We start from the raw sequence: 110,879 nt of genomic DNA, 5'->3' as shown, positions 1-110,879 counted from the left end.
GCTAGGCGGACTGAGCTAGGCGGGCTGGGCGACCGCGCGCTGGATGCGCTGGCCGAGCAGGTCGGAGAGCCAGCCGAGACAGGCGCCGGCGACCAGAGCGATCAGCGTGCCCCACAGGTCGAACGACGTCCCGAAGAAGACCGCCGTCCCGGCGAAGGCGCCGGGGATGAAGCTGAGGACGCCGACCGCCGCCTGCATGCACAGGATGAAGGCGACCACGGTGACGGCGATCGCGATTGCGCCGGTGAAGGTCGCGTGGTTGAGGAACAGACTGGCCAGCCAGCCCCAGAGGGCGCCGGAGATGTTGGCGGCCAGGCCGCGGGTGAAGCCGGTGCGCCCGCCGCCGGCTGCGAAGTAGCAGGCCCAGGCGACGAAGGCCGCCCAGGTGACGAGCGCCAGCTCCATGCTGACCTGCGTCCAGATCCCGGCCAGCAGGCCGACCGAGATGCCGACGCCGAGGAAGTTCTTCATGGCAGCTCCTTAGGGGACGAGGATGGCGCGGCCGCGGACGTTGCCCGCGGTCAGGTCGTCGAGGGCCTGCTGGAAGTCGTCCAGCGGGTATTTCGTGGTGTGCAGGGTGACCGCGCCGCGGGCGGCCAGTGCCATCAGGTCGCAGAGATCGTTGTAGGAGCCGACCAGATTGCCGATCAGGTTGATCTCGGTCGAGATGATGTCGATGGTCGGTACGACGACGTCCTCGCCGTAGCCGACGACGTGGTAGTCACCGGCCCGGCGCAGCATCCGGATCCCCTCGGAGGTCGCGCCGCCCTCGCCGACGAAGTCGACCACGACCTCCGCGCCGGCGCCGCCGGTCAGCTCCCGGACCGCGCCGACCTGGTTGCCGTCAGCAACGATGCCGTGATCGGCGCCGATCGAGACGGCGAGTTTGACCGCGTCGGCGTTCCGGTCGACCACGATCAGCTCGGCCGGAGTGAGCGCTTTCAGCACCTGGATGCCGATGTGCCCGAGGCCGCCGGCGCCGATCACCACACAGCGGTCCCGAGGGGTCAGCCGCCGGGCTGCCTTCGCAGCTGCGTGGTACGCCGTCAGCCCGGCGTCCGCGAGGGCGGCGACGTCCGACGGTTCGAGGGAGTCGTCGATGCGGACGACGCTGCGGGCCGACGTCCGCAGGTACTCGGCGTACCCGCCGTTGGTGTCGATGCCGGGGAAGGCGGACGACTCGCAGTGCACGTCGTCACCGGAGCGGCAGGCGCGGCAGAGACCGCAGGTGATCAGCGGATGCAGGATGACCTTGTCGCCCTCGCGGACGTTTGTGACCGCCGAACCGACCGCGTGTACCCAGCCGGCGTTTTCGTGGCCGATTGTGTACGGCAGCGTCACACCGCTCTTCTCGGCCCACTGTCCTTCCAGAATGTGGAGGTCGGTCCGGCAGACACCAGCGCCGCCGATGCGGACGATTACGTCCCACGGATGCTCCAGCTGCGGCTCCGGGACCTCTGCGGCCTCCAGGTTGCGGTGGTAGCCCACCACGTTGACGGCTCTCATCAGGCTGTCTCCTCATCGGGGTAGCGGGTGCGCAGCAGTCCGCGGCAGAAGTGGGCGTTGCCCTCGATCGAGATCCGCGTCGAGCGGGCGCGGCGCAGTGCGAGCGGTACGGCGGCTTCGGCGTACGGCGTGCCCGTGTGGTCGACCAGGACCAGTGCATCGGGCGTGGTGGGGAGACCGATCGTTGCGCGCCGTCGGCGAAGCGCATCGGTGTGCTGGTCGTCCGGGAGGTCGGCCAGGGTGACTGACGCGAGCGGGGCGTCTCGACGCTCCCGCAGCAGGTAGGTGAGGCAGCGTTCCATCGCGGCGGTGTGGGCCTTGCGCTGGAACGTCAGCCGCAGCTCGTCGAGGTCCTGCTCGGCCTCGTGTTTGAAGGTGCCGCGGTAGCCGGCGTCCGCCGCGAGGCCGCGGTTGATCAGCTCGGAGTCGTGGTGGTCGTCGAGCTGGACGGTCACCAGATGCGTCCAGTCGAGCGCGGTCAGCACGTCTTTCGCGTCAGCGGCCATCAGATAGGCGAAGTTCGGCGCACAGAACGCCGTCGGCAGCCGCAGGTGCACTTCGACCGCCGAGTCGGTGACCGTGACCGACCGGACGAAGCCGAGGTCGGTGATCGGCTCGTCGAGCTCCGGATCGACGACGGCGCCCAGAGCGTCGTACGCCTGCTTCTCCTGGACGTTCATCAGGCGTCCACGAGGTCGTCGGCGCCGCGTGGGCCGGTCGCGGTCTCGTCGGCGTCCGGCAGCCGCAGCTCGGCCGGTACATCGAGGTCGTACATCTTGGCCGCGTTCAGGCCGAGGATCTTCTTCTTCTGCGCGGTGGTCAGCGGTGCGTACTCCGTCAGGTCCGCCGGGATCTGGAAGTCGACGAACGACTCGACCAGCCACTTCGGGGTCCAGAGCGCGTAGTCGGAGGAGAACTGGATCCGGTCCTCGCCGATCCAGTAGAGGAGCTCGCCGATGATCTGGGCGAAGTAGCGCGGCCGGGTGTGGATGAACGGCATCGCGACCGCGAGCCCGCCGTGCACGTTCGGCTCCTGGGTGGCGATCCAGCAGAAGTCCTCCAGCCGCGGCAGACCGACGTGCTCGACGACGAAGTTCAGGTCGGTGAAGTCGGTCGCGACATGGTCGATGTCCGCGACGTCGAACGCGTCCCGGTCCAGCGGGCGGATCGTCGGGCCCTTGTGGACGTGGATGTTGGTGATGCCGAGCTCGCGGCACAGCTCCAGGTAGCGGTACGACCAGGGGTCGTCGAGCCGCCAGCCGCGGGACTCGCCGTGCCACTCGGCGGTATAGAGCTTCACGCCCTTCAGACCGAACCGCTCGGCGTCGGCGCGCAGCTGGTCCAGACCGGCCTCGCCGTTGCGCGGATCGAAGTTGTGGTTGTAGGTGAGCTTGCCGGGGTGTTCGGCGGCCAGCTTGGAGGCCTCCTCGGTCTGGCCGAAGCCGTTGCCGTAGAACTCGCCCAGGTAGGCCGGCTGGAAGACCGCGTGGTCGACGTAGCCGAGTTCGAACAGGTCCCGCAGCAGCCGTTCGCCGCCTTGGTAGAGGTAGTCGTCGTACGACCACACCTCCTGCTCCGGGGACAGGTTGCGGTGGTAGTCGTAGAAGCAGTCGATGAACTGCTTGCCGTGGATGTTGCGCTGGTTCTCCGGACGGGCGTCCCACAGGGCGACGTGCGCGTCCACGATGTAGTAGTTCTCGCCGTCTTTGCTGTACATCTCGGTTACTCCTTCATGCGCCGGTTGAGGCGAAGGTAGGAGTGGACAGTCGGCGACGGCAGACGGTCGGCGTCTCAATGTGAGACGTCGGGCTGTCTCAATCTGAGACTGCGACCTCTGGACCCACAGGTATGGTCGTTGCACCCTCGTGAGAGAGGAGGCGCCCGTGGAGATGAGCGAACGGCTGCAGGCCTCTTGGCAACGCAGTCAGGAGTACGGCGTCTCGGTCGAGGAAGTGGAGCCGGTGTTCGCCGGCACGTTCGACCAGGAGTCGCTGTTCTTCCAGTGCGGCCGTGAGGTGCTGACCGACCTGCACAAGACGCTGGCCGCCGAGCCGATCAGTCTGATGCTGACCGATGCGGACGGGCTGGTGCTCAACCGGCTCAGTGGCGACCACAGCCTGCTTCGCGCGCTGGACGCCGTCCATCTGGCTCCTGGTTTCGCATACTCCGAGCGAGAGACCGGGACGAACGGCCTCGGGCTCGCACTGGCTGACCGGGCGCCGACTCTGGTCCGGGCGGAAGAGCACTACGCGCAGAGTCTCTGTACCTACACGTGCGCAGCCGTACCGGTGTTGGACCCGTTGACCGGTCGGCTGGAGGGCAGCGTCAATCTGACAACGTGGTACAAGTCCTCCAGTGAGCTGCTGCTCGCGTTGGCGCAGTCCGCAGCCAGTAACACCACGGCGTTGATGCTCGCGCGGTCGCAGGGCCGAAGTCCGCGACCAGCTCCGCGCGGTGAGGTGTTCCGGGTCGAGTCCGCCCGGCTGGAGCCCGGCTCCGGTACTCTGCGGTCGCTGTCTACCGCGTGGACCGGTGCGCTGACTCTGACCAAGCAGGCCTTTGCTGCGGGCCGCGTGGTGGCGGCAGTGGGGGAGGCGGGGTCCGGGCGGGCCACTCTGCTTGCGCAGGGCGAGCGGGAGACCAGACCGCGGGAGCGGATCCTCGCTGCGAGTCCGCCCGCGCCGCAGGACGTCGAGGCCTGGCTGTCACTGTGGACGCCGGAGCTGGGCAAGCCGCACACCGCGGTCGTGCTGTGCGACGTCGACGTCCTACCTGCATGGGTTGCGGAGCGGCTGCGCGACTTGATCCACAGTGTTCAGGGGCCGGTCCCGTTCTCGATGACTGCTGAGCGGTTCGAGGACATCCCGGCGGCGTTGGCTGCGCTGGTGGACACCGTCGTACCAGTGCCGCCGTTGCGAGACCGCTCCGGCGACGTACTGCCGTTGGCCCGGTACGCCGCTCGTCGGGCCCGCGGCCGGGACGTCGAGTTCACCGCGGCCGCGCAGCGCGCCCTGACCGACTACGCGTGGCCCGGGAACGTCGAACAGCTGCACCGGGTGGTCAAGGTCGTGGCCGGGCGGACCGACGTCATCGACGTCCGGCATCTGCCCGGAGAGCTCCGCTCCGGGCCCAGCCACCGGCTGAGCAGCATCGAGCGCTTCGAACGCGACGAGATCATCAGAGTGCTCGGCCGGCCGGGCGTGTCGATGAAAGACGCGGCTGACGAGCTGGGCATGAGCAGGGCGACGATCTACCGGAAAATCGCCCAGTACGGCATCCGTACGGCCCAGTAGTCACAAATCGTGAGCAAATGGCTGGAACTGGCCACTAAGTGCCACCAATTGCCACTAGGCAAGCAGAGGTGAGAGTCGTACCATCTTTCAGGCTGACCGGTCCGACACGAGGGGGCGAGGGGTGACCGAGGTCCGAGTACCGCACACCCACGACCGGGTCGAGCTCAGGGATCTGGCCGCGCTGGCGAGCGGCGGCGACCACACAGCTCTGAACGACCTGCTCACCCGGGTGCGCGCAGTGGCGCATCGCTATGTACGGTCCCGGTTGTGGACCTATCCCGGCGGCGCCGACATGGTCGACGACGTCGCTCAAGAGGTTTGTGTCGCGGTTTTCGGCGCATTGAGCCGGTATCGCGACGAGGGGAGGCCGTTCGAGGCCTTCGTCTACGGCATCGCGGCCCGCAAGGTCGCCGATGCCCAGCGTGCGTACGCGGTGGCCGACGTCTCGACGCCGGACCTGCCGGACGGCGCCGACGAGTCACCGACGCCGGAGGAGCACGCGGTCCGGCATTCGGAGGTCCAGCGCATCACGGACCTGATGGAGAAGCTGCCGGAGAAGCTGCGGGAGATCCTGCGGCTCCGGGTGGTAGCGGGGTTGTCAGCCGAGGAGACCGGCCGGGCACTGGGGATGACACCGGGGGCGGTGAGGGTCGCACAGCATCGGGCGTTGAACACGCTCAGGGGGTATGTGGGGCATGAGGAACGAGGAGCAGGGGAGGGGCATCATGGCTGACCGTTTCGACCTCGACGCGATCGACGCCGATGACGCACTGCTCGACCTGCTGGCCGCTGGAGGGGAGTCCGCGCGGTTCGCGGGCGAGCACGACCCGGCCGTGGCGCTGCTGGCCGAGCTGCGGCTGGCGGTGGAGGTCGAGGACGAGCTCCCCGAGGAGACGATCGACGACGCGGAGAGCTTCCTGGCGCGGTGCGCCGCGCTGAACCCGGTGACGGACCCGTTCGCCCGGAAGATGGCGGCCCGCGGTCTGGCGCTCGGCGTCGCCGCGGTGGCGGCGCTGTCGGTGTCCGGAGTGGCCGCCGCGGTCACGGGTGACCCGCTGTCGCCGTACGAGAAGGTGATCGAGAAGATCACCGACGCGGTCAGCCCGACGACGGACTTCCCGAAGGAGCAGCTCGAGGGGCTGCCCGTCGTGGACAAGACGACGATCGTCAAGGTCGCGAAGGACTACCAGAAGAAGCAGGAGCAGAAGGCCGCCGAGGCGAAGGCCGGCGAGGACAAGACGCTGGCCAACGGCGAGGTCCCGCAGGACACCGTCGCGGTCATGCCGCCGCTGGCGCGGCCGGCCGTGATCACCAACCCGACGGTGATCGAGCAGCCGGTGGTCCCGCCGCCGACGACGACCACGCAGCCGCCGACGACGTCCGAGCCGCAGCCCGGGAACGGCGACCCGACGGACAAGCCGTCCGATCCGGTCCCGTCGGATCCGCCGCCGTCCGACCCGCCGCCGACGACGGAGCCGACTCCGCCGCCGACCACCGAGCCGACGACGCCGCCGACCACTCCGCCGACGACCGAGCCCAGCACGCCGCCGACCACCCCGGCGCCGGGGAACGGCGAGAACGGCAACCCGGGGACGCAGCCGAGCACCCAGCCGACCGGTGACACCGGGACCAACCCGAACGAGAACCCGGGGGAGAACCCGAACCCCGGCAACCCGGGCCTCCCGGAGCAGCCGGGTTCGGACACCGGTGAGACCGGGGACACCGAGCCGGGTGACACCCCGACCCTCGTGCCGACTCCGGACGCCCCGAGCGGCGACGTCAAGCCGGTCGAGGACGAGGCCGTCGCCGAGGTCGAGAAGCTGGTGAAGGCGATCGCGCCGGTGCTGCCGACGCCGACCGGCGCTCCGGTGGAGCTGCGCAGCGCCGAGAAGTACTTCGGCAAGCACTCCAGCGGCAAGGTCGCCTCGGGGTCGGTCCGCAAGGCCTACACCAAGGGCAAGCACTCCTCCGGCAAGTACGTCGAGGGCAAGCACGCGGCCATCGAGCGGACCCACGGATCGGTCGAGGACGAGGCCGTCCTGCAGATCCTCGGGGTGCTGAACAACCGCCCGAAGTAGCCGAAGCAGCTGGCCGGGCCCGGGTCGCGACCCGGGCCCTGGTCATGCCTGTGGACGGCCGATTCTGACTCCACGTGACGGCGGCATAGGATGGTGTTCCGTTCTCGCCGGACAAAGGTGCTCGTTTTTCCCATGGACATCACACCCGCTGGAGTTCCCGACAAGTTCGCCGTCCTCGGTCTGACCTTCGACGACGTCCTGCTGCAGCCCAACGAGTCCGACGTCATCCCCTCCGAGGTGAGCACGCGCTCCCGGGTGAGCCGGAACATCGAGGTGAACATCCCGCTGCTGTCCAGCGCGATGGACACCGTGACCGAGGCGCGGATGGCGATCGCGATGGCCCGCCAGGGCGGTCTCGGCGTCCTGCACCGCAACCTGTCGATCGAGGACCAGGCCCAGCAGGTCGACCTGGTCAAGCGCTCCGAGTCCGGGATGATCGCCCAGCCGATCACGATCGGTCCGGATGCGACCATCGGCGAGGCCGACGCGCTCTGCGGGCAGTACCGGATCTCCGGCGTCCCGGTGGTCGACGACGCCGGCGTCCTGGTCGGCATCGTGACGAATCGTGACATGCGCTTCGAGAACGACCTGAGCCGGCCGGTCCGCGAGGTGATGACCAAGCAGCCGCTGATCACCGGCAAACAGGGCATCTCCGCGGACGACGCGATGCTGCTGCTCAGCAAGCACAAGGTCGAGAAGCTGCCGCTGGTCGACGACGCCGGCAAGCTGACCGGCCTGATCACGCTGAAGGACTTCGTCAAGCGGGACAAGTTCCCGCTGTCGACCAAGGACGACAGTGGCCGGCTGCGCGTCGGCGCCGCGATCGGTTTCTTCGGCGAGGCCTACAAGCGCGCGATGGCGCTGGTCGAGGCGGGGGTCGACCTGCTCGTCGTCGACACCGCGCACGCGCACTCCAAGGCCCAGATGGAGATCATCCGCAAGCTCAAGGCCGACCCGGCGACGCGCGGTGTCGACATCGTCGGCGGTAACGTCGCCACCCGAGCCGGCGCCCAGGCGCTGGTCGAGGCCGGGGCGGACGGCGTCAAGGTCGGCGTCGGCCCGGGCTCGATCTGCACGACGCGGGTCGTGTCGGGCGTCGGCGTACCGCAGGTGACGGCGATCTACGAGGCCTCGCTGGCCTGTAAGCCGGCCGGGGTGCCGGTGATCGGCGACGGCGGCCTGCAGTACTCGGGTGATATCGCCAAGGCGCTCGTCGCCGGCGCGGACACCGTGATGCTCGGCTCGCTGCTGGCCGGTTGCGAGGAGTCGCCCGGCGATCTGGTCTTCATCAACGGCAAGCAGTTCAAGGCCTACCGCGGGATGGGCTCGCTCGGCGCGATGTCGTCGGCCGGCGGCCTGCGCAAGTCCTACTCCAAGGACCGCTACTTCCAGGGTGACGTCGGCAGCGACGAGAAGCTGATCGCCGAGGGCGTCGAGGGCCAGGTCCCGTACCGCGGCCCGCTGTCGGCCGTCGCGCACCAGCTGATCGGCGGCCTGCGGCAGTCGATGTTCTACTGCGGCTCGCGCACGGTGACCGAACTGCAGGACAACGGCCGCTTCGTCCGGATCACCTCGGCCGGCCTGCAAGAATCGCACCCGCACGACATCCAGATGACGGTCGAGGCCCCGAACTACTCGGGCCGCTGATCCGCCTGCCTACGAAGGACACCAGATGACCGAGATCGAGATCGGCCGGGCCAAGCGCGGGCGGCAGGCGTACGCGTTCGACGACATCGCGATCGTCCCGTCCCGCCGGACGCGGGATCCGGAGGAGGTGTCGACGGCCTGGCAGATCGACGCCTACCGGTTCGAGCTGCCGATCCTGGCCGCCCCGATGGACTCGGTGATGTCACCGGCCACCGCGATCGCGATCGGGCAGGCCGGCGGTCTCGGCGTCCTCAACCTCGAAGGTCTCTGGACGCGGTACGAGAGCCCGGAGAGCCTGCTGGAGGAGATCACCTCCCTCGATCGGGAGCGCGCGACGCACCGGCTGCAGGAGATCTACTCGGCGCCGATCAAGCCTGAGCTGATCTCGCAGCGGGTCCAGGAGATCCGGGCCTCCGGTGTCACCGTCGCGGGCGCGCTCTCCCCGCAGCGCACGAAGCAGTTCGCCAAACACGTGGTGGACGCCGGCGTCGACCTGTTCGTCATCCGCGGCACCACGGTCTCCGCCGAGCACGTCTCCGGCCAGGCCGAGCCGCTGAACCTCAAGCAGTTCATCTACGACCTCGACGTCCCGGTCATCGTCGGCGGCTGCGCCACCCACCAGGCCGCGCTGCACCTGATGCGCACCGGCGCGGCCGGTGTCCTGGTCGGCTTCGGCGGCGGCGCCGCCCACACCACCCGCAAGGTCCTGGGCGTCGCCGTCCCGATGGCCTCCGCCGTCGCCGACGTCGCCGCCGCCCGCCGCGACTACATGGACGAGTCCGGCGGCCGCTACGTCCATGTCATCGCCGACGGCTCCGTCGGCCGCTCCGGCGACGTCGCCAAGGCCATCGCCTGCGGCGCCGACGCCGTCATGGTCGGCTCCCCCCTGGCCCGCGCCTCCGACGCCCCCGGTGGCGGCTACCACTGGGGCGCCGAAGCCTGGCACGCCGACCTCCCCCGCGGCGAACGCGTCGAAGTAGGCGTCACCGGCACCATGAACCAAATCCTCTTCGGCCCCTCCTGGGTCCCCGACGGCACCATGAACCTGGTCGGCGCCCTCAAACGAGCCATGGCCACCACCGGCTACACCGAACTCAAAGAGTTCCAGCGCGTCGAGGTAGTCGTCGGCTGACCACCGCCGCCCTCCTCCTCCACGGCTCCAGCGGCGAGCCGGACGCGGATCGCGCCCGGCTCCTTGAAGCCGAGGGGTACGAGGTCCTCGCGCCGCGCTGGGCGGTCGGCCCCGAGGTCGCCCTGGAGTCGTTCCCCCTCGACGAGCTAGCCGCCGATCACGACCGACTCGTCGTGATGGGCAGCTCGTGGGGCGCCGAGGCCGCGCTGCTCCTCGGCGCGCTCGACGAACGGGTGGACGCCGTCGTCGCGTTCGCCCCGAGCGCGTACGTATGGGGTCGCGTCGACAACGACGGCCGCCAGCGCTCCGCCTGGACGTGGCGCGGCGAGCCGCTCCCGTTCGTCCCGTTCGATCTCGCCTGGCAGCCGGGAGTACTTCGGGGAGATCGTGCGGTCGCGGGGGAACCTGCTGACGCGAGTGGTCGTCGAACCGGCTGCCGGGCATCGGGTGGTGTTGCCGGGAGAGCCGCCGAAGACCGCGGGTCAGCGGATGGCGCGCGGCGGATCGGATGACGCGGATCGGGCGCTCGGGAGTCGCGCGTGGCCGGTGATTCTGCAAACGCTCGCGGGCTGAGCGACGTGCGGCGCGGACACCTGGGTTGCAGAACTCTGGAAGGATTGCGGTATGGGATTGTTCAGTCGGGGTAGCCGGGAAGCGGACAATGTGGCGCTGGCTACGGCGCGGGCTACGTTGACTTCGGATGATGTGGATCAGGTGCGGTTTCTGATTACGTCGCGGTTGTTCGTACATGCCACGAAGTTGGTGCGGGACCGGACCGGGCTGGATCTCAAGAAGTCGCGGCAGATCGTGGAGGAGATCAGGTACGGGACATATGTGCCGCCGGTGCGGGATACGCCGGTGGTGCGGGTGCCGGGGACGAATCTGGCGGAGCGGACCAGGGCGCTGAAGGCGGCTGGGGAGTTGCATCAGGCGACGGCGCTGGTGGTGTCGGAGACGGGGATGACCGAGGCGGAGGCCGGGTTGTTCGTGGGTGCGCTGAACGCCGAGGCCTAGCCTTTGACGTAGGAGAGTTTCTCGGCGATCTTGCCGTCGCGGAGCCGCATGACGTCGACGCCGCGGACGTGACCGCGGCCGCCGGTCTCGGCGCGCCAGGAGTAGTGCCAGCGGACGACGGCGCGGTCGCCGGCGACGATCGTCTCCTCGGTCTCGAAGCGCGGCTCGACGGTGTTCTCGAAGAGCTTCCGCCACTCGGCGCGGACGGCGTCGGCGCCCTCGAAGCGTTGGCCGTCAGGGGCCGGCGAGGTGGACTCGAAGACGCAGCCCGGGGTGACGAGCGCCAGTACGGCGTCCAGGTCGCACCGGTCGAACGCTGCGCCGAAGCGGTTGACCAGATCGAGTGCGGGTGACCAGCTCGGGTCTCGGCCGAAGGCGGCGAGTAGCGCGTCGGCTGGGTCGGCCGAGCTGGGGAGCGGGTCACCGACCATTCCGGCCGAGCGGTACAGCTCGGCGCGCTCCGCGAACCACAGCGTGACTTCGGCGACCAGCTCGGCGTCGAGGCTCCGGTCCGCGCCGACTGCCGCCGCCAGATCCCAGGTGTGAATCAGATGGTCGGCGACGAGCTGACGCAGGTACTCGTCCGTTGACTCATCGCCGTACGACAGATGGACGGTCCGTACGTCGGTTCCGGCAGCCAGCTGCGCATCAGCCGCGGCGATCAGCGCCGTACGGGCGGGGTCGTCACCGAGCAGATCCCCGTCGAACGCGGTCCCGACGTCCGCGATCGTCCGACCGGCCATCAATGGGACGGTCCACCGTTCTTCACCGACCACGTGGTTCACCAGGGCGCGGACGTCCCACTCCGCGCACGGCGTCGGCGCCGACCACTGCTCGTTGCGCACCGACTGCACAAGCTGTGCGAACGCCCCCACGCTCCGATTGTGTAGCTCAACTATGTCCATGACGAGCCCCCTCAGCGCCAGCGTCCGCCGTACCGGGGGCAGCGTCAAGAACTAACCGCCGATGCGGCGCTCAGGGCCGACCAGGAGTTGTTGGGCGGCTTCGTGGGCGTGGTGGGATGCGGTGAGGTCGCCGGTGGCGGCCAGGAGGTCGCCGTGCTGGCGGTAGCAGGCAGCGGCCAGATCCTTCATCTCCGGCTGGTCGTCGGTGAAGGGGATGAGGGCAGTCGCCACCTCCGCGCACCAGCCGGCCAGGTCCAGCGCCAGCTCGGTACGGCCGGACTCGTGGACGGCTCCGGAGATGTCGAGCAGCAGTTTCGCCCAGATGGGCGCGTAGGTGCTCGTCTCGTAGCGCATCCGCTGTGACTCGCGTTCCGACGAGATGGCGAACAGATAGTGCGCCTCCAGGCCCAGCGTCATCGCAGTGTGGGAGTCCTGAATCAGCAGGGCCGGGATGAGCTCAGCCAGCTCAGTCGCCCGCACACAGGCTGACTCCGGGTCGGTGCGGCCAGACACCGTCGCCAGCGTCATACCCGGAGCCGGCTCAGCCAGGGCCAGCAGCCGGTAGTACTGCTCGTAGGGCCCGAGCTTGATCTCGGCGTTCTCCAGCGCGGCGACCAGCGTCAGCGGCAGACCGCGCTCCAGCTCTTCGGTGACCCGGGCCGCGGTCTCCGCGTCGGTGTCGAACGCCGTCCGCAGGCAGGTCTCGCCCTCCATGATGCGACCGACGATGCCGAGGTGTTTGCCCTTGCGGGTCAGTGCGGCGACCAGTGTGCGCATGTCGGTCGCGGAGTCCGAGTCAGCCAGGGTGTCAGCAGTGTTGAGGCCGATCTCATCCGCCTCCAGGGCCAGATCGAGCCTGCCCTCCGCTGCATGGACGTCGGCCGACACTGCGGTCGCCGTACACAGGTAGCGCGCGTAAGACAGCGACTGTGGGCTCTCGTTGATCTGATCCGCGAGCTGGAGGAACAGCTGGGTCGCTGCGTCCGCAGACGCGACCGCGAGCGCCGGATCGCCGTACCGGCGCAGAATGAGCGCATTCATCGCGAGAACGCGCGCGAAGTCCGGCTGGTGCCGCAGGCCTTCTTCACCGCCGACGAGCTGCCCGTACGCGATCACCGCGCCGTCCATCTCCAGTACGGCGGTGGCGCCGCGACCGCGGTGCGCCTGGGTCATAGCGCGCCGCGCCCTGATGTCTGCCAGGTACGACGTCGCGTCGAGGACTCCGGCGTCGCTGAGCTCGGTGTAGCCGAGCTGTGCCTCGTGGAGCGCGGCAAGCGCTTCCTCATGGCGGCCCGCGGCGTTGAGCGAGCCGGCCAGCTCGTAGTGCGTCGCGGCCATCAGATGCTTGGCCTCGTAGTGATTGGGCTGCTCCTCGGCCCGCTGCCGGGCAAGCTCGATCACTCGCTGCTGATACGGCCCGGCCTCATCCGCCCGGCCCTCTTCGATCAGCACCTGGGCTGTCTGCAGCGCCTCACCGAGCTCGTCCTCAGGAGGCGTCCAAAGCCCCCCGCTGTCCACCATCTCGCGTTTCCACCCCTTCGAAGGTTCAACCGTCAACCCTAGGGCAATGCATCTGCACGTGCAGTGGGACACGATGCGCATTTCGGTACTGACACCCGCTATTACTGGCAGGTAGCCTGGAGGAATGAGCGAGCGGAGCGAGCGAACAGACAGAACAGCCGAGCACTCGCTCAGGCCGGAACCGAGCGCCAGCGAGGTGGAGGAATGAGCGAGCAGACGTCGATTCCCGCGGACCCGGAGCTCGACCCGACCGCGTCGTACGCGACCGACCAGTCGGTCATCCGGCGGTTGTCGGGGCTGCTGCGGGCGACCGCCGGTACCCGGACCTCCTATGCGCCCGCGACCGGCCAGCCGATCGCGGATCTGCCGGTGTCCAGCCCGGACGACGTACTCGGCGCCGTGCGGTCGGCTCGGCGTACGCAGTCGACCTGGCGCCGTGTGCCGCTCGACGAGCGCGCTGCGATCCTGCTGCGCTACCACGACCTCGTGCTGGACCACCGGCACGAGCTGGTCGATCTGGTCATCCGTGAGTCCGGAAAGGCCCGCAAGCAGGCCTTCGAGGAGGTGGCGCACGTAGCGCTCACCGCGCGGTACTACGGCCGCAAGGCGCACGAACTGCTCGACCCGCAGCGCAAACTCGGCATGTTCCCGGTGCTGACCCGCGCTGAGCAGCGCTACGTCCCCAAGGGCGTCGTCGGCATCATCTCGCCGTGGAACTACCCGCTCAGTATGGCGATGGCCGACGGCCTGCCCGCCGTCCTCGCCGGGAACGCCGTCGTGCACAAGCCTGACAGCCAGACCCCACTGACGGCGCTGCGCGCGATCGAGCTCCTGTACGACGCCGGCCTGCCGCGGGAGGCCTGGGTGCCGGTGAACGGCGACGGCCCGACCGTCGGCGGCGCGATCATCCAGAACACCGACTACATCTGCTTCACCGGCTCGACCAAGACCGGCCGGCTGGTCGCCAAGCAGGCCGGGGAGCGGCTGATCGGCTGCAGCCTGGAGCTGGGCGGCAAGAACCCGATGCTCGTGCTGCGCGACGCCGACGTGAACCGGGCCGCCGAGGGCGCCGTCCGCGCCTGTTTCGCCAGCGCCGGCCAGCTCTGCGTCTCGATGGAGCGCCTGTACGTCGCCGATCAGGTGTACGACGCCTTCGTCACCGCCTTCGTCGACCGGGTGAACAAGCTCCGTCTCTCGGCCGGCACCGGCTGGGACGTCGACATGGGCTCGCTGATCTCCAAGGACCAGCTGGAGACCGTCAGCCGGCATGTCGACGACGCCAAGGCCAAGGGCGCCGTCGTCCTGGCCGGTGGCAAGGCGCGGCCCGATATCGGCCCGCTGTTCTACGAGCCCACGGTCCTGTCCGGTGTGACGCCGGCGATGGAGTGCTTCGACAACGAGACCTTCGGCCCGGTCGTCTCGATCTACCGGTTCTCCGACGAGTCCGAGGCGATCCAGCGGGCCAACGAAGGCGAGTACGGCCTGAACGCGAGCGTCTACACCCGCGACGCCCGCCGCGGCCGCGCGATCGCCGCCCAGCTCGTCGCCGGCACGGTCAACGTCAACGAGGGCTACGCGGCCACCTTCGGCTCGATCGACACCCCGATGGGCGGGATGCGCGCCTCCGGCCTCGGCCGCCGCCAGGGCGCCGAAGGTATCCGCCGGTACGTCGATCCGCAGGCGATCGCCACCCAGCGCCTGCTCCCGATCGCCGCCTCCCACGGCATCCCCGACGAGACCTACGCCGAGCTCATGACCGGCGCCCTCCGAGTCCTGAAGAAACTGGGACGGGCCTAGTGTCCCGTCTGCAGCGTGGCTCGGCGCCAGCGGCGCCCATGCACGCACCTCGCGGCACTTGGTCAGCGCCCACGATGCTCCGCATCGAGGCCACTGACCAAGCACCCCGATGCACGCACCTGTACACCGCTGGCACTCGAGCCACGCTGCAGACGGGACACTGATGCCATGGCTGCCGACTACGACGTCCTCGTCATCGGGTCGGGTTTCGGCGGCTCGGTCAGCGCGCTGCGGCTGACCGAGAAGGGGTACAAGGTCGCGGTGCTGGAGGCCGGGGCCCGGTTCGAGGACGCGACGTACGCGAAGAACTCGTGGGACACCAAGCGGTTCCTGTTCGCGCCGAAGCTGGGGATGTACGGCATCCAGCGGATCACCGCGCTGCGGGACGTGATCATCCTGTCCGGCGCGGGTGTCGGCGGCGGCAGTCTGGTCTACGCGAACACGCTGTACGAGCCGCTGCCGGCGTTCTACACCGACCGGCAGTGGGCGCACATCACCGACTGGAAGAGTGAGCTGGCGCCGTACTACGACCAGGCCAAGCGGATGCTCGGCGTCGCGACCTACCCGCATTTCACGCCCGCCGACCAGGTGATGAAACAGGTCGCGGACGACATGGGCGTGGGCGAGACCTTCCATCCGACACCGGTCGGTGTCTTCTTCGGTCAGCCCGGGGTCGAGGTCGAGGACCCGTACTTCGGCGGCGCCGGGCCCCGGCGTACCGGCTGTATCGACTGCGGCGAGTGCATGACCGGCTGCCGGCACAACGCGAAGAACACGCTGACCAAGAACTACCTCTACCTGGCCGAGAAGGCCGGCGCCGAGGTCTTCCCGCTGACCACCGTCACGTCGGTCGAGCCGCGGCCCGGCGGCGGCTACCTCGTCGTCACTCGGCACACCGCAAACCGGAAGATCGTCCGCCGCTTCACTGCCGATCAGGTCGTCTTCGCGGCGTCCGCGATCGGTACGGCGAAGCTCCTGCACCGGCTGCGTGACGAGGGCAAGCTGCCCCGGCTGTCGCAGCGGCTGGGCGTGCTGACCCGGACGAACTCCGAGTCCCTGCTGGGTGCGATGGCGATGGGCAAGGACGTCGACTACACCAAGGGCGTGGCGATCACGTCGTCGTTCCATCCGGACGAGATCACCCATATCGAGCCCGTTCGCTACGGCAAGGGCAGCAACGCGATGTCGCTGCTGCAGACCGTTCTCACCGATGGGGACGGCGATCGGCCGCGCTGGCGGACCTGGCTGCACGAGCTGCGGGTGCAGCGGAAGAACATCCGCCGGCTGTACGACCTGCGGCACTGGTCCGAGCGGACGATCATCGCGCTGGTCATGCAGACCGCGGACAACTCGATCACCACCTTCGGCAAGCGGGACCGGCTCGGCCGCTGGCGGCTGACCTCGAAACAGGGGCACGGCGCCCCGAACCCGGCCTGGATCCCGGTCGCGAACGACGTCATCCGCCGGATGGCGAAGGTGATGAGGGGGACGCCGGGCGGCACGATCGGCGAGCCGTTCAACGTGCCGATGACCGCGCACTTCATCGGCGGCTGCGCGATCGGCGACTCGGCCGCGACCGGCGTCGTCGACCCCTACCACCGCGTCTACGGGTACGACGGCCTGCACATCCTGGACGGGTCGACGATCTCGGCCAACCTCGGCGTGAACCCGTCGCTGACCATCACCGCGCAGGCCGAGCGGGCGCTGTCGTTCTGGCCGAACAAGGGCGAGGCGGACACCCGGCCGGCGCTCGGCACCGCGTACCGGCGGTTGGCCCCGGTGCCGCCGACGAGCCCGGTCGTGCCGGCCGCGGCCCCGGGCGCTTTGCGGCTGCCGGTCGTTCCGAAACAGGCTGTGACGAATCCGTAACGCAGTCCTGATGTTCCATCGACGTGATTTACCGCACGCCGGGAAAACCCCGATGAAATGAAAAAACCTCAGCCCGGAGGAGGCTGAGGTAAATGCCGAACAATGGCCAGAAAAGGGAGCGAGCCCCTCGGGAACGTTTCCGCCCAAATCGTTTCCCGAGGGGCTCACTCAAGCCGGGGTGAGGCGCCCGGCGCTTTGGGATCGGGTCACCAACCATGGCTGGCGACCCGAGCTCTTGGTAACTACCTTACATCCGATTTCCAGAGTTTCGAGCCCTACCGAGTGGTTGTGATCACTCCGCGTGCTGATCGTAATGATCGGCGCTCGTTGCTCTTTGTCACCGGGTGGCGGTCTTCCTTGCGGTAACCGCCTCTGCACACATCAACGAGCCCATCTACAGGGGGTTACGAGGTTCCGCAGAAATTCCAAAAAACTTTCTCCGAGCCGTTCCGGACGGTCGCAGAGCGTGCCTGTGGCACTCGGCCCCGGTTTGTTCCACGTGACGCACCCCGCAGCCCGATCGCCGCCGGCTGGCTTAGTGTGAGCCGACCGGACGACTGAGGCAGGAGAACCATGGGCGACATCCTGGACGTGGCACGCGAGCAGGTTCTGGAGCAGGGCACGGGCCTGACCCAGGAGCAGCTGGTCGAGGTGCTGAACACTCCGGACGACCGGCTCGAGGAGCTGCTGGCGCTGGCGCACGACGTCCGGGTGAAGTGGTGCGGGGAGGAGGTCGAGGTCGAGGGGATCATTTCGCTCAAGACCGGCGGCTGCCCCGAGGACTGTCACTTCTGCTCGCAGTCCGGTCAGTTCACCTCGCCGGTGCGGTCGGTCTGGCTGAACATCCCGGAGCTGGTCGAGGCGGCCAAGGAGACCGCGAAGACCGGCGCCACCGAGTTCTGCATCGTCGCCGCGGTCCGCGGGCCGGACCAGCGGCTGATGTCGCAGGTGAAGGCCGGTATCGAGGCGATCAACGCCGAGGTCGAGATCAACATCGCCTGCTCGCTCGGCATGCTGACCCAGGAGCAGGTCGACGAGCTCAAGGCGATGGGTGTGCACCGGTACAACCACAACCTGGAGTCGGCCCGATCGTACTTCGGCGACGTTGTCACCACGCACTCCTTCGAGGAGCGCTGGGAGACCTGCCTGATGGTCAAGGAGTCCGGCATGGAGCTGTGCTGCGGCGGCCTGGTCGGGATGGGCGAGACGCTCGAGCAGCGCGCCGAGCTGGCCGCGCAGCTGGCCGAGCTGGAGCCGCACGAGGTCCCGCTGAACTTCCTGAACCCGCGTCCGGGGACGCCGTTCGGCGACATGGAGATCATGGGCGGCAAGGACGCGCTGCGCACCATCGCCGCATTCCGGCTCGCCATGCCGCGCACCGTGCTCCGGTACGCCGGCGGGCGCGAGCTGACCCTGGGCGACCTCGGCACCCGCGAAGGGCTGCTCGGCGGTATCAATGCGGTCATCGTCGGTAACTACCTGACCACGCTGGGCCGTCCGGCCACCGCGGACCTCGATCTGCTCGCCGAACTCAAGATGCCGGTCAAGGAACTCCAGAAGACCCTGTGATGACCACGCTCGTCTACTGCGGCCACTGTGGCCGTGAGCAGGCCGACGGCAGTCACGAGGACTGCCGTCGGGCCTTGGCGATGGAGCCGCCGCGCTACTGCGCCGAGTGCCGGCGCCGGATGGTCGTCCAGGTCCACCCGATGGGCTGGAGCGCGCGCTGCTCCGTACACGGCACTCTGACCAGCTCGTAGTCGCTCGCCTACAGGGTGAACATGTTGTTCACATCTCAGGCACCCGTGGCCCCGCAGCGGCAGACCAGCGTCTACCGTGGTTGCCCGTGGAGGATGTGTCGGTCGGTGGGTGGCTGGAGCGGGATGCCCAGCTTCTCTGGCATCCATACTCGTCGCTGGCCGAGCCCTCCCCGGTGCGGCTGGTCCGCGGCGCTTCCGGCGTCCGTCTGAGTCTGGACGACGGTTCCGGCGGAACTGTCGAGGCAATCGACGCCATGGCGTCGTGGTGGTGCATGATCCACGGCTACCGGCACCCGGTGCTCGATGCCGCGCTGAAGGACCAGGTCGACGACTTCAGCCATGTCATGTTCGGCGGGCTGACGCATGAGCCGGCCATCCGGCTGGCCGAGCGGCTGGTCGAGATCACGCCCGCGCCGCTGGAGCATGTGTTCTTCTGCGACTCCGGCTCGGTGTCGGTCGAGGTCGCGATCAAGATCGCGCTGCAGTACCAGGTGGCCCGGGGCCGCGTCGGGCGGACCAAAATGCTCACAGTCCGCGGTGGCTACCACGGAGACACCTTCGCGCCGATGAGCGTCTGCGACCCGGTGAACGGGATGCACTCGCTGTTCACCGGCGCACTGCAGGAGCAGGTGTTCGGTCCGCAGCCACCTGCCGGTTTCGACCGTCCGGACGACGATCCGGAGTTCCTGGCCTGGGCTGCGGCGATGGCTGCGGTTGCTGAGCAGCAAAGCGACCAGATCGCGGCCATCGTGGTCGAGCCGATCCTGCAGGGTGCCGGTGGCATGTATCCGTACAGCCCGGCCTGTCTGCGGGTGCTGCGTGAACTGGCGGACCAGCACGGCTTCCTGCTCATTCTGGACGAGATCGCGACCGGCTTTGGGCGTACCGGGACGCTGTGGGCCTCCGAGCATGCCGGGATCGATCCGGACATCCTCTGCATCGGCAAGGCGCTCACTGGTGGCTATCTGAGCCTCGCAGCGATGCTTTGTACGGCGGAGGTCGCACAGGCCGTCTCGAACGGTCCAGGTGGTGCGCTGATGCACGGCCCGACCTTCATGGCGAACCCGCTGGCTTGCTCGGTCGCGCTGGCATCCATCGACCTGTTGCTCGCTGGGGACTGGGCTGTCCGAGTAGCCGAGCTGTCCGCGGGGCTGTCGGCCGGTCTGGCTCCTGTTGCCGAGCTGCCAGGGGTCAAGGACGTTCGAGTGCTTGGCGCGGTCGGAGTCGTCCAGCTGGGCGGTCCGGTCGACATGGTGCGGATGACGGACGCCGTGCTGCGCCGCGGGGTCTGGGTGCGTCCGTTCCGCGATCTCGTCTACACGATGCCGCCGTACGTCTGCACGGACGACGACATCGCGACCATCACGACGGCTATCGCCGAAGCGGTGCGGGAGGTCGGGTGCTGAACGACTGGCTGGCTCCGAAGGCCGCGGCGCTCGAGTCCCGTGGGCTGAACAGGCGGCTGCGAGCCCGCAGCGCCGACGAGGATGTCATCGACCTTGCCGGGAACGACTATCTGGGCCTCTCCCGCGACTCCCGGCTGATCGAGGCCGCTGCAGAGGCGGTCTGCCGCTGGGGGACCGGTGCGACCGCGTCCCGCCTGGTGACCGGGACGACGACGCTCCACGAAGAGCTCGAGTCGGCTCTGGCCGCGTACGCGGGGCATGAGGCCGGGCTGGTGTTCTCCTCGGGCTATCTGGCCAATCTGGGTGTTGTCACGGCGCTGGGCGGGCCGGGGACGTTGCTGGTCTCCGATGAGCACGTGCATGCGTCCCTGATCGACGCAGGCCGGTTGGCGCGGTCGCGGGTGGAGATCGTCCCGCACAACGACGTCGAGGCGGTGACCAAAGTGCTTGCTGAGCGCAACGAACCGCAGGCGGTCGTCGTCACCGAGTCCGTCTTCAGCGTCCTGAGCGATGCAGCGCCGCTGGCCGAGCTGGCCGCGACTGCGCGTGCGAATGACGCCGTGCTGCTGGTGGATGAGGCGCACGGGGTTGGGGTCACCGGCGGTGGCCGCGGTTCGGTGCATGCGGCCGGGCTCGCTGGGCTGGAGCACGTGATCGTCACGATGACGCTGTCGAAGGCGTTGGCCGCGCAGGGCGGCGTCGTACTCGGTCCTGAGGTGTTGCGGTCGCATCTGATCAACCGGTCGCGTCCGTTCATCTACGACACCGCACTCAACCCGGCTGCCTGCGCTGCGGCTCTGGCCGCGCTGCGTGTGCTGATCGCTGAGCCGGAGCGGCCGGTGGCGATCCACTCGGCCGCGGCTCGGCTTGCTGCGGTGTGCGGCGTACCGGCTGCGACGGGTGCAGTCGTTTCGGTCCCGATGCCCGGTCCGCGAGAGACTGTCCGCGCGGCCGAGCTGTGCCGGGACAATGGCGTGCTGGTAGGCAGCTTCCGACCGCCCTCGGTGCCGGACGGCATCAGCCGGCTTCGACTGACCGCGCACGCCGGTCTGTCGGACGCCGACCTCACCCGCGCTTGCACCGTCATCTCCCGAGTCATCAGCGAGGTCTCATGATCACCATCGTCACCGGTACCGACACCGGCGTCGGCAAGACTGTTGCCACCGCTGCCCTCGCCGTGCGCGCTGCCGCGAAGGGCACGGTCGCCGTCGTGAAGCCGGCGCAGACAGGTGTCGGTCCGAACGACCCGGGTGACCTCGACGACGTCAATCGGCTGACCGGCATCACCGCGCTGTTCGAGGGCGTCCGGCTGCGCGATCCGCTCGCGCCAACGACGGCTGCGCGGCGTGAGGGGGTGCCGCTGCCCTCGGCCGAGATCCACGCGAAGTCCGTTGACGGTCTGGCCGCGGCGCACGACAGCGTGATCGTCGAGGGCGCTGGTGGTCTGCTGGTCGGTCTGGACGCCGATGGCGGCACGCTGGCCCATCTGGCCAAGCATCTGACTCAGCCGTACACGTTCGTGATCGTGACCCGCGCTGGGCTGGGCACGCTCAGCCATACCGGTCTGACGGTCGAGGCGCTGCGGGCGCGAGGTCTGCCGGTCGAGGGGCTCATCATCGGCTCCTGGCCCGCCGAGCCGGAGTTGGCCGACCGCTGCAACCTTGAGGACCTGCCCGCGACCACCGGCCTCCCGGTGCTGGCGCGGATCCCGGCTGGCGCCGGGGACTACGACCAGGAGACCTTTACGAAGGCAGTGCCCGGCTGGTTCGCGTGACCGGCTGTCCGGCCCGGTACGACGAGGAGCTCGGGTACTGGGTCGTCGACGACCCAGCTCAGGCACGTGGCGTGCTACTCGACCCGGAGACGTTCCGGCCGGACAACGCCGTACTGGCGCACACACCGCTGTCAGTGAAGGCCCTGCGAGTGCTATCGGCAGTGGGCTTTGCGTTGCCGCCGGCGCTGGCCAATAACGCGGGGGAGTCGCACCGGCCGATTCGGGCTGCGGTAGCGCGTTTCTTCAGCCCAGCGCGCGTCGCGGCCGTTGAGCCGCTGACGCGCCGCCTGACTGCGGACCGGGTGGCCGCAGCGCGGGCTCGACTCGCTGCGGGTGGGCAGGTCGACCTGGTGGCAGCTGTGGCAGCAGAGCCACCCGCTCTGGTTCTGATGCACTTGCTGGGTCTGACCGGCGTCGACGTACCAGCTCTCAAGGCTTGGAGCCTCGACTCTCTCGAGCTGTTCTGGGGTTGGCCCGACGCGGACCGGCAGCTGGAGCTGGCGCACAGCGCGGCAGAGTTCTACGCCTGGCTGCGAACCCGGACTTCGGCTGCCCGCCAAGACGGGGGTGACGACCTGTTCGGCGTACTGGTCGCGCTGGGGCTGACCGACGAAGAGGTGTGTGCGGTCGGCTACTTCCTGCTGATCGCCGGGCAGGAGACGACCACCCAGCTCATTTCGACCGCATTCCAGCGCTCTGTCGGGCAGGAGCTGGCCGACGTGGAAGGCGTGCTCCGCGAGGCGTCGTCCGTGCCTACCTGGCGTCGGGTTACCTCCACGGCGGCCCTAGTAGGTGAGGCGGAACTGCCGGCCGGTGCTCCCGTGCTGCTTGGCCTCAGCGGCCGCGGCGGATCGGCAGACCTAGCTTTCGGTGTCGGAATCCATCGGTGCCTAGGCGCCGGTCTGGCCCGCCTCGAGACTCGCGTAGCGCTGGAGTGCGCCGAAGAGCTGCTCGGCGAGAGTCGCCTGGTCGAGGAGCCGCCAATGATCGACCTGCTGTCGTTCCGCGCGCCGCGGCGACTCCTCGTTGTGCGTTAGCCGGTGTACTCGCGGCCGCGCCGGAGCGGCGGCAATTGCGGGGGAAGTGCGGGTGCCTCCTCAACCGCTCCGGTCGTCAGCCGGCGGATGCGGTCGGCAACGAGCTGAGCGGCGCGATCAACATGTACCCAGGTCTGCGCTGGATGCCGGATCACCGGGACTGCGTTTAGCGCGGCGGTGTGCAGGATCGCCTCGGAGACACCAGGCAGCGCCAGTAGCGCCGTCGACAACACGCCAGGGTTCATTTCGGCTTGTTTGCGGCCGTTCTGATGCACCACCGCGACCGGCAGGTCGAAGGCCAGGCTGGGCGCGTTACCCGACAGAGCGACCTGCAGCACGGACATGACCGCGTCCCGCGCCTTCTGCGCGACCAGATCCGTTGCCCAGGCCTTGCCGGGCAGCTTGATCAGGAACGTCGCCCTGGCGAGCGCCCGCTCGATCAGCGTCTCGGTGACCAGCTCGAACGCAGGTCTCGTGTGCACCTGGGCGATCTGCTGCCAGGGGATGACTGCCTTCTGATCGATGGCGAGCCCGTACGGCGACAGGTGGATCCGGCCGAGCCGATTGACCAGCACTGCCGGCGCGGTCAGGGATCCGGGCAGGAACGGCGTGATCAAGCTGGACGCCGACATCTCCCACGGCGCTTGAGCTGGTGCGGTCGGGCGAGGGTGCCGGGCCAGCAGGTCCTGGACCCGGGACGGTGTCTGCACGTCATTGCTCCTGTTCGTCGGCGGTCAGCAGCACCAGCAGCTCGACCGACCAGGTGAGGTGGTACTCGCGGGGCAGCCCCATCAGCAGGTGGGTCTCGCCCCGGGCGGCCCGCAGCACAGCCTCGGCGTACAGCGGCGGCATCGCGGTCGCAGCGGCCGCGACCCCAGTCCGGGCGTAGTCCGCGATCGCCTGTAGGTCGTCGGCAGGCCACCGGCGTCCGACGGCCGCCGCCAGCGCGCTGGTGATCGCTGCCGCGTCTGGCCAGTCCGCTGCGCTCTGCTCGGTGCAGTAGCCGAGTACTTCGCGGGTTGTGAGTACTTCGGAGAGCAGCGTCATCGCTTGTCCCCTCGTAGGCGTTGGATGAGGGTGGAGATGACGACTCCGGCGATGATCGCGGCCACAGTGAGCTTGTCGCCGTGCAGGTCGGACGGCTGCGGGTTCGTCACGACCACATCGGACGTCGCGTTCGGTGCGACGTAGCCGGTCTCCTGGTAGGTGCCTTGCGCATCGCAGACCCAGGTGACCGTCGGCGGCTTGTCGCGGTGCTTCTGGATCAGGACGTAGGACGAGTGCTCGGTCTTCGTCACATCGTCGAGGTCCGACAAGGACGAGAACCGGTTCGGTGCGACCGAGACGCCGTAGTCCTGGAGCGCCTTTCGGGCGGTGCGGATGTGCCCCTGAGCCTCAGTGGTGTGCTTCGGGGAGAGCTCTCGATGCGCGTTGCGTAGCAGGTGGTCGCGGTCGGAGTCGAGTGTGCGGAGCAGCCGGCTCGCGGCTGCCGCCAAGCCGTTCTCGACCTGGCCGATGCCGATCAACGCCGACCAGGCGAGTTCGGCGACCCGTTCCAGGTCACCCAGGACGTCGTCCATCCCGTTCTCGTCCATCAGCGGCCTCCGGGGCAGACGACGCAGCCGCGGCTGGTGTGTGGAGTGGTGCCGCCGCAGGGCGCGCAGTAGTCGGGGTAGGTGCGATCGCCCGCGCTACCACCAGCCGCACGGCTGCCGCACTGGACGCACTGCGGAGAAGAGAGCCCACGTGAGACGTGTGCCGTCGTCCCTGTGCAGCTGGCGCAGTACCGCCCGAACTGTCCCTTCGGGTACTTGTCAGGCACTGCCTGCTGCACGGGCGCTTGCGTTGGTGCAGCGGTGAAGACCGGTACGCCGATGCTGCGGTACCCGGCGGCCGCAGTCCGGCCGGCGAGCGACAGCATCCGCTCTGTTCGGCTCAGACGATGCCGCCAGGGGCGGTACCAAGTAGCGACGGCCCAGAACGCGGCCAGCGCTGCGATCACGATCGGATGCGCCCAGTCCGGGTCGTACCCCCGGCCGGCATCGCGGATGCTGATCAGCAAGGTGAGCAGCGCGGTCACAGCAGCCAGCACACTCGTCCAAGGGCGGCGTCGGAGCAGGCCGAGCACTGAGGTGATGATGATCAGCACGGCGACCTCAGCACCGGCCGTCATTGCCCCGAACAGGCTCAGCGTCAGGAGGAACTCCAGCGGACGGCGCTCCGCCGCCAGCTCCTCAGCCGGAGTGACCTGCTCCTTCCGCGCCAGCCGACGGCGTCCGGACAGCTGGAGCCCGCGCGCGAAGCCGACGGCCAACAGAACGAACAGCACGCCCAGAAACCATTGCGGCTGGACCGGCAGGGGAGATGGGTCGGACGGAGGCGAACCGCTCAGCAGGATCAGCGACAGCGACGCCAGACCGAGCGCCCAGATCCATCCCGGTACTCGGCCCGGCCCGGCGAGCAGCAACAACCCGCCGACCACCAGAGCCGGGACGAACGCCGGCACGACGGTCAATCCGGTCACGGTCATCCCCAACAGCAGCGCGGTCAGCAGTGCGGCGCCGAGCCAGACGGTCAGCGTCCAGCGCGCGGAGTGCCAGCGGCTGGGTGTTGCAGGCTCGGGCTGGTCCCCTCGAACGTGGCGCTCGATCCGGTCCAGCTGTGCGGTGATGTCGAGGTCAGGCGGCGCGGTCAGGTCCGGGCTGACGACGATCGGCAGCAGCGCGTGCTGCTGGTCGTCGAGCCCGGGGCCGAAGACCTGCACGGCCTGCTGCCAGAGCGCGTCGACCCGGTCGTCGACCTGGACGACGTGATCGGACTGGCCGAGCTCGGCCAGTGCGGCGCGGTAGTGGTTCATCGGGAGCGTCATCGGTTCACTCCGAACAGGATCATCGGCTGCGGGCGGTCGTGCACGGACCGGTCGAACCACAGCGCCCGCTGCGGCCGCGGGCTCCAGCTGACCAGCTCGCCACCGGTCAGCGCGGACAGATCGTTGCCTTGAGCATCCAGTGCAACCCAGAGCCCGATCTGCTCATCGAGGCGGGCGTCGTAGTCGCTCAGGTCGTCCTTCAGCCGGTTCACGCTGCGCCACCAGCCGAGGAGCCGGATCCCGGTCTCGGCGGAGTCGAGCAGGATCCGTCGCAGCTGCTCGTGGCCGGTCCGGCCGTCGCCGGATCGCCGCAGGACGGCACCGGCGGCGTCCACGCCGACGAACACGATGAAGTGCGGTGCTGCCCCTGCCCCCGTGGCCAGCTCGTTGCTACGGGCTGCCAGGGCTTCGACGAAGTCGGCGACCGCGTCGCGCGCAACCACCTCGACCTCGTGTCCGTCGAGCAGAGCGGCCAGCCGCGTGGCGAGCTCGGGCTCCGCATCGGTGCCTCCGATCAAGAGGCTGAAGCGGGCGGCCCCGGGTGGCACCTGGCGAGCCAATGAGCGAACGGCCGCGCCGAGGACGGCGTACACCTCGCTCGGTTTGGTCCCGATCACCGCGAGATTCCGCGCCGGGCCGGCCGCGAGCCGCGCGCTTGCGGCCGCGTCCGCCACGTCGAAGGACCGGCCGAGCAGGACAGTCCAGTCGCGGGGAGCGCGTGGCGCCAGCGTGCGGAAGTCGGCGGCATCGTCGAGCGGTGGGACGGCTGAGCCGTCGAAGACGACCGGCTGCGCATGCGGCGCCCGGCGCGCCAGCTCGTCCTGGACAGTCTGCAGCGTCGGCTCGTCGAAATGCGGGAGCCGGACGACGCGGTCGTGCCCACGCAGTCCGGTCTCGTCGTTGAGCACGGCGTGGTACGGCTGAAGCCGTTCGGCGGCCGGGTTGTTGTCAGCGAGCACTCGCTGCGCACCGGGCAGCGCCACGCGCAGGGTGAGCTGTGCGACCAGTGCGGGTCGTCCGAACAGCGCATCGATCCCGGAGACCACTTGGCTGGACAGAACGAGGTGAATGCCGAACGACCGGCCACGGCGGGCCAGATCTTCCAGTAGGTCGACGGCCTCCGCAGTGATCCGGTCCGATCCGGCCAGCAGGATCTGGAACTCGTCGATGACGGCTACGATCCGCGGCCACCGGCCGTTGGGGTCTGCTGCCCGCAGACCACGGAGGTCGACCACCCCGTGGGCCTTGACCGCGGCCGCCCGAACGCCCAGCTGACGGTGCAGGTCCCGCAGTGCGGCCAGACCGAACTCACGGTCCGAGTTGATGTGCACACCGATGAGGCGGGCGTGCGGCAGCGCACCGGGGGTTCGCGCGAAGGAGGCGAACGACACGCTTTCCTTGAAGTCCAGCAGGTACAGCTCGACTTCGTCGGGGGAGTAGTTCGTCGTCAGGCCGAGGATCAGCCCGTAAATAAGGTTCGTCTTGCCGGAGCCGGTACGGCCGCCGATCAGAGCGTGGGCTGGGCTGTCGCCCAGTCGTAGCGGCTGGGGCCGGCCGCCGGCGTCCCCGATCGCCACTGCGAGGCCGGAGTCCGATCGTGCGTGCCACAAGTGGCTCGGCTGTAGTTGCAGTGCGGACAGTCCGCCGCCAGTGATCCGCGCATTGAGCGCAGTCATCGCAGGGGCGTCCGGAAGCGGCAGACCGTCCGGACGGACCTCCAGTAGCGGCCCAGCCACTGCGCAGCGGACCCGCTGGGGTGCGACCTCGATGTACTCGACCGGAAGGTGCGGTGGCAGCCTGCTGTCGATCACGATCGCGTGGATCCCGGCAGCGGGACCTGCCTGCAGCAGCCAGAGGAACTCCTCGCGCTGGCTCACAGCGAGCCGGTCGAGTTCGGAGATGATGAGTAGCCGGTACTTGTCCGGCGGACCGGACGCCTCTTCGATGTTGCGGCGCAGCCGGGTGAGGAGGTTGTCCACCTGGGCCGGGTCGGCCGGATCGATGTCGAAGCACAGCCCGTGGTCGTAAGCGTCGTCCCGGTTCAGGAACTGGGGTAGCCAGCCGTCACCGATCACCACGAGCTGCCCCGGGCTGGTGGTGGCGAGCGCTCGCAGCACTAGGTTGTCGACGATCTGTGCCGTCTCCTCAGGGCAGACCTGCCCCAGCGGCGCACCGATCATGGGAGCCGGTCCGACGAGCACATGTCCCGCGCCGAGCAGCGGTACCAGGATCGGGAGGTCGATGACGCCGTCCGCGCCCAACCCGATGCGCGTCGTACCGATCCGCAGGGGCGGGGCCGGTACGACGGTTGTCTGCACGAACTCGGTCGTCTGGGACCACGCTGCCACTGCTGCATCGGGCAGTGTGCGCAGTACGTCATCCACCGACCCGACGAGGTGCCGCGTGCGGTCCACTGCGACCGGCAGCCGACCGGCGTCGCGTTGCTGCCGGACACTGCCGCGCGCCCAGGCGAGTCCGCGATGAATCTGCTGGAGAGCGTCCTGGCTCTCCCAACCGACGGTGGACATCGGTCAGATCGACCGCGCGTACGTCGACGCGGACTCCTGCGATCGGGCGATCGCCTTCCGGGCCTCCTCGATACTCGCCTTGGCGGCGCGGAGCGCGGTCTGGGCCTGGCCGATGAGCTCGTGCCCGGTGCCCTCGGCGGCCCGGTTCAGCATCGTCAGCGCCTCGTCGAGTTTGGCGCTCGACCGGCTCAGCGTGGCCGCGCCGGCCGACGACTCGGCGTTCGCCTTGGTGATTGCGGCCTTGACCTCCTGGACCGACATACTCTCGATCTCCTCTCTCCGGCAGGACTGGGTGATTACGCACGGTGAGAGAATCAGTGCGGTGATTCGGCCGCAAGTGTTCGGCCGAACAGCCGCCGAACACTCCGCCGAATCCTGGCCTGACCAGCGGAAACAGCAGATGGAGAGAAAGTCATGGACGACCAGGGCCGGGGCTCGGGTGGGCCGCCGAACGGTGACGTTCGGTCCGCAGTCGAACTGACCCGCGAGTTCCGGCAGCGGCTGCGCGACCTGCGGGTGGAGGTCGGTGACCCGAAGGCGGGCGTGCTGATCACCAAGCTGGCGCCGACCGGGCTCAAGCTGAGCCCGGCGACGCTGTCGGAGTTCGCCAGCGACAAGCGGCCGCTGGTGCTGCCACAGGCCGATTTCGTCGAGGCGTACGTGACCGCCTGTCTGCGCTTCCGGGGTGACACTCCGGAGGAGGTGCGCCGACAGGTCTACAGCTGGCTCAACTGGCGCAACGGCATCGCTGTGACAGCCGGTCTGCCGGTCGCGCCGGTAGAAGAGCCCGATGCGACCGAGGAGCCGGTCGAGGAGACACCGGCCGCGGCTGAAGCACCGCCGGTGCAGCCAGCCCGGCGGTCCCGGCGGCTCTGGCTGCTGCTACCGGTGGCGGTCCTGGTCGGTGCGTTGCTCGTCGTCGCCACGCAGCGCTTCAGGGTGGTCGCAGTGGCTCGCGACGCGAACGAGCTGAAGGTGCTGATCGGCCGGCCGGACCTGTCGAACCCAGACTCGGACGGGTGCGCGGAGCGCTTCGCAACCGTCTACAACTCGCTGTCAGCCCCCATGGGGACGGCCAAGCTGGAGGACTGCCGCCGGGAGCTGCGACTGTCCTGGACCGACCATCTGGCCGATGGCTACTGCATCTATGTCCTGATCGAGTGGCCTGACGGTAGCGTCGACCGCACCGAGAAGGCCTGCCCCGCCGGTGAGCTGGAGCAGTCGACGATCCCGCGCCGCGGGCCGGCGTACACGGCGACGCTGACTGCGCACAACGTGGAGCAGCAGAAGCCGAGCTGAGCTGATTACAGCCCCGCTGACCTGCACCGATACCCTTTGACCGTGACTGAGCATGAGTTGGTCCTGGTTGTTGACTTCGGTGCGCAGTACGCCCAGCTGATCGCGCGCCGCGTGCGCGAGGCGAAGGTGTACTCCGAGATCGTGCCGCACTCGATGCCGGTCGAGGAGATGCTGGCCAGGCAGCCGAAGGCGATCATCCTGTCCGGCGGGCCGCAGTCGGTGTACGCCGAGGGTGCGCCGCGGATCGACTCCGCGCTGTTCGACGCCGGCGTCTCCACGTTCGGCATCTGCTACGGCTTCCAGGCGATGGCGCAGACGCTGGGCGGCGACGTCCGCAAGACCGGTCTGCGTGAGTTCGGCCGGACGCCGGTCACCGTGAGCGAGCCGGGCACGCTGCTGGCCGGCGTCCCCGAAGACCTCAACGTCTGGATGTCCCATGGCGACGCCGTGCACGCGCCGCCCGCGGGTTTCGCCGTGCTGGCCACGACCGAGGGCGCGCCGGTGGCGGCGTTCGAGGATGTCGAGCGCCGGCTGGCCGGCGTCCAGTGGCACCCGGAGGTGCTGCACTCGCAGGCCGGTCAGGCCGTGCTGGAGCACTTCCTCTACGACATCGCGGGCTGCAAGGGCGACTGGACCACGACGAACGTCGTCGACGAGCAGGTCGAGCTCATCCGGCAGCAGGTCGGCGACAAGCAGGTGCTGTGCGCGCTGTCCGGCGGTGTGGACTCCGCAGTCGCCGCTGCGCTGGTCAGCCGGGCCATCGGCGACCAGCTGACCTGCGTGTACGTCGACCACGGTCTGCAGCGGGCCGGTGAGTCCGACCAGATCGAGAAGGACTTCGTCGCCGTCACCGGCACGCGGCTGGAGGTCGTGGACGCGGAGGACCAGTTCCTCGGCGCCCTGGCCGGCGTCACGGACCCGGAGCAGAAGCGCAAGATCGTCGGCCGCGAGTTCATCCGCACCTTCGAGGCCACCGCGCGCAAACTCGACGCCGAGCGGCACATCGAGTTCCTGGTCCAGGGCACCCTCTACCCGGATGTCGTCGAGTCCGGCGGCGGTGCGGGCGCGTCGAACATCAAGTCGCACCACAACGTCGGCGGCCTGCCGGACGACCTGCAGTTCTCGCTGATCGAGCCGCTGCGCACCCTGTTCAAGGACGAGGTGCGGGAGCTGGGTATCGCGCTCGGCCTGCCCGAGTCGCTCGTCTACCGGCACCCGTTCCCCGGCCCGGGCCTGAGCATCCGCATCATCGGTGAGGTGACCCGGGAGCGGCTCGACATCCTCCGCCAGGCCGACCTGATCGCCCGCACCGAGCTGACCGCCGCCGGTCTGGACCGGGAGATCTGGCAGTTCCCGGTCGTCCTGCTGGCCGATGTCCGCTCGGTCGGCGTCCAGGGCGACGGCCGCACGTACGGCCACCCGGTCGTCCTGCGTCCGGTGACCAGCGAGGACGCCATGACGGCGGACTGGGCCCGCCTGCCGTACGACGTGCTGGAGCGCATCTCAACCCGCATCACCAACGAGGTCGACGAGATCAACCGCGTCACCGTCGACATCACCAGCAAGCCCCCGGGCACCATCGAGTGGGAGTGACCCCCGGGGGCTCGGCTCGCGTCAGCTGTTGGCGCTGTTGAGGCGAGTCTCCAGGGCGGTGGCGTCGCCAGCGCGGCTGACGGCGCGCAGCCGGTCGACCAACAGGTAGCCGGTGCGGAACCAGAGGTCAGTGCCCTGGGGCAGCTCTCCGAAGAGCTCCTCCAGGGCCTTCTCGTCTTCGGTGCCGTGCTCGGCGAGCAGCAGCTGCGCGTTGAGGTACTGCTCCTCGTACCCGCCCTGCTCGTACCGGTCGGCGGCCTCATCGGCGTGTTCGACCGCAGTCGGCACCTTGCCCTGCTGCAGCGCGATCAGTGCCAGGTCCCAGTAGGTGCCGGCGGACTGGAACAGGACGTCGGGGTTGTCGGCCGGGAGCTGTTGCAGCACCTCCTGCGCGGACTCGATCAGCGCGATACCCCGGTCGTGGGCCCCGATGTAGCGGGCGGACTGCGCCGCCAGTCGAACGGCCTGCGTGAGCTGGATCGGCTCACCGGCGTCGGCGAACCCTTGCGCGGCAGCCAGGAAGACTTCGACCGCCTCTTCGTCCCGGTCGAGCTGCTCGAGCAGGATGCCCTCCTCCTGCCGGATGGAGGCCAGTCGGACCGGCTCGATGTCCTCGGGGATGTCGGCCAGCAGTTCGTGGATTTTCGCCAGTGCGGCTTCCCGCTCGCCCAGCATCCGGTAGGCGTCGAGCAGCATGCCGCGGGTCTCGGCGAGCGCCTGCGGGTCGTCGGCAACGGCAGGCAGGATCTCCTCGGCGTTCTCGGCCGCCTCCAGCGGCCGACCGCTGAACAGGTAGGCCTGGGCCAGCAGCATCTGCGCCCCGACCCGATGGACCTCCATATCGGGCAGCGTCGACGCGATCGCGATCGATTCGATCAGGTCGTCCACGGCATCGGCGGGCCGGTCGCTCGCGATGCGGAGCCGACCGCGCAGGTAGTAGGCGAACATCCGCTGCGGGTCGATCTTGCTGGTGACCGCGACGTCCGCCGCCGCCTCCGCCTCTTCGAGCCGGTCGGTCTGCATGAGCAGGTTGCAGAGCAGCATTGCGCTGTTCGGGCTCAGCTCGCCGCCGAAGGCCTGCAGCTCGCGGATGGCGTCGTCACCGCGCTCCAGATGCATGTAGATGATGGCCAGCGAGTCCCGCCAGCCTGCGCGGCGCTCCGGGTCGTCGGTCTCGGCCAGCCGCCGCAGTGGCTCCTCTGCGATGGCCAGACCCTGGTCGCCCTCGCCGCGCTCCACTAGTAACCGGCCGATCCGGGCCCGCGCCCGCAGCACGCGGTTCTCGTCGCCAAGCTCGGAGTACAGCTCCAGGGCCTCGCCCCAGGCCGCTTCTTGCTGCTGGCTATCGTCGCTGAGCAGACCGCGCCCGTCCAGCACCCGGGCGCGGTCGAACGGCGTCCACTCGCTTTCCGGCACTTCACGCTCGAATGCCTGCCAGGCTTCGCCCGCCTCTGTGGGCGAGAAGCGCACCCAGGCGTCCTCGGCGCGGTCGAGCCAACCGCGGCCAGAGACCGGTGTGGTGTCGGCAGGGCGCTCCGGCGTGGCCTGCTGGTCGGCTTGAGCCTGCTGACGCAACTGTGCGCGCCGGGCGGTCTCCGACAGCGGCAGGTACTCCACCCAGGGCTCAGCGGCCAGCACTGCCTGGATCTGCTCGCTGCGGTACGTCGTACCGTTCCGGGTGTCGAACTGCGCGGCCAACTCCAGCGCCCGCGCCGTCAGCTGCTCAGCCAAAGCCGCGGCCGGTACGGACGGCGCCTGTGGCTGCCGAATCGCCAGGTCGCTGTCGACGCGGCTCAGCGCGTTCGCAGCGGCGGCAGCGAAGCTCATCTCGGCCCAGGGCGACGGCGGCTCGGCCAGCTCGGCGGCGTGGCGCTCGATCAGCTCAACTGCCTTGAGCTCGTTACCTGTTCGGGCCAGGAAGGCGACGTGGTCTGCGTGCTCGCTCAGCTCGCCGACACGGGCGCGCAGCAGCCGGTAGCCCTTGCGATGGGCGTCGACGGCCTCGGTGTACATGCCTTCGGCAACATAGGCGGGGAGCAGCGCCGTCAGCATTTGTTGCGGCTGCTCCGCACAGGTGAGCTGGCCGTCGAGCACTGTCGTGGCCAACGCGACGGCGTCCGCCGTCTGACCGACGTGGGTCAGGTGATGCACCTTGGACGTCGGGTCGCAGCCGATGCAGTCGGAGAGGTCGTCGCGCGGCGCGGTCGACCACAGCCGGAACTGCTCCGCGGCTGTGGAGGTGTCACCGATGTGGTGCGCGACCAGCCAGCGGTGCTGGTGCACTGCGTGCATGCTGTGGCCACTGAGCCGCCACCGCTGCTCCATGTCGTCCAGAACGGCGTAGGCGCGGTCCAGCGGCACTTCGGGGAACTTGGCGAGGGTGCTGGGCGCGTATTTGTAGCACCAATGGAAGGCGTGCGAGTGATCGCGGTACCGCTCCGGCTCGGCGTCCCAGTCGGCGACGCAGCGGGCGAACGGCACCAGCGACTTCCGCGGCTCGCCGCCCATTACGTAGGCCGTGACGAGCTGCAGCCGGCTGTAGAACGCCAGCTCCGCCTCGCTCGCCGCATCCGCCCGGCGGACGACGTCCTCGAGCAGGGCCGACCGGACTTTGCCGTATGGCGCGCCCTCGGCGCGCTGCAGCAGGTCGATCAGTTCCGGGTTCATACGGTCGGTTCCTCCGTGGTGGGCACAGCCTGGTCGAGCAGGCCGAGGAAGGAGCGGTTCACCAGGGCCGAGTCGGCCGGGGTGATCGGGTGGTAGCCGAGCATCAGTGCGTGGCCGTACAGGCCTTCCACCGCCAGTCGGGTCAGCTCTGGGTCGTCGAGGGACGCCATCCGGCGGACGAGCGGACTGCGGTAGTTCAGGACGAGCTGTGGTCTGCTGTCGTCGTGGGTGTCGAGGGCACCGAGCACCTCGGCCCACAGCGCATCCGCGCGGTCCTTGGTGGAGCGGAGCTCACTTGCGAACTGTGCCGACCGGTCAACCAGATAGAGCGCAGGTAGTTGAGCTGGCTCGAATGCGCGGAGCACCACCTCGCAGCCGACCGAATCCAGTGCATCCTGGGCCGCCTGGACGAACGGGCGCAGCCGCAGCTCGGACTCGGGATCGAGACTGTCGAAACTTGTGCTGAGCTCGGACGGGTCGAACCGGCTGGTGACCAGGTCGGGCACGACCTCCGGCAGCCGTGCGAGTAACTCACTGTCGTAGGTGTAGCCGCCGTTCACAACGGTGATTTGCTGCGCAGCTGCGACCGCTGCGAGCTGGCGGAACTCCTCGACGGTTGTCACGTACCGAATACGATCGCTGCGCTGCTGCAGTTCCGCTGTGGTCATGCGGCCGTGGTTGGTCTCGAAGCGCAGCCAGCGGTGCACCAGCTGGAGCATCTCGTCGTCGTGCAGGGCCAGGGCCTTCACACCGAGCTGGTGAATGCCGAGGAACCGGTCCAGCTTGGCGGGGTCGGTATTGCCGAGGCGAACGAGCCAGCCGCGCAGCTGCTCGCCCAACGCGTCCCGAGTGGCCTCCAGCGTGCCGTCGTCGAACAGCGCCTCCCGGCTCGCAGTCGGCCGCAGCTCGGAGGTGTCGATGACCGCGCGGACGAAGAACGCCCAGTCCGGCAGGAGGCCTTCGACATGCTCGGCCAGCAGCATTCGCTTCAGGTACACCCGGTGCGTCGCGCGCTCGGCGGGGTTGGCCGCGAACGGCAGCACGAAGGCGACACCGGTCAGCCCAGCGGCCGGGTTGTTCAGGTGAATGACGTCGAACGGAGTGAAGCCGAGCTTGTCCTGCGCATAGCCGACCAGCTCGGCGCGCTGCAGGGCGCCAGCGTTCTCCCAGGGTGCCTTGCCATCGGTCACCTGCTCGCCGTCGACCCGGATCTCCAGCGGCAGCAGTGCGCCGAACAACCGGATCAGCTCGACGACAGTGGCCGGCTTGTACCATTGCTCGGCGCCACGCCGGGCCTTCAGCGTCACCGTCGTACCGGGCTCGGAGCGGTCCGCTGTGGCGGCGATCGTGTAGCGACCGTCCGCAGTACCGATCCAGCGCGTGGCGGGGCCGCCGGCGGGCTGGGTGACGACCTCGATCTCGTCGGCGACCATGAGTGCCGACAGTAGGCCGATACCGAACTGGCCGAGGAACTCCGACCGGGCGAACCCGATCTCATCGCGTTTCGAGCTGCGGCCGATGGTGGCGAGCAACTCGCGCACCTGATCCGGCAGGAGGCCGATACCGGTGTCGGCGATGCTCAGCTCGTTCTCGGCGGTCCGGACGTCGATCCGGCGCGGTGCGTCGGGTTCGGTGGCCTGACGTGCGGTGATCGCGTCGACGGCATTCTGCAGCAGCTCTCGCAGGTACACCCGCGGGCTGCTGTACAGGTGGTTGCTCAGCAAGTCGACGATCCCCTGTAGGTCGACCTGGAAGTTCTCGCTCACCCCTTACCCCCTCGTGTCGCCGCCAACCTATGTCATGGCTGGTCCCGCCTTGGCCTCGATACCGTCCAGCAGCCGCTCCAGGCCGTACTGGTACGACTCCGCCGCGACGTCGACCGGGCCCGCGTCGAAGCCGCCGGCGTTCCATACCGCTGTCATCGCCGGATGCCGCTCGACATCGAAGTACGTCTCCCACAGCTCGGAGCGGTCGGTCCACCACGCATCGTGGCTCTGACCGGTGGTGCGCTCGATCAGCGCACTCTCCGCCGCCAGACTGGCTGCGGAGTCGACGTACGACGTCACGGTGACCGCTGCGATGTTGATGTCGCGCGGACTGAGCGCCAGCGTGCTCATGACGGCCAGCAGGTACTCACGGCCGGCCAGCATGCCCGGACCGACCGGTGGACGGATAGGGGATACCTGAGACAGCCAGGGGTGCCGTCGGAACATCGCACGGGTCTCGTCGGCGTACAGCGCGACCTGGGCGCGCCAACCGGCCGGACGCTGGTCAGGGCCGGGTAGCTCGCGCTCGCCGAGGACCTGGTCGACCATCAGCTCCAGGAGCTCGTCCTTCGAGGGGACGTAGGTGTAGAGGGTCATCGTGCCGACGCCGAGCTCTTTGGCGACACCGCCCATCGATGCGGCCGTCAGACCGTCGCTGTCGGCCAGCCGGATACCGGTCGCGACCACTTCGTCGACGTCCAGCGACGGCCGGCGGCCCTTGGCCTTGACGGCGAGCGGGCGGTGGTTGCGCCAGAGGAGTGCGAGGGCGCGGTCGGGTCGACCCTCCGCGCTGCGCCTGACCGTCACAGGGCAACCATAGGCGCTGAAATCAATTCTCGTATACCCTACGAGAATTGATGCCGAGGTGGGAGGGGAACGACGAATGACGATCCTGGTGACGGGTGCGACCGCGAGTGTCGGGCGGTTGCTGGTCGACGAGCTGGTGGCGGCCGGGGCGCCGGTCCGGGCGCTCACGAACCATCCGAAGCGGGCGGCGCTGCCTGCTGGAGTCGACGTCGCGCACGGCTACCTCGGGCGGCCGGAGACGCTGCCGGCGGCGCTCGCCGGTGTCGACACGGTCTACCTGGCGCCGCTACCGGCGTACGTCGATGACTTCGTGCGGTGCGCGCAGGAGGCGGGCGTGCGGCGCGTCGTGGTGCTGTCTGGTGAGCCGGCGGACTATGAGGCGCAGGGCGATCCGTCGACGTGGCACTACTACCGGCTGGAGCGGGCGATCGAGGAGGCCGGCTTCGAGTGGACCTTCCTGCGGCCAGGGCAGTTCATGAACAACACGCTGGACTGGGCGCCGATGATCCGGGCCGAAGGGGTCGTGCGCGCGCCGTACGCCGACGCGGTGCAGACTCCGATCGACCTCGTCGATATCGCTGCGGTGGCGCGGGTAGTACTGCTCAGTGAGAGCTTCGCCGGGCAGAAGCTGGTGATGAGCGGCCCGGAGGCGCTGACGCAACCGCAGGAGGTCGAGCTGATCGCGGCCGCAATCGGTCGCCCGCTGAAGTTCATTGAGCAGACCCCGCAGGAGTACCTCGACCAGCTGACGCCCGTAACCGGGCTGGAGACGGCGCAATGGTTGCTGGACGGGTTCCGGATGATGGCCGAGTATCCGATGACGCCCGAGTCCACGGTGGCCGATCTGACCGGCCGGCCCGCGACGACGTACGCGGAATGGGCGGCGCGGAACGCGGCGGTGTTCGCCTGATTTGAAATCCAGTCGAACATATGTTCGACTGTGCGTCATGAGGTGGGCTGGTCAGCGAATCGACGCGGAGATGGCCGGGGCGTTGCCCGGGCTGCAGTCGATCGCGGGCCTGGTCCGGTCGGTCACCACGCCGGAGTTCCGCGGGGTCACGTTCCATGAGGTGCTGGCGCGTTCCGCGCTGAACTCGGTGCCCGGGGGCGGGTTGCCGTTCGGCTGGACGGTCAACCCGTACCGCGGCTGCAGCCACGCCTGCCGGTACTGCTTCGCCCGGCCGACCCACACGTACCTCGAGCTCGACCAGGGGCTCGACTTCGACCGTCAGATCGTGGTCAAGACGAATGTCGCCGAGGTGCTCCGGCGGGAGCTGGCGAGACCGTCGTGGGCCCGGGAGCAGGTTGCCCTGGGCACCAATACCGATCCGTATCAGCGGGCCGAGGGCCGCTATCAGCTGATGCCGGGGATCATCGCGGCGCTGGCAGGATCGGGAACGCCGTTCTCGATCCTGACCAAGGGGACGCTGCTGCGGCGCGATCTGGAGCAACTGTCGGCCGTCGACGTCCCGGTCGGGATTGCTGTGTCGCTGGCGCTCGGCGACGACGAGCTGCGCCGGCGGCTGGAGCCCGGCGTGCCGTCGGTGCGCGGCCGGCTGGAGCTGATTCGCGCGGTGCGCGCGGCAGGGCTGCCCTGTGGCGTGATGGTCGCGCCGATCCTGCCCTGGCTGACGGACTCCGCCGATCAGCTGGATCAGCTCCTCGGGGAGCTGGCTGCCGCCGGGGCGACTGGGGTGACTCCGCTGGTCCTGCACCTACGGCCGGGGGTTCGGGAGTGGTTCATGGCCTGGCTGGCCGCTGACCATCCCGAGCTGGTCGCGCGGTACGAATCCCTCTATGCCCACGGGGCGTATGCCGCACCGAGCTTCCGGAAGGCCTTCGAGCAGAAGGTTCGTCCGCTGCTCACGAAACATGGGTTTGCCCGTCCTGCCTACCACCGTGCGGTCGTGCGGGAGAAACAGGCGCCGCCGGCCCAAGAGGCGTTGTTCTAGACCAAGGTGAGGATCTGCGGGCCGTCGGCGGTGACAGCGATAGTGTGCTCGGCGTGGGCGCCGCGCGTCCGGTCGGCGGAGCGTAGCGTCCAGCCGTCGGGGTCGATGAGGTAGGTCGATCCCGGCCCGGTCCAGAACCAGGGCTCGATCGCGAAGGTCTGTCCGGGCTGGAGCTTGAAGCCGCGGCCGGGGCGGCCGTTGTTGGCGATATGCGGCTCCTCGTGCATCCGGCGGCCGATCCCGTGGCCGCCGAAGTCGAGGTTGGTGCCGAGCCCGGCGGCCGCGCCGATCCGGCCGATCGCGGCGCCGACATCGCCGAGACGGTTACCGGGCAGCGCTGCGGCGATCCCGGCGGCGAGCGCGCGTTCGGTGGTCTCGATCAGCTCCAGGTCCTGCGGGCGTGGAGTGCCGACGCAGAAGCTGATCGCGGAGTCGCCGCACCAGCCGTCGAGGGAGGCGCCGCAGTCGACGTTCAGCAGGTCGCCGTCGGCCAGCCGGTAGTTCGACGGCAGGCCGTGCAGGACGGCGTCGTTCACCGAGGTGCAGATCACACCGACGAAGGGAGTCCCAGCGAAACCTGGTTGATAACCGTCGAACGTCGACACCGCGCCGGCCGAGCGCAGCACGTCGCGGGCAGTCTCGTCGAGCTCGAGCAGCGAGACGCCGACCGCGGCCTGCTTCTTCACCGCGGCCAGCGCGGTCGCGACGACGCGCCCGGCCGCGCGCATCTGCTCGATCTCCGTCGCCGACTTCAGCTCGACCATCGTCATTCCTCAACCCTCAGTGACAGCTGTACCCGCACAAGGTAGCGGCCGTTTCCGGTCATTGAGGACACGATCGGGTCACCGAGCGAACTCGGCCGCGCGTCGCGTCGTCTGGGAGGGCGAACTGATCGCCAGCCTGGGGAGCGATGATGACGGTACGACGGCGCGCGGTGCTCGGCGCGATCCTTGCGGGGGCAGGCGTGTCTGTCGCCGGCGGCTGTGCGGATGTCGGCGTCCGTCCGGTCGATCCGCCGACGGACGGCGGTTCGGTCGGTCCGCCGGGGGCGCAGCCGCCGAGTGTGCCGCCGCCGGCCGGGGATCGGCCCGATCGGCTGGCGATCGTTGCCACCGGCGACGTTCTCCTGCACGAACGGCTCTGGACAACGGCGCGCCGCGACGGCAGCGGCGGTATGTGGGACTTCGCACCGTTGCTGGCGAGCGTGAAGCCGCTGGTGCGGAAGGCCGATCTGGCCATCGCGCATGTCGAGACGCCGCTCGCTCCGCTCGGCGGGCCGTACAAGGGATACCCGCTCTTCCAGGGGCCGCCGCAGATCGCGACCGCGCTGAAGCAGACCGGGTACGACCTGTGCACCACGGCCAGCAATCACAGCTTCGACGCCGGCGCCGCCGGGGTGGATCGCACCCTGGCGACGCTGGAGCGCGCCGGGATGAAGACCTCCGGGATGGCCCGCGATCGCAAGGAGGCGGAGACGCCCACGATCGTCGACGTCCGCGGGGCGAAGATCGCGTCACTCTCGTACACGTTCGGGTTCAACGGACTGCCGTATCCGAAGGGCCAGACCTGGCGGGCCGGCAAGCTCGACGTCGCGGCCATCACGCGGATGGCCAAGGAGGCCCGTGATCGCGGCGCCGAGATTGTCGTGGTCAGCTGTCACTGGGGGACGGAGTACTCATCGCGGATCAACGAGCAGCAACGCGACCTGGCGCCGCAACTCCTTGCTGACAGCAACATTGATCTGATCGTCGGCCACCACGCGCACGTCGTCCAGCCGATGGAGCAGCACAACGGCAAGTGGGTCGCGTACGGGCACGGCAACCTGGTCGCTGCGCACCGGCAGCCGGCCAGTACTCGCGCTGAGGGTTTGCTGACCCGCTTCACGTTCCAGCGTGACGGCGACAAGTGGACGACGGCCGAGGCGGAGTATGCGCCGCTGCTGATGACGGACGTGCTGCCGGTCCGCATCCTCGACGTCCGCCGGGAGCTCGCCCGCGGCGGCCTGGCGGCGGCGAAGGCGGCCCGGTTGCGCCTTGCGGAGCAGCGGACGACCGAGACCGTCCTGTCGCTGGGCGCGTCACCGAAAATCCTTTGAGGACAGCGCGCCTGGCGGTCTAGGGTCGGCGCCATGTTTACGAACTTTGTGATGGTGCGTCGTGCCCGGCTCCGGGCAGGCGCGGGGTGCCTGGGGATGGCACCCACTCGATAGCCAGTGGGCCCAACGAGTTGTCGACGCCGCTGGGGTTCGTCCCGGTGAGCTCGTGCTCGACGTGGGCGCTGGTCTCGGTGCGTTGACAGCACCGTTGGTTCGCGCTGGTGCGCGCGTGATTGCGGTCGAGCTGCATCCGGGTCGTGCCGATCGGTTGCAGCAGCGGTTCGCAGATGCTCCGGTGACTGTGGTTCGTGCTGACGCGCGTGAGCTGCGCCTGCCGACCCGGCCCTTTCGGGTCGTGTCGAGCCCGCCGTACAACGTCTCGGCCGCGTTGCTCAAGCTGCTGCTGGCACGAGGATCCCGGATGGTGTCGGCTGATCTGGTGCTGCAGCGGCAGTTGGTGAATCGCTATGTGCGTGGTGACGTGCACGGTGCCAACCGATGGCTGCGTTCGTACCAGCCGGCGGTGGGGCTTCGCCTTCCCCGCAAGGCGTTCACCCCACCACCGCATGTCGACTCAGCAGTTCTGGTTCTCCGGCGGGCTTAGCCGTGCCAGGAGTTCCAGAGCGCTGCGTACGAACCGTTGCGGGCAACCAGCTCGTCGTGACTGCCCAGCTCGCTGATGCGGCCGTCCTCGACCACGGCAACCCGGTCGGCGTCGTGAGCGGTGTAGAGGCGGTGCGCGATCGCGATGACCGTGCGCCCCTCGAGTACGGCGGCGAGCGAGCGCTCCAGATGGCGTGCCGCGCGTGGGTCGATCAGCGAGGTCGCCTCGTCCAGGACGAGGGTGTGCGGATCGGCGAGCACCAGCCGGGCCAGCGCGAGCTGCTGTGCCTGAGCAGGTGTCAGTGCGACCTGTCCGGAGCCGACTCGGGTCTCCAGGCCGTCCGGCAGCGCTTCGGCCCACTCACGAGCGTCCACGGCCGTCAGGGCAGCAAGGAGCTCGGTGTCGGTCGCCGACGGGCGCGCCATCGACAGGTTGTCGCGCAGCGTCCCCACGAAGACGTGATGCTCCTGGGTGACCAGTGCGACCTGTTTGCGCAGCTCGTCGAGCGGAAGCTCGGTCATCCCGACTCCGCCGACTGTGACCGAGCCTGTCCGGGGTGGGTGGATGCCCGCGACCAACCGGCCCAGCGTCGACTTGCCGGCGCCGGATGGGCCGACCATCGCGATCCGCTCGCCGGGCTGCACAGTCAGCTCGACTCCGTGGAGCACATCCCGGCCATCGACGTACGAGAACCGGACGTCCCGCGCCTCGACCAGCTCGCCATCCGGTGTGCGACCGGACGGCGTACGGTCGTCCGGTACGTCGCTGATACCCAGCAGACGCGCAAAGGCGGCGCTGCCGGACTGCAGCTCGTCGATCCACTGCAGCAGCCGGTCGACCGGGTCGATCAGCTGGTTGACGTACAGCACACCGGCTGTCACTGCGCCGAGCGAGACGTGGCCGTTGATGTGCAGGAAGCCGCCGAACAGCAGCGTGCCGACCACTGGGACGAGGTAGCCGATCTCGACCATCGGGAACCACACCGTCCGCAGACCGAGCGTGTAGCGCTCCGCCAGGTACGAGCCGCGGATGTCGGAGTCCGTCCGGCGGACGCGGGCGTCGTACCGGCGCAGTGACTCGACGGTGCGCGCGCCCTCGACGGTTTCGGCCAGCGAGCTGGTCATCTGGGCGTACGCCGCGTTCTCACGCAGGTAGCCGTCTTTCGCGCGGCGCAGGTACCAGCGGGTGCTCAGCCAGAGCACGGGCACCATCGCCAGCAACGGCAGCAGTACCCAGACGCCGACCAGCAGCGTCGCGGTCACCGCGAACAGCACGGTGACACACGCGATGATCGTCTCCGGGACGGCGAACCGGACGGTGCGCGACAGCGTGTCGACGTCTCGCGACGTCCGCGACAACAGGTCACCCGTGCCGGCTCGTTCGACAGTGCCGATCGGCAGTGCCAGCGCGTTGTCGACGAAGTCCTCGCGCAGTTCGGCCAGGACCTCCTCCCCAAGGGCGAACGACCGGTAGCGCGCCCAGCGCGTCAGCAGGGACTGGATGATGACGAACGCCGCGATCAGCAGGATCACCTGGTTGACCGCGCCGACCGTCGTCCCGCGTTGCACGTCCTCGACCAGGTTGCCGATCAGTCGCGGCGCAGCCAGCCCGGTGACGGCCGCGACCGCGTGCAGGGCGAGCGCGATCGCCAGCGCCCGCGGGTGCCGACGGACCAGTCGGCGCGCGTGTTTGCGGATCTCGGCGGGGCCCGCCACCGGCAGGATCTGCCTCATCGCCGCACTCCTTCCGTCAGCTCTTCGTCTTCGGTCTGTCGGGTCACTGTCCGGCGGTAGCGCGGTTCGCTCGCCAGTAGGTCGCGGTGTCGGCCGGCCGCAACCACGCGCCCAGCGACCACGAATTGCACTTCGTCGACCTGGTCCAGCAGGAGCGGGCTGCCGGTCAGTACGACGGTTGTTCGGCCGGCCCGATGCTCGTGCAGCCGGTCGGCGATCCGCGCCTCGGTGTGTGCGTCGACGGCTGAGGTCGGCTCGACCAGCACCAGAACGGACGGATCGGCGAGCAGCGCCCGCACCAGCACCAGACGCTGCCGCTGACCGCCGGAGAACGACCGCCCCTTCTCTTCGACCTCAGAGTTGAGCCCGTCGGCCAGCGCGACCAGTACGTCGTCCGCTGACGCCGTACGGATCGCTGCGAGCACGTCCTCGTCACTCCAGCGGCCGTCCGGGTCCAGTTCGGTGCGCAGGTTGCCTGTGAACAGCTGGGAGCCGGTATCGCTGACCAGGATCCGTCGACGGACGTCGGCCCGAGTCGCGCTCGCCAGCGTGACGCCGCCGTACCGGACCTCGCTGGCCTCGTCGTACCGGCCGAGTCGGTCCGCCAGGGCGCCGTACGCATCCGGCTCGGCGGTGACGATCGCAGTGAGCAGACCGTCGCGTGCGCGGATGCCGGAGACGGGGTCGACCAGGTCGCCCTGCGACGGCAGTTGCACAGGCTGAGCGGGGTCAACGATGTCGGAGTCCAGCGAGAGCACGCGGATAACTCGACGTCCGGCGACCAGTCCGCGCATCAGTTGGTTGGCGAACTCGGTCACCGTCCGCAGCGGCAGCACCAGGAATGTGGCGTAGCCGTAGAAGGCGACCAGTGAGCCCGCACTGAGGTCACCGCGGAGCGCGAAGTGCGCACCGAGCCCGACGACGAGCACTACGAAGATGCCTGGCAACAGAACCTGCGCGGCGTCGAGCACCGACTGAATCCGAGCCACGCGGACGCCGGCGTACCGGACGCGCTGCGACTCGCTGCGGTAGCGGCGCGAGAAGGACTCCTCGCCACCGATGCCACGGAGCACCCGCAGACCGGCGACGATGTCGGAGCCCAGCGAGTTCAGCTCGCCGACCGCCTCGCGCTGCGCGAACTGCCGCCGGTGCAGCGGCCGCAACATCGGGCCTAGGGCGAACAGCATCACCGGTACGCCGATCAGCACCACCAGACCGAGCGCGGTCGACGACGACAGCAAAATGGCCGCGACCACCCCGAACGCGACCACTGCGCCAGCCGCACGGGCGGACACCTCCATCAGGGTGCCGATGTAGGCCAGATCGCTCGCACCGACGCTGACCACCTCTCCAGTGGCCAGATGCTTCGGCAGCGTCGCGCCGAGGTCAGCAGTCTTCCGCGTGACGACCTGAACTGTGCGGTACGCCGAGGTCAGCCAGTTGGTGACGGCGAACCGGTGCCGCATGATGCCGGCGAACGCCTGCAGGACGCCGACCGCGAACAGCACGCCGGTCCACTGCAGCAGCTTGTCGCCGTCGCGCGCCGCCACGCCCTGGTCGATCGCCAGACCGAGGATGGCCGGGATGAACGCTTGAGCTGTCATCCACAGGATGCCGAACGTCATCCCGCCCGCGAGAGTACGCGCCTGCCCGCGCGCGACCCACAACAGATAGCGGGCCGGTGAGCGATCATCGGGGACGCCGGGATCGGCGAGTGGCAGCTGCTTCATATCTGTTCAGGCTAGGTCGGCGCACCGGCGTGGCGCATGCGAATTACTCCCTATACGTCAGCCGCCGGATCAGTACTTCGAACGGACCGCGGAACCCACGCCGACGCATCCAGCCGGCCAGAACCACGGTCAGTGCCCAGGTAGCGACGGCGAGCAGCGCTGCCTGCCAGAGCGCCATCTTGGTACCGAGACCGAACAGGGTGAAGACGATCGCCCAGACCACGGACTGCGCGAGGTAGAAGGTCAGCGAGCGCTGGCCAGTCGCTTGGAGGGCGGTCACGAGCGCAGTACGCCGTACTCGGAGCGACCAGAGCGCAATGAGCGCCGCGTACGCCGGACCGCCCACGTAACCGGTCAGCGCATGGAGGGCCCCGGCTGGGAGCACGTTGGCATCGGTGGCGTGCAGCAGACCAGAGGTGTAGAGCGCTAGCGGGATGCCGCCGAGGAACGACACCGGGATGCCGATGGCGGCCATGCGACGCAGCGTCGGGCGGTGCTGCTCGACGTCCTCGAAGAGCCGTCGGCGGGCGGCCCAGACGCCGAAGAGGAACGGGCCGGCCGCAGTGAGCAGCAGAATCGGCGCACTGATCGCAATGGAGTACCAGGGCCCGCGACCGTCGGTGCTGGGGTCGATAGGCATCGACAGGATGCCGTAGACCCCGGAGCCGACGAACACCATCACGCCCGCGCCGTACAGCACCCACTTGTCGCCGAAACGGAGGAAGGGGACGAACAGCAGCGCGATCAGACCGTACGCGGCGAGGATGTCGCCGTAGTAGAGCAGAGTCCCGTGCAGGACGCCGAGGAGCAGTAGCCACCAGGCGCGGCGCCGCAGCAGCTTGCGCGTGCTCTTCCAATCGCCGGACTGCCGTCTGGCGATCTGAACCACGCCGTAGCCGAACAGCGCGGCGAACATCGTGTACGAGCGTCCGTCGACCAGTGTGGTCTCGAGGAACGCGACAACCCGGTCCGGCAGCGCACTGGCGATCGGCATCGCGCGGATGGTCCGCACACCCGCCGGCTGCAGGAGACCGTGTGAATTCGCCACTGCGATGAACAACAGCAGAATTCCGCGGGCCAGATCGGGGCCGAGCGCTCTGGCCGACGTAGCAGTCGGACCGGTGGTCGGCGGGTTTCCGGCGCGCTCCGTCATGCCCCCGACAGTAGGCGGTGGCCGGTCACCGTGGGTACTACTTCGGTCTCTCCTTGCGCATCAAAAGAGCTTCACCTTGCGTTGGGCAACGAGTTCCCACCGGGCCATGTCCGCCGCCTGTCCTGGAACCATGCTGGTGATCGCGCATCGGGGAGCGAGCGGGTACCGTCCGGAACACACGCCGGCGGCCTACCGCCTGGCTGCGGCCCAGGGGGCCGACTACATCGAGCCCGACCTGGTCGCCACTCTCGACGGCGTGCTGGTCTGCCGCCACGAGAACGAGATCTCCGGGACGACGGACGTCGCGCACCGCCCGGTGTTCGCCGACCGCCGGATCACCAAGGTGATCGACGGCGAGGCCGTCACCGGCTGGTTCGTCGAGGACTTCACCTACGCCGAGCTGCGCACCCTGCGCGCCCGCGAGCGGATGCCCGCACTGCGGTCCTCGAACACGGCGTACGACGGCCTGGAGGCGATTCCCACCTTCGACGACGTGGTGGCGCTGGCCCGGCAGGAGTCCCTGCGGCTGGGCCGTCCGATCGGCGTCATCCCGGAGATCAAGCGCCCGGCGTACTTCCGTCGCCTCGGCCTGCCGCTCGAAGAGCTGCTGACCGAACGCATCCTCGCCCTGCGGCTGCGGCCGGCCGAAATCATGGTCCAGTCGTTCGAGCCCACCAGCCTGCGCCGCCTCGCCGTCATGACCCGGGTGCCGCTGGTACAGCTCATCGATGCTGAGAGCGCCCCCAGCGACCTACTACGCCTCGGCGACCGCCGCACCTTCGCCGACCTCCTCGAACCGGCCGGCCTGCGCGACATAGCGACGTACGCCCAAGTCCTGGCCCCCCACAAAGACCTGGTCATCCCACGCACCCCCACCGGCGCCCTCGGCGAACCCACCCGCCTGGTCGGCCAAGCCCACCGCGCCGGCCTCAGCGTCCAACTCTGGACCTTCCGCGCCGAACGCCGCTTCCTCCCCACCGCCACCGATTTCCGCACCGAACTGACCCGCTTCGCCCGCCTAGGCATCGCCGGCATCTTCACCGACCACCCCGACCAAGCCGCCACCACGCTGAAACCAGCCGCCCTCCCGGGCTAGAGCTCACCTTTCAGCGCACCGAGAACAACGTCCGGCTTGCCGGCCGATCGGGGCTGGTCGACCGAGGCAGCCCGCCGGGCTGGAACCTTGTGGGCTGCGGCGGGTATGAAGTGGTTATGGTCGATGGTTCGGCTGGTGATGACGCCCAGTGGCAGGCGATGCGAGCTGGTGACATGGCGGCGCTGGGTGTTCTGTTCGATCGCCATGCGGATCGATTGTTCCGCTACTGCCAGCGAGCGGCGTCGCCTGCTGATGCCGAGGATGTGCTGTCGGAGACGTTCGTCGAGGCCTGGCGGTCGCGGCGGTCGTTCGTGGTGCGTGGAGATTCGGCGTTGCCGATCTTGCTGGCGATCGGCAAGCGGGTGCTGCAGAAGCATGCACGCAGCGCTGAGCGTTCCCGGCGCCGCGAGGCGCACTCGGCTGATCCGGTGCTGATGACAGTGCCGGACATCGCTGAAGAAGTTGTGCGCGCTGAGGAGCTGGAGCGGCAGCGGGCGTGGTTGCGGCAGCAGGTGGCGTCGCTGCCGGTGACCTACCGCAACGCCTACGAGCTGTGTGTGTTTGCCGAGCTCGGTCAAGAAGAAGTTGCCCGTCTGCTGGATGTGCCGTTGGGGACGGTCAAGTCCCGGCTGTCGCGTGCGCGCCAGCTCATCGCCGCGGCCGCACAGGACGCGTTCGGGCAGCACGCGATCGGAGGAGCAACATGACGGATTTCGAGAAGACCGTTCTCGAGGTGAAGGCACTGGACGGCGACGCGAGGCGACGTGCCCGGGAGGCGGCGCTCGCCGGCGCGGTCCAGGTTCAGCGCGGTCGCCGGCGGCTGCTGGCGCAGGGATCGGCTGCGGTGGTGACCCTTGTTGCCGGTGGGGTGTTGACCTATTCGGCGCTGTTTCCTGCTTCGGCCTACGCGTCGTGGACCGCTGTCCCGCACGGGGCTGCTGTTGCGATGGACGATGCCAGGCTGCAGCCATGCCTGTCGTCGATCCCAGCCGAGCCCGGCGAGGTGGTCGACGCGGCACGGTTCAAGCCGCTGGTCGCAGAAGGGCGTGGCGACTTCACGGCCGTACTGCTGGGCGATGAATCCAGTGTGCTGGTCTGTATCTACGACCAGGACAACCGCTCAACCGGGCGGGTGGACGCCGAGGCGCTGCCAACAGGTAGTTCGGTGAAGCTGCTCGGAAATGGGGGCTCGCTGGACAAGGGTGACGGCGCGCGTTACGTGTTCGGGCCGGTTGCGGCCGGAGTCAGCAGCGTGAAGGTCACCACGACGGACGGTACGGAGGTCACCGCGTCGGTGGCCGACGGATATTTCCTGGCCTGGTGGCCGGCGCCGGCTGGACCGGTGTCGGTGACCGCCCTGGATCGCAGCAACACGGTGCTGCAGGAATTGATACCGTGATACCTGATCTGACCATTCGGCAGGTACGGAGGCGCGCGCGTGTTTGAGTTCACCTGGCTGTACGCACTGTTTTTGGTCCTGGTCGTTCTCGCCGTCATTGTTCTGCTCCGGCGTCTGGTAAAAGCAGTGCGATCATCAAATCGGCGAACGGACGACGTCGACTGGGACAGTAAGGTGAGCCGCGATCACCAGGCCCGGCAATGGGACGGGCCGGCCCGAACTCGCCCGGAATCGGGCGAGCCGGACCAGCCTTCGGAACACTAGCTCATATTGCAGTTGGCCCGGAAGGAATACAGGCCTTTCCCGCCGCGGATCTGCATGCAGGGATTGGCGTGGGCCCACCCGATCTTGAACTTGAATGTCTGACCCTGGCGCACCTCCCAGCCGACATTGTTGGCGTACTTGGCGCCGAGGCCCTCGTACTTGATACCCAGCTTGCCCTGGCCGCCCTGGTCGGACAGCCGGTAGCTGGTGATCCTCGACCCGTTGTGGCACCAGTGCGCGGTCATCCACGTGTCGCCGGTGTTCATGCCGATGTCACGCCACTTCTGATACTTGTACTGCTGCCAGCAGCCGCCGGCCCGTGCGCCGTCCGGACCCATCGCGGCCAGTTCCTCCGGCGTCGGCTCGACCTGCTTGAACTCGCTCGAAACCTCCTCGGACGTCCACGTCTGCATTCGAGCCGCGAATTCTTCCTGCTCAGCCGGACTCAGCTGATTGAATGCCGCTTCCGGATCCTTCGCGTTGTACACCGACAGTGCGATCTGCGCGCTGTCAATAGTGTCTGCCGACGCGATCCCTGAGCTCATTGGCAGACAGAGCGCGGCACCCAAACCAACAACCTGAACCACTCGCCTCAGTGGTTGCCTCATCAACCAGAACCTCCCCTGGATTCAGTGAGCGGCGGAATCCACCCCCTGTGCGACAAACACAACAGCACCAGCCTTTATGGACCAATAGTCCGCAGGAAATTTGCAGCTTCTGGCAGCGGCCACCGCAATACGGCTGACACCGCCAAAAGCAGCTTGCCGGTCACGTCGAAGGCGCCGGAATCCACCCTGAAACCAGCCGCCTCCCGGGTTGGAGCTCACCCTTCAGCGCACGCAGTACGTCGGCAGCAGGTGCTGCGAGCTCCCGGTCGACAGCACGCGACCGATCCGTGCCCAGCGCGACACGAGCCGAGGTGGCCGGTCGCGTGCGCAGCAGCCTCGCCCGCAGGTACGTCGGCGGATGCGTCGCGTCCGTCCGCACATCGCGGAGCCTGCTGACACGCAGCCGCCGGTCGAGCTCCCGAGCCGGTAGCTCGGTGACTGCCCGCTCCGCAACGTCAGCCGGGTCAACACCGCGGCCAGGCCCCGCACCGGCACGCCCACGGTCGCATTCACCGTCCGGCCGACCAGTGTGGCTCCGGTGTGGTCCTCGACCCCCTCCTCCCGGCGGACGCCGTCCAGGTAGCCGTCTCGGAACGTCTCGTCCAGACCGGACAGCACGTTGTAGGCATTGGCGATCAGCCAGCCGCTGGCCTGGTCGCTGTGGCGTCCGTGCCCGAACTCGTGGGCCAGTAACGCGACCCTGACCGGGTGCCGACGGCGGCGGCGATCTCGTCGAGGAGGCCGAAAAGCGTCGGGGCCTGGTCGCGGTGGATCAGGACGGTGTCGTCGGGGAGGTCTGCGGCTCGTGGGCGGAACGTGAGGGCTGTGAGGAAGGCCAGCGCGGCCAAGGGCACGCTGAGCCAGAGGGGGCGGTAGAAGACCAGGAGGGCGACTCCGGCCGCGATGGCGACCAGAGGGAGTAGCAGGATCGCTACGGCCAGCAGGTTGGCTGCCGGTTGACGCGGATCCGCTGCCCGCAGTCCGGGCAGGTGGCGAGGTCATCGCTGCTCACGGCAGCTGTGTGACAGTGCGGGCGGCGGGGTGCGTACTGCGCTCACCCCGCCGCTGGGCGGACGCCCCGCATCATGCGGCCGGGGGCTTGGGGGCGTCGTCGTAGATGCGGGCGGCGATGTCGCCCTCGGGGGTCTGGGAGTGGTTGTTGTTGACGGAGTGCTGGACGTTCTGCCAGACGGCCTTGCCGTCGCCTTCGGGCATGACGATCCAGGCGATCGCGTAGCCGAGGAGGGCGGTGCCGCCGGTGATGATGGTGAGGCCGACGATGCCGAGGCGGACCAGGGTGACGTCGATGTTGAGGTACTCGGCGAAACCGCCGGAGACACCGGAGAGCATGCGCTGCGAGGTGGAGCGGCGCAGGGACTTGCCGGACAGGTTCGAGAACGGTGCGTTGGAGTTCGTCATGAGTCAACTCTCGCCGTTCGGGGGCTGCCGCCACATCGGGATCGGTACCGAGACGCCCCTGAATCCGACCCCTACGACTTTGTGTGGAACCCCGGCCGTGGCCCACCTTGTCTTTACCGTGAGGGACGCCGACAGAGGGGTGCGGGAATGAGCGGGGAAGACGACTTCACGGAGTACGTGGCGGCGCGCTGGCCGATCCTGGTGCGCTCCGCGGTCCTCCTGGGGTGCTCGCATGCGGAGGCCGAGGACCTGGTGCAGACGGTGCTGGAGCGCTGCCTGCTGAAGTGGAACCGGGTGCGGACGGCGGAGGATCGGGACGCCTACGTGCACCGCATGCTCGTCAACAGCCTCATCACCTCTCGCCGCCGCCGCTGGCACGGTGAGAAACCGTCGGAGTTCTTGCCTGAGCACGCCGATGCCGACGAAACGGCCGGAGTCGATGACGCCGACCTGTTGAAGCGCGCACTGGCCAAGCTGCCCGTCGAGCAACGAACAGCCGTCGTACTGCGGTACTACGCGCACCTCAGCGAGCAGCAGATGGCGTCCGTCCTGGGCGTCGCCGCCGGCACTGTGAAGAGCCGGCTCTCCAGGGCCGTGAAAGCCCTGGCTCTGGACCCGAACCTGGCAGAACTGCGAGAAACCCGATGAACGAGCACAAGCTGTCCGAGCTCCTCGAACGCGCCGCCGACCGGACACCCGTCAACCCACCGCCCGTAGCCGCCATGCGCACCGGAGCCACCCGCCGCCGGCGCCGTCGGACCGCCCTGTGGTCAGTCGGCGGCACAGCGGTCGCCGTCGCCGCCGTGATCGGCGGATCGACCCTGCTGGGGCCGGGTGCCAAGCCGATCGACCAGCCGCCGGTTGCGGCGCCGCCTCCGGCTGCTGCGCCCGTGCCGGCCGGTATGCGGCTGGTCGGGGTTGGAAACGCCGCAGTGGCGGTGCCCAAGACCTGGGGTACCAACAAACTGCGCTGCGGTACGCCGGAGGTCGACACCGTCGTGGTGGACGTCGGAGCGCAGCCCATGTGCGCCATCGCCCGGCGTCCTGGCGTCGAGAGCATCGACCTCGGGGCCGAGCCGCGGTTCGACTTCAAGGCGACGGAGACGATCGAGATCGACGGCGTCGCGGCCCAGCGGGAGAAGACGACTTGTGTGACCACCAACCCCGGCACGGTCTGCGCCGGTTCGGTGCTGATCCCGTCGCTGAAGGCGTGGTTCCGGGCGGAGTCCTCGACCAGCGCCGCCGAGGTCGACCGCATCCTGGAGCAGATCCGCGTCGTACCCGACCAGGTCGGCGTACCGGGCTTCCAGGCGCTCAACCTGGGCGCCAAGCCCGCAGAGGCCTACCAGAACGAGCTCAAGCGGCTCGGGCTGGTAGCGGCGGTCAGCACGGTGAAGAAGCCCGACTACCCCGCGGGCGCCGTGCTCGGGGTGTCTCCGGCCGCGGGGACGATGGTCGCGCCGGGAGCGCCGGTGAAGGTCACAGTCGTCGGCTGAGAAGTGTCGGTGGGCACCTCTAGCGTCTGAGGGCATGGACGCGCAGGTGGTGCACAAGCTGGTTCGGGGGCTGCCCGGGGCCGAGGAGCACGAGGGGTGGGCCGGGCAGCCCGCGTTCAAGGTGCGCAAGAAGGGGTTCGCGTACCTGTCGGAGGACGAGACGCGGCTGATCGTCAAAGCCTTCCGCGAAGAGCAGGAGGCGCTCATCGCGGAGAGCCCCGAGGTCTACGCCCCCTCCTGGGAGAGCGGCCGGTTCGCCTGGGTCGACGTAACGCTCGCCCTGGCCGACGAGGCCGAGGTGGCCGAGCTGCTCACCGAGGCCTGGCGCCTGACCGCGCCGAAGTACCTCATCGCCCAACTGCCCGACTGACCGGCGTCAGCGCGGGCGGGCGGTGGTCGGCTTGCACTCGGTTGGGGCGAGTGCTAATACTTGGTTAGCACTCCTAGGGCGAGAGTGACAACGCTGGCTGCCCCTGGGGTGTGTACGAAGACGGCCCGATGAGGTGCCGGGAGCGGGGCGGGACATGAGCGCCACGACTCCGGCGCCGTCCGTCGCGGGCATCCGGCCGGCTGAACTGCCAAGACTCGACGCGGGAGGACTCGCGGAGAATGCCCAAGCTGATTTCTTTCAATGAAGAGGCGCGCCGCGGCCTCGAGCGGGGAATGAACACCCTCGCCGACGCCGTGAAGGTGACGCTCGGCCCGAAGGGCCGCAACGTCGTGCTGGAGAAGAAGTGGGGCGCCCCCACGATCACCAACGACGGTGTCTCCATCGCCAAGGAGATCGAGCTCGAGGACCCGTACGAGAAGATCGGGGCCGAGCTCGTCAAGGAAGTTGCGAAGAAGACCGACGACGTCGCGGGTGACGGCACCACCACCGCGACCGTGCTGGCCCAGGCGCTCGTGCGCGAGGGTCTGCGCAACGTCGCGGCCGGCGCCAACCCGATGGGCCTGAAGAAGGGCATCGAGAAGGCGACCGAGGCCATCAGCGAGCAGCTGCTCGCGCTGGCCAAGCCGGTCGAGACCCGCGAGCAGATCGCGGCGACGGCGTCCATCTCGGCCGCCGACACCCAGGTCGGCTCGATCATCGCCGAGGCGATGGACAAGGTCGGCAAGGAAGGCGTCATCACCGTCGAGGAGAGCAACACCTTCGGCCTCGAGCTCGAGCTCACCGAGGGTATGCGCTTCGACAAGGGCTACATCTCGCCCTACTTCGTGACCGACACCGAGCGGATGGAAGCGGTCCTCGACGACCCGTACATCCTGATCGTGAACAGCAAGATCTCGAGCATCAAGGACCTGGTCCCGGTGCTGGAGAAGGTCATGCAGACCGGTAAGCCGCTGGCCATCATCGCCGAGGACATCGAGGGCGAGGCGCTGGCCACCCTGGTCGTCAACAAGATCAAGGGCACCTTCAAGGCCGTCGCCGTCAAGGCGCCGGGCTTCGGCGACCGCCGCAAGGCGATGCTCGTCGACATCGCCGTCCTCACCGGTGGCGAGGTCATCTCCGAGGAGGTCGGGCTCAAGCTCGACACCGTCGACCTGGAGCTGCTCGGCCAGGCCCGCAAGATCGTCGTCACCAAGGACGAGACGACCATCGTCGAGGGCGAGGGCGACGCCGACCAGATCGCCGGCCGGGTCAACCAGATCCGCGCCGAGATCGAGAAGTCGGACTCCGACTACGACCGCGAGAAGCTGCAGGAGCGCCTGGCCAAGCTGGCCGGCGGTGTTGCGGTGATCAAGGTCGGCGCGGCCACCGAGGTCGAGCTGAAGGAGCGCAAGCACCGCATCGAGGACGCCGTTCGGAACGCGAAGGCGGCCGTCGAGGAGGGCATCGTCGCAGGCGGCGGCGTCGCGCTGCTGCAGGCGTCGGTCAAGGCCTTCGAGAAGCTGGAGCTCGAGGGTGACGAGGCCACCGGCGCGGCGATCGTTCGGCAGGCCGTCGAGGCCCCGCTGAAGCAGATCTCCGTGAACGCCGGCCTCGAGGGCGGCGTCGTGGTGGAGAAGGTTCGCAACCTCGAGCCCGGTCACGGCCTGAACGCCGCGACCGGCGAGTACGTCGACCTGATCGCCACCGGCATCATCGACCCGGCCAAGGTGACCCGCTCGGCGCTGCAGAACGCAGCCTCGATCGCGGCGCTGTTCCTCACCACCGAGGCCGTCATCGCCGACAAGCCGGAGAAGGCCGCGGCCGCTCCGGGCGGCGCGCCCGACATGGGCGGCATGGACTTCTGATCCAGTAGTCCGACAGCACACCGAACGGCCCCGGGGTTCGCCCCCGGGGCCGTTTGCTGTCAGCGGTTCTCGTCGACCTCGCAGAACGACGCGTAGTGGTCGGCGGTGTAGTAGACGTGCGCGGGCGTGGTCTTGGCGCCGCCGCCGACCAGCCGGCGCGCGCCGCGGTCGGATGAGCCCGGGGTCTTGACGGTGTACTCGTGGTAGTAGCCGGAGGACTGCTGGGGGAGGAGTGCCTCGCGGTTCTGGAAGACGGTGCCGTCCTGACGGTAGGGGAACGGCCCGCCGGAGTGGATCAGCCGGAGAGTGTCGGAGGCCTGCGACGGCAGTGAGCTGAGCGCGCAGGTGGGGAGTGCGGCGTACGCGGGGGCGGTGAGGGTCGTGGTGGCGGCCAGAGCCAGGGCGGCGACGAGGGTTCTCATGGCCGGGAGGTTGCCCAGTGCAAACGACCGCGGTACATCCCAGGTGTGAATAACAGTTGGACTATGACCCCCTCGGGTCCTAGAGTCTGGCCCGGCGAGAAGCTGTCCCCAGCGGAAGGAGCGACCGATGAGCGACCTGTCAGGTATTCCGGCGCGACCCGTCCGCGACCACAGCTCGCACTGAGCGGAGCGGCGCGCCTCCTGTTGGAGGAATTGTGAACATCCGCAACACCGCCGAGTCCGATCTCGGCATCATTCGCACGCTGATCAAGCAGCAGCAGTCGATCAACACCGTCACGCCTGAGCGCTACGACGAGTACATCGTGTCCGGCTACTACCGGCACGAGTGGTCCTGGGTCGTCGAGGAGAACGGCGTCATCCAGGCCCTGGCCATCTGGTGGGGTGGTCGCGAGGACGACGAGCCGTTCAGCGTCGACGGCCTGTACTTCGTCGGCGACGGCGACCCGGTCCCGGCGTGGAGCGCCTTGATGCAGCACGTCCTGGCGAACCGGCCGGCCGACGCCGAGCAGCCGGAGTTCCACATCTTCCTGGACGCCGACTGGCAGTCCGACCTGGCGATCGCGGGTGCGGTGAAGGCGCGCATGCTGGCCGCCGGTGCGGCCGGTCTGATCGAGGTCACCGACCGGCTGCGGTACGAGTGGCTGGCGGAGTACGGCCTGCCGCCGCGGTCGACCCGGCTCCGGTTCGAGCCGGCCGACAACGAGGCCTTCGTGAACATGTTCATGCGGATCAGCGAAGGCAGTCTGGACGCCGCGACCGCGCGCGACATCGCCCGCCTCGGCGTCGAGGGGGCGGCTCGTGAGGAGGTCGAGCTCTACGAGACCCACCTGGAGGGCGACCGCGACTGGTGGCGGTTCGCGTACGACGCCGAGGGTAAGGAGATCGGCTTCGCGATCCCGTCGGCGAACAACGGCGGCCCGGTCGTCGGGTACCTCGGCGTCCTGCCCGAGCATCGCGGTAACGGGTACATCGACGACATCCTGGCCGAGATCACCCACCTGCTGGCCGAGACCGGCGCGGTCAAGGTCCGGGCCGACACCGACTTCGGCAACGTTCCGATGGCGAAGGCGTTCGAACGCGGCGGGTACCGAAACTTCGCCGTTCGCCGGGTTCTGTCCTTCCCGGAGGCGTAGTCCGGTCCTATAGTCCCCTGACATGTCAGGGAGTTTTCGGTGCGAGATATCGCGCTGATCGTGCACGTCGTCGCGGGAGCCCTGGCCGTACTGCTGGGGCTCCCAGCGATCGCGCTGACGCTACGGCGACGACGTTTGAACTGGGTTGGCGAGTCCTACCACTGGACGATCGCTGTGACGTGTCTGAGTGCACTGGTGATGGTTCCGTACGACTGGCGGCGCCTGTGGTTCTTCTGGCCGATCGGGGTCGCGGCGTACCTGTTCGTCTACTTCGGGCAGCGTGCGGCCGAGCAGCCCGGGGGCCTCTGGTATCGCGGCGTACTGCGGGGGTACGGCGGCAGTTGGATCGCACTGTGGACCGGCATCCTCATCACGGCGCTTCCGGACCAGGCATGGGCCTGGGCGGTCCCGGTGGTGCTCGGGACCGCCCTGGTCGAGTGGTACTGCTTCAGGCCGTCAGCGCAGTGGCTGGAAGAACGCGCGTAGGTCGGCGGTCAGCAGCTCCGGCACCTCCATCGCGGCGAAGTGGCCACCCTGGTCGTACTCGACCCAGTGCGACATTGCACCGGCTGGGTCGACCAGGCTCTTGATCGCAGTCTCCGCGCCGAACACGGCCACGCCGGTCGGCGGCGGAGTGAACTGCCCCCAGGCCGCAGCGGCGTCGCCACTGTCATCGGCGCTCCACTCGCTGCTCTCAGCGTTGTCGTCGCCGCCCCAGTCGCCGCCACCGCTCTGCTGGGCCAGCATCGCCTTCCAGGCCTGCATGCCCTCGTACAGCGCGTGGGCGGACGATGCACCGGACTCCGTGAACCAGTAGAGGCTCACGTTGGTCAGCAGCTGGTCGCGGTCCACGGCCTCCTCCGGCAGCTTCTTGTCCGGGTCGGTCCACTCGGCGAACTTCTCCACGATCCAGGCCAGCTGCGCGATCGGGGAGTCGTTCAGCCCGTAGGCCACGGTCTGCGGCCGGGTCGACTGCGACACCAGGTAGCCCAGGCCGTCCTCCAGGTAGCGGTTGAAGGTCTCGGCCCGCTTGGTGTCGGACTCCGACAGGCCGTCGGTCGACACCGGCCCGGCGAACGGCGCAGAGGCGGTGACGCCGGCCAGGTGCGCGCCGACGACATGCGCCGCGTCGATCATCGTCAGCATGCCGGTCACGCCGGACCCGGCGTCCGTGCCGTGCGCGGCGTACCGCTCGTAGCCGAGCCGGCTCATCAGCTCGGCCCACATCTGCGCGACACCGAACAGGTTGAACCCGGCCGGGCCGAGCGGCGTCGAGAAGCCGTACCCGGGCAGCGACGGGACGACGACGTGGAACGCGTCGGCCGCGTCACCGCCGTGCGCGACCGGGTCGGTCAGCCGCCCGATCAGCGCCTGGAACTCCACCGGCGAGCCCGGCCAGCCGTGCGTCAGGATCAGCGGCAGCGCGTTCGGCTCGGCCGACTGCTGGTGGAAGAAGTGGATCCGCTGTCCGTTGATCTCGGTGGTGAACTGTGGGATCGCGTTCAGCTCGGCCTCGGCCGCGCGCCAGTCGTACCCGTCCGCCCAGTACGCCGCCAGCTCCTTCAGGTACCCGACCGGGACGCCGCGGCTCCAGTCGTCGACCGCCGGGGTGGCCGGCCAGCGGGCCGACTGCAGCCGCAGCTTCAGGTCGTCGACCTCGTGCTGCGGGATCTCGATGGTGAAGGGCTGGATGTTCGTGTTCGTCGTCATGTCCTAAAAGATAGGAGGGATTGCGGAAGACTTGCTTCCGCAATCCACGACGACTTTCAGGCTTGGCCGGCTTTTTCTTCCGGAGTGGCCCGGCGCAGGACGAGCCGGGTCCAGGCGCCGACGTAAACGCGGTCGTCGGCGTTAAGCTCCTGGCGCTGGCCAGGCGGGATCGGGATCTCGGGCAGCGGGCCGGCCGCGGGCGCGACGTACGTGCCGTTGGAGGACTGCAGGTCCTCGACCCACCAGCGCTGGCCGTCGGTCGTGAGCTGGGCCTGACGGCGGCTCACCCCGGTGTCGTCGCCGCAGTCGACCTCCGGTGCGATCCCCCGGGTGCGGGACGGGCGCCCGACCAGGACGCTCTTCTCGCTGATCGGGATCACCACGGGCAGGCCCGGCGACGGACACGGGTCGTCGCTCTGCTGTACGGCGTACCAGTCGGGGTCTACCCAGCGTTCGACGACCCACTCGGCCACTGCGGCCGAGGGCGCGTGCGGAACCGGTGGGGGAGCCGAGAGGTCCAGGGACGACGCGGGCCGCGGCATGGTGCCAGTGGTGAAGTCGTAGCCGCAGTTCTCACAGAACAGCGCGTCCAGAGCTGCGTTGTCTGAGCAGTTCGGACAGGTCTGCCCGGCCGGTGCCGGTGCGGCCACTGCGGGGGCCGGAACCTGTGCCGCGGCAGGAGTGGCCGCTGCACCGATCGGAAGCCCGCAGACGTCGCAGTAGTCGGTCGAGGTGGACGGGTGCCCGCTCGGACAGTTGACTGTGCTCATTTCTTGATCCGGGTGGTCTTGGTGGAGGCCGTGTCGAGGGCCATCTCGTCCGCCTTCTCCACGGTCCGTTTCAGCCGGACCGTTCCGGTGTCCTGGTCATCGATGTCGACGACCTTGCGCAGCCGGGTGGTGGCCTCCTCGTTACCGGTCTGCGCGGCCAGCTGGACCGCACGGCCCAGCTTGGTGGTCGCGGTGGCGGTGTCGCCGGCAGCCTTGGCAGCCAGGCCCTCCTGGATCGCCTCGGCCAGCTCGGTCTGCCCGGTGTAGTGCGCGACCTCAGGGCTGATCCGCGTGGTCAGGGCCTCGTCGTTGGACCACAGCGCCTTGACCAGCTCGCTGGCGACCACCTGGTCGCCGATGGCCAGCTGGACGCGCGCTGCGAGCTGCTCCTGCCCGATGCCCTTGGCAGCCAGGCGAATCGCGACGTGGTAGTCCCGGGACTCGTCACCCCAGGAGCCGGTCGGGTACGAGCCGGTCAACGCGTTGACCGCGGTCCGGCGGGAGGTGAGGTCCTCAACAGTCGGTGCGACCTGGCGGACGAACAGGACCTCGGCGCCCTGCGGCGCCCAGACCCGAAGGTCGGCCTGGGCGACGCCCCGAGCCATCGCGTTCTGGATCAGCTTGGCGAACTCGTCGGCGAGCTGGTGTGGCGCGGGGATGATGTCGACCGTGCCGAGCAGCGCCTGTGCGATTCGGCGTACCTCGTCGACCTGCCAGGCCACGCCGACACCGCGGGTGTCGCACTGGAACTGGCCGGTGACCGCCTGGATCGCCTGCGTCAGCGCCTCCGGCGTCTCGTGCTGGTTCTCGCCGTCGGTGAGCAGGATTGCGTGCTTCTGGGACAGGGTCGGGACGGTGGCGAAGACACGGCCCGCCAGCCGCAGCCAGGTGCCCATGGCTGTTCCGCCGTCGGCGTAGAACCGGGCGACGGCGTCCTTGGCGGCCTGCCGGGTGTAGGGGTCCATCTTCACCATCACCGGCTCGGCGGACGGCGGGAATGCCAGCTGCGCGCGGTCGTTACCGGAGATCACCGCGAACCAGACTCCGTCGAGGATCTGGTCGAGCGCCGTCTGGGCGGCGTACGCCGCGGCCTGGACGCCGTCCTTACCCATCGAGCCGGACGTGTCGACGATGATGATCTCGCCCGCGTCGCCGCTACCGCTCTGTCCGGCCGCGCCGGCGCCCGTGCAGTTCACCGTGACGATCGCGTGTACGTCGGTCCCGCCGTCGGGCAGGAACTCGTTCTGGTACACGGCGGCGGTGAAGTTTGCCATTCTGAAGTCCTCCCCTAGATCCGCGCGAGCGCGACGGTGATGTTGTCCTGGCCGCCCTGGGCGTTGGCCCAGTCGACCAGTGCGGCGGCTGTTGCGAGTGGCTCGCCGCCTGCGGCCGCAGCGGTCTGACGGACGAGGTCGGCCAGCGGTGCCGCCTCGGAGCAGTAATTCCAGAGCCCGTCGGAGCAGACGAGCAGCCAGCCGGGCTCGGCCACCTTGAGCGTCGTCGTCCGCGGGGTGTGGTCCGGTGCGTCCTTGCCGAGCCACCGCGTGATCGCATGTGCGTGCGGACCGGACTCGGCCTGCTCCCGGGGGATGCCGGTCGCGATCAGCTCCGCAGCCCACGAGTCGTCCACAGTCAGCGCGACCGGGGCGGAGTTGTCCGGGAACCAGTACGCGCGGCTGTCGCCGACGTTCCCGGCAACGAGCAGCCCGTTCTCCAGGACGGCGGCCACGAACGTGCAGGACGCCGGGTTCGGGCTGTCGGGGCTGGTGTTCTCCAGGACGGCGTCGCTCGCAGCATCAGCTGCCGCCTTCAGCCGGGCCACGATCGCGCTGGCGCGCGACGACTCGGTGCCGATGCCCTGAGCGTGCCCAGCGGTCAATACGTCGCGGGCGGCACGCGCTGCGGCCAGCGAAGCGACGTCCGAGTCGAGGGATGAGCTGACGCCGTCGCAGACGACCAGTAGGGCCCGGCTGCCCGGCTCGGCGTCCGCAGCGATCGCCAGCGCGTCCTCGTTCCGGGCGTGCCGGATGCCGCGGTCACAGACGCCGGCGACCCACGGCGACGGCTGCTCGCTGAAGTGGTCGCGGACCTTGGCCGCCTTGGCGCCGCAGGTCTCGCAGTAGCCGTCGGCGCCGATCGTGCCGCCACAGGAGACACACGGTCCGACCGGGGGAGCGGTGTTGATCTCGACGGTCGGCTCGGTGTCGGTGTCCAGCGCCGGAGTGTTCGGCGAGCCGGCACCGGCAGCCGCTGGGTTGAGCTCCGTGCCGCACGCCTCGCAGTAGCGGTCGGCGTCGGACACCGGGCCGCCACAGCTGGGGCAGACCGTGTGGGTCGTACTCGTCATCGAACCGTCCATCCTCGAACATTGTTGGCCAGGTCGACCAGGGCAATACGCTCCGGCCGGCTCTGGGCAGCAGCTGCCAGTTGCCGGTAGGTGGCCTCGAGCCCGTCCCGCAGGGCCGGCTCGGTGGCCACCCGGCCGTCGATCCGCAACCCCGGCTGCGGACCGGACTGCAGGACTTGGTCCAGCGCGTTCCGGAACACATCCGCGGTCAGAGTGGCCCGGTCGACCGGGTCGATGGTCAGCGAGTCGATGCTGGCCATCGCCTGGGCGAGTGCGTCCAGACCACGCCCCGATCCTGCCAGCAGACCGGCCCGCTGGCGACGAGCCCGGACGTACGCGCCGCTCGTCGGCGGCACCAGATCGAGCGCCGCGAGCGCGCCGTCCAGGTTGTCGCGCTTGGTCCGGATCGCTGCCAGCCCGAAGGCCGATGGGGCGATGTAGTTGGCATCTGTGCGGGCGCAGGTCTGATAGAGGCCCTCGGCAACGTCGAACTCGCCGCTGAGCTCACAGGCGATCGCCAGCGCCAGCTTGGGCGCCAGCTCACCTGGGACCTGCCCGTAAACCGCGTTGAAAGCGGACTGCGCCCCGGGCGCGTCGCCACGGGCCAGAGCGACCAGACCGGCCATCCAGACCGCACGCCACTCCCACGGGTCCGCAGCGAGCAGATCGGAGACCGCAGTGTCGACCATCTCGTAGCGGTCCGGGCCTGCTTCGAGCGCGGCGCCGGCAATCTCCAGCAGGATCTGTGCCGACGACTCCGGCGCGTCGACCAGCAGTTCGAGTCGTTTGGCCGCGTCCGGCACGCTGACCGTCTTCAGCCAGCCGGCCATCTTGTCGCTGTCGTCCGCGATCAGCGAGGGCAGCCGCTGCCAGGGTGCGGCCTCGTCACCCAGACCGCCGGAGCGATCGCCCGGCGTACCGAACAGCAGGGAGGACGCGGAGTGCTGTGCGGCCTGCACACCCTGCTTGTCGGCGACCACCTCACGCAGTACGCCGAGCAGTTGCACGCGGAACTCGTCAGCGGTCTGGAACCGGTCAGCCGGGTCCTTGGCGCAGGCCTTGGCCAGCAGGCGGTAGACCGAGTCGTACTTCTGGAACAGCGGTACTTCGCCGACCGGAGGCAGCGAGGTGACGTAGCGGGACTGGTAGCCGCGGAACTCCATCGCCAGCACGCATAGCGTCCGGCCGAGGGTGTAGATATCAGAGGCGATCGACGGGCCGACCTCAGCGACCTCGGGCGCCTGGAAACCGACCGTTCCGTAGATGGCCGAGTCCAGGTCGTCGATCCGCCGGACGCCGCCGAGGTCGATCAGCTTGACCGCATCGCCGACCTGGATGATGTTGTCCGGTTTGAAGTCGCAGTAGACCAGACCGAGGTCGTGCAGATACGAGAACGCAGGCAGGATCTCCAGCAGGTAGGCGATCGCCTGGTCGATCGGGAGCGCGTCGTACTGGCCGTTGTTGGCGGCCATACGCTGTTTGAGCAGCGTCTTCAGCGACGTGCCGCCGACGTACTCCATCACGATGTAGCCGGCGCCTTCGTGGGTGACGAAGTTGTAGATCTCGACGATCAGCGGGTGCTCGACCCGGGCCAGGAACTGCTGCTCCGCGATCGCGGCCGCGACGGCGTCCGGGTCCTCGGAGTTCAGCAGGCCCTTCAGAACCACCCAGCGGTCGGAGACGTTCTGGTCCTGGGCCATGTAGATCCAGCCGAAGCCGCCGTGCGCCAGGCAGCCCCTGACCAGGTACTGGCCGCCGACCAGGTCGCCGTCCTTCAGCTTCGGCGAGAACGAGAACGGGTTGCGGCACTTCGGGCAGAAACCCTCGCTGCGACCCGGCTGGTCACCACGCGAGCGTCCGACCGCGTTGCCGCAGCTGGGGCAGTTCCGGCGGTCCTCCGGGACCATCGGGTTGGCCAGGATCGCTTTGCTGGCGTCGATCGCCGGAATCGTCGGTACGTGTGTCAGCCCGGCGCCGAGCCGCGCTCCGCGCAGCCGGGTGGACGACGTACCCAGGCGACGGGTCAGCTTGGAGCCTGCCTGCGCAGCGCGCGCGGAACCGAGTGGAGTGGACGCCAGTCGGTTCGACGCCCGGGAGACCGTGGACGGCGAGCTGATCGGGTCCGGCTCGTCGACAGCGGCTGCGGCGCCGGCTGGCGATCCGCAGACGTCGCAGTACCCGTCGACGTACGTACCGGTGCAGCCAGGCTGCGTGCAGCCGCCGGAAGCCGGTGCGGGCGTTGCTGCGGCCACTGGTGACCCGCAGACATTGCAGTAGCCGTCCTCGATGCTGCCGGTGCAGCCGGGCTGCGTGCAGGCGATGGTGGTCATCTGGTCCCTCCTGTGCTCTCCAGATAGGCCTGGTACGCCGCGACGAGCGCCGCGAGCCGGATGGTGTCCACCGGCTCCGACTCGATCACCGCACGGCCACGCCGGTACACCTCGGCAAGGTCTTCGTTGTTCGGCGCCACCCTGGCCGCCTTCACTCGATAAGCGTCCAGCAGCGCGCTCAGCTCATCCCGCCGCTGCAGCGCCGCGCCGTACGCCGCCTGTGCCTGACCGAGCGCCCGTCGTACGGCGTCCAGTCGGGTCAGGTACTTCTCCAGCTCGGCCGGGGTGTTCGGCACCGGCCCGAGCGCTGTCACATCCGGTACGGCGAGTCGTGGCGCCGGGGCGACCGCTGCGACCGCTTTGTCGGCCAGAGCGCGGACTGCGGTGCCCTGCGCCTCCAGGTCACCACGCAGCGAGCGCGCACGGGCCACATCGGCCGCACGCTCCTGCCGCGTGGCCGCACCGACGATCAGATCGCGCTCCGAGCGCGCTGCGTCGATTTCGAACGGCCCGATCAGACCACCGACATCCGCACCGCGCTTGTTGCGCTCGACCAGGTCGGTCAGCCGCCGGTCCAGATCGTGGTGCTGGGCCAGGGCCGCATTCCGGACCGCGGCGGGCTCCTGCTTGACCAGATCACCGATCCGCTCGACCTGCGCGCGCAACTGCCGCAGCCGCGCCGCCAGATCGGCGTCCCCTGGCTCCAGCGCCAGCTTGGCCCGCAAACTCGACGCCAGCGCATCCGACAACTTGCATGCCTCAGGCAACGAAACCGCGAGTGACCCGCCCGCGCCGCCGGTATCCAGCCCACCCCAGATCAGCGTGGAGATCCGCTCGGTCTCCTTGACCCCGACCCGCCCTGAATCCCACGTCACCAGAATCAGCTCGTACCGATCCGACACGGCCTTCCACACCGCCATGCTGAGCACCACATCCGCACTCAGCGCATCCGCGTCCTCGGCATGCAGGGCAGCCTGATCCAACTCGTCCAACTCGGCCTTACGCCGATCCCGCCACCGCCCCAACGCATCCAGAAACGGCAACAACTCCGCCGCCGGCACGCTGCTCCCCATCCTCCCCGGCGGCGCAGGAGCTGTCGCGGTAGCTGTCATCATCGGTTGTACACCGGGGCCGGGGCACTCTTCAGCGGGCCGAGGTCCGGCGCGAGCCACTTGTTGTACGACGCCATCCACTCGCCGTTCGCCTTGATGTCCTCCAGCACCTGGTTGACGAACCGCACCAGGCCGACGTTCTCGCGGTTGATACCCAGCCCGTACGGCTCTTCGCTGAACCGCTGCGTCAGCACCCTCGCGTACGGGTCCTGAGCGGCGTCGCCAGCGAGCACTGTGTCGTCGCCGCTGATGCCGTAGGCCTTGCCGGACTGGAACAGCACCAGACACCCGGTGTCCGTGTCTGCTGTCACCGGAATGACGTTCGGGTTCTGCTTCTTGAGGTTGTCCAGGCTGGTCGAGCCGGCCGGGGCACAGATCGTTTTGCCGTCCAGCTCCTCCACAGTCTTCGCAGTGGAGTCTCGGGGAACCAGAGTCTTCTGGCCGGACCGGTAGTACTCGGCGGAGAACGCGATCTGCTTCCAGCGGGGGCAGTTGATGGTCATGTTGCGCGCCACGATGTCCACTGAGCCGTTGACCAGTGCCGGGATGCGCTGCGGGCTGGAGATCACGCGCAGCTCCAGATGACCTTCCCACTTGCCGAAGATCGCCTTTGCGACCGCCTTGACCATGTCGATGTCGAAACCCTCGATCTCGCCGGTGATCGGGTTCCGCGCACCCAGGTGCAGGCTGTCCGCGGAAACGCCCGCGATCAGCCGCTTCCGCGTTCTGATCTCCGCCATCCGGTCGTCGGTGAGCGGGCCGGAGCTCGGCGCGTACGAGCGCAGCGGGTCGGGGTCGACGCAGCTCGGCGCTGCCGCGGGCGGAGCGACCGGCTGCGGCTTGGCCTTCTCCGGGATCTGGGGCGCGTTGTACGAGCCGGAACTGCATGCGGTCAGCGTGAGCAGCAGTGCGGCGGATGCGGCGATCAGCTTCTTCATCGGTATTCCCCCAGACGCTGCGACATACCCCAGGCGACCAGTAGCGCGACCGCGATACCGATCGGCAGCCCGAGCAGGCCGATCGGCGGCAGGCCGTCCTTGGCGTCGCGCAGGCTGTTGGTGACGGCCGTACCGGACTCGGTCAGTGCGGCTTCCGAACCCTTGTCGAACGCCGCGAACGCTTCCACGGACTTCTTGGTCGCAGTGGCGACGGCCAGATCCCACTTGCCGTCGTTGTCGTCGTCACGGACTGAATCGTGGAGCGCCTGGTAGGCCTGCCAGGTGTTACGCAGCACGGTGCTGTTGCTGCCCTTCAGGTTCTGGACGACGACAGCCGCGGAAGCGTCGTACTCCTTGTTGTAGGCCTCGCCCGAGCCGCGGGCAATCAGAGTGAGGCTCTCGTTGGAGCGGGCGTCGTACGCCGCGATGCGAGCGCGAGAGAGCGCCAGCGTGGTGTCGTAGTCGCCTTTTCGGGTGTCGGAGGCTTGGCCGGAGGCGGAGAGGAGGGCGAAGCCGCCGATCAGGGTGGTGAGGACTACGACGACGGTGCTGATCAGGATCGGGATGTTGAGGTAGCGGTGGGTGCGGCCGGCCAGCCAGCGGAGGGTGGTGAGGAGGACCGTTGCGGCGAGGAGGCCGGCGACGAAGACCCAGAAGACGCCGTTGTTGGCGCCTTTGAACTCGGTGTCGACGCGCTTCTCGTTGGCGGTGACCAGAGCCTTCACCAGCGGGAGGGAGTCGTTCTGGAGGACGGCGTTCGCGTCGCGGAGGTACTGCGAGCCGATGGGGAGGCCCTGGCGGTTGTTGGCGCGCGCCTGCTCGATCAGCCCCTGGTAGGTGACCAGAGTGGTGTTCAGCTGGCCCAGCACCTCGCGGTCGGCCGGCTGGGCAGAGGCGGCGTCCGCTACGAGGCGGGCGGCCGATGCCATCGAGTCGACGAAGTGCTGGCGCTGCGCCGGCGGTTCGAGACCGCCGACCAGGAAGGCGTTGGTGGCGTCGGCGTTCGCGCTGACCAGGTTGGTGTGGATGGCCTGGATGCGTACCAGCTGCGCTGCGTTCGCGTCGGCGCGCTGCAGAGCGCCCTCGGACTGCTGGAAGCCTTGTGCGGCCGAGAGACCGAACAGCACGCCGACAACCGCAGCGACGATCAGGAACGCCCGCATGCGGCCCGGCGTCCCGTCGAACCAGGTGCCGGTGATGCCGCGCTGTTTCGGCGCCTGCTGTGGCGGCGGTGGCGACCAGGAGACGGTCGGCGGCGCACTCTGAGTCTGGGTCACGACTCTTCTCCTTCAGGCTCAGTTGGTTCGTCGCTCAGATCCGATGCGAGGATCTGACGCAGCTCGTCGGTCGTGGGTGCCGTCACGTCGCGCAGCCGCCAGGCGTGCCGGCCGATCGCGGCCTCGAGCACGTTGCGGGCGAACCGGCCGTTGCCGAACGAACGGCCCCGCGGCGTCGCGACGAGGATCTCGTGGAACCGCTCCAGCGCTGCGGGCACCAGCTCGTAGTCCGCGCCGTCGGCCAGGCCGGTGAGGATGTCGGTCAGCTCGTCGTCGGTGTAGTCGTCGAAGGCGATCGTCGTCCGGAACCGGCTGGCCAGCCCGGGGTTGGCCGCGATGAACGTCTCCATCGGCTCGGGGTAGCCGGCCACGATGACGACCAGGTCGTCGCGCCGGTCCTCCATCTCCTTGACCAGCGTGTCCACGGCCTCACGCCCGTACTGGTCGGCGCCGAGGTCGCCCGCGGTCAGGCTGTACGCCTCGTCGATGAACAGCACGCCACCGGCCGCCGACGCGACCACCTCGGCGGTCTTGGTCGCGGTCTGCCCCAAATACCCGGCCACCAGCTCGGAACGGTCCACCTCGACCAGCTGCCCCTTGGACAGCAGCCCGAGCGCCTTGTAGATCCCACTGACCAGCCGCGCGACTGTGGTCTTTCCGGTCCCCGGGTTCCCCACGAAAACCAGATGCCGCGTGATGGTCGGGCTCTTCAGACCTGCTTCGGTCCGGAGCTTCTCCACCCGCAATACCGCGACCTGCCGGTGCACCTCGCGCTTGACCGTCCCCAAGCCGGTCAGCGCGTCCAACTCGGCCAACAGCTCTTCGACGCTCTTCGCCGGATCTTCAACCGCTGCTGGCTGTTCTGCGGTCTCAACCGCCGGAGCGGCAGCCGCTGGAGTCGGCCCGCCGACCTGCACCGGCCGTGCCCCTGCTGCCTGCAATTGGGCTGCTGCTGCGACCGACGCATTACCTACTACCCGCATTGTCGGCTCACCGAGCATGCATGCGGCCGAGGCGACCTCGGCGAGCGCTTCGGCGTACGCAACCTTCTCCGGCGACCCTGCGGTGACCAGCTCGGTCAGTACGGCGGTGGGCGCGCCCCGCCAGCGCCGTCCGCGGACGGCGGCGTCGAAGAAATCCTGTGTGGTCGCACCGGGGCTCACCTTGGCCCAATCAGCCGGTGCGCCCGGCGCGGACTCCGCCAGCGCGGCAGCCAGCGACAATGCCTCCGCTCGCGCGCGATCCGCCGCGACGCCGGCGCGGGTGGCTACTGCCACCAGCGTGCTCAGCGTCTCGTCGAGTCCCCCCTTGGCGCTCATGACGCTCCTCGTCCTGGTGGTGGTTGGAGTGGTCCGGTGTCCGGTGGTGGTGTCGACTGGGTCGGACCGAGGGCCAAGGATCCGCCAGTGGACGGCGTTCCGAACTTCTCTTGCAGGAACCGGCCATGGGCGATCAGTGCGGCCGCGTCCGCCCGGTTCACCGCGTCGAACACTTTGTCCATCGTCGAGCCCAGCAGGTCCAGCTGGTCGATCAGGATCATCAGCGAGGTCTTGCCGCGGTCCACCGGCCGGGTGTCGGCCCACTGGCGCGGCAACCGCAGGTACCCGCCGATGGCCTCCGGCAGGTAGTCGGTGGCCGTCGCCATCACGGCGTACGCCTGTGCGCTGCCGGCCAAGTTGCCCAGCCGGGGGATGGTCTCCCGCACGGTCCGGACGACGCGCCCCACCCGCGACGCCACGACCGCCGGTACGGCGCCGTCCGCGACCAGCTGCTCGACGCGGACGAGCGCCTCCAGCAGGTCATCGGTTGTCGGCGCCCGCGGCCCCGGGGCAGGCGGGGGCTCCTCCTTGCGACCGGTCAGCCGCGCGAAGAAGTCCCCCAGTGCCATACGTTCTCCCGCTACCGGTGTGTGTTCAGCGACCCAGGTTCAGGTCGAGGCTGCCGTGGACGACCTGCTGGTTCTGCTGGGCGACCCGGTCCAGGTAGCTGCGCGACTTGGTCACCTCGTTCTCGAGGGTGCCGATGGTGGCGGCCATGTTGTCCAGCGCCTCGGACTTGAACGTGTCGATCGCGTCCATGGTCGCGTAGATGTTCGCGAACGCCGCCTGCAGTTGCGGCAGCCCGATCGTCGCCGATGCGGCCTGCTGCTGGATCGCCACCGAGTTGTCGCGGAGCATCTGCGACGTGCGTTCGATCATGCCGCTGGTGGTGGTGTTCAGCGCGGTGATCTGGTCCAGCACCAGCTTCTGGTTGCCCAGCGCCTGCGCGACTATGACAGCGGTCCGCAGCGCCGAGACAGTGGTCGTCGACGCGCGGTCCACGCCCTTGATCAGCTCGATGTTGTTCTTGATCACGATGTCGATGGCCAGGTAGTTCTGGATCGACACGGCGAGCTGGGTGAGCAGGTCCTGGTGCTTCTGCCGGACGTAGAACAGCACGTCCTCACGGAACGCCTTGGCCTTGTCCGGGTTCGTCGTCTCCAGCTCCGCGATCGCTGCGGACAGCCGCGCGTCGAGCCGCTCGGCGACGTACACGTACTGGTTCAGCCGGGTCATCGCGTCCCAGAGGTTCTGCTTCTCCAGGTTCAGTGCCGCGTTGTCCTTGCCCAGCTCGTCCTGGCCGTTGCGCAGCGAGTGCAGAATGCCTTCGAGGTGCGTTTGCGCGCTCTGGTACTTGCGGAAGTAGTCCTCGATCTTGTCGCCGAACGGGATCATTCCGAGCAGCTTCTTCGGCCCGGTGGCGCCCTTCGGGTCCAGGTCCTCGACGGTGCGCCGCAGGTCGAGCAACGTCTTGCCGACGGTGGACCCCTCCGACAGGCCGCCGCTCTGCAGCGCCTTGACCGGCTGCTGCAGCAACCGGTTGGAGCTCTCGGCAGCCGACCGGATGTCCTGGTCGCCCATGCTGCGGACGTCACTGGCCTTCGCGGCGAACTCCGGCGACCGCGGTTCCGCAGTCATCAGAGAGGTCAGGAACGTGTCGACCTTCGCGTCCAGACCCGGCAGCGCCGCCGCGTCGACCGCAGGGGCCAGGCTGGGCGCCGCAGTAGCGGCTACTGGCTGTGATGCGGGCGGAGCGGTCAGTATCAGACCCGGAGCGGTCGCTGTGGGCGGCTGCAGCGGCGACATGGCCTGCTGCGCACCTGCTGGCGCCGCAGCCTGCGCAGCTCCGGTTTCCGCTGCACCTGCGGTGTTGTCGGCTTCGGTCATCGTCGTTCCCCTCCGGTGGCCTTCGCGAGACGTCCCCCTGCCTCGCGCGCTGTCACCTCCGTGACGCGCACACAATCTACGCGGTTCCCGGCCCAGTGTGTGGTGTCGTTGCGTAGTCGTTGCCGGGTCAGCGACGCGCGTAGCTGACGAAGGTGAAGCCGGGGTGGGGGTCGCGGGCGGTTTCGGTCCAGTCCGTGGGATCGAACGGCGGGAAGGTGACGTCGCCGGCGGGGGACTGGTCGACCTCGGTCAGTTCGAGGCGGTCGGCGTACGGGAGGGCCTGACGGTAGATGTCGCCGCCGCCGGCGACGTACAGGTCACCGTCGTACTCCAGGGCTGCTTCCAGCGAGTGGACGACGTCGACGCCGTCGGCGGACCACTCCGGCTGGCGGGTGACGACGACTGTACGGCGTCCGGGCAGCGGACGGCCGATCGAGTCGTACGTCTTGCGGCCCATGACGAGCGTGTGGCCCAGCGTGAGCTCTTTGAAGTGCTGCAGGTCCGCACGGATCCGCCAGGGCAGGTCGTTGTCGCGCCCGATGACGCCGTTGGCGCCGACCGCGGCGATCAGAATGACACTCATACCGCGATGGGCGCCTTGATCGTCGGATGCGGGTCGTAGCCGACCAGCTCGATGTCGGCGATCTCGTAGGAGTCGATCGAGTCGCGCTGGGCGAGCTGCAGCGTCGGGAGCGGGCGGGGCTCGCGGGTGAGCTGGAGCTTCGCCTGGTCGAGGTGGTTCAGGTAGAGGTGCGCATCACCGAGGGTGTGGACGAAGTCGCCCACCTCGAGGCCGGTCTGCTGCGCGACCATGTGGGTGAGCAGCGCGTACGAGGCGATGTTGAACGGGACGCCGAGGAAGATGTCGGCCGACCGCTGGTACAGCTGGCAGGACAGCCGGCCGTCCGCGACGTAGAACTGGAACATCGTGTGACAGGGCGGCAGCGCCATGTCGTCGACGTCCGCGACGTTCCACGCACTGACGAGGTGGCGGCGCGAGTTCGGGTTGTTCTTGATGGACTCCACGACCGCACCGATCTGGTCGACGTGCCGACCGTCCGGAGTCGGCCAGGACCGCCACTGGTAGCCGTAGACCGGGCCCAGCTCGCCGTCGGCGTCCGCCCACTCGTCCCAGATCTTGATGTTGTTCTCGTGCAGCCACTTGATGTTGGTCGAGCCGCTGAGGAACCAGATCAGCTCGCCGAACACGGACCGCAGGTGCAGCTTCTTCGTGGTCACAGCCGGGAAGCCCGCACGCAGGTCGTAGCGCGACTGGTAGCCGAAAACACTCAGCGTGCCCGTCCCCGTCCGGTCCCCTTTCTCGGTCCCGTGGTCGAGCACATGCCTGAGGAGATCGAGGTACTGCTGCATGTCGCCAACCTACTCCCTGACAGACTCGGTCCCGTGGAGCACGTCCTTACTCTGGTCATTCGCGTCGAGAAGAACGCCCGTCCGGAGCAGACCGATGCTCTGGAGGCCGCAGCGGCCGCGGTACTCGCGATCCTCGCCGACGACCGCTCAACCGGTGAGGGCGAGTGGGCAGCCGCCATGGCCGCCTGGCAGGACCACCGGATCCGCAAGGTGGTTCGCCGCGCCCGCGGCGCCGAATGGGCCCGCACCGATGCCCTCCCCAACCTCACCGTCACCTGCGGCACCGCCGAGGTCAGAGTCTTCCCACCGGTCCCACTGGACGCAGTCCCCAAGGACCTCGCCAAACTGCAGGTCACCGGCACCGACTTCGACCAACCGACCGCGCCCGCCGTCCCACACCCCGGCGTCCCCGTCCTCTGGATCAACCCGGCCCTGAACATGTCCAGCGGCAAAACCATGGCCCAAGTAGGCCACGGCGCCCACCTCACCTGGCTGGCCCTCACACCCCTCCACCGCAAGGAATGGGCCACCGCCGCCTTCCCCCTGGCCGTCCGCCGAACCAACCCCGCCCACTGGTCCCAGCTACTCCAAACTGCGCTCCCCGTAGTCCAAGACGCCGGCTTCACCGAAATCGAACCCGGCTCCCGCACAGTAATCGCCGACCACCCTCAACTGAGGCGGTAGTGCAGGTGGGTGACTCGGTTGCCTTGGACGACGCGGGGGTTGTCGAGGAGGCGTTGGGGGCCGGTGTAGGTGTCGAAGAAGCGGCGGCCGGCGCCTAGGAGGACCGGGGCGAGGTTGTAGGCGATTTCGTCGACCAGGCCGGCCGTCAGGGCTTGGCCGGTGAGGTTGCCGCCGGTGATGGAGATGTCGCCGTCGCCGGCGCGGTGGCGGGCTTGGGTGACTGCCTCTTCGATGCTGGTGGCGAAGGTGAAGGGGGCGTCGGGGAAGGGCCAGTCGGTGGGTGGCTGGTGGGTGACGACGATGACGTGGTCGCCGACGGCGGGGACGCCGTGCCAGCCGTTGGTCAGGTCGAAGAGGCGGCGTCCGATGATGCAGACACGGACGTTCGGCCAGGTGTCGTTGAGGTAGTCGGCGCTGGCTTGGCTGACGTGGAACGGGCGGCTCTGGTCGGTGCCGTAGACCTCGACCGGGCCGTTGTGGTACCAGTCGAAGAGGGGGCCGACGCCGTCATCAGGGTCAGCAATGAAGCCGTCCAGGGAGACGACTGCGGAGGCGATGACGCTACCCATGGCGGACGACCGCGTAGGTGAGGTGCTGTGCGGACGGCGTCGATACGGCGTCCGTCAGTGTCAGAGTGACCGCAGCGGACGGCTCGGCTGGGAAGAGGCGCGTGCCGTTTCCGAGGACGACGGGTGTCACATGCAGCCGCAGTACGTCGGCCAGGCCGGTGGCAAGCATCTGGTGGCAGATGTCGCCGCCGCCCATGACGACGACGTCCTGATCGCCGGCGGCTGCGCGAGCCTGGGCGACCGCTTCTGCTGGGCTGTCGACGAAGTGGAACCGGTCGCCCAGTCTGGTCTTCTCAGGCGCGGAGTGGGTGACGACGAAGATCGGTGCGTTCACCTCACCGGTCGGCTTGGCGCCGTACCCCATGTCGTCACTCCAGCCCTCCGGGCCGTCGATGATGTCGAAGAGGTTCCGGCCTTGGATGACCGCGCCGGTCTGGGCGAACGAGGCGTCCAGAATGGCGCGGTCGGCGTCCGTGCCGTGGAAAACCCAGTCGTGCAAGGCCAGACCGCCGTCACCGAGCCCGTTGGTCAGACCGGCGTTCGGACCGGTGACGTAACCGTCCAGCGAGACGGAGATGTCGACGACGACGCTGCTCATCCGTCAGCTCTCCTTGGCGACCAGCTCGGCCAGGCGGTCCATCGAGTCGTTGATGCCGTCGGCCATGCCGTACTCCACCGACATGTCCCGGCCCTCGACGCTCGGGAAGACGGAGCGCTGGCGGAGCAGCACACCGGTCTCGGTCGGCTCCAGTGTCATCTTCTCGATGCACACCTCGCCCGGCAGTCCTTCCCACTCGAAGGTCTGGATGACCATCTTGTCCTGCTCGACGCTGTGGAAGACGCCGCGGAACGCGTACTCGCCGTCGGCGTCGCGGTGGATGTAGCGGTAAGCCCCGCCCGGCCGGACGTCGTACTCCTGGATCTCGGCCTCCAGGTCGCGCGGGCCGAGCCACTGACCCAGCAGCTCCTTGCTGGTCATCACCTTGAACAGCTGGGCCGGAGTGGCGTCGAACTCACGGGTGACCTCGACGAACGGCGTACCGGCGGGGGTGTTGATCGTTGTGCTCATTGCTCTTGCTCCTTCACGCTCTGCAGGACCGCGTCCAGGCGACGGAAGCGGCGCTCGGTCTCCAGCCGGTACTCGTCGATCCAGCTGGTCAGTGCTTCGAGGGCGGCCGGCACCAGGTGACACGGACGGCGCTGGCCGTCGCGGGTCCGGGTGATCAGCCCGGCGGCCTCGAGCACCTGGATGTGCCGCGAGACCGCCTGTTTGGTGATCGGGAAGGGCTCGGCGAGCTCGTTGACGGTGGCCGGACCGCGCGACAGCCGCGCGATCATCGCCCGCCGGACCGGATCGCCGAGTGCGGCGAAGGCCCGATCGAGCTGGTCCTCGGCAACTGACATCTTTATCAACCATTCCCTTGATCAACCGATGTGTTGAATATAGGGAAGGGCTGCACCCGGCGTCAAGGGGTCAGATCGTCTCGAAACCGGCCATCATCGCCATGTCCTCGTGTTCGAGGTTGTGGCAGTGGATCAGGTACTTCCCCTTGTGCGCGCTGAACCTGACCAGCACCTCGACGACCTCGGCCGGCCGGACGTCGACGGTGTCCTTCCAGCCGCCGTCGTACGGGCCGGGGTCGCCGCCGCGGCGGCTCAGCACCTGGAACGGCGCCAGGTGGACGTGCACCGGGTGGTGGACGTCGGTGACGAACGACCAGATCTCGTACTCGCCGAGCCGCACCTGGGCCTGCATTCGCACCGGGTCGAAGGCCTTGCCGTTGATCGTCCAGCCCTGGTGTCCGCCGGCGGAGCCGCGCCGGAAACGCCACAGCCGTCGTACGGCGCCGGCTGGTGGCTCCACAGCGGCGTACGTCGACAGCCGCGCTGGAATGTGGCTGTCGTCGGCAGCGCGGCGAGCGACCTTGAAACGCAGTACAGGGGCGTTGCGGTCGAGCCGATTGACCAGAGTGACCTCATCACCCGGCTGGTACGCGGAGAAATCGACGATGACGTCGAAGCGCTCAGCCGGTGCGATCAGCAGCGTCTCGTGGTCGACCGGTGCGCCGAGCAGACCGCCGTCGCTACCGATCTGAGTGAACTTGGCCGGCCCGTGGTCGAAGGCGAGCTCGTAGCGACGGGCATTGGCTGCGTTGAGGATCCGGAGTCGATAGCGGACGGCGTCCACCTCGTGTATCGGCCAGGGCGCTCCGTTCACCAGCGTCACGTCGCCGATGACGCCTTCCATGTACTTCGACTCGACACCTGGTCGGTCCGGTGCGGCTGGGTAGATGAACGACCCGTCCTCGTCGAATGCCCGATCCGCGATCACCAGTGGGATTTCGCGCTCTCCGGCCGGGAGTGACAGTTTGTCCTCTTCGGCGTCCCGGATGAGGTGCAGACCGAACAGGCCGCGGTAGACCTGTGGAGCGGTGTAGTCCATCCGGTGGTCGTGGTACCAGAGCGTGGCGGCGCGCTGCGCGTTCGGATAGGTGTAGAGGCGGCTGCCGGTCTTCACATCGCCACCGCCCATGCTGTGGTGACCGTGGTCGTGATGCCCGCCTGGCGGCATCAGCAGGTCTAGTGGCCAGCCGTCGCTCGCTGCGGGCGTATGGCCGCCGTGCAGGTGCACTGCGGTCGGTACGTCGAGTTCGTTGACCTGCTCGATGACAGTGGTCTGTCCGCTGCGGACGTCGAAGGTCGGTCCGGGGAACAGGCCGTCGTAACCGAGCACCTCTGTCTTCAGGCCCGGCAAGATCTCCAAGCGGGCTTTGCGTTGCACGACGCGGTAGCGGCCGGGCGATGTCGGCTTCTTCGTCGGCGGGATCGGCAGCGGGACAGTGAACGGGGTGGGCAGTTTCGCCTTGCTGCGTAGCAGTTCACCTGACTGCCCGGGTGATGCGTCCAGGCCGCAGCCGGCCAGCGTGGCTGCGCCGGTGACTGCTAGAAACCCGCGGCGAGACAGCTTCATCGAGTGACCTCCTGGCGGCGGAAGGACCGGACGGTCATCCACACCGCGATGACGACGATCGCCGTACCGAGCGGAACGTGGACGGCGAAGTTCTGTAGGTAGCCGAAGGTGATCTGGACGAACTCCGCGACGCAGAGCACGGCTGACCACAGCGTTGGGTACGGGCCGCCGCCGCGGAGCCAGTAGGCGCCTGCGGCGAGCAGTTGGACGATGCCCAGCAGCCAGAGCGTGGAGCCGATCGGGCTGTGCAGATTCATCGCATCGACTTCACCGGCCAGGAAGTAGCCGGCCATGATCGGCTGTGAGCAGATTGCGATCGTGTGGAGCACCAGGATGATGCGCAGTGTCCACAGTGAGACCCGCGGGCGCCGCCTCATGCTTTTGCCGCCGAACGGTAGGTCCAAGCCGCGAAGCCCACTGCGCTGCCGATGAGGGCAATGCCGAGGGGGATGTGGATCGGGAGCTGCTTGTTGTAGCCCATCGCGATCTGAACGGACTCTGCGGACAGGATCAGCAGGGCTGCGATCGGTGCGAGCCGTCGGCCGCTCGACCGCCAGTAGCCGATGGCCACCAGCAACTGCGCGACGCCGATGGAGCCGATCGCCAGGCCGACCGGCTCGTGGACGCGCAGTCCGGTGGGGGAGCCGTTCAGGTAGATGCCGATCGCGATCGGCTGCACGAAGAGCGCGGTCGCGTGCAGTACGGCGACCAGGCGGAGGACAGCGAGCCACTTCATGTAGACAGACAATAGTAGCCTGGCTACATGTAGATCAATCAGGTATCACCCGGACAGAGCTCTCCCCGGATCCCTGAGGGGTGCGCGAAATTAGGTGAGGTGACCGAGGGGTGCGACGGTGATGCCGGCGCGCTCGCAGACCCAGTGCGGATCCGGGCCGAGCTCAGGCTCGATGCGGAGCTCGTGATCGTGCAGGTCGTCGCAGGCGGTGCAGCGTGGCCAGCGGATGCCGGAGTCGACCAGGCGGTCCTGCATGTCCTGTGCCACCAGGCCGGCGATGTGCTCGGCGCCGTCCGGCCACTGATCGAGCCACCACTGGCGCTCGGCGACCGCATCCTCCAAGGCCGACACCATTGCGGCGTCGTTGAACCCGCGCGCGGCCAGGTCGTGTAGCACCAGCGCGCGGGCGGTCAGTAGAACTCCGGGCTCACTCATCCCCATCAGCGTGCCAGACGGCACCGACAAACCCCACCACCCCGGGAGGTGGTGGGGTTCGGCGTCAACGGCAGCTGGGGCTCGGGTCGAGTCGTTCGGCCATCCGGAGCTCGCGTGCGGCCGCAGCGCGCAGTGCTGCGCCCAGTCGGGCGCGAGCTGCGGACAGTCGCTGCGGGTGCTCCTCGTGTGGCTGCTGCGGTGCGTTGGGAAGCGCCGACTGGGACAGGGTGCGGGAGTTCTCGACTGCGGTGTTGCCAGCGATGTAGTACGTCATGAGTGCTCCCTTCTCAGAGCTGCTTGGGTGCTGGGCCGCTGCTGGAGCGGACTACCAGCTCGGTTGGTAGCAGGAGTTGTCGTTCGGTGGTCGTGGGGTCGAGTAGTAGGCGACCCAGCGCGCGACCTTTGTCCTTGATGGGTTGGTGAATCGTCGTCAATCCGGCGGATTCGGCGGCTGGGATGTCGTCGAAGCCTGTGACGGTCACGTCGCGCCCAGGTGTCAGCCCGCGGATGCGCAACGCCTCCAGGGCGCCCAGGGCCTGGACGTCGCTCAGGCCGATGATCGCGGTCGGTCGGTCTTGTGCATCCAGCGCCCAGCCGGCTCCGGCGACTCCGGACTCGAAGGCGTTGTGTCCACCCGAGACCAGTCGGATGCGCGCCTCCGGCATCGCCTTCCGCAGACCCTCGAGCCGCTGCGTCGGATTGCCGCTGCCGATGTCGCCGAGGCCCATCTCCATCGGTCTGCTTCCGGAGGCCGCGGCGTTGTCGACCAGTACGACGACGTCCCGGTGGCCCAGGCGCGTCAGGTGCTCGCCCAGCTCGACTGCCGCGGCCACTTCGTCGATGGCTACCCAGCTGTCGGTAAATGTGCCCGGGTCCGTCGAAGCGGCCGGAACACCCCGTGCGGAGAGGATGTCGAGTGACGGATGGCCGTGGGGGACGCAGAAGATCGCTGCGGCGTCGATCGCGGCCTGCTGGACCGCAGTGCTGCCGCTCTCGGGGTCGTTCGAGCTGAGCGGCATCAGTAGCAGGCTGGTGCTGAACTCCTCGGCGACCTCGGCCAGGCCGGCCAGGAAGCCGACTGCGAACGGGTCCGAGAACGCGTACGACAGTTTGTCCGTGAACAGGACGCCGATCGCCCCGGCATGGCCGCTGCGCAGGGCGCGCGCGGATGCGTCCGGACCGGCGTACCCGAGCTCGGCTGCGGTGGCGAGGATCCGTTCGCGCAGTGCCGCGGACAGTTGGGCGGGCTTGTTGTAGGCGTTCGACACCGTCGACGGCGAAACGCCGACGGCTTTCGCCACGGTCTTCAGGGTCACTCCGGCCACCGCCGCGCACATCCTTTCTGAATCGATCTAGTAAAACGATACAGAAGAGCCTGTGCGAGGGCAACCCGGATTCCTGGGATGATGGCGCCATGGCTTCGTTGCTGGAGGTGATCGCGCTGCACCCGGCGGATGCCGAGGCGGCGCAGGAGGGCGGGGCGGACCGGCTGGAGCTGTGCGCGTCGATGGAGGCCGACGGCCTCTCGCCGTCGGTGTCCACGGTCAGTGCGATCCGCCGCGCGACCGATCTGCCGCTGCGGGTGATGCTGCGGCTTTCCGACTCGTTCACCACGAACGGCGCCGAGCTGAACCGGATGACCGCGCAGGCGCAGTCCTACCTCGCCGCGGGTGCGGACGGCTTCGTCCTCGGATTCCTGACCCCGGACAACCTCGTCGACGTCGAGTCGGTGGCTGCACTGGTCAGCACGTTCTCCGGCACGCCCTGGACGTTCCACCGCGCGATCGACGCAGTGCTCGAGCAAGCGCCGGCTTGGCGGGCCCTGCGCACGCTCCCCGGCTTGGACTGCGTTCTGACCGCCGGCTCCGCGCTGGGCGTCGGCCACGGTCTGGACGATCTGTGCAAGCTGGCCAAGGCCGATCCGGCGGTGGCGGGCGTCATGATGGCCGGCGGTGCGCTCAAACCCGAGCATGTGCCGTGGCTCTACCAGTCCGGTGTACGCCGGTTCCACGTCGGCTCGTCGGTCCGTCAGGACGGCTCCTGGACGAAGGCCTACGTGAACTCCCGTTTCGTCCGGTCGTGGCGCAACCTGCTCGACGCGCAGGACTCTCGCGGATGATCCTCATCGACCCGCCCGCCTGGTCCGCCTGGGACCGGCTCTGGTCGCATCTGGTCAGCGACGAGTCACACGAGGAGTTGCACGCCTTCGCCAAGGCGGCCGGGATTCCGACCCGCGGCTTCGACCGCGACCACTACGACGTCCCCAGCGACCGCTACGACGACCTGGTCGCCGCCGGCGCCGTACCGGTGTCCAGTCGCGAGCTGGTCCGCCGCATCACCGCAGCAGGCCTGCGGCACCGCAAAACGAGACAGCCCCCAACCGAGTGAGGTTGGGGGCTGTTGCTCAGTCGAGCAGTTCGGTGACGGTGCCCGCGGCGACGGTGTGACCGCCTTCGCGGACCGCGAAACCGAGGCCGACGTTCATCGCGATCGGCTTCACCAGCTCCACGGTCAGGTCGACCGTGTCACCCGGCATGACCTGTGTGATCGTGCCGAGGTCGATACCGCCGGAGACGTCTGTCGTCCGGAAGTAGAACTGGGGGCGGTAGTCCGCGGCGAACGGCGTGTGCCGGCCGCCCTCGGCGGTGGACAGCGCGTGCAGCGTCGCCCGGAACGCACGGTGCGGGCGCACCGTGCCGGGGACCGCGACCACCATGCCGCGACGGACCTCGTCCCGCTTCACACCGCGAAGCAGGATCGCCGCGTTGTCACCGGCCTGGACGGTGTCCAGCGTCTTGCCGAACGTCTCCAGCCCGATCGCCGTGCTGCTGATGGTCTCGCCGAGACCGACCACGTCGACCGCCGCACCGACCTGCAGAGTGCCGCGCTCGACCGCACCGGTGACTACTGTGCCCCGGCCGCTGATCGTGAGCACACCCTCGATCGGCATCAGGAACGGCTCGGTCAGCTCGCGCTCCGGGGTCGGAACGTAGCTGTCCACCGCGTCCAGCAGCTCACCGATCGCAGCGACCCACTGCGGCTCGCCCTCCAGCGCCTTCAGGCCGGAGACGCGCACCACCGGTACGTCGTCGCCCGGGAAGCCGTACTCCGTCAGGAGCTCACGGACCTCCAGCTCGACCAGGTCGAGCAGCTCGGCGTCGTCGACGGTGTCCGCCTTGTTCAGCGCGACCACCAGGTACGGCACACCGACGCGGCGCGCGAGCAGCACGTGCTCCCGCGTCTGCGGCATGGCGCCGTCCTGTGCGGAGACGACCAGGATCGCGGCGTCCACCTGGGCGGCGCCGGTGATCATGTTCTTGACGTAGTCGGCGTGCCCGGGCATGTCGACATGCGCGTAGTGCCGGGTGGCGGTCTCGTACTCCACGTGCGAGATGTTGATCGTGATCCCGCGCGCGACCTCCTCCGGCGCCCGGTCGATACCGTCGAACGCGACGAACCGGTTGACGCCCGGGTCGCGCTCGGCGAGCACCTTGGTGATGGCCGCGGTGAGGGTGGTCTTGCCGTGGTCGACGTGACCCATCGTCCCGATGTTGAGGTGCGGCTTGGTCCGCACGAACTGGCTCTTGGCCATGAGTGTTCCTTTGCTGGTCAGAAGTTTGTCTGGAGAGCCAGGACCCTCCGGCAGGCCCTCCGGCGCTGTCACCGCGCGGAGGGGGCCGGTCTCGGGCCACCCTCTTCCGCGGGTCCTGATCAGCAGGAAGAGGGTCGGCTATCGACGACTGACGCAGCCCACGTGGGAGCGCCCGTCAGGCCCAGGGCCGACAGGTCACGCTCGAGAACCACGCGGAACATGTTCATCACGTTAGGGATCAACCGTGCCGGGGGCAACGGAATTCCCGGGGCGTCAGTTCAGGGCGAACAGACGGGTGCCGTCGGAGAAGACCGGGCGGGCGCCGGCCACTGTGGTGGCGGGCTTGTTGCAGGTGACCTCTTCGGACCGGGCAACCGACTTGGCGCTCGCACCGGGCAGGATCGGATGCGGCTGGATGCCCGCGGTGCCGATCATCACCGGTGAGCAGCTGCCGTTGACCTGCGGCATCAGCGTGACCACTCGGCCGTCCGGCAGCAGCGCGAAGCCGTCACGCGCGTACTCCGGCTGCTGCAGCCGCGGGGGCACCTGCAGCAGGTGGTGCCACTGCGGAGTGCCGTCAGCAGGGCTCGCCGCGGACACGTCGTACGTCTGCGGCTGGGTCGGATCGGTGGCGTTGCGGCAGGTGATCAACACCAGCGAGGTGTGGGTGGCGGCCAGCTGTGCGTCACAGGACGCCGGGCCGAGTCGCGGCCGCGGGGTGCCTGGTACTGGCGTTGACCAGCTGACGCGGCCGTCGCCGACATCGATCGACCACTGGTAGAGCGTGCCGCCCGCGGACGCCGTCCAGATCAGGCCCGCGACCTCACGGGTGTCCGGTACGGCGACCAGGTCACCGACCCAGGTCTCGGGGTCCAGCTCGGCACTCAGGTCGAAGCGGTCGCCCAGCTTGACCTCCCAGCGCTGGTCGCCGGTCTTCAGGTCCAGACCGCGGACGACGGCGCCGTTCCCAGCACAGGCATCGACCACGACCGCCTGGTCGCCCATCAGCTCGCCTTGGGTCACGTTGCAGCGCAGCCGGGTCCGCCAGTGCGTCGGGTTGCTCACCCCGTGCGCGGCGACGTAATTGCCTTCGGCGATCAGCAGTTGGTTCTGGTCGACTGCGAGCGCGCGGCCGTCGGTGTGGACCTCGGTGAGCACCTCACCGCTAACGGCGTTCAGGACGGCGTACGTCGGCAGGTCGATCCCGGTCGGCGCGCGGTACGCGGCGTAGGGGAGGTTGGCGGCGACGATGCGGCCGTCACCCGAGACGAGAAGGCCCTTCGAACCGCGCGAGGCGGCGTCGTTCACGTCCGCCCGCGCGTAGCGCCAGCGGATCTGGCCGGTGTTCGCGTCGGACATGACCACGCCGTCCGATCGCAGTTCGGCGACACCACCGGCCGTACCAGCGATGGCTCCTGCGGCCGGCACCTCACGGGTCCAGGCCAGGGTGCCATCCAGCTGGACGGGCTGCTGGGTGGGCGCGGCGGTGGTCGTCGTGCTGACCGTGTTGGCGGTCTCCAGGCGAGCCTGGACGAACGGCTCACCCGCAGAGACGACGATCCACGCCAGCAGCGCTCCACAGACCGCAGTGGCGGCAACACCAAGCCACTGCGGCGGCGACTGCGAGTACGGCGGTGCGCGGCGCAGTCGACGCGCAAGCGCCAACAGGCCGCCAGCCAGGATCAGAGCGATCGAGGCAAGCATCAGATACGGCCAGCGCTCGGACATGGCGGCGCCGGGCTGTGCGGCCGGCCAGTGCCACCAGCACAGCCCAACACCCAGAACGCCGAGGACGGCGAAGACCAGCGCGGGGATCGCCAACAGCTTCTGCCGGGCGCGGCGGAACCACGCACAGGCCAGGCCGGTCGCCGCCAGCGTGCCCGCGACCGGAGCCCAGACCGGGAAGCCGGTGACCTCGTTCGGGTCGGCCGGCCACTTCGAGGCGGCACCGAGGCCACGACCGAGCAGTACCGACGCGGCAACGACCACACCGAGCGCGGCGCCGAAGTACACGATCGGGATCAGCCCGCCGATCGGCCGGGCCGCCTTAGGGCCCCAGGACTCGATCTCCCGTTCCAAGTTGGCGCGGGCGGTCTGTTCCCAGTCGGCATGGCCGCGGTCGGTTGCGTAGAGCGGCGTCTCGGCCAGGCCCTGCAAGAACGACATGCGGCCGCGGGCGAAGTCCCGGTCGCTGATGTGCGCGTACTCCTGCCGAATGCCGGCCGCGTACTCGTCGTACCGCTCCGCGGGCAGGCTGAGGATGCGCAGGTCCGCGTCGCAGAGGACGGCGCCGTTCTTGTCGTCGGGCGCGCAGTCGTGCTTCGCGGTCAGCCGGACCAGCCGTCCGACCTCCTCGACCTGCGCAGCGTCGACGCCGTACGCCGCCAGCTCCAGCTCGGCCAGCTGCGCCGAGACCTCTTCATTCTCGCCGGGGTCGGCCTGCGGGTCGTAGATCGCGTCGTGGAACCAGGCGGCCAGCCGGACGGTGTCCGGGTCGTCGGCGGCGTCGGCCAGCTCGTCGACCGTGCGTAACACCTCGGTCAGGTGCCGCTGGTCGTGATAGTGCCGATGTTGCTCCGCGTAACGAGCCAGCAGATCATCGCCCAACGGCTGCGCGTGCGGCAGCAGGCGATTCCACTGGTCGCGCAGGTCCATGGCATGGGAGTCTCGCACCCAACCCGTGCCGCGAGCGGCTGATCAGGGGTCCGCGGAGACGGTCGTGGCCAAAGCGATATCGCCTCGTCACCTGACCGCTTCGATTGGTGCGCCAGGCATCGAATTGCACCGTTGTAGTTGCGTTCCAGGTCACACTCCGTGGCTGCAGAACCGGTTCAGCGCAAGGCGATCACACTGTCGGGGCCGCTCGTCAGCACCAGGTTGCCGACGGCATGAGCGTCGCGGCTGCACGAGATGCCGAGCGGCAGCCGCACCTGCCGGAAGCCGCGGCGGCTGATCACGTTGGCCCAGCAGGCCTCGGTGCTGCGGCTCAGCGAGATCACCCGGCCGTCCGAGGTCACCGTGACCTTCGCGCGGGGGCCGACTGGTGCTGTGACCTGCCAGGCGGTCTTGCCGGTACTCGAGTCGATCGCCGTCACCACAGTGCGGCGGTTCTCGACAGTGCTCGGGCCTGGGCAGTCCACCACGACCAGATAGCGCCCGGCGGCGTTCAGGAGCGTGCGGCAAGCCCAGGTCTGCGGCACCGGCCACCGCCACTTCACGGTGCCGGTCCGCGGGTCGAACGCGGTCAGCGCCTCCGGTACGTCGGAGTCCCCGCCTGGCTCGGCCACCACGACCACTCCGCCGACAGCGACCGGGCGGCGGTAGGTGTCGTTGGTCGGCCGGGCCCAAAGCTTCTTCCCGGACTTCAGGTCCAGACCGATCATCTCGTCGGTGCGCTCCCCGCAGTTGCCGAGGAACGCGACCACGGTATCCATGGAGGCCACTGCGTCGAGATCGGTGCACTTGCCGGGTTCGTAGGTCCAGCGCTGGTCGCCGTTCGGATCGACGCCGTGCAGCTTGTCCGCTCCGCTCGTACTGCGCTCGCCGGTCAGCAGTGGTTGCGCCTGCTGAATCAGGTGGTCACGCGTCCGCCCGGACCAGGCCGCCTTGCGCCGGCCGGTGTTGGCGTCCAGGAGCAGGTAGCCGACGTCGGCGAACTCGGCGAGCACGTAGTCGCCGTCGCCGGTTGCGACGATGGTCGGCTTTTCGTCGGAGTCGGAGCGGCTGTAGCGCCAGCGCAGGTCGCCCGTGGCGGCGTCCAGCATCTCGACGACGCCGCCAGGGCGCGGGACGGCGATCCCGTACTGCGTCCCGATCGCCTCCTCGGCTCCGGTGCCGCGCACCGATTTACTCACCCAGGCCACCGCGCCGTTGAGTACCGATGGAGCTGCCTTGCCGGCGACGCTGTCCGGACCGTCGACGCGCTCGTTCGAGCTCAGCACGTAGTTACGGGCCACCGGCTGCACGACCAGCAACAGAGCCAGCGCGACTACACCTGGAACGGCGAGCCAAGCCAGTTGCTGACCTAGGTTCCGGCTGGGCAGGAACCTGGCCGTTCTGGTGCGCAGCAGTGACGCAGCGAGCGCAGCCCCGCCGGATAAGAGCAGCAACAGCAGAGCGGCGATCAGCAGTGGCACTCGGAGACCGACGCCGACCGCTGGGTTGGTCCGCGGCATCTGCGCCCAGGCGACCAACAGGCCGGTGACTGCGACCGCGACGACGACTCCCGCAATCAGACCGGCGCGCTGACTCGAGCTGCGCGCGCAGCGGAACAGCACCGGCCCGCTGAAGAAGGCGAACCCGGCCAGCGCGACAGGTGGCCAGCCGGGCTGACTGGCGATCGCCGGAATCTGCCAGGACGCTCCGGAGGCCGCGATGGCGGCGACTGCCGCTCCGATGGCTCCGAACGTCGCCGTCGCGGTCAGCGCCGCTTGTTGCCAGCCACGCCAGGGCGCCGGGAGCTCGCTGTCGAGGCCGGCCAGCTCGGTTTCAAGGTTGACTCGGGCTACCGGCGCCAGTCGCTGCCTGGCGAGCTGAGTCCGGTAAAGGTGCCCTTCGAGCAGCTCCTGGACGTGGTCGTACCGATGCTCCAGAACGCTGCGGCGCTCACCCAGATCACGGCGTACCTCGGCGACGTGGACGGCGTACCGGACCGGATCCGCGGACATGATGGCGTTGACCGAGTCGAGCAGGACGTCGCCATTCGCGTCGCGCCGGGGCGGTGCGTAGGAGTCCGGTGGTGGAGCGGCCAGATCTCCGGTCAGGCGGACCAGTCGGGCCACCTCGGCGACGCGGATCGGCTGGACGCCGTACTGCGGCAGCAGCTGCTCGGCGAGCTGCGCCGAAGCCTCTGCGTCCTCGGCCGGTGAACCACCAGGTTCGTGGACGGCCCGGTGGAACCAGGCGGCTAGCCGGACCGACGCCGGGTCGGTGGACAGCTGGATGAGTGGCTCAAGCGCGGCCAGCACGATCTCGAGGTAGTGGTCGCGGTACGCGCGCCGGTTGCGTTCGACGTAGCGAGTGATCAGCTCGTCAGCGAGCTCACCGGGAGCGGGTACCACGCCGTCCCATCGCGCTCGCAGCTCAACCACTGCCACAGTCTGCCAGTCACTGCGCTGCGGACAGCACCCCGGTGAGCAGGCCCGGGTAGAGCGAGTCCAGGTCGTCGCGGCGGAGGCTGCTGATTCGGCGGGTGCCTTCGGTGTGCGTCGTCAGGACGCCGGCCTCTCGCAGCGTGCGCAGGTGGTGCGCCCGGGTGGACGGTGTGACCGGTAGCTCGATCTCTCCGCAGGCGATGCCCTCCGGAGCGTCGGCCAGCGCGCGGACGATCTGCAGCCGGACCGGCTCGCCGAGGGCCTGCAGGACCGCCTCGACGCGGATCTCCGCCCGGTCCGGCTGGGGGAGCTGTTTCCTGGTCATGGGTCCATAGTACGACGGATATCGAAGTTCGATGAGTTTCGTAGTACGATCTTCATCGAACTATTCGAATCTTCCCGGGAAGGACCTCATGTCCGCACGGATCTACCTGCTCGGTGCTGGTGCGTTCGCGGTCGGCACCAGCGCGTATGTCGTGTCCGGCGTGCTGCCCGATGTCAGCTCCGAGCTCCACGTCTCGCTGACCGCCGCCGGTCAGCTCGCCACCGCCTTCTCCCTGGCCTACGCGATCGGTGCGCCGATTCTGGCCACACTGACCGGGCGCTGGGAGCGGCGGACGCTCCTGATCGCCGCGCTGGTTCTGGCCGCGTTGGGCAATCTGATCGCCGCCGTGGCGACCAATTACCCGGTGTTGGTCGCCGGGCGGGTGGTGGCTGCGTTCGGCGCGGCTGCCTACACACCGGCAGCCACTCTGTTCGCTACTGGGCTGCTGCCACCGGAGGAGCGCGGTAGAGCGGTTGCTGTCGTGTTCGGCGGTCTGACCTTCGCTCTGGTGCTGGGTGTGCCGGCGGGGAGTCTGTTGGGACCGACCCTCGGCTACAAGGGTGTCTTCGCGCTGATTGCGGTGATCGCAGTGTTGGTCGCCGTGGTCGAGCGCGCTGCGCTCCCGAAGGTTGATGCGCCCGCAGTGGTCGGGCTGCGCGAGCGGTTCGCCGGGCTCGCCGACCGGCGGGTACAGATCGTGCTCACGATGTCCGTGCTGGGCGTGCTCGGCGCTTTCAGCGTCTACATCTACATCGTGCCGCTGCTCAAGGAGACTGCCGGTCTGACCGGTAACGTCACGGGCATCCTGTTGCTGGTGTACGGCGTCGGTGCTGTGGTCGGCAACCTGCTCGGAGGTCGCGCCACGGACCGCTACGGCAGTATCCGCACTCTGATCGTGCTGCTGATCGGCATCATCCTGACGGTCAGCACACTGGACCTGACGGCTCGCAGTACGGCGGGTGCCGCGGTGGCGCTGTTCGTCTGGGGCATGTTCACCTGGGCCTTCAATCCGCCGATCCAGAACCTGCTGCTGGAGCTGGGCGGCGGTCTGTTGATCGCACTGAACGCCTCAGCCATCTACCTGGGCGCCGGGCTGTCCGCGGTGGTCGGTGGCCTGGTGATCCACGTGGCCGGGCTGCAGTACCTGCCTCCGCTGGCCGCACTGCTCTCGCTGATCGTCCTGGCTCTGACCTTCACTCTGCGCCGCAACCCCGGGCTCGAGGACATCGAGCACTTGGAGCACATCGAGGAGCCTCTGGCGGCAACGGCCTCCGACTAGGGCAGGCTAGCGGCCATGCGACTCTTGGCCGCGCTGCTAGTGCTCACCACCTCGATGACCGGAGCGGCTGACCCCACTCCGGTCGTCGACGGCTGGAAGACCTCGCCTGTGTACGTCGACTCGACACAGCGCTCCCTCGTGCCGGACGAGGACGCGGAAGAGCTGCGTGAGCGGCTCGGCGGTCATGACGAGGCGATCCGGATCGCCGTCGTACCGGCGGCGGTGCTGAACGACGGCAGTGGTAACAGTGCCGCGGCCGCTCGGGCGTACGTCGACGCGCTGGTCGACAAGCAAGCCGCAGACGGTATCTACCTGGTTGTCTTCGGTGGGGCGATCACCTGGGGCAGTGCGGTCGGTGTGGATACCCCGATCGACAAGATCCTCGCTGAGGAGCTGGCCAGGCACAGCCGGTCCGATGCGGTCGGCACACTCAACGGAGTCCTCGACCAGCTCGACGTACCGAAGGCGGCCGGCGGCCCTCCGAGCTGGCTCTGGTTGGTGGGTCTCCTCGTCGTGCTGTTCGCTGCATTCGGTCTGGTGCTGCGGTGGTGGCGGTCCCGGCCGCGGAGCGACTCCGGGCCGGCGCTGTACCGGCCGTCGTACGCCGTCCTCCCGGACGAGGCGGACACGCTGACCGAGCGGCAGGCGCTGGCTCGGGAGGATGTAACGCGGTTCGGCGAGGAACTGGATGCCGCAGATGTGCGTCTGGATGGCGTGGACAACGCGGCAGACGTACAGGCGGCGATGGATGCGTACGCCGACGCCAGCCGCGTGGTCGACGGTGACCTGGAGGACGAAGAGCTGCGTGATGTGCGGGCGCGGGTCGAGTACGGCCGTTGGCGACTCGCTTGTGCGCAGGCGGTCGCTGCGGGCACGGACCGGCCGCCCCGACGGGTGCAGTGCTTCTTCGACCCGGCACATGGCATTTCGGTGACGGACTGGATGTACACCCCGCCCGGTGGGAAGCCACGCGAGGTGCCCGTCTGTCAGTCGTGTCAGGACAGACTCTCGAGGAGCAAGCGATGAAACGACTGCTGGCCGCACTGGCGCTGCTCCTGGTCGTTCCGGTGCTCCCGGCGCACGCTGCGAGCTCGGCTCCGGGTGACTACTTCAACGAGGTCGCTGCGCAGCTGGGTGAGCCAGGCGTCTGGGTGGATCCGGCGGTGCGTGGGCTGTCGGCGTCCGAGGTCGCAGAACTGAACGCTGCGGCCAAGAGCGCGGCAGCGCCGATCCGGATCGCGGTAGTTCCTGCGGAGAAGCTCAGAACCACCAAGTACTCCGGTCTGGTCTGGGAGGGTGAGGAGATCGCCGACCAGCTCTACGACCGGGTCGGCGTCGAGGGCGTCTACGCCGTGCTCGTCGATGCGAGATCACAGAGCGCGGGCCGTGGGTTCCACGCCGTCCAGCGGGCCGACAAGGGGCCGACGTACTACGTGGGCAACGCAGTCGACCAGGCTGTGGACTGTTGTGCGCCGGACTACGAGCGAATGCTGACCAGGTTCATCGAGCAAGCACAGGTGGTCGACAAGCCGTTCTACATCGACGCAGCGCCCTGGGTGGGCAGTATCGCGGGCATCTTCGGACTGTGGTGGAGCATCGTCACCTTTGGCGCGGTCCGGGCCCGGCGTAAGGATGAGAAGGACCATCTGGCCTACACGCGCCCGCTGCTCAACGAGGAGATCATCGCGCTGTCGCAGCAGGTTTCCGCGCTGCCGACGACGTCCGAACCGCAGCAGGCCAAGCTGTCCAAGGATGTCCTCGATACGGTCGAGAAGGCGCGGCACCGACTGGATGCGGCCAAGGGCGACGCTGACATCGAGGCTGTGACCAGTCTGCTCGGCTCAGCCCGCTACGGGCTGGTCTGCATCGACGCAGTCCGGGCTGGGCAACCGATGCCGGAGCCGACCGCGCCGTGCTTCTACGACCCGCGCCACGGGCCCAGCACGGCCAAGGTCAGCTGGCGGCCGGAGTCCGGTAGCGAGCGCGAGGTCGACGTCTGCGCGGCCTGCAAGCGCCGTGACGAGGCTGGCGAGGCGCCGCAGATCCGGATGGTGACCGGCTGGCGCGAAGAGCGCCCGTACTGGACGTACGGCGAGGACATGGCCGCCTATATCGACGGCTACTGGTCGCAGGGCGACGGCCGCCGCTGGTGGTTCCCGGACGAGCGCGCTCGCCGCGCCGGTGACGAGATGCGGGCTCGGTGGCAGTCGCGGCGCGCCCGGTCGCGCTTCGGCCGGATGTCGGCCGCGATGGGCGAATCGATCAACCGGTCGATGTCGTCAGCCGGTTCAGCAGCGGACGACGACGGCGGCGGGTCGCGGCGGCGGTCGTTCTCGTCGCGGACCCGCTCCAGCGGCGGCGGCTCCTCGCGCCGGTCCTCGCGACGCTCAGGCGGGTCGCGCGGCTTCTAGGACGGCAGGCAGGTCCTCGCGGTGCAGAACGGCCAGCGAGGTGACTGCACGCGTCAGACAGACATACAGGCGGCGGAGGCCGGTGCGCTCATCGGCCTCGCCTGCCACAATGCCGGCCGGCTCGACGAGGACGACGTGGTCGAACTCGAGACCCTTGGCCAACGAGGCCGGGACGACGTCCAGGTGTGCGTCGGCGTCGTCCTCGTCGCCGAGGACGGCGAACTCGAGCCCCTGCGCTTGCAGCGCCTTCCGGGCGGCCGGTACGACCGCGTCCGGAACGATCAGACCGATGGAGCCAGGCCGGGACGACACCTCGCTCACCGTCGTCACCGCGGCGGTCAGGCTGTCGTCGACTCTGGTGATGCTGAGCTCACCGCGGGCCCGTCGGACGGCGGTCGGCGGAGTCAGGTGCGGTGCGATGACGGGGAGCAGCTGAGCGGCGTACTCGATCACCTGACCCGGCACCCGAAAGCCGGCCGTCAGCTCCTCGGTGTGGGCGCCGCTCTTGCCCAGGTGCTTCAGAGCCTCGCTCCACGACGGCGTGGCCCACGGTGTCGTCCCCTGTGCGATGTCACCGAGCACAGTCATCGATCCGGTTGAGCAGCGGCGTCCGACAGCGCGCAGCTGCATGGCCGACAGGTCCTGCGCCTCGTCCAGGACGACGTGGCCGAGCGACGGCGTCCGGTCGACCAGGTCGGCGATCTCGTCGATCAGCGTGGCGTCGGCCACTGACCACTTCGCTGCGCCCGCGGAGCGCGGCGCCTTCTCCCAGACGAGCAGCTGCTGCTCCTCGGCGGTCAGGATGCCGTCGGCGTGCTCGGCGAGCAGCTCCGGCTCGGTGAACAGCCGGAACAGCAGCTTCGCCGGGTCGACGGCGGGCCACAGCGCCTCGGCGTACTGCTTGACCGGACGGCTGCGGGCGACGGCGTCCTGGACGCGGTCGTCGGGTGAGTCACCGGCGGCCTCCATCCTGAGCAGCACGGCGTGGGCGAGCCGCTGCGGCAGCATCGTGCGGCCGGCGCCGTACCGGACGCCGCGGGTACGCAGCTCGGCCACCAGCTCTTCGGCGTCGTACGCCGACACCCGCCAGCGGTGTGAGCCGCGCGGAACGACCAGCGCCTCCTTGGGCGCCTGCACCTGCGACCACACGGCTCGGTGCAACACCTCGGCCATCCGGGCGTCGCCCTTCAGTACGTCGACAGCGGCGCTCCCCGGCCCACTCACCCGCACGTGGGCGACCAGCTCCTCGACTGTGGTCTGTTTGGCCTCGATCTCACCCAGCGCCGGCAGGACGTCGCCGATGTACCGCAGGAAGCTCGCGTTGGGGCCGACCACGAGCACTCCGGCTCGGCTGAGCTGGTCCCGGTAGGCGTAGAGCAGATACGCCGCGCGGTGCAGGCCGACGGCAGTCTTACCGGTGCCGGGTGCGCCTTGGACGCAGATGGTGTCCTCGACGCCGGAGCGGACGATGACGTCCTGCTCGGGCTGGATCGTGGCCACGATGTCCCGCATCGGGCCGGAGCGCGGGCGCTCGATCTCGGCGTCCAGGATGTCGCTGTGCTGCTCGGCCGGGGCCGTGGAGGTGAGGTCTTCGTCCTCGAAGGCGGTCATCTCGCCGTGGGTGAAGCCGAAGCGGCGGCGGCTGCCGATACCCATCGGCTCGGTCTTGCTGGCCCGGTAGAACGGCACCGAGATGTCGGCGCGCCAGTCGACCACCAGGGGTTCGCCGAGCGCGTCGTTGACGTGCCGGCGTCCGATGTGGAACGTCTCCGGCGCGGGCTCGACGTAGTCCAGCCGGCCGAAGAACAGCGGCACCTCGGGGTCGTCCTCGAGCTCCTTCATCCGCCGCCAGATCGCGGCCTTGAGGAACTCCTGGTTCACCCGGTCGGCGCTGTGGATCTCCAGCGCGCCGGTCTTCTCCCGCATCTGGGCCAGCGCTGCGCGGGAGGTCTTCAGATAGTTCTTCTCGGCCTGGAGGGTGTCGGACGCGTCTGAGGGCATGAGTGATCCTCCGGCAGGGATTGGGGGCCCAGCTACGTTACTTGAGTCCCTGCCCGGGAGAAACTCATTTATCCCTTCACCGCGCCGGTGAGCACCCCCTTGGCGAAGTGACGCTGCAGAAACGGGTAGACCAGCAGGATCGGGACGATCGACACCACCAGGATCGCCATCTGGATGGATGCCTGCGGTGGCAACAGTTCTGTGCCCAGCTCGGCGCTACCGAGCTGGGTGTCGTTGATGACGTACGTCCGGAGCACCAGCTGCAGGGGCCAGAGCCTGCTGTCGTTCAGATAGAGCAGTGCGGAGAAGAACGCGTTCCAGTACGCCACTGCGTAGAACAGACCGATCACGGACAGCACGGCCCGGGACAGCGGGAGCACGATGTACGTGAACGTCTTCAGCTCACCCGCACCGTCCATGCGGGCGCTCTCGGTGAGCTCACTCGGCAGGTTCATGAAGAACGCCCGCAGTACGACGACGTTGAACGCGCTGACCATGGTCGGCACGATCAGCGCCCAGATGCTGTCCAGCAGCCCGACTCCCTTGACCACCAGGTAGGTGGGGATGATGCCGGGGGAGAACAGCATGCTGAAGAGCACGACGAGCAGGATCGGCCGTCCGGCCACGAACTCCGGCCGGGACAGGGCATAGGCGAGTAGACAGGAGACTGTCAGGCTCAGCAGGGTTCCAACGACCGTGACGAAGATGCTGATCAGCAGCGCCTGGGTGACGACGCCGCCGGCGAACAGTGACCTGTACGCCGCGAAGTCGATCGACTCCGGGATCAGCACCAACCCGCCGGACTCGTTGATCTGCTTGTTCGGTGCGACGCTCGTCGACAGGACTCCGACGAACGGGACGATGACTACCGCGCAGAACACGAGTAGTACCAGGCCTTTGAAGATGCGCATCGGCCACGAGGGCATCGGCACCCCCTGAACGATTCTGCGGCTCATCGGCGGTACACCCCCTGCTCTCCGAAGAGGTGGGCGACTTTGTTTGCCGCCAGCACCAGTGCGACGCCGACGAGCCCTTTGACCAGCCCTACGGCCGCAGCGACGCCCCAGGCGCCACCGAGGACGCCGTTGTTGTAGACGTAGGTATCGAGGACTTCGCTGACGTCCCGGCCGACAGCCTGTTGCTGGAGGATGATCTGCTCGAAGCCGACGGTCAGCGAGTCGCCCAGGCGCAGAATGAACAGCAGGATGATGATGCCGCGCAGACCAGGCAAGGTGACGTGCCAGAGCTGCCGCATCCGGCTGGCGCCGTCCACACTGGCCGCCTCGTACAGCTGCGAGTCGATCTGGGACAGCGCGGCCAAAAGAGGATGGTGGCCCAGCCGGTGTCCTTCCAGATGATCTGTGACGTGAGCAGCACGTGGAACAGCTCGGAGTTCCCGATGATGTTCAGCGTGGCCAGGTCGTGCGAACGCAAGTAGTTGTTCAGTAGCCCGCTTCCGCCGAGCATCTGCTGGAAGAGCGCAACCACGATCACCCAGGACATGAAGTGCGGCAGGTAGAGGATGCTCTGCGCGATGCGCTTGATCCGCTCGGAGAACAACGAGTTGAGCAGTAGCGCGAGCAGAATGGGCGCTGGGAACACGAAGACGGACTGCAGGCTGGTCAGGATCAGCGTGTTCTGCAGTGCGCGCAGAAACGCCGGATCGCCGTTGAAGATCACCTCGAAGTTCGACCAGCCGGACCAGTCGCTGCTGCCGATCCCGAGGAACGGCTGGTAGTCCTTGAAGGCGATGACATTGCCCAGCAGTGGCACGTAGTGGAATGCGACGATCAGAGCGGCCCCGGGGAGTGCGAACAGCAGGAGCACCCGGTCGCGGGTCAACCGGTGCCAGACACCGGGCATCTACTTCCCCGCCGTGTCCGCGAGCGCCTGCTCGAGCTCGGAGCGCATCTTGTCGCCGCCCGCCGCTTTCCAGTCCGCCACGCCACGGGCCCAGTCCGAAACCGGCTTTTTGCCCTGGATGATCTGCGTCTCCAGGTCGGTCATAGTCCTGGCTAGCTGCGCCTGCTTCTTCGACTGCGTATCGGAGTACAGACCGTACGAAGCATCGTGCACAAGCTGTTTCGCGATCTTCTGTTGGACTGCGTGCTGTTTGCGCGGCACCTCCGGTTTGCCTGCCCAGTACAGCGACAGAGGTGCGTCGCTGATGTACTGCAGGCCGATACCGGTCTCGACGACGCCCGCCTTCGAGGGGATCGGATCTGTGCCCTGCAAGGTGTAGTGCCGGCCGGCGACGCCGTACTTGCGGAACAGGTACTCCTCGGTGCCGAACGGCGCAGCCATCCAGTTGGCGATCTTGAGCAGCGTCTCGGGTGAGTGCTTGCTGTCCTTGCTGAATGCGGTCACGTTGTTCAGCGCACCGCCCATCCACGGCGTACCGCCGGGCACGTCGAGCATGTTGACCGCAAAGGCGTCACCTGCGGTGTTGTCGGCGTAGTACTGGTTCCAGGCGACGAAGCTGTCGTAGTCGAACGCTGCTATGCCGCCGTTGAACCACTGCTTGCGCGCACTGGCCTTGTCGTTGAAGGCATCTGGATTCACTACCCCAGCGGCGACCATCTTGCGGCCTGACTCGAGAGCCTCCTGGTTTGCCTCGTCCTCGTAGCTGGAGCTGAACTTGCCGCCGTTCTCCTTCCAGACGTTCGGTACGCCGAGCATCTGCCGAATGGTCGACAGCGGCACCCGCGTCCACGCCCACCGGTTCTGCTTCGCCGCAGTCAGCTCCTTGGCCAGGTCGAAGAACTCCTCGAAGTTCTTCGGCCTCGGGTCCTTGATGCCCTTCGCGGCGAGCAGATCCTCGCGGTACAGCGCCAGCGAGGTCCGGGACATCCCGCGTGGCACCGGAACGCCGTAGATGGCGCCGTTGAACACGCAGCCCTTCCAGAAGTCGGTCGGGATGTTTGCGAGAAACGGGTACTTCTGGACGGCGTCACCTGACAGGTGCTCGGAGAGGTCCAGGCACTTGGCCTTCACCAGGCCGGGGATCTGGGCGGTGTCGACCGGGATGTTGAGGATGTCCGGCAGGTCGCCGCCGGCGATGCGGGTGGCGAACTTGTCCTTGTACTCGTCGTTCGACGCCATGCTGATCTGGAGCTCGGAGCCGAGCCGCTCGTTCAGCGCCTGCCAGAACTGGTTGCGGTCCGCGGCCGGCGGGATCGCACCGGGGATGTTGGTCAGGAACGTGATCGGCCGCCCGTTGCCGGGCGCCTCGGTGATCGCCCGGACCGGGTTGGCCGGGTACTTCAGGAAGCCGTCCAGGACGACGCCGTCGCTGGGAAGGTCCGGTGTGACGCCGGCGTACTTGGTGAACGTCGGCAGCCGCACGGCCCGATTGGCGGCCGCGACGTCGTTCTGGCTCGCGCCGCAGGCGGTCAGCAGCGGTGTGCCGGTGGCGGCGACAGCGGCGGCGGCCAGTCCGCCGCCGAGGAACGTACGTCTGCTGACTGACATGAGGCCTCACCTTCCGTCGGAGACCACACCATGACATAGTACGTCCTATGTCTTCAAGAGTCGGTGCTGCTCCGGTGCTGGTCTTCGATCCGGCCGGGTCGGGGTACCACACGTTCCGGATCCCGGCGGTGGTGTCGCGAGGGCAGCTGGTGCTGGCCTTCTGTGAGGGCCGCAGGCACGGGCCGGGCGACTCCGGTGAGATCGAGCTGGTGCTACGGCGCTCGCTGGACGGCGGGCAGAGCTGGCTGCCGTTGCAGGTCGTACTCGCGGTGGCGGGCAAGACCTGCGGGAATCCGGCACCGGTCATCGACCCGATCAGTGGCGACATCGTCCTGCTGTCCGTCCAGAACGGCGCCGACGCGGTGGAGTCTGCGTTGGCGCACGGTGACGACGTCGACGGGCGCCGGGTGTTCGTTCAGTGGTCCGCCGACGACGGTGCGACCTGGAGTTCGGCTCGCGAGCTCACAGCGCAGGTCAAGCCGGCGGACTGGGGTTGGTACGCGACCGGACCGGGCCACGGGATCGCACTGCGGGACGGCCGGCTTGTAGTACCCGCAAACCACTCTGTGGTGCCCGGTGGCGTCAACGGCGGACACTGCCTGCTGAGTGACGACTCTGGTTGGACCTGGTCGGTTGGCTTCATCGACCGCAACGACGGGCCAGAGGTCAACGCCAATGAGACGGCAGTCGCGCAGCTGCCCGACGGTCGGCTGTACTTCAACGCCCGTAACCACCTCGGCACGGGACCGGCCCGAGTACATGCCTGGTCGTCCGACGGCGGAGTGACGTTGGATGCGCCGTACGCCGGAATTCCCGAGGTCACCGCGCCGGGGATCCAGGGGAATGTGCTGACGCTGCCGGACGGGCGATTGTTGCTCTCGACACCTACTGACCCGGCGGTGCGGCGCGAGCTGACCATTTTCGTCAGCTCCGACGCCGGTGCGACCTGGGAGCCCGGATTGGTCGTGCATCCAGGCATGGCTGGGTACTCCGATCTGACTCTGTTGCCCGATGGCTCGGTCGGTGTCTTCTACGAGGCGGGCGAGACGTCGTCGTTCGCTGCGCTGCGCTTTGCCACATTCGCCCTTTGACCGTTGGGAGATTGCCTTGCTGACTGGTGTCGTACCGCCCCTCGTCACACCGTTCACTCCGTCGTACGACGTCGACACGGCATCGCTGGCTCGGCTGGTGGAGTACCAACTCGCTGGTGGGGTGAGTGGGGTATTCGTACTCGGCACGTCTGGTGAGGGGACGTTTCTGAGTGACGAGCAGCGACAGGTGGTGCTGGAGACAGTCGTCGGTGAGGTCGGCGGTCAGGTGCCGGTGCTGGCCGGAGTGATCGATGCGTCGACTGCTCGCGTCGGTGCGCACATTTCTGCCGCTCTGAAAGCCGGAGTGGACGGTTTGGTTGCTACTGCGCCTTACTACGCGGCGACGCATTCGGCAGAGATCCGTCGGCACTTCACGCGGCTGGCAGAAGTCGCTGGTGATGTCCCTTTGTACGCCTACGACATTCCAGTGCGGGTCGGGACGAAGCTGCCGGCGCCGCTGATGATCTCGCTCGCGAAGGCTGGTGTGATTGCCGGTGTGAAGGACTCCAGCGGTCAGGAGCCCAGTCTGCGTCGGCTGGTGATGGAACGACGGGACGCCGGGCTGGACGGGTTCGCGATCATGACAGGGTCAGAGGTGTCGGTCGACTCCGCACTGGCGTTCGGAGTGGACGGCGTCGTGCCAGGGCTGGGAAATGTGGACCCGGCGGGATACGTGCGGCTGTACGGCGCCCGGGGTGAGGCTGCGCGCGTGGAGCAGGAGCGGCTGATCCGCTTGTTCGAGATCGTCGAGGTGGCGGACCGGGGCCGGATGGGCGCCAGCTCGGCGGCTCTGGGCGCGTTCAAGGCCGCGCTGCACCTGCTCGGGGTGATCGACTGCCCGATCCCGGCGTACCCGGGCATTCCGCTGGACGACGCCGAGATCGCGGCGATCCGGCCGTTGCTGGACCGCGCCGGATTACACTGAGCGGTCTCTACCAAGGGAGGCCGGGCAGTGACGACGGGTGGGCTCAGCCGGGCGCGTGGTGCGGCAGGCAATCAGTCCTTCATCCGCGACCAGATGAAGTCCTTCATCCTCGAGCGCGGGCTGAAGGCCGGTGACCCGCTGCCGAATGAGCAGGAGCTGATGGCGCAGCTCGGCGTCGGCCGGCATCCGCTGCGGGAGGCGATGAAAGCACTCCAGGCCGTCGGCATCATCGAGATCCGGCACGGCTACGGCACGTACGTCGGTGCGGTGTCGCTGCAGTCCCTGGAGGACGGTCTGGCGTTCCGGATGTCGCAGTCGATGGCTGGTGACCTTCGGGATGTGCAGAACGTGCTGGAGGTCCGGCAGGCGCTCGAGGTCGGTCTGGCCGAGGATGTCGTCGCGCACTTCGCCACGCACGACGCCGACGTCCTCGAGGAGCTTGTGCAGCGGATGGAGGCCAAGGCCGCCGCCGGTGAGTACTTCCCCGACGAGGACTGGGCCTTCCATCAGGCCCTCTACGAGCCGCTCGGCAACGCCCTCGTCATCGATCTGCTCTCGGTCTTCTGGCGCACCTTCGCCGAGGTCGACGCCCGGCTGCCCGGCGCCCGCTACACCCCCGCGGACGCCGCCGCCTGGCACCGGGACCTGCTCGACAAACTCGCCGACCCCGATGCCTTCGCCCGCTCCATGCGCAGGCACTTCAACGGCATCCACAGCCGCCTAGGCGAATAGATTTTCAGCATCCACAATCGTGTACGCATAGCCCTGCTCGGCCAGGAAGCGCTGGCGGTGGGCAGCGAACTCGGCGTCCACGGTGTCGCGGGCGACGATCGAGTAGAAGCGGGCAGTGCGCCCGTCGGCCTTCGGACGCAGGACGCGCCCCAGCCGCTGCGCCTCCTCCTGCCGGGAGCCGAACGTGCCGGAGACCTGGATGGCCACCGAGGCCTCAGGCAGGTCGATCGAGAAGTTCGCGACCTTGCTGACGACGAGCCGGTTGATCTCGCCGGTACGGAACGCATCGAACAGCCGCTGCCGCTCCCGGATGCTCGTCTCGCCCTTGATCACCGGACACTCCAGCCGTTCGCCCAGCTCGTCCAGCTGGTCGATGTACTGGCCGATCACCAGTAGCGGCTCACCGGCGTGGTGGTCAGCGATCCGGCGTACCAGCCGGGACTTGGCCGGTGTGGAGGCCGCCAGCCGGTAGCGGTCCTCCGGCTCGGCGGTCGCGTAGACGAACCGCTCGCTCTGCTCCAGGTCGACGCGGATCTCGACGCAGTCTGCCGGCGCGATCCAGCCCTGCGACTCGATGTCCTTCCAGGGCGCGTCGTACCGCTTCGGGCCGATCAGCGAGAAGACATCACCCTCGCGGCCGTCCTCGCGCACCAGCGTCGCCGTGAGGCCGAGGCGCCGCCTGGTCTGCAGGTCCGCCGTCATCCGGAAGATGGGCGCCGGCAGCAGGTGGACCTCGTCGTACACGATGAGGCCCCAGTCGCGGGCGTCGAACAGCTCCAGATGGGTGTAGACGCCCTTCCGGCGCGTCGTCATCACCTGGTACGTCGCGATGGTCACCGGGCGGATCTCCTTGCGGGAGCCGGAGTACTCGCCGATCTCCTCCTCGGTCAGCGACGTCCGCTTCAGCAGCTCGTCCTTCCACTGCCGGGCGGACACGGTGTTCGTGACGAGGATCAGCGTCGTCGCCGAGGCCTGCGCCATCGCAGCGGCGCCGACGATCGTCTTACCGGCACCACAGGGTAGTACGACGACGCCCGAGCCGCCGTGCCAGAACGAGTCGGCCGCCTGCTCCTGGTACGGCCGCAGCTCCCAGCCGTCCTTCAGGAGGTCGATCTGGTGGGCTTCGCCGTCGACGTACCCGGCGAGGTCTTCAGCGGGCCAGCCGAGCTTCAGTAGCGTCTGCTTGAGGTGACCGCGCTCCGACGGGTGCACCAGCACGGTGTCGTCGTCGATGCGCGCACCCAGCATCGGCTTCACCTTCGCCGACCGCAGCACCTCCTCCAGCACCGGTCGATCCGTCGTGACCAGCACCAGACCGTGCTGCGGGTGCTTCTCCAGCCGCAGCCGCCCGTACCGGTCCAGCGTCTCGGCGATGTCGACCAGCAGCGAGTGCGGCACCGGGTACCGGCTGTAGCGCAGCAGTACGTCGATCACCTGCTCCGCATCGTGCCCAGCAGCCCGCGCATTCCACAGCCCCAGCGGCGTCAGCCGGTAGGTGTGCACATGCTCCGGTGCGCGCTCCAACTCAGCAAAAGGCGCAATAGCCTTCCGGCACGCCCCAGAATCCGGATGCGCAGTCTCCAGCAACAGAGTCTTGTCCGACTGCACAATCAACGGCCCGTCCGTCACGCGCCACTCCCATCACTCGGCCGACCCTCCATTGTGCCTGCTACCGCCAAACGGCAGCTCAGGCCGCCTGAGCGGCTCTATCGTGAGGTGGTGGCGGGGGCGGCGGCGACTAGTCGACTGGGCGGGCGGTGGAGATTCGGTGCAGGGCGTAGGTGCTCGGTTGGTTGGTGGTGGGGTCGTAGGCAGTCAGCCAGCCGTCGGCGACCCGAGTGGGCTCGACTACGCGCTCGGAGGCGGTGCCGTTGTGGTCGACGTACGAGATCCAGGTGCGGGTGTGGGACTCGGCGGCGTCGGTGAGGACGGCGATGGTTTCGGCGGGGGCGGCCGGCTCGGGGGTTTCGTCGCTGGGGCGGTCTGCGGCCAGGCGGTCGCCGGCGCGGACCTTTTCGATGACGGCCTTCACCTGGTCGGTGGTGAGCTCGATTGTGCTGTCGGCGAAGTCGCGGCTGGTACGACGGCGCGGTGGCTCACCGCGGCGGGCGGCTGCGGTGCTGACGTGGACGACGCCGTCGAAGGTCTCGGCCAGGGGCGCCAGACCGGCTTCGCGGAGGCGGTTCAGCACGATGTCCGGTGGCGACGGTGAGACCACCACTGTTGGTGCCAGCCGACGGAACTGGACGCCGGGCAGGCTTGAGCTCAGCAGGTGGGTGAGCACGGACTCGTCGTCACAGCGTAGGTACGTCGACGCGGTGCCCAGCCGGAGGACACCGTGCCGTCGGGCGACGTCGTCCACCAGATACGTCAGCGGCTGGGGGACCGGCGTCCGCGAGTGAGCCGCCAGCCACTGGTGGAGCTGGTCTGCCGTCCGGCCGAGGTCGAACGCGCGGCGTACCGAGCTCTCGCTGAACCGGTAGACCGCCGCACCGCCGTGCGACTCGACATCCGCCATTGCGGACAACTCGTCCTGGACGGCGCGCACCAGCGGCCCGGGCGCGACCGCAGTCAGGTCTGCCTGGAGGAGGATCTCCGACACCGGCTCCGGGACGAGCGGGCTGATCGCCTCGGCCAGCTCGTCAACGGTCGGCTCTTGAGTAAGCAGTGGGCGCGCGTGCCGAGCCATTGCGCCAAGGCCGGTCAGACCGAGCAGTGCGGCCTCGGTGCTGGCCCACTCGACCAGCTCGTCACGGAACTGCCCGCCACGACGGGGCCGATGCCAGGCCACCCAAGTAACAACAGCCTGCGCTGCAGGAGCCACTCCGGCAGGCGCCTCGCCCAGCGCGCGTAGTGTCAGCAGCCGGACCTCTGGCGCCAGCAGACGCTCCAGATCCGGCGCGAGCGCATTGATGAGCCGCTCGCGGGCAGCTGCCGTGGCACCGGAGCTGTCGCGGCGTCCAATCAGTCCGATCGCCCGCATCCCGCCGAACCAGGCCGTGACCAGCTGCGCCCACCGGTGCGCCAAATCCAGATCCAGCCAGTCGTCGTAGGCACTGGTCGGCAGCCACATCTCATTGGTCCCGACCTCGACTGCCGCGACCAGACCGGCGGCGTACGCGATCTCCAACACCGCGGCTGTGGTTGGCTCGTCCGCACCGATCTTCCCGGCCAGATTGCGCAGCTCGCGGACGCCGATGCCACCGGTCCGCAGCACCGGCGGAGGCTCGATCCCGAGCTGCTCCAACGCCCTGTCGACCTGCCGAACCAGATCCAGCGCCGCACCGGCCGCAGCGTGGTCGACGATGCTGGCAGTCACCTTCTTTCCGTCCAGCGGCGGTGGCGTCGGCCGGGTCGCGGCCAGCACGCGCCCACCGCGGAGATGCAGGCCGATCTGCCGTGGCAGGACGACGGTGTTCGGATCGCGCGGTACGACGAGGCCACGCGCGAGCAACCGCTCGACCGGCGTCCGGGCCGACGCGATCGTCACCGGCCGCTCGGCTTTCTCGACGGAGCCGGTCGGCGGCCCCCAGGTGAGTTTGTCGAGCACCTCGCGCGCCTCGGGTCCGGCGTCTTCGATCAGCTGATCCAGGTCACCGAAGTGCCGTGTGGTGATCGGGCCGAGCCCCGCCGGTGTCGGGCCGAGTAGCTCGTGAACGGCGCGAATCAGCCGCAGATCGTCCTCGGTACCCCAGACCAGCGCCAGGTCGATCAGCTCGGCCACTCGCGGTTGGACGACGTCGACCGGCTGGTCTGCGCCCGCAGCGAGGTCAGCAAGACTGACTGGCTCCGGCAGCGCGGACAGCGCCTCCAACAGGTCGACGCCGAACTCGTCGAGCCGGTTGATCGCCCGGGCGGCCGATGCGTTGGTCGTCGCGCGCGCAGCGAGCTGGCTGGTATCCGCCGGGATGGGCATCGCCAGATCGGGCCGCTGCTGCAGGAGGCGTCCGAGGGCAGCGTCGTCCCAGGTGCGCAGGGCCTCTGCGAGGGTGCGTGGGCGGTTGCGGTCGGACGTGCTCATCCCTCCAACGGTACGGCGCGATCCCGTGGATCACTAACCGTCGGCTACTCCGCGGCGCCGGCCTGCCCGATCCGGCGGAAACCGACCCGTTCGTAGACGGCGGCCACGGCGTCACTCTCGGCCGACAGCAGCAGGAGCTCCACGCCGTTGTCGAACGCATGCTGCGCCAACGCGGCGGTCAGCGCCGCAGCGAGCCCGCGACGTCGCATCGCGGGCAGTGTCGCCACTCCGACGATCTCCGAGGTCGCACCAACCTGTTGGTGCGCGCCTGCGGCGACCATCCCGTCCTCGGTGAACACAGCTCCCGTCACGGTGACTCCGCGACGCATCCGGTCAACGACGCCTTCCACGGTCGCAGCGGGCACCTCAGGCACCGCGGCGTCCCGCTCGGCCGGACCGCCCGCGCCGACCGCAGTGCCGCCGGCTGTGAACCCGATGCTCTGCACTGCGCGAGACAGCCGGACCAAGTCCGCGTCCGCCCGCAGAATCTCCACCCGCGCGTCCGTGGCCACCGTCTTGAGGTCGGCTGGGTCGAGCACCAGCAGCGGGTACTCGTGTGCAGTCAGCCCAGCCTCCGTGGCGGCCGGGCCCAGCGTCGGACAGGCGTCGACAACCCACTCGAAACTCAGCGGCAGGTCCAGCTCCGCGCAGCGCGCCCGCACTGCCTGCACGTCGGCCGCGGTGACCGTGACTCCGGCTCTCGGCCGCGCGTAGTACGGCCAGACCGTCGTACTACGGAACAGCGTGAACGGGCCGACCTCCTCGGCCTCAGCTCCGGACAGTGGCACCGTGTGCAAGTACTCGTCGACTCTGCTGATCACGGCTCGCAGTGAATCACCAGTCCAGCACCAGCGCCACGGCATTTGTCGAAACCCGGACCCCGGCTCCGACGTACCGGCATCAGACCCATTGGAGGACTCCCATGCACGTGACTTCCGCAGACGGTACGGCGATCGCGTACGACCGAGTGGGCCGGGGCGCGCCACTCGTCCTGGTACCGGGTGCACTGTGCGACCGCAACGCCCTCAGACCGCTCGCCGACGAGCTGGCGGGTTCATTCGACGTCATCAGCTACGACCGGCGCGGCCGCGGTGACTCCGGCGACAGTACGGCGTACGTCGTGCAGCGTGAGGTCGAGGACATCGCTGCGCTGGTCCAGGCGCTCGGTGGCGGTGCGGCGGTCTACGGACACTCCTCCGGCGCGGGCCTGACGGCGATTGCGGCGGGCAGCGGTCTGCCGTTCAGCCGGGTTGTGCTGCACGAACCGCCGTACGGGTCGGACGACGTCGACTCCAGCGAGGACGGCGCTCAGGTGCTCAGCCTGCTCGCGGATGGGCAGAACCGGGAGGCTGTCGAGCTCTTCCTGGTCATGGCCGGGATGCCGACGGCTGAGGCGCTGGAATTCGCCGGATCGCCCGGTGTGGCCGAGCTGGCACCGACTCTGGCCTACGACTTCGCCGTCATGGATCACGGCGCCCGCGGCGGAGGCCTCCCGGCTGAGCTGCTCGCCGGGATCAGCCAACCGACGCTGGTCCTGGCCGGGACGGCATCACCGCCGTTCATGGTCGATGCCGCGCACCGAGCTGTGAAGCTGCTCAGCGCGGGCACTCTGACCGAGTTGCCCGACCAGGGCCACGTAGTCGCACCGGAGCTGCTCGCACCGGTGCTACGGACGTTCCTCAGTCCGCGATGATCTCGATGGTCACCTTGTTCGGGTAGAAGGCGACGTGGTCGCGGATGTCGGCGACCGCGTCGTACGGCTGCTCGTACGTCCAGACCGCGTTCTCGCCGTCGGCGCCGGCCGCCATGATGCTGTAGTAGGCAGCGTCACCCTTGTAGGGGCAGTACGTCGTGTGCTCGGTCCGCTCCAGCGCCGTGAAGTCCACATTCGCCCGGGGCAGGTACTGGACGGCCGGGTACGTCGACTCCTGGAGCGACAGCGCGTCGCGGGTGTCCGCCAGGACCAGGTCGCCGAGCTTCACGACCACTCGGTCCGGGTTCTTCGCGATCGTGATCGGGTGGTCGGCGCCGGGCAACTTCCGCGTCTTGTCAGCCATGACGGTTTTCAACCACTTGCCCTGTGCGGGCATTCCCTACGGCTGCTCCAGCTCCACAACCAGACAGGGGCCGCCGTCGAACGCGCCGCCGTCGATACCGAGAACCAGCTCCTCGGCGTACAGGTGGGGGCCGGTCAGGAACTGCGGGAGGATGCCGAGCTGGTCCGCGACGATGCTGTGGCCGTGGACGATCCGGCGGCCGCCAAGGGCCTGGAGCAGGATGCGGGCGATCTCGGGGCCCCCTGGGCCGCGGAACGCGTAGCGCGCCGTCATCCGGCGCCAGATCTCCCACCAGAGCACGATGTCGTCGCTGTGCAGGTCGGCGTGGGCGCGGGTGTTGATCTGGTCGAGGGTGTCACCCCATTCGACGTACTCCGCGGTGTCCGAGTGCATCAGCAGGTGGTCGGCGTCCAGACCGAGCAGCGGCCGGTCCAGCAGCCAGGCGACATCGTCGTCGCTGAGTAGCTCCTGGTCGCGGTCCTGGCCGCCGTTCAGCGCCCAGGACCGTTCGAAGCTGCGGCTGGTGATGCCCTCGTGCGGGACGAAGGTGTCGCCGAACTTGCGCATGCCGAGCGCCAGGATCTCGTGGTTGCCGAGCAGCACGTTGACCGCCTCCGCGGGCGCCTGGTCGACCAGGGCCCGGACGAAGCGCAGTGCGCCGATTCCGTCCGGACCGCGGTCGAAGAAGTCGCCCAGCACCCACAGCCGCGCATCCGCGCCGGCCCAGTTGCCGTCGTCGTCGGTCAGACCGGCAGCCAGCAGGGAGGCCTGCAGCTTCTCGGGGTGCCCGTGGATGTCACTGACGGCGAAGACCCGCGTCATATCAGCCTTACGCTCCCCAGGAGAAGTGGACCTCGAGCGACACCTCGACGGTCTGATCGCCCGGGACGACGTTGACCGCGGAGTCGAACGCCAGCTTCGCCCCTGCGGCCTGGGCCTCGAACCGCGGCGCCTGGCCGTGGGTCTCGGTGATGGCCGTGACGGAGCCGAGTGAGAAGCCGGCCAGCGCAGCCAGCTCGGTCGCCTTGTCCCGCGCCTGCTCGAACGCCAGCTCCCGGGCACGGGTCAGCAGTGCGGACTTTTCCTGGACGTCGAACTGCAGCGACTGCAGACCGAGGTTGTTACCCGCCGCGGCCACTGCGGCGTTCAGCAGCGCGCCGAAGCCGGTGAGGTCCTTGGTGGTGACTGTGAGCTGGTGCGCGCCCCGGTACGCCGGTGCGGCGCCCGGCTCGCGGTACTCCTGGTAGACGTTCACTGTCGTGGTGCCGATATCGGACTGCGCGACACCCTGCTCGCGGAGTGCAGCGATCACCGCATCCGTGCGCTCACCGACCTGTGCGACCGCGGCAGCCACGTCCGGTGCGACGTGCTCCACGCTGAGAGACACCCGTAGTACGTCGGGCGCCGTACTGACCTGACCTGATCCGACAACCGTCACCCCAGTTTCCATGGGCGTTAGTGTGACACCTCCCCACGGGCAACGGAGCGTGATCAGCTGGCGCGGGGGATGATTCGGGCCGGGATGTCATGCAGATGACAGAGGGCCAGTAGAGCCGTGCCGTCGATGAGCTGGAGTGGTTTGCCGGTGGCGAACTGGTAGCTGGTGGGTCCGAAACCGCTGGTGGTGATGAGGATGCCTTTGGTGGCGCCGGCGTCCACGACGGTGCCGAACAGGTCGCGGACGGCGGAGGGCGGCACGGTGCGGGTCCAGAGCTTGGCCTGGACGACGAACTTGCCGCCGGTGATCGGCCGTGGGTCGTAGGCGACGCAGTCGATCCCGCCATCGGTGCCGCGCCGGAAGAGGCGCGTCTCCAGGCCCATCCGGGTCAGGAGGTTCTGGACGAGGTGTTCGAACGAGTCCGGGGTCAGATCGAGCAGGTTGGGCCGGCTGTCGATCTCGCTGAGCACATCGATCGGTTCGATGGTCCGTGGGTCTGCGAGGTCGAACTCCAGCACCGGCTCGACCGGCTGTAGCTCCTCCGGATGCCGGGACACCTCTGCGGCGAAGTAGTGCCGGACGCAGGCCACCGGGTCGAGCTGGTCGAGTACCAGTGCCTGAAACTGCTCTCGAGTGGCCCGCAGCGTAATCAGGCACGGCCGCACCGTCTGGCCGGTCGGTAGGTCCACCGCTTCGACCATCCCGTTGAACACGATGGTATCGACGACGCAGTACCGATCGCTGCCGAAGATCAGGTGCAGCGCCCGCAGCGCCAGCTGTGCGACCAGCTGCTGGTAGAGCAGTCGCACCTCCTTCTCCGGGCGAGGCACGGCGACGACGGCGTCCGCCTCCCGGTCGTACCGGTACGACGCCTCGCGCGGCACGACCGACATCTCCGGCAGGTCCCACTCGACGGCCAGCAAGGTCGACTCCGGCACGTAGCTGACGCGCCGACGTCGGGGAAAGCCGAGTGGCTCGTTCACTCGCTCCAAGGCTTTCTGGAAGTAGCGAGTCACCGCGGCGCGGTCGTGGCTCACTACTGCCCTCTGGTAGGCGTCGACGCGAGCGTGCTGCTCCGCGGTCGCCTCATCCAGCCGACGCTGCTGGTCGACCTGCTCGCGTAGCGCTCGGGCAACGCGGTCCCTCCGGTTCTCTTCGGCGATCCGGTGCCGCTCGATCGCCTCTGCGAACCTGTCCTCGGCCGCTGCCAGCCGGCGCGCGTACCGGCGTTCGGCGCCCCACCAGCGGAACGGTCCGGGCGCCTGAGGCACGAACGCGTCCCAGACCGGCCCGGGACGCGCAGTGAGATCAGCAGCCGGCACCGTTGGCGGAGCGCGGCGCGGAGCCCGCTTCAGCGTCTGCAGGTCGGTGCTGTGCACATCGATCGCCAGCGCGTCGGCCAGGAGGTTGCCCAGCTCCCGGACGCGCTCGCCTACCGCAGCGGTACGTTGTGCCGCCTCGGCGGTACGTCCGGGCGGACGGTCGCTGCGGGCGTAACCCTCATCGGTTCGGCCCATCGCCTCACACCTCTCCGATCCAAGGTAACGGTCCAACCACGCAGCGCGACCAATGTGACGGAGAGTTGGCAAGGACATTGCTTGCCGTCCACCCCCTGTTTCCACTGCACGTGCGGCTGCAAGAACCGTTGTCCACATGAGAGCTCTGTAATGTTCGGCTCATGCGGCTCTTCGGGTGGGATCGCAGAGTCTGACTGTGCGGTCTCCACGAGTGGTGTACGGCGTTGTCGCCGCTGTGCTCGCGGCGGTGGGCCTCTTTCTGCCCAAATGGCTGGCCGATCGCAGCGGTCCGGAGCTGGGGGAGACGGTGGTCATCACGCCGGGTTCGGCGCGCCCGACGACCGGTCCGCCGGCCGCGGAACGAGGTGCGGGCCAGGTCTCTCCGGCGCCGGTGCGGACCGCCGGCGACGACGACGGGCCGGACGACAACGACGACCACGACGCCGACGACGGTCCGGATGACGATGGCTGAGCGGTGGGCCCGCTGAGGAGGCCGCTCGCCAGCGCGCGCGTGCGGATCATCTCCTGGCTGCTGAGTGTGCTCGCGCTCGCGATGATCGCAGTGGTCGTAGTGACCTGGCAGGTGCTGTCGGCCCGTTCCGACTCGGCTGCGGACCGTGAGCTCAGCCACGAGGCCGCCAAGTTCCGCGGGTACGCCGCTTCCTCGGCCGCGCGGACACCCGAGGAGCTTCTGGAGCGCTGGCTGCAGCTGAATCTGCCCAACGACTCCGAGACGTTCTTCAGCATCGTCGACGGTCGTCCCTACCGCCGCGGCCAAGGCGCACCGCCGGCTCGTCTCGACACCGACGAGGCGTTCGTCCGCAGCATCGCCGGGGCCACCGAACCGACGTACGGCTGGAAGGGGAGCGCAGCGGGCAAAGTCCGGTACGGCGTGCTGCCGGTGCAGCTCGGCGAGCGGCCGGTCCGGGCCCAGCTGGTCATTGTCGAGTTCCGGGACGTCATCGCCCAGCCGTCGCGGGATGCGGCCAAAGCACTGGTCGTCGTCGCTGCTGGCACGCTCGCCCTGGCTGCAGCGGCATGCTGGCTGGTAACCGGCCGACTACTCGCACCGATCCGCCAACTCCGCAGTACGGCGGAGCGGATCAGCGAGTCCGACCTGCGGCGCCGGATCGAGGTTGTCGGTTCCGATGACGTCGCCCAGCTCGGGCGGACCTTCAACACGATGCTGGACCGGCTGGAGGCCGCGTTCGTCGCGCAGCGCGAGTTTGCCGACAACGCCGGTCATGAACTCCGTACGCCGATCACGGTGATCCGCGGCCATCTCGAGCTGATGAGCGACGACCCGGCCGACCAGGAGCGGACGAAGGCGCTCGTACTGGACGAGCTGAGCCGGATGAACCGAATCGTCGACGACCTGCTCGTGCTGGCCAAGAGCGACCGTCCGGACTTCTTGGCGGTGGCCGAGGTCAACCTGACCGAGCTGGTGGTCGAGGTGGTGGCCAAGGCACGTCCGATGGCAGAGCGGCAGTGGCGGGTCGATGAGACAGCCGACGCGGTCGTGACTGCGGACGGACAGCGGCTCACACAGGCGTTGATGCAACTCGTTGCGAACGCCGTCCGGCACACTGAGCCCGGAGACCGGATCGCAGTCGGCTCGCGGGTGCTGGACGGTCAGGTGACTTTGTGGGTCTCCGATGCGGGTCGAGGTGTGCCAGCGGCGGATGTCGACCGGATCTTCGACCGCTTCGCCCGCGGCGCTGACCAGGCCCGCGCTGAAGGTGCAGGGCTGGGGCTGTCGATCGTCCGGTCGATTGCGTTGGCACATGGTGGTTCTGTCCAGGTGGTACCGCAGAACGGTCCCGGTGCGCGTTTCGAGATCACATTGCCGGAGGTGCGTGAATGAGCCGGATCCTGATCGCTGAGGACGAGGAGCGAATCGCATCCTTCGTCGAGCGCGGACTACGTGGGAACGGGTTCGTCACCACAGTCGTCGGCGACGGCGAGACGGCGTACGCCGAAGCGGTCAGCGGCGCGTATGACCTACTGGTGCTCGACATCGGTCTGCCGCGCGTGGACGGCTTCACAGTGCTGCGGCGGTTGCGCGAGGCCCGAGTCACGATCCCTGTGGTGATTCTGACCGCCCGCGACAGCGTCCGGGACACAGTGGCTGGTCTGCAGGGCGGTGCGGACGACTACCTGGCCAAACCGTTCGCGTTCGAGGAGCTGCTGGCCAGGATTCGCTTGCGCCTACGCAGCGACGGTACCGGTACGCCGGACGCCACCGTGCTGCGCGTAGGCGAGCTGGAGCTCGACCTGCGCACCCGCCGCGCAATCGTCGGCGATCGCAGTGTCGACCTGACTGCGCGGGAGTTCCTGCTCGCGGAGATGTTCTGCCGGCATCCGGACCAGGTGCTGTCGCGTGAGCAACTGCTCTCCCAGGTCTGGGGTTTCGACTTCGACCCCGGATCGAACGTCGTCGACGTGTACATCCGCTACCTGCGCCGCAAGCTCGGCCAGGACCGGATCGAGACCGTCCGCGGTATGGGCTACCGCCTGCTGCCTTAGAACCCTCTCATCACCGGCTCAGCTCGGTCTCACGGTGCCTGCCCAGAGTGGACGACACCAACGAACCGAGGAGGAACCATGACCGGTCTGGCCATTGCGCTACCAGCCGATCTGCTGGCTGTCGGCCTGCTTGCTTACGGCATCTACTTCCGCCGCTACCACCGGCGGGACCTGCTGTTGGCCTACGTCGCGCTGAACGTCGGTGTGCTGGCGGTGACCGCGATGCTGGCCGACAGCGGCGCCGGAGCTGGACTGGGCCTCGGTCTGTTCGGCATCTTGTCGATCATTCGCCTCCGGTCCGACTCGATCACTCAGGAGGAGGTGGCCTACTACTTCGTCGCACTGGCGATGGGGCTCGTAAACGGGCTGCATCCCGGTCCGGTGTGGCTGGCGCCGGTGCTGAGCCTGTTGCTGGTGGCGGTCATGTACGGCGTCGATCACCCGCGGCTGATCAGCCGTTCGCACCGGCAGAAGGTGGTGCTCGACCGCGCCTATCCGCAGGTCAGCGACATCCGTCCGGTGCTGGAGCAACTGCTGGGTGCGGAGGTCAAGTATTTCGTGGTTCTGGACCTGGATCTGGTGACTGACACCACGGTGGTTGACGTGCGCTACCGGCGGCGTACGGATGCGACCCGCGCGAATCGGCCGGCGCCTGTCCACCAGTTCGCCGCATGAGCACCGCCAGAACCACTGCGGCGATGGCAGGTGTCTTGGAGGCCCTTCCGACGATCACACTGCCCGAGGTGCTGGCCGAGGCAGCGCTGCAGGTTCGGGTCGACCGCAAGTACCTACTACCGCTTGAGACGTTCGTCGAGCTGGCTGCACGGCTGCAAGGGACGTTCGCTGCGCTGCGGATCGACGACCAGACGGCGTTCCGGTACGAGTCGGTGTACTTCGACACTGCAGAGCACGAGCTCTATCGCCAGCACCTCCAGCGGCGTCGCCGTCGGTACAAGTTGCGGACCCGCGCCTATCTGGACAGTGGCGAGTGCAGTCTGGAGCTCAAGCTCAAAGGAGGGCGGTCCGAGACGATCAAGTCCCGCGTGGGCTACCCGCTGGCGGACCGCGGCCGGCTGAACCCCGATGCCTGGAACTTCGTGGCCGAACGGCTCCACGCCGAGTACGGCGTCCGGCCTGAGCCTGGGCTGGCTCCGGCGCTGAAGACGACGTACCGGCGCAGCACTCTGGTCGACCCGACCGGCCATGCGCGGCTGACGTGTGATGTGGACCTGCGGTTCACTGACGCGCGCCACAGCGTCCAAGCGCGGCCGGACGTCGTACTGGTGGAGAGCAAGACAGCTGGGCGCGCGGGAGTCGCCGATCAGGTACTGCGGGAGCTCGGGGCCCGGACGATCCAGGTCAGTAAGTACTGCGTCGCCGTCGCGCTGCTGAACCCGCGGCTCCGGGCCAACCCCTGGCATCGAACGCTGCAACTCTTCCGCTGACCGTCCTAGACTCGGCGCTAGCCACTGCCGACTCATCAGGAGGCGCGAGTGTTTCCGAGTTACGCATCAGGGATCTCCGAAGTGCCGTTGCTGGGGGAGACGATCGGGGCGAACCTCAGGCGGACGGTTGCGCAGTACGGCGACCGGGAGGCGCTGGTCGAGATGCAGAGCGGCAGGCGGTGGACGTACGCCGAATTCGGCGCCGAGGTCGATCTGGTCTCGCGAGGGCTTCTGGCGCGTGGAATCGGCAAGGGCGACCGGGTTGGCATCTGGGCGCCGAACTGCGCGGAGTGGGTGATCACGCAGTACGCCACGGCGACTGTGGGCGCGATCCTGGTCAACATCAACCCGGCGTACCGCACGCATGAGCTGGCCTATGCGCTCAACCAGTCCGGCGTGCGGTTGTTGGTCTCGGCCACCGAGTTCAAGACCAGTGACTACCGCGCCATGGTGGAGGAGGTGCGTCTGGACTGCCCTGCGCTCGAAGAGCTCGTCTACATCGGCACTGGTGACTGGGACAGCCTCCGCGAGGCCGCTGCCGGCGTACCGATCGCAGAGCTGCACAGACGCGCGGCAGAGCTGTCCTTCGACGATCCGATCAACATCCAGTACACCAGCGGCACAACGGGTTTCCCGAAGGGCGCAACGCTCAGCCACCACAACATCCTCAACAACGGCTACTTCGTCACCGAGACGATCGCCTTCACCGCAGACGATCGCCTCTGCCTGCCGGTCCCTCTGTACCACTGGAATGGGAATCTCCGTAACCAAAAAAGCCCGCGCCCCCGACGGGGAGACACGGGCTGTGCTGTGACTTTCGGTGATGACGCGGGGTGGCGGCGCCGGGTAGCAGGTAGCAGCCGGTTACACC

108 protein-coding genes are annotated in these 110,879 nt (G+C 68.7%); 46 read left to right on the top strand and 62 right to left on the bottom strand.

Features of this window, described 5'->3' with window-relative positions; all coding sequences use genetic code 11:
- Positions 1–15 precede the first annotated feature (15 nt).
- The 4 genes from HPO96_RS18615 to HPO96_RS18600 are packed head-to-tail and all read right to left on the bottom strand — an operon-like array spanning position 16 to position 3,223.
- A complete protein-coding gene (locus HPO96_RS18615) occupies positions 16–471 on the bottom strand; it encodes a DUF1097 domain-containing protein (protein WP_171674772.1) in 456 nt (151 codons plus the stop codon).
- Between the two features lie 9 nt (positions 472–480).
- On the bottom strand, positions 481–1,506 hold the full coding sequence (locus tag HPO96_RS18610) for an NAD(P)-dependent alcohol dehydrogenase (RefSeq protein WP_171674771.1): 1,026 nt from the start codon (positions 1,504–1,506) through the stop codon (positions 481–483).
- Entirely contained in the window at positions 1,506–2,186 is a 681-nt protein-coding gene (locus HPO96_RS18605) for an iron-sulfur cluster assembly protein (protein ID WP_171674770.1), read from the bottom strand. Before HPO96_RS18605 ends, HPO96_RS18610 begins: the two co-directional genes overlap by 1 nt.
- Positions 2,186–3,223 (bottom strand): amidohydrolase family protein, encoded by a 1,038-nt coding sequence (locus HPO96_RS18600; RefSeq protein WP_171674769.1) that lies wholly within the window; start codon positions 3,221–3,223, stop codon positions 2,186–2,188. Before HPO96_RS18600 ends, HPO96_RS18605 begins: the two co-directional genes overlap by 1 nt.
- Positions 3,224–3,395: 172 nt before the next feature.
- On the opposite strand from HPO96_RS18600, the gene HPO96_RS18595 reads away from it, so the two are divergent.
- From HPO96_RS18595 to HPO96_RS18565, 7 genes are all read left to right on the top strand, one after another.
- Positions 3,396–4,799, top strand: coding sequence for an AAA-type ATPase lid domain-containing protein (locus HPO96_RS18595; protein ID WP_171674768.1), 1,404 nt, complete (start codon positions 3,396–3,398; stop codon positions 4,797–4,799).
- Between the two features lie 121 nt (positions 4,800–4,920).
- Positions 4,921–5,532, top strand: a complete 612-nt coding sequence (gene shbA, locus HPO96_RS18590) for an RNA polymerase sigma factor ShbA (RefSeq protein WP_171674767.1) — start codon at positions 4,921–4,923, stop codon at positions 5,530–5,532.
- A complete protein-coding gene (locus HPO96_RS18585) occupies positions 5,525–6,877 on the top strand; it encodes a hypothetical protein (protein ID WP_171674766.1) in 1,353 nt (450 codons plus the stop codon). Before shbA ends, HPO96_RS18585 begins: the two co-directional genes overlap by 8 nt.
- 132 nt (positions 6,878–7,009) lie before the next feature.
- Positions 7,010–8,524 carry an IMP dehydrogenase gene (gene guaB / locus HPO96_RS18580; RefSeq protein ID WP_171674765.1) on the top strand — a complete coding sequence of 505 codons (1,515 nt, stop codon included), beginning with the start codon at positions 7,010–7,012 and terminating at the stop codon, positions 8,522–8,524.
- 25 nt (positions 8,525–8,549) lie between these two features.
- Positions 8,550–9,656, top strand: coding sequence for a GuaB3 family IMP dehydrogenase-related protein (locus HPO96_RS18575; RefSeq protein ID WP_171674764.1), 1,107 nt, complete (start codon positions 8,550–8,552; stop codon positions 9,654–9,656).
- Positions 9,657–9,832: 176 nt separating this feature from the next.
- A complete protein-coding gene (locus HPO96_RS18570; protein ID WP_171674763.1) occupies positions 9,833–10,168 on the top strand; it encodes a hypothetical protein in 336 nt (111 codons plus the stop codon).
- Between the two features lie 202 nt (positions 10,169–10,370).
- A complete protein-coding gene (locus HPO96_RS18565) occupies positions 10,371–10,670 on the top strand; it encodes a hypothetical protein (RefSeq protein ID WP_238355295.1) in 300 nt (99 codons plus the stop codon).
- Here HPO96_RS18565 and HPO96_RS18560 read toward each other — a convergent pair.
- Entirely contained in the window at positions 10,667–11,545 is an 879-nt protein-coding gene (locus HPO96_RS18560) for a TIGR03086 family metal-binding protein (protein ID WP_337796706.1), read from the bottom strand. The two genes, HPO96_RS18565 and HPO96_RS18560, sit on opposite strands and share 4 nt — an antisense overlap.
- 81 nt (positions 11,546–11,626) lie before the next feature.
- Complete coding sequence (locus HPO96_RS18555) at positions 11,627–13,096, bottom strand: hypothetical protein (RefSeq protein WP_202886159.1); 1,470 nt, start codon at positions 13,094–13,096, stop codon at positions 11,627–11,629.
- A gap of 204 nt (positions 13,097–13,300) precedes the next feature.
- On the opposite strand from HPO96_RS18555, the gene HPO96_RS18550 reads away from it, so the two are divergent.
- The 8 genes from HPO96_RS18550 to HPO96_RS18515 all read left to right on the top strand — a co-directional run bounded on the left by HPO96_RS18550 (position 13,301) and on the right by HPO96_RS18515 (position 22,739).
- The gene (locus HPO96_RS18550) at positions 13,301–14,893 is read left to right on the top strand and encodes a succinic semialdehyde dehydrogenase (RefSeq protein WP_171674760.1); all 1,593 of its coding nucleotides are present in this window, start codon (positions 13,301–13,303) and stop codon (positions 14,891–14,893) included.
- Positions 14,894–15,061: 168 nt separating this feature from the next.
- Positions 15,062–16,762 (top strand): GMC oxidoreductase, encoded by a 1,701-nt coding sequence (locus HPO96_RS18545; RefSeq protein WP_171674759.1) that lies wholly within the window; start codon positions 15,062–15,064, stop codon positions 16,760–16,762.
- A gap of 573 nt (positions 16,763–17,335) precedes the next feature.
- A complete protein-coding gene (bioB, locus tag HPO96_RS18540; protein ID WP_171674758.1) occupies positions 17,336–18,331 on the top strand; it encodes a biotin synthase BioB in 996 nt (331 codons plus the stop codon).
- Positions 18,331–18,522, top strand: a complete 192-nt coding sequence (gene bsaP / locus HPO96_RS18535) for a biotin synthase auxiliary protein BsaP (protein WP_171674757.1) — start codon at positions 18,331–18,333, stop codon at positions 18,520–18,522. The genes bioB and bsaP overlap by 1 nt, the downstream gene beginning before the upstream one ends.
- 113 nt (positions 18,523–18,635) lie before the next feature.
- Complete coding sequence (locus HPO96_RS18530) at positions 18,636–19,928, top strand: adenosylmethionine--8-amino-7-oxononanoate transaminase (protein WP_238355320.1); 1,293 nt, start codon at positions 18,636–18,638, stop codon at positions 19,926–19,928.
- Positions 19,922–21,043, top strand: a complete 1,122-nt coding sequence (locus HPO96_RS18525) for an aminotransferase class I/II-fold pyridoxal phosphate-dependent enzyme (RefSeq protein ID WP_171674755.1) — start codon at positions 19,922–19,924, stop codon at positions 21,041–21,043. Before HPO96_RS18530 ends, HPO96_RS18525 begins: the two co-directional genes overlap by 7 nt.
- Positions 21,040–21,702: a dethiobiotin synthase gene (gene bioD / locus HPO96_RS18520; RefSeq protein ID WP_171674754.1), complete on the top strand. Its 663-nt coding sequence runs from the start codon at positions 21,040–21,042 to the stop codon at positions 21,700–21,702. The genes HPO96_RS18525 and bioD overlap by 4 nt, the downstream gene beginning before the upstream one ends.
- Positions 21,699–22,739, top strand: a complete 1,041-nt coding sequence (locus tag HPO96_RS18515; protein ID WP_202886157.1) for a cytochrome P450 family protein — start codon at positions 21,699–21,701, stop codon at positions 22,737–22,739. Before bioD ends, HPO96_RS18515 begins: the two co-directional genes overlap by 4 nt.
- On the opposite strand, the gene HPO96_RS18510 is transcribed toward HPO96_RS18515, so the two are convergent.
- The 6 genes from HPO96_RS18510 to HPO96_RS18485 are packed head-to-tail and all read right to left on the bottom strand — an operon-like array spanning position 22,736 to position 28,397.
- Positions 22,736–23,449 carry a hypothetical protein gene (locus HPO96_RS18510; RefSeq protein ID WP_171674753.1) on the bottom strand — a complete coding sequence of 238 codons (714 nt, stop codon included), beginning with the start codon at positions 23,447–23,449 and terminating at the stop codon, positions 22,736–22,738. The genes HPO96_RS18515 and HPO96_RS18510 overlap by 4 nt on opposite strands.
- A gap of 1 nt (position 23,450) precedes the next feature.
- Entirely contained in the window at positions 23,451–23,786 is a 336-nt protein-coding gene (locus tag HPO96_RS18505; protein WP_171674752.1) for a hypothetical protein, read from the bottom strand.
- Positions 23,783–24,334 (bottom strand): hypothetical protein, encoded by a 552-nt coding sequence (locus tag HPO96_RS18500; protein ID WP_171674751.1) that lies wholly within the window; start codon positions 24,332–24,334, stop codon positions 23,783–23,785. Before HPO96_RS18500 ends, HPO96_RS18505 begins: the two co-directional genes overlap by 4 nt.
- A complete protein-coding gene (locus HPO96_RS18495) occupies positions 24,334–25,608 on the bottom strand; it encodes a hypothetical protein (protein ID WP_171674750.1) in 1,275 nt (424 codons plus the stop codon). Before HPO96_RS18495 ends, HPO96_RS18500 begins: the two co-directional genes overlap by 1 nt.
- The gene (locus HPO96_RS18490) at positions 25,605–28,136 is read right to left on the bottom strand and encodes an FtsK/SpoIIIE domain-containing protein (RefSeq protein ID WP_171674749.1); all 2,532 of its coding nucleotides are present in this window, start codon (positions 28,134–28,136) and stop codon (positions 25,605–25,607) included. Before HPO96_RS18490 ends, HPO96_RS18495 begins: the two co-directional genes overlap by 4 nt.
- Positions 28,137–28,139: 3 nt before the next feature.
- Positions 28,140–28,397, bottom strand: coding sequence for a hypothetical protein (locus tag HPO96_RS18485; protein ID WP_171674748.1), 258 nt, complete (start codon positions 28,395–28,397; stop codon positions 28,140–28,142).
- Between the two features lie 153 nt (positions 28,398–28,550).
- Between HPO96_RS18485 and HPO96_RS18480 the strand changes: the two genes are divergently transcribed.
- Together HPO96_RS18480 and guaA are read left to right on the top strand one after the other, a co-directional pair.
- Entirely contained in the window at positions 28,551–29,435 is an 885-nt protein-coding gene (locus HPO96_RS18480) for a hypothetical protein (RefSeq protein WP_171674747.1), read from the top strand.
- Between the two features lie 42 nt (positions 29,436–29,477).
- Positions 29,478–31,028 (top strand): glutamine-hydrolyzing GMP synthase, encoded by a 1,551-nt coding sequence (guaA, locus tag HPO96_RS18475; RefSeq protein ID WP_337796705.1) that lies wholly within the window; start codon positions 29,478–29,480, stop codon positions 31,026–31,028.
- 21 nt (positions 31,029–31,049) lie between these two features.
- On the opposite strand, the gene HPO96_RS18470 is transcribed toward guaA, so the two are convergent.
- Genes HPO96_RS18470 through HPO96_RS18460 form a run of 3 tightly spaced genes read right to left on the bottom strand, consistent with a single transcriptional unit; the run spans position 31,050 to position 36,268 of the window.
- Positions 31,050–33,695, bottom strand: coding sequence for a tetratricopeptide repeat protein (locus HPO96_RS18470; protein WP_171674745.1), 2,646 nt, complete (start codon positions 33,693–33,695; stop codon positions 31,050–31,052).
- Positions 33,692–35,461, bottom strand: a complete 1,770-nt coding sequence (locus tag HPO96_RS18465) for an HSP90 family protein (protein WP_171674744.1) — start codon at positions 35,459–35,461, stop codon at positions 33,692–33,694. The genes HPO96_RS18470 and HPO96_RS18465 overlap by 4 nt, the downstream gene beginning before the upstream one ends.
- Before the next feature lie 27 nt (positions 35,462–35,488).
- Positions 35,489–36,268: a TetR/AcrR family transcriptional regulator C-terminal domain-containing protein gene (locus HPO96_RS18460; RefSeq protein ID WP_171674743.1), complete on the bottom strand. Its 780-nt coding sequence runs from the start codon at positions 36,266–36,268 to the stop codon at positions 35,489–35,491.
- 76 nt (positions 36,269–36,344) lie between these two features.
- Between HPO96_RS18460 and HPO96_RS18455 the strand changes: the two genes are divergently transcribed.
- Together HPO96_RS18455 and HPO96_RS18450 are read left to right on the top strand one after the other, a co-directional pair.
- Positions 36,345–37,178: an NmrA family NAD(P)-binding protein gene (locus tag HPO96_RS18455; protein ID WP_171674742.1), complete on the top strand. Its 834-nt coding sequence runs from the start codon at positions 36,345–36,347 to the stop codon at positions 37,176–37,178.
- 37 nt (positions 37,179–37,215) lie between these two features.
- Entirely contained in the window at positions 37,216–38,220 is a 1,005-nt protein-coding gene (locus HPO96_RS18450; RefSeq protein WP_171674741.1) for an Rv2578c family radical SAM protein, read from the top strand.
- Here HPO96_RS18450 and map read toward each other — a convergent pair.
- Positions 38,217–38,984, bottom strand: coding sequence for a type I methionyl aminopeptidase (gene map / locus HPO96_RS18445; RefSeq protein ID WP_171675142.1), 768 nt, complete (start codon positions 38,982–38,984; stop codon positions 38,217–38,219). The genes HPO96_RS18450 and map overlap by 4 nt on opposite strands.
- Before the next feature lie 149 nt (positions 38,985–39,133).
- On the opposite strand from map, the gene HPO96_RS18440 reads away from it, so the two are divergent.
- Both HPO96_RS18440 and HPO96_RS18435 read left to right on the top strand, forming a co-directional pair.
- Positions 39,134–40,315 (top strand): CapA family protein, encoded by a 1,182-nt coding sequence (locus tag HPO96_RS18440; protein ID WP_171674740.1) that lies wholly within the window; start codon positions 39,134–39,136, stop codon positions 40,313–40,315.
- A gap of 61 nt (positions 40,316–40,376) precedes the next feature.
- A complete protein-coding gene (locus HPO96_RS18435) occupies positions 40,377–40,919 on the top strand; it encodes an rRNA adenine N-6-methyltransferase family protein (protein ID WP_171674739.1) in 543 nt (180 codons plus the stop codon).
- On the opposite strand, the gene HPO96_RS18430 is transcribed toward HPO96_RS18435, so the two are convergent.
- Genes HPO96_RS18430 through HPO96_RS18420 form a run of 3 tightly spaced genes read right to left on the bottom strand, consistent with a single transcriptional unit; the run spans position 40,916 to position 45,535 of the window.
- Complete coding sequence (locus tag HPO96_RS18430) at positions 40,916–42,652, bottom strand: ABC transporter ATP-binding protein (protein ID WP_171674738.1); 1,737 nt, start codon at positions 42,650–42,652, stop codon at positions 40,916–40,918. The two genes, HPO96_RS18435 and HPO96_RS18430, sit on opposite strands and share 4 nt — an antisense overlap.
- A complete protein-coding gene (locus tag HPO96_RS18425) occupies positions 42,649–44,382 on the bottom strand; it encodes an ABC transporter ATP-binding protein (RefSeq protein WP_171674737.1) in 1,734 nt (577 codons plus the stop codon). Before HPO96_RS18425 ends, HPO96_RS18430 begins: the two co-directional genes overlap by 4 nt.
- A 43-nt stretch (positions 44,383–44,425) precedes the next feature.
- Positions 44,426–45,535 carry a DUF418 domain-containing protein gene (locus HPO96_RS18420; RefSeq protein ID WP_171674736.1) on the bottom strand — a complete coding sequence of 370 codons (1,110 nt, stop codon included), beginning with the start codon at positions 45,533–45,535 and terminating at the stop codon, positions 44,426–44,428.
- 130 nt (positions 45,536–45,665) lie between these two features.
- Here HPO96_RS18420 and HPO96_RS18415 point away from each other — a divergent pair, with 130 nt between their 5' ends.
- The 3 genes from HPO96_RS18415 to HPO96_RS18405 all read left to right on the top strand — a co-directional run bounded on the left by HPO96_RS18415 (position 45,666) and on the right by HPO96_RS18405 (position 48,030).
- A complete protein-coding gene (locus tag HPO96_RS18415; RefSeq protein WP_171674735.1) occupies positions 45,666–46,631 on the top strand; it encodes a glycerophosphodiester phosphodiesterase family protein in 966 nt (321 codons plus the stop codon).
- 116 nt (positions 46,632–46,747) lie between these two features.
- The gene (locus HPO96_RS18410; RefSeq protein WP_171674734.1) at positions 46,748–47,338 is read left to right on the top strand and encodes an RNA polymerase sigma factor; all 591 of its coding nucleotides are present in this window, start codon (positions 46,748–46,750) and stop codon (positions 47,336–47,338) included.
- Positions 47,335–48,030, top strand: a complete 696-nt coding sequence (locus HPO96_RS18405) for a hypothetical protein (RefSeq protein WP_171674733.1) — start codon at positions 47,335–47,337, stop codon at positions 48,028–48,030. Before HPO96_RS18410 ends, HPO96_RS18405 begins: the two co-directional genes overlap by 4 nt.
- 260 nt (positions 48,031–48,290) lie before the next feature.
- Here the strand turns inward: HPO96_RS18405 and HPO96_RS18400 are convergent, their stop codons facing one another.
- The 3 genes from HPO96_RS18400 to HPO96_RS18390 form a co-directional block, all read right to left on the bottom strand.
- Complete coding sequence (locus tag HPO96_RS18400) at positions 48,291–48,902, bottom strand: hypothetical protein (protein ID WP_171674732.1); 612 nt, start codon at positions 48,900–48,902, stop codon at positions 48,291–48,293.
- A gap of 222 nt (positions 48,903–49,124) precedes the next feature.
- Positions 49,125–49,520 carry a hypothetical protein gene (locus HPO96_RS18395; RefSeq protein ID WP_171674731.1) on the bottom strand — a complete coding sequence of 132 codons (396 nt, stop codon included), beginning with the start codon at positions 49,518–49,520 and terminating at the stop codon, positions 49,125–49,127.
- Positions 49,521–49,985: 465 nt separating this feature from the next.
- Entirely contained in the window at positions 49,986–50,321 is a 336-nt protein-coding gene (locus tag HPO96_RS18390) for a PspC domain-containing protein (RefSeq protein ID WP_171674730.1), read from the bottom strand.
- Between the two features lie 147 nt (positions 50,322–50,468).
- On the opposite strand from HPO96_RS18390, the gene HPO96_RS18385 reads away from it, so the two are divergent.
- From HPO96_RS18385 to groL, 4 genes are all read left to right on the top strand, one after another.
- Entirely contained in the window at positions 50,469–50,969 is a 501-nt protein-coding gene (locus tag HPO96_RS18385; RefSeq protein WP_171674729.1) for a SigE family RNA polymerase sigma factor, read from the top strand.
- Complete coding sequence (locus HPO96_RS18380) at positions 50,966–51,817, top strand: PASTA domain-containing protein (protein WP_171674728.1); 852 nt, start codon at positions 50,966–50,968, stop codon at positions 51,815–51,817. Before HPO96_RS18385 ends, HPO96_RS18380 begins: the two co-directional genes overlap by 4 nt.
- A gap of 34 nt (positions 51,818–51,851) precedes the next feature.
- Positions 51,852–52,187, top strand: a complete 336-nt coding sequence (locus tag HPO96_RS18375; protein WP_171674727.1) for an MmcQ/YjbR family DNA-binding protein — start codon at positions 51,852–51,854, stop codon at positions 52,185–52,187.
- 239 nt (positions 52,188–52,426) lie between these two features.
- Complete coding sequence (gene groL / locus HPO96_RS18370; RefSeq protein WP_171674726.1) at positions 52,427–54,052, top strand: chaperonin GroEL; 1,626 nt, start codon at positions 52,427–52,429, stop codon at positions 54,050–54,052.
- Between the two features lie 59 nt (positions 54,053–54,111).
- Here groL and HPO96_RS18365 read toward each other — a convergent pair whose 3' ends face one another.
- Positions 54,112–54,474 carry a guanyl-specific ribonuclease gene (locus HPO96_RS18365; protein ID WP_171674725.1) on the bottom strand — a complete coding sequence of 121 codons (363 nt, stop codon included), beginning with the start codon at positions 54,472–54,474 and terminating at the stop codon, positions 54,112–54,114.
- Between the two features lie 215 nt (positions 54,475–54,689).
- Here HPO96_RS18365 and HPO96_RS18360 point away from each other — a divergent pair, with 215 nt between their 5' ends.
- Positions 54,690–55,628: a GNAT family N-acetyltransferase gene (locus HPO96_RS18360; RefSeq protein ID WP_171674724.1), complete on the top strand. Its 939-nt coding sequence runs from the start codon at positions 54,690–54,692 to the stop codon at positions 55,626–55,628.
- 39 nt (positions 55,629–55,667) lie between these two features.
- A complete protein-coding gene (locus tag HPO96_RS18355; protein WP_171674723.1) occupies positions 55,668–56,114 on the top strand; it encodes a hypothetical protein in 447 nt (148 codons plus the stop codon).
- On the opposite strand, the gene HPO96_RS18350 is transcribed toward HPO96_RS18355, so the two are convergent.
- The 13 genes from HPO96_RS18350 to HPO96_RS18290 all read right to left on the bottom strand — a co-directional run bounded on the left by HPO96_RS18350 (position 56,085) and on the right by HPO96_RS18290 (position 70,689).
- Entirely contained in the window at positions 56,085–57,338 is a 1,254-nt protein-coding gene (locus tag HPO96_RS18350) for an epoxide hydrolase family protein (RefSeq protein ID WP_171674722.1), read from the bottom strand. The two genes, HPO96_RS18355 and HPO96_RS18350, sit on opposite strands and share 30 nt — an antisense overlap.
- A 56-nt stretch (positions 57,339–57,394) precedes the next feature.
- Positions 57,395–58,108 carry an FHA domain-containing protein gene (locus tag HPO96_RS18345; protein ID WP_171674721.1) on the bottom strand — a complete coding sequence of 238 codons (714 nt, stop codon included), beginning with the start codon at positions 58,106–58,108 and terminating at the stop codon, positions 57,395–57,397.
- A complete protein-coding gene (locus HPO96_RS18340; RefSeq protein ID WP_171674720.1) occupies positions 58,105–59,382 on the bottom strand; it encodes a vWA domain-containing protein in 1,278 nt (425 codons plus the stop codon). Before HPO96_RS18340 ends, HPO96_RS18345 begins: the two co-directional genes overlap by 4 nt.
- A 14-nt stretch (positions 59,383–59,396) precedes the next feature.
- Positions 59,397–60,455 carry a PP2C family protein-serine/threonine phosphatase gene (locus HPO96_RS18335; protein ID WP_238355294.1) on the bottom strand — a complete coding sequence of 353 codons (1,059 nt, stop codon included), beginning with the start codon at positions 60,453–60,455 and terminating at the stop codon, positions 59,397–59,399.
- Positions 60,452–62,785, bottom strand: coding sequence for a serine/threonine-protein kinase (locus HPO96_RS18330; RefSeq protein WP_171674718.1), 2,334 nt, complete (start codon positions 62,783–62,785; stop codon positions 60,452–60,454). The genes HPO96_RS18335 and HPO96_RS18330 overlap by 4 nt, the downstream gene beginning before the upstream one ends.
- Positions 62,782–63,858 carry a hypothetical protein gene (locus tag HPO96_RS18325; RefSeq protein WP_238355293.1) on the bottom strand — a complete coding sequence of 359 codons (1,077 nt, stop codon included), beginning with the start codon at positions 63,856–63,858 and terminating at the stop codon, positions 62,782–62,784. Before HPO96_RS18325 ends, HPO96_RS18330 begins: the two co-directional genes overlap by 4 nt.
- A gap of 38 nt (positions 63,859–63,896) precedes the next feature.
- Complete coding sequence (locus tag HPO96_RS18320; protein WP_171674716.1) at positions 63,897–64,835, bottom strand: glutamate ABC transporter substrate-binding protein; 939 nt, start codon at positions 64,833–64,835, stop codon at positions 63,897–63,899.
- On the bottom strand, positions 64,832–66,112 hold the full coding sequence (locus HPO96_RS18315; RefSeq protein ID WP_171674715.1) for a hypothetical protein: 1,281 nt from the start codon (positions 66,110–66,112) through the stop codon (positions 64,832–64,834). The genes HPO96_RS18320 and HPO96_RS18315 overlap by 4 nt, the downstream gene beginning before the upstream one ends.
- Entirely contained in the window at positions 66,109–67,431 is a 1,323-nt protein-coding gene (locus tag HPO96_RS18310; RefSeq protein ID WP_171674714.1) for an AAA family ATPase, read from the bottom strand. Before HPO96_RS18310 ends, HPO96_RS18315 begins: the two co-directional genes overlap by 4 nt.
- Positions 67,428–68,000 carry a hypothetical protein gene (locus HPO96_RS18305; RefSeq protein WP_171674713.1) on the bottom strand — a complete coding sequence of 191 codons (573 nt, stop codon included), beginning with the start codon at positions 67,998–68,000 and terminating at the stop codon, positions 67,428–67,430. Before HPO96_RS18305 ends, HPO96_RS18310 begins: the two co-directional genes overlap by 4 nt.
- A 25-nt stretch (positions 68,001–68,025) precedes the next feature.
- Positions 68,026–69,318 carry a toxic anion resistance protein gene (locus tag HPO96_RS18300; protein WP_202886156.1) on the bottom strand — a complete coding sequence of 431 codons (1,293 nt, stop codon included), beginning with the start codon at positions 69,316–69,318 and terminating at the stop codon, positions 68,026–68,028.
- Positions 69,319–69,445: 127 nt separating this feature from the next.
- Positions 69,446–69,901, bottom strand: a complete 456-nt coding sequence (locus HPO96_RS18295) for a dihydrofolate reductase (RefSeq protein ID WP_171674712.1) — start codon at positions 69,899–69,901, stop codon at positions 69,446–69,448.
- The gene (locus HPO96_RS18290) at positions 69,898–70,689 is read right to left on the bottom strand and encodes a thymidylate synthase (protein WP_171674711.1); all 792 of its coding nucleotides are present in this window, start codon (positions 70,687–70,689) and stop codon (positions 69,898–69,900) included. The genes HPO96_RS18295 and HPO96_RS18290 overlap by 4 nt, the downstream gene beginning before the upstream one ends.
- A gap of 33 nt (positions 70,690–70,722) precedes the next feature.
- Here HPO96_RS18290 and HPO96_RS18285 point away from each other — a divergent pair, with 33 nt between their 5' ends.
- Positions 70,723–71,373 carry a peptidyl-tRNA hydrolase gene (locus HPO96_RS18285; RefSeq protein ID WP_337796704.1) on the top strand — a complete coding sequence of 217 codons (651 nt, stop codon included), beginning with the start codon at positions 70,723–70,725 and terminating at the stop codon, positions 71,371–71,373.
- On the opposite strand, the gene HPO96_RS18280 is transcribed toward HPO96_RS18285, so the two are convergent.
- The 10 genes from HPO96_RS18280 to HPO96_RS18235 form a co-directional block, all read right to left on the bottom strand.
- Positions 71,358–71,942, bottom strand: coding sequence for a dihydrofolate reductase family protein (locus HPO96_RS18280; RefSeq protein ID WP_171674709.1), 585 nt, complete (start codon positions 71,940–71,942; stop codon positions 71,358–71,360). The two genes, HPO96_RS18285 and HPO96_RS18280, sit on opposite strands and share 16 nt — an antisense overlap.
- Positions 71,935–72,540, bottom strand: coding sequence for a dihydrofolate reductase family protein (locus tag HPO96_RS18275; RefSeq protein WP_171674708.1), 606 nt, complete (start codon positions 72,538–72,540; stop codon positions 71,935–71,937). Before HPO96_RS18275 ends, HPO96_RS18280 begins: the two co-directional genes overlap by 8 nt.
- 3 nt (positions 72,541–72,543) lie before the next feature.
- Complete coding sequence (locus HPO96_RS18270) at positions 72,544–73,011, bottom strand: SRPBCC domain-containing protein (protein WP_171674707.1); 468 nt, start codon at positions 73,009–73,011, stop codon at positions 72,544–72,546.
- A complete protein-coding gene (locus HPO96_RS18265) occupies positions 73,008–73,346 on the bottom strand; it encodes an ArsR/SmtB family transcription factor (protein WP_171674706.1) in 339 nt (112 codons plus the stop codon). Before HPO96_RS18265 ends, HPO96_RS18270 begins: the two co-directional genes overlap by 4 nt.
- Positions 73,347–73,416: 70 nt before the next feature.
- Positions 73,417–74,913 carry a multicopper oxidase family protein gene (locus HPO96_RS18260; protein ID WP_171674705.1) on the bottom strand — a complete coding sequence of 499 codons (1,497 nt, stop codon included), beginning with the start codon at positions 74,911–74,913 and terminating at the stop codon, positions 73,417–73,419.
- Positions 74,910–75,290, bottom strand: a complete 381-nt coding sequence (locus HPO96_RS18255) for a hypothetical protein (RefSeq protein WP_171674704.1) — start codon at positions 75,288–75,290, stop codon at positions 74,910–74,912. Before HPO96_RS18255 ends, HPO96_RS18260 begins: the two co-directional genes overlap by 4 nt.
- On the bottom strand, positions 75,287–75,649 hold the full coding sequence (locus HPO96_RS18250; RefSeq protein ID WP_171674703.1) for a hypothetical protein: 363 nt from the start codon (positions 75,647–75,649) through the stop codon (positions 75,287–75,289). Before HPO96_RS18250 ends, HPO96_RS18255 begins: the two co-directional genes overlap by 4 nt.
- A gap of 90 nt (positions 75,650–75,739) precedes the next feature.
- Positions 75,740–76,084, bottom strand: coding sequence for a hypothetical protein (locus HPO96_RS18245; protein ID WP_171674702.1), 345 nt, complete (start codon positions 76,082–76,084; stop codon positions 75,740–75,742).
- Between the two features lie 64 nt (positions 76,085–76,148).
- Positions 76,149–76,358, bottom strand: a complete 210-nt coding sequence (locus HPO96_RS18240; protein WP_171674701.1) for a hypothetical protein — start codon at positions 76,356–76,358, stop codon at positions 76,149–76,151.
- 13 nt (positions 76,359–76,371) lie between these two features.
- Entirely contained in the window at positions 76,372–77,409 is a 1,038-nt protein-coding gene (locus tag HPO96_RS18235) for a LacI family DNA-binding transcriptional regulator (protein WP_337796703.1), read from the bottom strand.
- Between the two features lie 89 nt (positions 77,410–77,498).
- Here HPO96_RS18235 and HPO96_RS18230 point away from each other — a divergent pair, with 89 nt between their 5' ends.
- Together HPO96_RS18230 and HPO96_RS18225 are read left to right on the top strand one after the other, a co-directional pair.
- Positions 77,499–78,203 (top strand): copper homeostasis protein CutC, encoded by a 705-nt coding sequence (locus HPO96_RS18230; protein ID WP_171674699.1) that lies wholly within the window; start codon positions 77,499–77,501, stop codon positions 78,201–78,203.
- On the top strand, positions 78,200–78,472 hold the full coding sequence (locus tag HPO96_RS18225) for a DUF4031 domain-containing protein (protein ID WP_171674698.1): 273 nt from the start codon (positions 78,200–78,202) through the stop codon (positions 78,470–78,472). The genes HPO96_RS18230 and HPO96_RS18225 overlap by 4 nt, the downstream gene beginning before the upstream one ends.
- A gap of 16 nt (positions 78,473–78,488) precedes the next feature.
- Here HPO96_RS18225 and tuf read toward each other — a convergent pair whose 3' ends face one another.
- From tuf to HPO96_RS18205, 4 genes are all read right to left on the bottom strand, one after another.
- Positions 78,489–79,676, bottom strand: a complete 1,188-nt coding sequence (gene tuf, locus HPO96_RS18220; RefSeq protein WP_171674697.1) for an elongation factor Tu — start codon at positions 79,674–79,676, stop codon at positions 78,489–78,491.
- A 273-nt stretch (positions 79,677–79,949) separates the two neighbouring features.
- Positions 79,950–82,331, bottom strand: a complete 2,382-nt coding sequence (locus HPO96_RS18215) for an HD domain-containing protein (RefSeq protein WP_171674696.1) — start codon at positions 82,329–82,331, stop codon at positions 79,950–79,952.
- Between the two features lie 176 nt (positions 82,332–82,507).
- Positions 82,508–84,766 (bottom strand): outer membrane protein assembly factor BamB family protein, encoded by a 2,259-nt coding sequence (locus tag HPO96_RS18210; protein WP_337796702.1) that lies wholly within the window; start codon positions 84,764–84,766, stop codon positions 82,508–82,510.
- Positions 84,767–84,782: 16 nt separating this feature from the next.
- The gene (locus tag HPO96_RS18205; protein WP_171674694.1) at positions 84,783–85,094 is read right to left on the bottom strand and encodes an ArsR/SmtB family transcription factor; all 312 of its coding nucleotides are present in this window, start codon (positions 85,092–85,094) and stop codon (positions 84,783–84,785) included.
- Between the two features lie 88 nt (positions 85,095–85,182).
- Between HPO96_RS18205 and HPO96_RS18200 the strand changes: the two genes are divergently transcribed.
- The 3 genes from HPO96_RS18200 to HPO96_RS18190 are packed head-to-tail and all read left to right on the top strand — an operon-like array spanning position 85,183 to position 88,784.
- Positions 85,183–86,373, top strand: coding sequence for an MFS transporter (locus tag HPO96_RS18200; RefSeq protein WP_171674693.1), 1,191 nt, complete (start codon positions 85,183–85,185; stop codon positions 86,371–86,373).
- A 15-nt stretch (positions 86,374–86,388) separates the two neighbouring features.
- Complete coding sequence (locus HPO96_RS18195; protein WP_171674692.1) at positions 86,389–87,399, top strand: hypothetical protein; 1,011 nt, start codon at positions 86,389–86,391, stop codon at positions 87,397–87,399.
- On the top strand, positions 87,396–88,784 hold the full coding sequence (locus HPO96_RS18190; RefSeq protein ID WP_171674691.1) for a hypothetical protein: 1,389 nt from the start codon (positions 87,396–87,398) through the stop codon (positions 88,782–88,784). The genes HPO96_RS18195 and HPO96_RS18190 overlap by 4 nt, the downstream gene beginning before the upstream one ends.
- On the opposite strand, the gene HPO96_RS18185 is transcribed toward HPO96_RS18190, so the two are convergent.
- The 5 genes from HPO96_RS18185 to HPO96_RS18170 form a co-directional block, all read right to left on the bottom strand.
- Entirely contained in the window at positions 88,761–90,785 is a 2,025-nt protein-coding gene (locus HPO96_RS18185) for a HelD family protein (protein ID WP_171674690.1), read from the bottom strand. The two genes, HPO96_RS18190 and HPO96_RS18185, sit on opposite strands and share 24 nt — an antisense overlap.
- A gap of 68 nt (positions 90,786–90,853) precedes the next feature.
- The gene (locus tag HPO96_RS18180; RefSeq protein ID WP_171674689.1) at positions 90,854–91,741 is read right to left on the bottom strand and encodes a carbohydrate ABC transporter permease; all 888 of its coding nucleotides are present in this window, start codon (positions 91,739–91,741) and stop codon (positions 90,854–90,856) included.
- Entirely contained in the window at positions 91,738–92,058 is a 321-nt protein-coding gene (locus HPO96_RS38335) for a hypothetical protein (protein ID WP_337796701.1), read from the bottom strand. The genes HPO96_RS18180 and HPO96_RS38335 overlap by 4 nt, the downstream gene beginning before the upstream one ends.
- Entirely contained in the window at positions 91,956–92,648 is a 693-nt protein-coding gene (locus tag HPO96_RS39660; RefSeq protein WP_337796700.1) for a hypothetical protein, read from the bottom strand. Before HPO96_RS39660 ends, HPO96_RS38335 begins: the two co-directional genes overlap by 103 nt.
- Positions 92,649–94,256 carry an extracellular solute-binding protein gene (locus HPO96_RS18170; protein WP_171674688.1) on the bottom strand — a complete coding sequence of 536 codons (1,608 nt, stop codon included), beginning with the start codon at positions 94,254–94,256 and terminating at the stop codon, positions 92,649–92,651. It lies immediately after the preceding gene.
- A 47-nt stretch (positions 94,257–94,303) separates the two neighbouring features.
- Between HPO96_RS18170 and HPO96_RS18165 the strand changes: the two genes are divergently transcribed.
- Genes HPO96_RS18165 through HPO96_RS39655 form a run of 3 tightly spaced genes read left to right on the top strand, consistent with a single transcriptional unit; the run spans position 94,304 to position 97,004 of the window.
- Positions 94,304–95,347: a sialidase family protein gene (locus tag HPO96_RS18165; protein ID WP_171674687.1), complete on the top strand. Its 1,044-nt coding sequence runs from the start codon at positions 94,304–94,306 to the stop codon at positions 95,345–95,347.
- Between the two features lie 16 nt (positions 95,348–95,363).
- A complete protein-coding gene (locus HPO96_RS18160) occupies positions 95,364–96,272 on the top strand; it encodes a dihydrodipicolinate synthase family protein (RefSeq protein WP_238355290.1) in 909 nt (302 codons plus the stop codon).
- A 27-nt stretch (positions 96,273–96,299) separates the two neighbouring features.
- Positions 96,300–97,004 (top strand): FadR/GntR family transcriptional regulator, encoded by a 705-nt coding sequence (locus HPO96_RS39655; RefSeq protein WP_337796699.1) that lies wholly within the window; start codon positions 96,300–96,302, stop codon positions 97,002–97,004.
- Here HPO96_RS39655 and HPO96_RS18150 read toward each other — a convergent pair.
- The 3 genes from HPO96_RS18150 to HPO96_RS39650 form a co-directional block, all read right to left on the bottom strand.
- Complete coding sequence (locus tag HPO96_RS18150) at positions 96,993–98,633, bottom strand: DNA repair helicase XPB (RefSeq protein ID WP_171674685.1); 1,641 nt, start codon at positions 98,631–98,633, stop codon at positions 96,993–96,995. The two genes, HPO96_RS39655 and HPO96_RS18150, sit on opposite strands and share 12 nt — an antisense overlap.
- A gap of 109 nt (positions 98,634–98,742) precedes the next feature.
- Positions 98,743–101,025: a helicase-associated domain-containing protein gene (locus HPO96_RS18145; RefSeq protein WP_171674684.1), complete on the bottom strand. Its 2,283-nt coding sequence runs from the start codon at positions 101,023–101,025 to the stop codon at positions 98,743–98,745.
- A gap of 44 nt (positions 101,026–101,069) precedes the next feature.
- The gene (locus HPO96_RS39650) at positions 101,070–101,846 is read right to left on the bottom strand and encodes a GNAT family N-acetyltransferase (protein WP_202886155.1); all 777 of its coding nucleotides are present in this window, start codon (positions 101,844–101,846) and stop codon (positions 101,070–101,072) included.
- A 101-nt stretch (positions 101,847–101,947) separates the two neighbouring features.
- On the opposite strand from HPO96_RS39650, the gene HPO96_RS18135 reads away from it, so the two are divergent.
- Complete coding sequence (locus HPO96_RS18135) at positions 101,948–102,718, top strand: alpha/beta fold hydrolase (RefSeq protein ID WP_171674682.1); 771 nt, start codon at positions 101,948–101,950, stop codon at positions 102,716–102,718.
- Here the strand turns inward: HPO96_RS18135 and HPO96_RS18130 are convergent.
- Genes HPO96_RS18130 through HPO96_RS18115 form a run of 4 tightly spaced genes read right to left on the bottom strand, consistent with a single transcriptional unit; the run spans position 102,705 to position 106,037 of the window.
- Positions 102,705–103,082, bottom strand: a complete 378-nt coding sequence (locus HPO96_RS18130; RefSeq protein ID WP_171674681.1) for a DUF427 domain-containing protein — start codon at positions 103,080–103,082, stop codon at positions 102,705–102,707. The two genes, HPO96_RS18135 and HPO96_RS18130, sit on opposite strands and share 14 nt — an antisense overlap.
- A gap of 36 nt (positions 103,083–103,118) precedes the next feature.
- Positions 103,119–103,904, bottom strand: coding sequence for a metallophosphoesterase (locus tag HPO96_RS18125; protein WP_171674680.1), 786 nt, complete (start codon positions 103,902–103,904; stop codon positions 103,119–103,121).
- A 7-nt stretch (positions 103,905–103,911) separates the two neighbouring features.
- Entirely contained in the window at positions 103,912–104,532 is a 621-nt protein-coding gene (locus tag HPO96_RS18120; RefSeq protein ID WP_171674679.1) for an SIMPL domain-containing protein, read from the bottom strand.
- A 41-nt stretch (positions 104,533–104,573) separates the two neighbouring features.
- On the bottom strand, positions 104,574–106,037 hold the full coding sequence (locus HPO96_RS18115) for a restriction endonuclease (protein ID WP_171674678.1): 1,464 nt from the start codon (positions 106,035–106,037) through the stop codon (positions 104,574–104,576).
- A gap of 196 nt (positions 106,038–106,233) precedes the next feature.
- Between HPO96_RS18115 and HPO96_RS18110 the strand changes: the two genes are divergently transcribed.
- The 6 genes from HPO96_RS18110 to HPO96_RS18085 form a co-directional block, all read left to right on the top strand.
- A complete protein-coding gene (locus HPO96_RS18110; protein WP_337796698.1) occupies positions 106,234–106,509 on the top strand; it encodes a hypothetical protein in 276 nt (91 codons plus the stop codon).
- Between the two features lie 3 nt (positions 106,510–106,512).
- Positions 106,513–107,901, top strand: a complete 1,389-nt coding sequence (locus tag HPO96_RS18105; RefSeq protein WP_337796697.1) for a sensor histidine kinase — start codon at positions 106,513–106,515, stop codon at positions 107,899–107,901.
- Positions 107,898–108,563, top strand: coding sequence for a response regulator transcription factor (locus HPO96_RS18100; protein ID WP_171674677.1), 666 nt, complete (start codon positions 107,898–107,900; stop codon positions 108,561–108,563). The genes HPO96_RS18105 and HPO96_RS18100 overlap by 4 nt, the downstream gene beginning before the upstream one ends.
- Before the next feature lie 78 nt (positions 108,564–108,641).
- Complete coding sequence (locus HPO96_RS18095) at positions 108,642–109,238, top strand: DUF4956 domain-containing protein (RefSeq protein WP_171674676.1); 597 nt, start codon at positions 108,642–108,644, stop codon at positions 109,236–109,238.
- A complete protein-coding gene (locus HPO96_RS18090) occupies positions 109,235–110,008 on the top strand; it encodes a polyphosphate polymerase domain-containing protein (RefSeq protein ID WP_171674675.1) in 774 nt (257 codons plus the stop codon). The genes HPO96_RS18095 and HPO96_RS18090 overlap by 4 nt, the downstream gene beginning before the upstream one ends.
- An 81-nt stretch (positions 110,009–110,089) precedes the next feature.
- The coding region (locus HPO96_RS18085) for an AMP-binding protein (protein WP_337796696.1) at positions 110,090–110,879 on the top strand (790 nt) is incomplete at its 3' end.

The sequence above is a fragment of the Kribbella sandramycini genome (assembly GCF_013131805.1).
GTDB lineage: Bacteria > Actinomycetota > Actinomycetes > Propionibacteriales > Kribbellaceae > Kribbella > Kribbella sandramycini.
The sequence above is the reverse complement of the archived record's forward strand: the minus strand, read 5'-3'. Positions and strand labels throughout refer to the sequence as shown.

Bases quoted from the DNA above. Each gene is read 5' to 3' on its own strand.
- HPO96_RS18245 (WP_171674702.1), bottom strand. From the start codon at position 76,084: ATGAGTGAGCCCGGAGTTCTACTGACCGCCCGCGCGCTGGTGCTACAC.
- HPO96_RS18250 (WP_171674703.1), bottom strand. From the start codon at position 75,649: ATGAAGTGGCTCGCTGTCCTCCGCCTGGTCGCCGTACTGCACGCGACC.
- HPO96_RS18300 (WP_202886156.1), bottom strand. From the start codon at position 69,318: ATGACCGAAGCCGACAACACCGCAGGTGCAGCGGAAACCGGAGCTGCG.
- HPO96_RS18325 (WP_238355293.1), bottom strand. From the start codon at position 63,858: ATGGGGAGCAGCGTGCCGGCGGCGGAGTTGTTGCCGTTTCTGGATGCG.
- HPO96_RS18490 (WP_171674749.1), bottom strand. From the start codon at position 28,136: ATGTCCACCGTCGGTTGGGAGAGCCAGGACGCTCTCCAGCAGATTCAT.
- HPO96_RS18200 (WP_171674693.1), top strand. From the start codon at position 85,183: ATGTCCGCACGGATCTACCTGCTCGGTGCTGGTGCGTTCGCGGTCGGC.
- HPO96_RS18205 (WP_171674694.1), bottom strand. From the start codon at position 85,094: ATGACCAGGAAACAGCTCCCCCAGCCGGACCGGGCGGAGATCCGCGTC.
- HPO96_RS18380 (WP_171674728.1), top strand. From the start codon at position 50,966: ATGAACGAGCACAAGCTGTCCGAGCTCCTCGAACGCGCCGCCGACCGG.
- HPO96_RS18615 (WP_171674772.1), bottom strand. From the start codon at position 471: ATGAAGAACTTCCTCGGCGTCGGCATCTCGGTCGGCCTGCTGGCCGGG.
- guaB (WP_171674765.1), top strand. From the start codon at position 7,010: ATGGACATCACACCCGCTGGAGTTCCCGACAAGTTCGCCGTCCTCGGT.
- HPO96_RS18440 (WP_171674740.1), top strand. From the start codon at position 39,134: ATGACGGTACGACGGCGCGCGGTGCTCGGCGCGATCCTTGCGGGGGCA.
- bioB (WP_171674758.1), top strand. From the start codon at position 17,336: ATGGGCGACATCCTGGACGTGGCACGCGAGCAGGTTCTGGAGCAGGGC.
- HPO96_RS18505 (WP_171674752.1), bottom strand. From the start codon at position 23,786: ATGACGCTGCTCTCCGAAGTACTCACAACCCGCGAAGTACTCGGCTAC.
- HPO96_RS18180 (WP_171674689.1), bottom strand. From the start codon at position 91,741: ATGAGCCGCAGAATCGTTCAGGGGGTGCCGATGCCCTCGTGGCCGATG.
- HPO96_RS18405 (WP_171674733.1), top strand. From the start codon at position 47,335: ATGACGGATTTCGAGAAGACCGTTCTCGAGGTGAAGGCACTGGACGGC.
- HPO96_RS18215 (WP_171674696.1), bottom strand. From the start codon at position 82,331: ATGGACCTGCGCGACCAGTGGAATCGCCTGCTGCCGCACGCGCAGCCG.
- HPO96_RS18420 (WP_171674736.1), bottom strand. From the start codon at position 45,535: ATGACGGAGCGCGCCGGAAACCCGCCGACCACCGGTCCGACTGCTACG.
- map (WP_171675142.1), bottom strand. From the start codon at position 38,984: ATGGTCGAGCTGAAGTCGGCGACGGAGATCGAGCAGATGCGCGCGGCC.
- HPO96_RS18585 (WP_171674766.1), top strand. From the start codon at position 5,525: ATGGCTGACCGTTTCGACCTCGACGCGATCGACGCCGATGACGCACTG.
- HPO96_RS18275 (WP_171674708.1), bottom strand. From the start codon at position 72,540: ATGAGCAGCGTCGTCGTCGACATCTCCGTCTCGCTGGACGGTTACGTC.
- HPO96_RS18555 (WP_202886159.1), bottom strand. From the start codon at position 13,096: ATGGTGGACAGCGGGGGGCTTTGGACGCCTCCTGAGGACGAGCTCGGT.
- HPO96_RS18115 (WP_171674678.1), bottom strand. From the start codon at position 106,037: ATGGGCCGAACCGATGAGGGTTACGCCCGCAGCGACCGTCCGCCCGGA.
- HPO96_RS18135 (WP_171674682.1), top strand. From the start codon at position 101,948: ATGCACGTGACTTCCGCAGACGGTACGGCGATCGCGTACGACCGAGTG.
- HPO96_RS18600 (WP_171674769.1), bottom strand. From the start codon at position 3,223: ATGTACAGCAAAGACGGCGAGAACTACTACATCGTGGACGCGCACGTC.
- HPO96_RS18375 (WP_171674727.1), top strand. From the start codon at position 51,852: ATGGACGCGCAGGTGGTGCACAAGCTGGTTCGGGGGCTGCCCGGGGCC.
- HPO96_RS18415 (WP_171674735.1), top strand. From the start codon at position 45,666: ATGCTGGTGATCGCGCATCGGGGAGCGAGCGGGTACCGTCCGGAACAC.
- HPO96_RS18255 (WP_171674704.1), bottom strand. From the start codon at position 75,290: ATGAGGCGGCGCCCGCGGGTCTCACTGTGGACACTGCGCATCATCCTG.
- HPO96_RS18295 (WP_171674712.1), bottom strand. From the start codon at position 69,901: ATGAGTGTCATTCTGATCGCCGCGGTCGGCGCCAACGGCGTCATCGGG.
- HPO96_RS18310 (WP_171674714.1), bottom strand. From the start codon at position 67,431: ATGAGCGCCAAGGGGGGACTCGACGAGACGCTGAGCACGCTGGTGGCA.
- HPO96_RS18230 (WP_171674699.1), top strand. From the start codon at position 77,499: ATGGCTTCGTTGCTGGAGGTGATCGCGCTGCACCCGGCGGATGCCGAG.
- HPO96_RS18195 (WP_171674692.1), top strand. From the start codon at position 86,389: ATGCGACTCTTGGCCGCGCTGCTAGTGCTCACCACCTCGATGACCGGA.
- HPO96_RS18610 (WP_171674771.1), bottom strand. From the start codon at position 1,506: ATGAGAGCCGTCAACGTGGTGGGCTACCACCGCAACCTGGAGGCCGCA.
- bsaP (WP_171674757.1), top strand. From the start codon at position 18,331: ATGACCACGCTCGTCTACTGCGGCCACTGTGGCCGTGAGCAGGCCGAC.
- HPO96_RS18410 (WP_171674734.1), top strand. From the start codon at position 46,748: ATGGTCGATGGTTCGGCTGGTGATGACGCCCAGTGGCAGGCGATGCGA.
- HPO96_RS18425 (WP_171674737.1), bottom strand. From the start codon at position 44,382: ATGAAGCAGCTGCCACTCGCCGATCCCGGCGTCCCCGATGATCGCTCA.
- HPO96_RS18280 (WP_171674709.1), bottom strand. From the start codon at position 71,942: ATGGGTAGCGTCATCGCCTCCGCAGTCGTCTCCCTGGACGGCTTCATT.
- HPO96_RS18320 (WP_171674716.1), bottom strand. From the start codon at position 64,835: ATGAAGAAGCTGATCGCCGCATCCGCCGCACTGCTGCTCACGCTGACC.
- HPO96_RS18390 (WP_171674730.1), bottom strand. From the start codon at position 50,321: ATGACGAACTCCAACGCACCGTTCTCGAACCTGTCCGGCAAGTCCCTG.
- groL (WP_171674726.1), top strand. From the start codon at position 52,427: ATGCCCAAGCTGATTTCTTTCAATGAAGAGGCGCGCCGCGGCCTCGAG.
- HPO96_RS18430 (WP_171674738.1), bottom strand. From the start codon at position 42,652: ATGAGGCAGATCCTGCCGGTGGCGGGCCCCGCCGAGATCCGCAAACAC.
- HPO96_RS18545 (WP_171674759.1), top strand. From the start codon at position 15,062: ATGGCTGCCGACTACGACGTCCTCGTCATCGGGTCGGGTTTCGGCGGC.
- HPO96_RS18185 (WP_171674690.1), bottom strand. From the start codon at position 90,785: ATGCCCTCAGACGCGTCCGACACCCTCCAGGCCGAGAAGAACTATCTG.
- HPO96_RS18290 (WP_171674711.1), bottom strand. From the start codon at position 70,689: ATGCAGCAGTACCTCGATCTCCTCAGGCATGTGCTCGACCACGGGACC.
- bioD (WP_171674754.1), top strand. From the start codon at position 21,040: ATGATCACCATCGTCACCGGTACCGACACCGGCGTCGGCAAGACTGTT.
- HPO96_RS18100 (WP_171674677.1), top strand. From the start codon at position 107,898: ATGAGCCGGATCCTGATCGCTGAGGACGAGGAGCGAATCGCATCCTTC.
- HPO96_RS18575 (WP_171674764.1), top strand. From the start codon at position 8,550: ATGACCGAGATCGAGATCGGCCGGGCCAAGCGCGGGCGGCAGGCGTAC.
- tuf (WP_171674697.1), bottom strand. From the start codon at position 79,676: ATGGCCAAGAGCCAGTTCGTGCGGACCAAGCCGCACCTCAACATCGGG.
- HPO96_RS18225 (WP_171674698.1), top strand. From the start codon at position 78,200: ATGATCCTCATCGACCCGCCCGCCTGGTCCGCCTGGGACCGGCTCTGG.
- HPO96_RS18190 (WP_171674691.1), top strand. From the start codon at position 87,396: ATGAAACGACTGCTGGCCGCACTGGCGCTGCTCCTGGTCGTTCCGGTG.
- HPO96_RS18260 (WP_171674705.1), bottom strand. From the start codon at position 74,913: ATGAAGCTGTCTCGCCGCGGGTTTCTAGCAGTCACCGGCGCAGCCACG.
- HPO96_RS18365 (WP_171674725.1), bottom strand. From the start codon at position 54,474: ATGAGAACCCTCGTCGCCGCCCTGGCTCTGGCCGCCACCACGACCCTC.
- HPO96_RS18090 (WP_171674675.1), top strand. From the start codon at position 109,235: ATGAGCACCGCCAGAACCACTGCGGCGATGGCAGGTGTCTTGGAGGCC.
- HPO96_RS18400 (WP_171674732.1), bottom strand. From the start codon at position 48,902: ATGAGGCAACCACTGAGGCGAGTGGTTCAGGTTGTTGGTTTGGGTGCC.
- HPO96_RS18450 (WP_171674741.1), top strand. From the start codon at position 37,216: ATGAGGTGGGCTGGTCAGCGAATCGACGCGGAGATGGCCGGGGCGTTG.
- HPO96_RS18130 (WP_171674681.1), bottom strand. From the start codon at position 103,082: ATGGCTGACAAGACGCGGAAGTTGCCCGGCGCCGACCACCCGATCACG.
- HPO96_RS18345 (WP_171674721.1), bottom strand. From the start codon at position 58,108: ATGAGCACAGTCAACTGTCCGAGCGGGCACCCGTCCACCTCGACCGAC.
- HPO96_RS18350 (WP_171674722.1), bottom strand. From the start codon at position 57,338: ATGACGACGAACACGAACATCCAGCCCTTCACCATCGAGATCCCGCAG.
- HPO96_RS18145 (WP_171674684.1), bottom strand. From the start codon at position 101,025: ATGAGCACGTCCGACCGCAACCGCCCACGCACCCTCGCAGAGGCCCTG.
- HPO96_RS18165 (WP_171674687.1), top strand. From the start codon at position 94,304: ATGTCTTCAAGAGTCGGTGCTGCTCCGGTGCTGGTCTTCGATCCGGCC.
- HPO96_RS18550 (WP_171674760.1), top strand. From the start codon at position 13,301: ATGAGCGAGCAGACGTCGATTCCCGCGGACCCGGAGCTCGACCCGACC.
- HPO96_RS18470 (WP_171674745.1), bottom strand. From the start codon at position 33,695: ATGAACCCGGAACTGATCGACCTGCTGCAGCGCGCCGAGGGCGCGCCA.
- HPO96_RS18500 (WP_171674751.1), bottom strand. From the start codon at position 24,334: ATGGACGAGAACGGGATGGACGACGTCCTGGGTGACCTGGAACGGGTC.
- HPO96_RS18455 (WP_171674742.1), top strand. From the start codon at position 36,345: ATGACGATCCTGGTGACGGGTGCGACCGCGAGTGTCGGGCGGTTGCTG.
- HPO96_RS18495 (WP_171674750.1), bottom strand. From the start codon at position 25,608: ATGACGCTCCCGATGAACCACTACCGCGCCGCACTGGCCGAGCTCGGC.
- HPO96_RS18570 (WP_171674763.1), top strand. From the start codon at position 9,833: ATGGGCAGCTCGTGGGGCGCCGAGGCCGCGCTGCTCCTCGGCGCGCTC.
- HPO96_RS18485 (WP_171674748.1), bottom strand. From the start codon at position 28,397: ATGTCGGTCCAGGAGGTCAAGGCCGCAATCACCAAGGCGAACGCCGAG.
- HPO96_RS18335 (WP_238355294.1), bottom strand. From the start codon at position 60,455: ATGACGAGTACGACCCACACGGTCTGCCCCAGCTGTGGCGGCCCGGTG.
- HPO96_RS18480 (WP_171674747.1), top strand. From the start codon at position 28,551: ATGGACGACCAGGGCCGGGGCTCGGGTGGGCCGCCGAACGGTGACGTT.
- HPO96_RS18605 (WP_171674770.1), bottom strand. From the start codon at position 2,186: ATGAACGTCCAGGAGAAGCAGGCGTACGACGCTCTGGGCGCCGTCGTC.
- HPO96_RS18340 (WP_171674720.1), bottom strand. From the start codon at position 59,382: ATGGCAAACTTCACCGCCGCCGTGTACCAGAACGAGTTCCTGCCCGAC.
- HPO96_RS18265 (WP_171674706.1), bottom strand. From the start codon at position 73,346: ATGTCAGTTGCCGAGGACCAGCTCGATCGGGCCTTCGCCGCACTCGGC.
- HPO96_RS18305 (WP_171674713.1), bottom strand. From the start codon at position 68,000: ATGGCACTGGGGGACTTCTTCGCGCGGCTGACCGGTCGCAAGGAGGAG.
- HPO96_RS18240 (WP_171674701.1), bottom strand. From the start codon at position 76,358: ATGACGTACTACATCGCTGGCAACACCGCAGTCGAGAACTCCCGCACC.
- HPO96_RS18595 (WP_171674768.1), top strand. From the start codon at position 3,396: ATGAGCGAACGGCTGCAGGCCTCTTGGCAACGCAGTCAGGAGTACGGC.
- HPO96_RS18095 (WP_171674676.1), top strand. From the start codon at position 108,642: ATGACCGGTCTGGCCATTGCGCTACCAGCCGATCTGCTGGCTGTCGGC.
- HPO96_RS18120 (WP_171674679.1), bottom strand. From the start codon at position 104,532: ATGGAAACTGGGGTGACGGTTGTCGGATCAGGTCAGGTCAGTACGGCG.
- HPO96_RS18330 (WP_171674718.1), bottom strand. From the start codon at position 62,785: ATGACCACCATCGCCTGCACGCAGCCCGGCTGCACCGGCAGCATCGAG.
- HPO96_RS18125 (WP_171674680.1), bottom strand. From the start codon at position 103,904: ATGACGCGGGTCTTCGCCGTCAGTGACATCCACGGGCACCCCGAGAAG.
- HPO96_RS18170 (WP_171674688.1), bottom strand. From the start codon at position 94,256: ATGTCAGTCAGCAGACGTACGTTCCTCGGCGGCGGACTGGCCGCCGCC.
- HPO96_RS18385 (WP_171674729.1), top strand. From the start codon at position 50,469: ATGAGCGGGGAAGACGACTTCACGGAGTACGTGGCGGCGCGCTGGCCG.
- HPO96_RS18270 (WP_171674707.1), bottom strand. From the start codon at position 73,011: ATGAGCACAACGATCAACACCCCCGCCGGTACGCCGTTCGTCGAGGTC.
- HPO96_RS39660 (WP_337796700.1), bottom strand. From the start codon at position 92,648: ATGCCCGGTGTCTGGCACCGGTTGACCCGCGACCGGGTGCTCCTGCTG.